The organism is Cupriavidus sp. H39, from assembly GCF_050271075.1.
GTDB classification, from domain to species: Bacteria; Pseudomonadota; Gammaproteobacteria; order Burkholderiales; family Burkholderiaceae; genus Cupriavidus; species Cupriavidus necator_B.
Window position 1 is genome coordinate 169,941 of the sequence record NZ_CP189847.1, and the last position, 112,214, is coordinate 282,154.

106 protein-coding genes and 6 pseudogenes (1 of these 112 only partly in view) are annotated in these 112,214 nt (G+C 63.5%); 68 read left to right on the top strand and 44 right to left on the bottom strand.

Annotated elements, in window-relative coordinates; genetic code table 11:
* Positions 1-778 carry the beginning of a flavin monoamine oxidase family protein gene (locus tag ACOCMH_RS13105; RefSeq protein WP_427308655.1) on the bottom strand. It extends 788 nt beyond the left edge of the window, so the window shows 778 of its 1,566 coding nt (coding positions 1-778); it begins with the start codon at positions 776-778; the stop codon falls past the left edge of the window.
* Positions 779-1,005: 227 nt separating this feature from the next.
* On the opposite strand from ACOCMH_RS13105, the gene ACOCMH_RS13110 reads away from it, so the two are divergent.
* From ACOCMH_RS13110 to ACOCMH_RS13215, 22 genes are all read left to right on the top strand, one after another.
* Entirely contained in the window at positions 1,006-1,839 is an 834-nt protein-coding gene (locus tag ACOCMH_RS13110; RefSeq protein ID WP_427308657.1) for a phytanoyl-CoA dioxygenase family protein, read from the top strand.
* Positions 1,840-1,872: 33 nt separating this feature from the next.
* Positions 1,873-2,274: a RidA family protein gene (locus ACOCMH_RS13115; RefSeq protein ID WP_427308658.1), complete on the top strand. Its 402-nt coding sequence runs from the start codon at positions 1,873-1,875 to the stop codon at positions 2,272-2,274.
* Positions 2,275-2,406: 132 nt separating this feature from the next.
* Entirely contained in the window at positions 2,407-3,771 is a 1,365-nt protein-coding gene (locus ACOCMH_RS13120) for a DUF1329 domain-containing protein (protein ID WP_427308660.1), read from the top strand.
* Between the two features lie 28 nt (positions 3,772-3,799).
* Entirely contained in the window at positions 3,800-5,773 is a 1,974-nt protein-coding gene (locus ACOCMH_RS13125; RefSeq protein WP_427308661.1) for a DUF1302 domain-containing protein, read from the top strand.
* The gene (locus tag ACOCMH_RS13130; protein ID WP_427308663.1) at positions 5,773-8,151 is read left to right on the top strand and encodes an efflux RND transporter permease subunit; all 2,379 of its coding nucleotides are present in this window, start codon (positions 5,773-5,775) and stop codon (positions 8,149-8,151) included. Before ACOCMH_RS13125 ends, ACOCMH_RS13130 begins: the two co-directional genes overlap by 1 nt.
* 9 nt (positions 8,152-8,160) lie before the next feature.
* Positions 8,161-9,156, top strand: coding sequence for a WD40/YVTN/BNR-like repeat-containing protein (locus tag ACOCMH_RS13135; protein WP_249221457.1), 996 nt, complete (start codon positions 8,161-8,163; stop codon positions 9,154-9,156).
* Positions 9,157-9,235: 79 nt separating this feature from the next.
* Positions 9,236-10,366 (top strand): saccharopine dehydrogenase family protein, encoded by a 1,131-nt coding sequence (locus ACOCMH_RS13140; protein WP_427308665.1) that lies wholly within the window; start codon positions 9,236-9,238, stop codon positions 10,364-10,366.
* Positions 10,367-10,470: 104 nt separating this feature from the next.
* On the top strand, positions 10,471-12,027 hold the full coding sequence (locus ACOCMH_RS13145; RefSeq protein WP_211983457.1) for an AMP-binding protein: 1,557 nt from the start codon (positions 10,471-10,473) through the stop codon (positions 12,025-12,027).
* 25 nt (positions 12,028-12,052) lie between these two features.
* Positions 12,053-13,294, top strand: coding sequence for a thiolase family protein (locus tag ACOCMH_RS13150; protein ID WP_211983456.1), 1,242 nt, complete (start codon positions 12,053-12,055; stop codon positions 13,292-13,294).
* Between the two features lie 11 nt (positions 13,295-13,305).
* Complete coding sequence (locus tag ACOCMH_RS13155) at positions 13,306-14,655, top strand: NAD(P)/FAD-dependent oxidoreductase (RefSeq protein ID WP_427308668.1); 1,350 nt, start codon at positions 13,306-13,308, stop codon at positions 14,653-14,655.
* A 168-nt stretch (positions 14,656-14,823) separates the two neighbouring features.
* Entirely contained in the window at positions 14,824-15,510 is a 687-nt protein-coding gene (locus tag ACOCMH_RS13160) for a TetR/AcrR family transcriptional regulator (RefSeq protein WP_018003916.1), read from the top strand.
* Positions 15,511-15,672: 162 nt separating this feature from the next.
* Positions 15,673-16,962: an acyl-CoA dehydrogenase family protein gene (locus ACOCMH_RS13165; protein WP_427308670.1), complete on the top strand. Its 1,290-nt coding sequence runs from the start codon at positions 15,673-15,675 to the stop codon at positions 16,960-16,962.
* Between the two features lie 98 nt (positions 16,963-17,060).
* Positions 17,061-17,429, top strand: a complete 369-nt coding sequence (locus ACOCMH_RS13170) for a hypothetical protein (protein WP_211983453.1) — start codon at positions 17,061-17,063, stop codon at positions 17,427-17,429.
* Between the two features lie 4 nt (positions 17,430-17,433).
* Entirely contained in the window at positions 17,434-18,906 is a 1,473-nt protein-coding gene (locus ACOCMH_RS13175) for a flavin monoamine oxidase family protein (protein ID WP_427308673.1), read from the top strand.
* A gap of 9 nt (positions 18,907-18,915) precedes the next feature.
* Positions 18,916-19,572, top strand: coding sequence for a c-type cytochrome (locus ACOCMH_RS13180; RefSeq protein ID WP_427308675.1), 657 nt, complete (start codon positions 18,916-18,918; stop codon positions 19,570-19,572).
* A 34-nt stretch (positions 19,573-19,606) separates the two neighbouring features.
* Positions 19,607-20,275, top strand: coding sequence for a hypothetical protein (locus ACOCMH_RS13185; protein ID WP_427308677.1), 669 nt, complete (start codon positions 19,607-19,609; stop codon positions 20,273-20,275).
* Between the two features lie 14 nt (positions 20,276-20,289).
* Positions 20,290-21,366 (top strand): phosphotransferase, encoded by a 1,077-nt coding sequence (locus ACOCMH_RS13190; RefSeq protein WP_427308679.1) that lies wholly within the window; start codon positions 20,290-20,292, stop codon positions 21,364-21,366.
* Between the two features lie 28 nt (positions 21,367-21,394).
* A complete protein-coding gene (locus ACOCMH_RS13195; protein ID WP_427308681.1) occupies positions 21,395-22,174 on the top strand; it encodes an SDR family NAD(P)-dependent oxidoreductase in 780 nt (259 codons plus the stop codon).
* 16 nt (positions 22,175-22,190) lie between these two features.
* On the top strand, positions 22,191-23,306 hold the full coding sequence (locus ACOCMH_RS13200) for a Re/Si-specific NAD(P)(+) transhydrogenase subunit alpha (RefSeq protein ID WP_427308683.1): 1,116 nt from the start codon (positions 22,191-22,193) through the stop codon (positions 23,304-23,306).
* 14 nt (positions 23,307-23,320) lie between these two features.
* On the top strand, positions 23,321-23,662 hold the full coding sequence (locus ACOCMH_RS13205; RefSeq protein WP_035817213.1) for an NAD(P) transhydrogenase subunit alpha: 342 nt from the start codon (positions 23,321-23,323) through the stop codon (positions 23,660-23,662).
* Complete coding sequence (locus ACOCMH_RS13210) at positions 23,662-25,140, top strand: NAD(P)(+) transhydrogenase (Re/Si-specific) subunit beta (RefSeq protein ID WP_427308685.1); 1,479 nt, start codon at positions 23,662-23,664, stop codon at positions 25,138-25,140. The genes ACOCMH_RS13205 and ACOCMH_RS13210 overlap by 1 nt, the downstream gene beginning before the upstream one ends.
* 200 nt (positions 25,141-25,340) lie before the next feature.
* Complete coding sequence (locus ACOCMH_RS13215; protein WP_427308686.1) at positions 25,341-26,267, top strand: MBL fold metallo-hydrolase; 927 nt, start codon at positions 25,341-25,343, stop codon at positions 26,265-26,267.
* Between the two features lie 110 nt (positions 26,268-26,377).
* Here ACOCMH_RS13215 and ACOCMH_RS13220 read toward each other — a convergent pair whose 3' ends face one another.
* Positions 26,378-27,592 (bottom strand): porin, encoded by a 1,215-nt coding sequence (locus ACOCMH_RS13220; protein ID WP_211983440.1) that lies wholly within the window; start codon positions 27,590-27,592, stop codon positions 26,378-26,380.
* Positions 27,593-27,962: 370 nt separating this feature from the next.
* Between ACOCMH_RS13220 and ACOCMH_RS13225 the strand changes: the two genes are divergently transcribed.
* Positions 27,963-28,622 (top strand): TetR/AcrR family transcriptional regulator, encoded by a 660-nt coding sequence (locus ACOCMH_RS13225; protein WP_211983438.1) that lies wholly within the window; start codon positions 27,963-27,965, stop codon positions 28,620-28,622.
* 6 nt (positions 28,623-28,628) lie between these two features.
* Here the strand turns inward: ACOCMH_RS13225 and ACOCMH_RS13230 are convergent, their stop codons facing one another.
* The 10 genes and pseudogenes from ACOCMH_RS13230 to ACOCMH_RS13275 form a co-directional block, all read right to left on the bottom strand.
* Positions 28,629-29,933: a flavin monoamine oxidase family protein gene (locus ACOCMH_RS13230; RefSeq protein ID WP_427308689.1), complete on the bottom strand. Its 1,305-nt coding sequence runs from the start codon at positions 29,931-29,933 to the stop codon at positions 28,629-28,631.
* 84 nt (positions 29,934-30,017) lie between these two features.
* Positions 30,018-31,379 carry an NAD(P)/FAD-dependent oxidoreductase gene (locus ACOCMH_RS13235; protein WP_427309212.1) on the bottom strand — a complete coding sequence of 454 codons (1,362 nt, stop codon included), beginning with the start codon at positions 31,377-31,379 and terminating at the stop codon, positions 30,018-30,020.
* 38 nt (positions 31,380-31,417) lie between these two features.
* Entirely contained in the window at positions 31,418-32,851 is a 1,434-nt protein-coding gene (locus ACOCMH_RS13240; RefSeq protein WP_211983432.1) for an MFS transporter, read from the bottom strand.
* A gap of 92 nt (positions 32,852-32,943) precedes the next feature.
* Positions 32,944-33,351, bottom strand: coding sequence for a RidA family protein (locus tag ACOCMH_RS13245; protein ID WP_211983429.1), 408 nt, complete (start codon positions 33,349-33,351; stop codon positions 32,944-32,946).
* A gap of 25 nt (positions 33,352-33,376) precedes the next feature.
* Positions 33,377-34,213, bottom strand: coding sequence for a phytanoyl-CoA dioxygenase family protein (locus tag ACOCMH_RS13250; protein WP_427308692.1), 837 nt, complete (start codon positions 34,211-34,213; stop codon positions 33,377-33,379).
* A gap of 616 nt (positions 34,214-34,829) precedes the next feature.
* A pseudogene (locus ACOCMH_RS13255) lies at positions 34,830-35,990 on the bottom strand (IS30 family transposase).
* Positions 35,991-36,205: 215 nt separating this feature from the next.
* On the bottom strand, positions 36,206-37,186 hold the full coding sequence (locus tag ACOCMH_RS13260) for a Bug family tripartite tricarboxylate transporter substrate binding protein (RefSeq protein WP_427308694.1): 981 nt from the start codon (positions 37,184-37,186) through the stop codon (positions 36,206-36,208).
* A 38-nt stretch (positions 37,187-37,224) separates the two neighbouring features.
* Complete coding sequence (locus ACOCMH_RS13265) at positions 37,225-38,172, bottom strand: 2-hydroxyacid dehydrogenase (RefSeq protein WP_427308696.1); 948 nt, start codon at positions 38,170-38,172, stop codon at positions 37,225-37,227.
* A 5-nt stretch (positions 38,173-38,177) separates the two neighbouring features.
* Entirely contained in the window at positions 38,178-38,909 is a 732-nt protein-coding gene (locus tag ACOCMH_RS13270; protein WP_427308698.1) for a class II aldolase/adducin family protein, read from the bottom strand.
* Between the two features lie 21 nt (positions 38,910-38,930).
* Positions 38,931-40,163 (bottom strand): FAD-dependent monooxygenase, encoded by a 1,233-nt coding sequence (locus ACOCMH_RS13275; RefSeq protein ID WP_427308700.1) that lies wholly within the window; start codon positions 40,161-40,163, stop codon positions 38,931-38,933.
* Between the two features lie 106 nt (positions 40,164-40,269).
* Here ACOCMH_RS13275 and ACOCMH_RS13280 point away from each other — a divergent pair, with 106 nt between their 5' ends.
* The 5 genes from ACOCMH_RS13280 to ACOCMH_RS13300 all read left to right on the top strand — a co-directional run bounded on the left by ACOCMH_RS13280 (position 40,270) and on the right by ACOCMH_RS13300 (position 45,575).
* Positions 40,270-41,202 (top strand): LysR family transcriptional regulator, encoded by a 933-nt coding sequence (locus ACOCMH_RS13280; RefSeq protein ID WP_427308702.1) that lies wholly within the window; start codon positions 40,270-40,272, stop codon positions 41,200-41,202.
* Positions 41,203-42,109: 907 nt separating this feature from the next.
* On the top strand, positions 42,110-42,673 hold the full coding sequence (locus tag ACOCMH_RS13285) for an ABC transporter ATP-binding protein (protein WP_427309214.1): 564 nt from the start codon (positions 42,110-42,112) through the stop codon (positions 42,671-42,673).
* A complete protein-coding gene (locus ACOCMH_RS13290; RefSeq protein ID WP_427308703.1) occupies positions 42,666-43,982 on the top strand; it encodes a GMC family oxidoreductase in 1,317 nt (438 codons plus the stop codon). The genes ACOCMH_RS13285 and ACOCMH_RS13290 overlap by 8 nt, the downstream gene beginning before the upstream one ends.
* On the top strand, positions 43,979-44,317 hold the full coding sequence (locus ACOCMH_RS13295; RefSeq protein WP_427308705.1) for a GMC oxidoreductase: 339 nt from the start codon (positions 43,979-43,981) through the stop codon (positions 44,315-44,317). Before ACOCMH_RS13290 ends, ACOCMH_RS13295 begins: the two co-directional genes overlap by 4 nt.
* A 154-nt stretch (positions 44,318-44,471) precedes the next feature.
* A complete protein-coding gene (locus ACOCMH_RS13300) occupies positions 44,472-45,575 on the top strand; it encodes a porin (RefSeq protein WP_427308707.1) in 1,104 nt (367 codons plus the stop codon).
* Positions 45,576-45,808: 233 nt separating this feature from the next.
* Here ACOCMH_RS13300 and ACOCMH_RS13305 read toward each other — a convergent pair whose 3' ends face one another.
* From ACOCMH_RS13305 to ACOCMH_RS13325, 5 genes are all read right to left on the bottom strand, one after another.
* The gene (locus ACOCMH_RS13305; protein WP_427308709.1) at positions 45,809-46,147 is read right to left on the bottom strand and encodes a PLP-dependent transferase; all 339 of its coding nucleotides are present in this window, start codon (positions 46,145-46,147) and stop codon (positions 45,809-45,811) included.
* Complete coding sequence (locus tag ACOCMH_RS13310; protein ID WP_427309241.1) at positions 46,087-46,323, bottom strand: hypothetical protein; 237 nt, start codon at positions 46,321-46,323, stop codon at positions 46,087-46,089. Before ACOCMH_RS13310 ends, ACOCMH_RS13305 begins: the two co-directional genes overlap by 61 nt.
* A 622-nt stretch (positions 46,324-46,945) precedes the next feature.
* Entirely contained in the window at positions 46,946-48,004 is a 1,059-nt protein-coding gene (locus ACOCMH_RS13315; protein WP_112776500.1) for a VWA domain-containing protein, read from the bottom strand.
* A 107-nt stretch (positions 48,005-48,111) separates the two neighbouring features.
* Positions 48,112-48,315 carry a hypothetical protein gene (locus tag ACOCMH_RS13320; protein WP_427308711.1) on the bottom strand — a complete coding sequence of 68 codons (204 nt, stop codon included), beginning with the start codon at positions 48,313-48,315 and terminating at the stop codon, positions 48,112-48,114.
* Between the two features lie 24 nt (positions 48,316-48,339).
* Positions 48,340-48,510: a hypothetical protein gene (locus tag ACOCMH_RS13325; protein WP_427308713.1), complete on the bottom strand. Its 171-nt coding sequence runs from the start codon at positions 48,508-48,510 to the stop codon at positions 48,340-48,342.
* A gap of 437 nt (positions 48,511-48,947) precedes the next feature.
* On the opposite strand from ACOCMH_RS13325, the gene ACOCMH_RS13330 reads away from it, so the two are divergent.
* The 18 genes from ACOCMH_RS13330 (at position 48,948) to ACOCMH_RS13415 (ending at position 63,317) form a co-directional block, all read left to right on the top strand.
* Positions 48,948-50,618: a PRTRC system ParB family protein gene (locus ACOCMH_RS13330; RefSeq protein ID WP_427308715.1), complete on the top strand. Its 1,671-nt coding sequence runs from the start codon at positions 48,948-48,950 to the stop codon at positions 50,616-50,618.
* A 69-nt stretch (positions 50,619-50,687) separates the two neighbouring features.
* Positions 50,688-51,128: a PRTRC system protein E gene (locus tag ACOCMH_RS13335; protein WP_427308716.1), complete on the top strand. Its 441-nt coding sequence runs from the start codon at positions 50,688-50,690 to the stop codon at positions 51,126-51,128.
* 11 nt (positions 51,129-51,139) lie between these two features.
* Complete coding sequence (locus ACOCMH_RS13340; protein ID WP_116342839.1) at positions 51,140-51,364, top strand: PRTRC system protein C; 225 nt, start codon at positions 51,140-51,142, stop codon at positions 51,362-51,364.
* 4 nt (positions 51,365-51,368) lie between these two features.
* Positions 51,369-51,572 (top strand): hypothetical protein, encoded by a 204-nt coding sequence (locus tag ACOCMH_RS13345; protein WP_427308718.1) that lies wholly within the window; start codon positions 51,369-51,371, stop codon positions 51,570-51,572.
* A 41-nt stretch (positions 51,573-51,613) separates the two neighbouring features.
* The gene (locus ACOCMH_RS13350) at positions 51,614-52,600 is read left to right on the top strand and encodes a PRTRC system protein F (RefSeq protein ID WP_427308720.1); all 987 of its coding nucleotides are present in this window, start codon (positions 51,614-51,616) and stop codon (positions 52,598-52,600) included.
* A gap of 9 nt (positions 52,601-52,609) precedes the next feature.
* Positions 52,610-53,332, top strand: a complete 723-nt coding sequence (locus tag ACOCMH_RS13355) for a PRTRC system protein B (RefSeq protein WP_116342835.1) — start codon at positions 52,610-52,612, stop codon at positions 53,330-53,332.
* 2 nt (positions 53,333-53,334) lie between these two features.
* Positions 53,335-53,973 (top strand): PRTRC system protein A, encoded by a 639-nt coding sequence (locus tag ACOCMH_RS13360; RefSeq protein WP_427308722.1) that lies wholly within the window; start codon positions 53,335-53,337, stop codon positions 53,971-53,973.
* Positions 53,970-54,767, top strand: a complete 798-nt coding sequence (locus tag ACOCMH_RS13365; RefSeq protein ID WP_427308724.1) for a PRTRC system ThiF family protein — start codon at positions 53,970-53,972, stop codon at positions 54,765-54,767. The genes ACOCMH_RS13360 and ACOCMH_RS13365 overlap by 4 nt, the downstream gene beginning before the upstream one ends.
* A gap of 197 nt (positions 54,768-54,964) precedes the next feature.
* Positions 54,965-55,357 carry a hypothetical protein gene (locus tag ACOCMH_RS13370; protein WP_427308725.1) on the top strand — a complete coding sequence of 131 codons (393 nt, stop codon included), beginning with the start codon at positions 54,965-54,967 and terminating at the stop codon, positions 55,355-55,357.
* A 132-nt stretch (positions 55,358-55,489) separates the two neighbouring features.
* Positions 55,490-55,963 carry a glycine zipper 2TM domain-containing protein gene (locus ACOCMH_RS13375; RefSeq protein WP_427308727.1) on the top strand — a complete coding sequence of 158 codons (474 nt, stop codon included), beginning with the start codon at positions 55,490-55,492 and terminating at the stop codon, positions 55,961-55,963.
* A gap of 87 nt (positions 55,964-56,050) precedes the next feature.
* Positions 56,051-56,455 carry a hypothetical protein gene (locus ACOCMH_RS13380; RefSeq protein WP_427308729.1) on the top strand — a complete coding sequence of 135 codons (405 nt, stop codon included), beginning with the start codon at positions 56,051-56,053 and terminating at the stop codon, positions 56,453-56,455.
* Between the two features lie 180 nt (positions 56,456-56,635).
* Positions 56,636-57,013, top strand: coding sequence for a hypothetical protein (locus tag ACOCMH_RS13385; RefSeq protein ID WP_427308730.1), 378 nt, complete (start codon positions 56,636-56,638; stop codon positions 57,011-57,013).
* Between the two features lie 10 nt (positions 57,014-57,023).
* Positions 57,024-57,494, top strand: a complete 471-nt coding sequence (locus ACOCMH_RS13390) for a hypothetical protein (RefSeq protein ID WP_427308732.1) — start codon at positions 57,024-57,026, stop codon at positions 57,492-57,494.
* Positions 57,495-57,805: 311 nt separating this feature from the next.
* The gene (locus ACOCMH_RS13395) at positions 57,806-58,195 is read left to right on the top strand and encodes a hypothetical protein (RefSeq protein WP_427308733.1); all 390 of its coding nucleotides are present in this window, start codon (positions 57,806-57,808) and stop codon (positions 58,193-58,195) included.
* Between the two features lie 103 nt (positions 58,196-58,298).
* The gene (locus ACOCMH_RS13400) at positions 58,299-59,825 is read left to right on the top strand and encodes a hypothetical protein (protein ID WP_427308735.1); all 1,527 of its coding nucleotides are present in this window, start codon (positions 58,299-58,301) and stop codon (positions 59,823-59,825) included.
* Between the two features lie 268 nt (positions 59,826-60,093).
* Positions 60,094-61,119, top strand: a complete 1,026-nt coding sequence (locus tag ACOCMH_RS13405) for an ATP-binding protein (RefSeq protein ID WP_427308736.1) — start codon at positions 60,094-60,096, stop codon at positions 61,117-61,119.
* A 109-nt stretch (positions 61,120-61,228) separates the two neighbouring features.
* Positions 61,229-62,146, top strand: a complete 918-nt coding sequence (locus ACOCMH_RS13410; RefSeq protein WP_427308738.1) for a hypothetical protein — start codon at positions 61,229-61,231, stop codon at positions 62,144-62,146.
* A 7-nt stretch (positions 62,147-62,153) separates the two neighbouring features.
* Entirely contained in the window at positions 62,154-63,317 is a 1,164-nt protein-coding gene (locus ACOCMH_RS13415) for a vWA domain-containing protein (protein ID WP_427308740.1), read from the top strand.
* 174 nt (positions 63,318-63,491) lie between these two features.
* On the opposite strand, the gene ACOCMH_RS13420 is transcribed toward ACOCMH_RS13415, so the two are convergent.
* Genes ACOCMH_RS13420 through ACOCMH_RS13435 form a run of 4 tightly spaced genes read right to left on the bottom strand, consistent with a single transcriptional unit; the run spans position 63,492 to position 65,748 of the window.
* Positions 63,492-64,133: a hypothetical protein gene (locus tag ACOCMH_RS13420; protein WP_427308742.1), complete on the bottom strand. Its 642-nt coding sequence runs from the start codon at positions 64,131-64,133 to the stop codon at positions 63,492-63,494.
* Positions 64,111-64,521, bottom strand: a complete 411-nt coding sequence (locus ACOCMH_RS13425; RefSeq protein WP_427308744.1) for a bactofilin family protein — start codon at positions 64,519-64,521, stop codon at positions 64,111-64,113. Before ACOCMH_RS13425 ends, ACOCMH_RS13420 begins: the two co-directional genes overlap by 23 nt.
* Before the next feature lie 7 nt (positions 64,522-64,528).
* A complete protein-coding gene (locus ACOCMH_RS13430; RefSeq protein ID WP_427308746.1) occupies positions 64,529-65,122 on the bottom strand; it encodes a hypothetical protein in 594 nt (197 codons plus the stop codon).
* 20 nt (positions 65,123-65,142) lie between these two features.
* The gene (locus tag ACOCMH_RS13435; RefSeq protein ID WP_427308747.1) at positions 65,143-65,748 is read right to left on the bottom strand and encodes a hypothetical protein; all 606 of its coding nucleotides are present in this window, start codon (positions 65,746-65,748) and stop codon (positions 65,143-65,145) included.
* 714 nt (positions 65,749-66,462) lie between these two features.
* Here ACOCMH_RS13435 and ACOCMH_RS13440 point away from each other — a divergent pair.
* From ACOCMH_RS13440 to ACOCMH_RS13475, 8 genes and pseudogenes are all read left to right on the top strand, one after another.
* Entirely contained in the window at positions 66,463-66,702 is a 240-nt protein-coding gene (locus ACOCMH_RS13440) for a DUF7696 family protein (protein WP_427309215.1), read from the top strand.
* Positions 66,651-67,952: a hypothetical protein gene (locus ACOCMH_RS13445; protein WP_427308749.1), complete on the top strand. Its 1,302-nt coding sequence runs from the start codon at positions 66,651-66,653 to the stop codon at positions 67,950-67,952. The genes ACOCMH_RS13440 and ACOCMH_RS13445 overlap by 52 nt, the downstream gene beginning before the upstream one ends.
* A gap of 104 nt (positions 67,953-68,056) precedes the next feature.
* Positions 68,057-69,463 (top strand): metallophosphoesterase family protein, encoded by a 1,407-nt coding sequence (locus ACOCMH_RS13450; RefSeq protein ID WP_427308751.1) that lies wholly within the window; start codon positions 68,057-68,059, stop codon positions 69,461-69,463.
* A 159-nt stretch (positions 69,464-69,622) separates the two neighbouring features.
* Positions 69,623-70,144: a hypothetical protein gene (locus tag ACOCMH_RS13455; RefSeq protein ID WP_427308753.1), complete on the top strand. Its 522-nt coding sequence runs from the start codon at positions 69,623-69,625 to the stop codon at positions 70,142-70,144.
* A complete protein-coding gene (locus ACOCMH_RS13460; protein WP_427308755.1) occupies positions 70,126-72,450 on the top strand; it encodes an AAA family ATPase in 2,325 nt (774 codons plus the stop codon). The genes ACOCMH_RS13455 and ACOCMH_RS13460 overlap by 19 nt, the downstream gene beginning before the upstream one ends.
* A 211-nt stretch (positions 72,451-72,661) precedes the next feature.
* Complete coding sequence (locus tag ACOCMH_RS13465) at positions 72,662-72,862, top strand: hypothetical protein (RefSeq protein WP_427308757.1); 201 nt, start codon at positions 72,662-72,664, stop codon at positions 72,860-72,862.
* A gap of 86 nt (positions 72,863-72,948) precedes the next feature.
* On the top strand, positions 72,949-73,248 hold the full coding sequence (locus ACOCMH_RS13470) for a hypothetical protein (protein WP_427308759.1): 300 nt from the start codon (positions 72,949-72,951) through the stop codon (positions 73,246-73,248).
* A gap of 99 nt (positions 73,249-73,347) precedes the next feature.
* Positions 73,348-73,470, top strand: a pseudogene (locus ACOCMH_RS13475) (Tn3 family transposase); the annotation flags it as partial.
* A gap of 24 nt (positions 73,471-73,494) precedes the next feature.
* Here ACOCMH_RS13475 and ACOCMH_RS13480 read toward each other — a convergent pair.
* Positions 73,495-74,496 carry a Bug family tripartite tricarboxylate transporter substrate binding protein gene (locus tag ACOCMH_RS13480; protein ID WP_427308761.1) on the bottom strand — a complete coding sequence of 334 codons (1,002 nt, stop codon included), beginning with the start codon at positions 74,494-74,496 and terminating at the stop codon, positions 73,495-73,497.
* Between the two features lie 52 nt (positions 74,497-74,548).
* Positions 74,549-75,706, bottom strand: a complete 1,158-nt coding sequence (locus tag ACOCMH_RS13485) for a M20 family metallopeptidase (protein ID WP_427308762.1) — start codon at positions 75,704-75,706, stop codon at positions 74,549-74,551.
* 110 nt (positions 75,707-75,816) lie between these two features.
* Between ACOCMH_RS13485 and ACOCMH_RS13490 the strand changes: the two genes are divergently transcribed.
* Positions 75,817-76,725 carry a MurR/RpiR family transcriptional regulator gene (locus tag ACOCMH_RS13490; RefSeq protein ID WP_427308764.1) on the top strand — a complete coding sequence of 303 codons (909 nt, stop codon included), beginning with the start codon at positions 75,817-75,819 and terminating at the stop codon, positions 76,723-76,725.
* A 333-nt stretch (positions 76,726-77,058) separates the two neighbouring features.
* On the opposite strand, the gene ACOCMH_RS13495 is transcribed toward ACOCMH_RS13490, so the two are convergent.
* On the bottom strand, positions 77,059-77,502 hold the full coding sequence (locus ACOCMH_RS13495; RefSeq protein WP_427308766.1) for a cupin domain-containing protein: 444 nt from the start codon (positions 77,500-77,502) through the stop codon (positions 77,059-77,061).
* Between the two features lie 570 nt (positions 77,503-78,072).
* On the opposite strand from ACOCMH_RS13495, the gene ACOCMH_RS13500 reads away from it, so the two are divergent.
* Positions 78,073-78,636, top strand: a complete 564-nt coding sequence (locus ACOCMH_RS13500; RefSeq protein WP_427308768.1) for a DUF4158 domain-containing protein — start codon at positions 78,073-78,075, stop codon at positions 78,634-78,636.
* A 549-nt stretch (positions 78,637-79,185) separates the two neighbouring features.
* Here ACOCMH_RS13500 and ACOCMH_RS13505 read toward each other — a convergent pair.
* Positions 79,186-79,591: pseudogene (locus ACOCMH_RS13505) on the bottom strand (ferritin-like domain-containing protein); the annotation flags it as partial.
* Positions 79,592-79,627: 36 nt separating this feature from the next.
* On the opposite strand from ACOCMH_RS13505, the gene ACOCMH_RS13510 reads away from it, so the two are divergent.
* Together ACOCMH_RS13510 and ACOCMH_RS13515 are read left to right on the top strand one after the other, a co-directional pair.
* Positions 79,628-80,371, top strand: a complete 744-nt coding sequence (locus tag ACOCMH_RS13510; protein WP_427308770.1) for a KUP/HAK/KT family potassium transporter — start codon at positions 79,628-79,630, stop codon at positions 80,369-80,371.
* Between the two features lie 200 nt (positions 80,372-80,571).
* Complete coding sequence (locus ACOCMH_RS13515) at positions 80,572-80,883, top strand: H-NS histone family protein (protein ID WP_427308771.1); 312 nt, start codon at positions 80,572-80,574, stop codon at positions 80,881-80,883.
* A gap of 105 nt (positions 80,884-80,988) precedes the next feature.
* Here the strand turns inward: ACOCMH_RS13515 and ACOCMH_RS13520 are convergent, their stop codons facing one another.
* Positions 80,989-82,506 carry a PLP-dependent aminotransferase family protein gene (locus ACOCMH_RS13520; protein WP_427308772.1) on the bottom strand — a complete coding sequence of 506 codons (1,518 nt, stop codon included), beginning with the start codon at positions 82,504-82,506 and terminating at the stop codon, positions 80,989-80,991.
* 202 nt (positions 82,507-82,708) lie between these two features.
* Here ACOCMH_RS13520 and ACOCMH_RS13525 point away from each other — a divergent pair, with 202 nt between their 5' ends.
* From ACOCMH_RS13525 to ACOCMH_RS13540, 4 genes are all read left to right on the top strand, one after another.
* The gene (locus ACOCMH_RS13525) at positions 82,709-83,461 is read left to right on the top strand and encodes an SDR family oxidoreductase (RefSeq protein ID WP_427308774.1); all 753 of its coding nucleotides are present in this window, start codon (positions 82,709-82,711) and stop codon (positions 83,459-83,461) included.
* Positions 83,462-83,649: 188 nt separating this feature from the next.
* Entirely contained in the window at positions 83,650-84,129 is a 480-nt protein-coding gene (locus tag ACOCMH_RS13530) for a carboxymuconolactone decarboxylase family protein (protein WP_427308776.1), read from the top strand.
* Positions 84,130-84,133: 4 nt separating this feature from the next.
* Positions 84,134-84,538, top strand: coding sequence for a cupin domain-containing protein (locus ACOCMH_RS13535; protein WP_427308777.1), 405 nt, complete (start codon positions 84,134-84,136; stop codon positions 84,536-84,538).
* Between the two features lie 122 nt (positions 84,539-84,660).
* Positions 84,661-85,668 carry a bestrophin family protein gene (locus ACOCMH_RS13540; protein ID WP_427308779.1) on the top strand — a complete coding sequence of 336 codons (1,008 nt, stop codon included), beginning with the start codon at positions 84,661-84,663 and terminating at the stop codon, positions 85,666-85,668.
* An 85-nt stretch (positions 85,669-85,753) separates the two neighbouring features.
* On the opposite strand, the gene ACOCMH_RS13545 is transcribed toward ACOCMH_RS13540, so the two are convergent.
* The 8 genes from ACOCMH_RS13545 to ACOCMH_RS13580 all read right to left on the bottom strand — a co-directional run bounded on the left by ACOCMH_RS13545 (position 85,754) and on the right by ACOCMH_RS13580 (position 93,032).
* Positions 85,754-86,614, bottom strand: a complete 861-nt coding sequence (locus ACOCMH_RS13545) for a phosphodiesterase (protein WP_427308780.1) — start codon at positions 86,612-86,614, stop codon at positions 85,754-85,756.
* Positions 86,611-87,690, bottom strand: a complete 1,080-nt coding sequence (locus ACOCMH_RS13550) for an ABC transporter ATP-binding protein (RefSeq protein WP_427308782.1) — start codon at positions 87,688-87,690, stop codon at positions 86,611-86,613. The genes ACOCMH_RS13545 and ACOCMH_RS13550 overlap by 4 nt, the downstream gene beginning before the upstream one ends.
* Positions 87,683-88,603 (bottom strand): ABC transporter permease, encoded by a 921-nt coding sequence (locus ACOCMH_RS13555; RefSeq protein WP_427308784.1) that lies wholly within the window; start codon positions 88,601-88,603, stop codon positions 87,683-87,685. Before ACOCMH_RS13555 ends, ACOCMH_RS13550 begins: the two co-directional genes overlap by 8 nt.
* Positions 88,604-88,613: 10 nt before the next feature.
* On the bottom strand, positions 88,614-89,447 hold the full coding sequence (locus tag ACOCMH_RS13560; RefSeq protein ID WP_427308786.1) for an ABC transporter permease: 834 nt from the start codon (positions 89,445-89,447) through the stop codon (positions 88,614-88,616).
* Between the two features lie 58 nt (positions 89,448-89,505).
* Positions 89,506-90,528 carry an ABC transporter substrate-binding protein gene (locus ACOCMH_RS13565; RefSeq protein WP_427308787.1) on the bottom strand — a complete coding sequence of 341 codons (1,023 nt, stop codon included), beginning with the start codon at positions 90,526-90,528 and terminating at the stop codon, positions 89,506-89,508.
* An 85-nt stretch (positions 90,529-90,613) separates the two neighbouring features.
* The gene (locus tag ACOCMH_RS13570) at positions 90,614-91,699 is read right to left on the bottom strand and encodes a substrate-binding domain-containing protein (RefSeq protein ID WP_427308789.1); all 1,086 of its coding nucleotides are present in this window, start codon (positions 91,697-91,699) and stop codon (positions 90,614-90,616) included.
* A 274-nt stretch (positions 91,700-91,973) separates the two neighbouring features.
* Positions 91,974-92,492 carry a DUF1697 domain-containing protein gene (locus tag ACOCMH_RS13575; protein WP_427308790.1) on the bottom strand — a complete coding sequence of 173 codons (519 nt, stop codon included), beginning with the start codon at positions 92,490-92,492 and terminating at the stop codon, positions 91,974-91,976.
* A gap of 48 nt (positions 92,493-92,540) precedes the next feature.
* Positions 92,541-93,032, bottom strand: a complete 492-nt coding sequence (locus tag ACOCMH_RS13580) for a YaiI/YqxD family protein (protein WP_427308792.1) — start codon at positions 93,030-93,032, stop codon at positions 92,541-92,543.
* 510 nt (positions 93,033-93,542) lie between these two features.
* On the opposite strand from ACOCMH_RS13580, the pseudogene ACOCMH_RS13585 reads away from it, so the two are divergent.
* From ACOCMH_RS13585 to ACOCMH_RS13595, 3 pseudogenes are all read left to right on the top strand, one after another.
* Positions 93,543-94,490, top strand: a pseudogene (locus ACOCMH_RS13585) (transposase); the annotation flags it as partial.
* Positions 94,483-95,588 (top strand): annotated as a pseudogene (locus ACOCMH_RS13590) (GntP family permease); the annotation flags it as partial. The pseudogenes ACOCMH_RS13585 and ACOCMH_RS13590, both read left to right, overlap by 8 nt.
* 69 nt (positions 95,589-95,657) lie before the next feature.
* A pseudogene (locus tag ACOCMH_RS13595) lies at positions 95,658-96,434 on the top strand (3-hydroxybutyrate dehydrogenase).
* Between the two features lie 58 nt (positions 96,435-96,492).
* Here the strand turns inward: ACOCMH_RS13595 and ACOCMH_RS13600 are convergent.
* From ACOCMH_RS13600 to ACOCMH_RS13615, 4 genes are all read right to left on the bottom strand, one after another.
* Positions 96,493-99,924, bottom strand: a complete 3,432-nt coding sequence (locus tag ACOCMH_RS13600; RefSeq protein ID WP_427308793.1) for an adenylate/guanylate cyclase domain-containing protein — start codon at positions 99,922-99,924, stop codon at positions 96,493-96,495.
* Between the two features lie 252 nt (positions 99,925-100,176).
* On the bottom strand, positions 100,177-101,097 hold the full coding sequence (locus ACOCMH_RS13605) for a LysR family transcriptional regulator (protein WP_427308795.1): 921 nt from the start codon (positions 101,095-101,097) through the stop codon (positions 100,177-100,179).
* A gap of 33 nt (positions 101,098-101,130) precedes the next feature.
* Positions 101,131-102,315, bottom strand: coding sequence for an iron-containing alcohol dehydrogenase (locus tag ACOCMH_RS13610; protein WP_427308797.1), 1,185 nt, complete (start codon positions 102,313-102,315; stop codon positions 101,131-101,133).
* Between the two features lie 465 nt (positions 102,316-102,780).
* Entirely contained in the window at positions 102,781-103,644 is an 864-nt protein-coding gene (locus ACOCMH_RS13615; RefSeq protein WP_427308799.1) for a LysR family transcriptional regulator, read from the bottom strand.
* Positions 103,645-103,840: 196 nt separating this feature from the next.
* On the opposite strand from ACOCMH_RS13615, the gene ACOCMH_RS13620 reads away from it, so the two are divergent.
* Together ACOCMH_RS13620 and ACOCMH_RS13625 are read left to right on the top strand one after the other, a co-directional pair.
* Entirely contained in the window at positions 103,841-104,761 is a 921-nt protein-coding gene (locus ACOCMH_RS13620) for a DMT family transporter (protein ID WP_427308801.1), read from the top strand.
* A 210-nt stretch (positions 104,762-104,971) separates the two neighbouring features.
* Complete coding sequence (locus tag ACOCMH_RS13625; protein ID WP_427309217.1) at positions 104,972-105,937, top strand: Bug family tripartite tricarboxylate transporter substrate binding protein; 966 nt, start codon at positions 104,972-104,974, stop codon at positions 105,935-105,937.
* 63 nt (positions 105,938-106,000) lie between these two features.
* On the opposite strand, the gene ACOCMH_RS13630 is transcribed toward ACOCMH_RS13625, so the two are convergent.
* The 6 genes from ACOCMH_RS13630 to ACOCMH_RS13655 form a co-directional block, all read right to left on the bottom strand.
* Positions 106,001-106,273, bottom strand: a complete 273-nt coding sequence (locus ACOCMH_RS13630; RefSeq protein ID WP_427308803.1) for a hypothetical protein — start codon at positions 106,271-106,273, stop codon at positions 106,001-106,003.
* Positions 106,274-106,459: 186 nt separating this feature from the next.
* Positions 106,460-106,801, bottom strand: coding sequence for a LysR family transcriptional regulator (locus ACOCMH_RS13635; RefSeq protein WP_427308805.1), 342 nt, complete (start codon positions 106,799-106,801; stop codon positions 106,460-106,462).
* Between the two features lie 193 nt (positions 106,802-106,994).
* Positions 106,995-107,120, bottom strand: a complete 126-nt coding sequence (locus ACOCMH_RS13640) for a hypothetical protein (protein ID WP_427308807.1) — start codon at positions 107,118-107,120, stop codon at positions 106,995-106,997.
* An 83-nt stretch (positions 107,121-107,203) separates the two neighbouring features.
* A complete protein-coding gene (locus ACOCMH_RS13645) occupies positions 107,204-109,318 on the bottom strand; it encodes a xanthine dehydrogenase family protein molybdopterin-binding subunit (RefSeq protein WP_427308808.1) in 2,115 nt (704 codons plus the stop codon).
* Positions 109,315-110,292: an FAD binding domain-containing protein gene (locus ACOCMH_RS13650; protein ID WP_427308810.1), complete on the bottom strand. Its 978-nt coding sequence runs from the start codon at positions 110,290-110,292 to the stop codon at positions 109,315-109,317. The genes ACOCMH_RS13645 and ACOCMH_RS13650 overlap by 4 nt, the downstream gene beginning before the upstream one ends.
* Positions 110,289-110,909, bottom strand: a complete 621-nt coding sequence (locus tag ACOCMH_RS13655) for a (2Fe-2S)-binding protein (RefSeq protein WP_427308812.1) — start codon at positions 110,907-110,909, stop codon at positions 110,289-110,291. The genes ACOCMH_RS13650 and ACOCMH_RS13655 overlap by 4 nt, the downstream gene beginning before the upstream one ends.
* A gap of 905 nt (positions 110,910-111,814) precedes the next feature.
* Here ACOCMH_RS13655 and ACOCMH_RS13660 point away from each other — a divergent pair.
* Positions 111,815-112,153, top strand: coding sequence for a hypothetical protein (locus tag ACOCMH_RS13660; protein WP_427308814.1), 339 nt, complete (start codon positions 111,815-111,817; stop codon positions 112,151-112,153).
* Positions 112,154-112,214 lie beyond the last annotated feature (61 nt).

Here is a 112,214-nt window from a genome sequence, read left to right on the forward strand (position 1 = left end):
GCGTGTCGTAGTCACTGTTCGCGCTGTTGATCACGGACAGATAGTGCAACAACCCGAGTTGTGCGGGCGGCGCGCCGAGCGACAGGGTCGCCGCCATGCTGAAGGAGAACTTCTCCTCGTTGCTCAGGCCTTGCCGCGCCAGCCAGTCGCCAAGCGTCAGCTTGTCGTATTCCGCCGCTTTCGACGCCTTCCATGGCGCGCCGCTGGGCACGCCGCGCGCCATCTCGCTGAGCCTGGCGGCAACCTGTCCCTGCGCACCGATGCCCCCATGCAGGTCCTGGGTCACGCGGATGTTGTCGGCGAGGAATACGGTCTTGCCGGCGTAATAGGTGCCGAAGGTCTCGACGCCGAGCTCGCGCGCCAGGTCGGCAATGGCGGTCTGGCCGGGGCCGATCCACTGGCCGCCCGCTTCGGAAACCACGCTGTTGCCGAGGTCGTGGTTATAGGTGCGGCCACCGACGCGGTTGCGCGCCTCCAGCACCACGAAGGACTGGCAGCCGGCGCGCTGCAGGTCGCGCGCGGCGGTCAGTCCGGCCAGGCCGGCGCCGAGGATGGCCACGTCCAGCACGTCGCGCTGAGCGCGTGCAGCGCCCGCGCGCAGGGGTGCGGCGCTGGCGGCATGCGGTGCGGCAGCTACCGCTAGCGATGCCGCCGCCGCCGCTGCCGCAATGCCGAGCAGCCGGCGCCGCGTGTGTGAGTCCGGCCCGGAGCCGGGCGCCCTGTCCTGTATCGCCTCGACCTGTGCCGCGCCATCCCGGCGCCTTGTGTGCTCGCTCATTGTTCGGTGAAAGCCAAAAGTAGTATATGAGTGTAAATATAGGACGAAAAGACAAACAAGTCAAAAGACCGCGGTGTAGGTGGTTTCGGCATCGCTTCGCGCCATGAATGACGAGTCAGGGCAGGGAATACCCTGTCTTTTTTCTTCTTTCGATATTTGTCATAGTGACCTAACTTTGGTGTGTTGGCCTATTAACGAATCGGCCTCGGAACGACAGGAGTTCACCCATGGATCAATCCAAGCGCAAGGCTTTCGCGGAGGACGGGGCCGTCCTTATCGAAGGCTGTCTCAATTCGGAACAGCTGGCGCTGTGCCGGCAGGCGTTCGACTGGGGCATCGAGAACCCCGGTCCCAATGCGCACAGCCTGTTCGACGGCTCGGTGCAGAAGTCGCATGTCGACAACGCAAATCCCTTTGCCAAGGGCAGGCTGGATGAACTGGCCGCCGCGCTGCCCTTTGGCAGGTTGTTTGCCGACCTGTGGGGCTCCGAGCACGTCTGGTATTTCGCCGAGGAACTGTTCCTGAAGGCCGGCGGCAACGCAGGGCGCTCGCCCTGGCATCAGGACACTTCCTATCTCCCCTGGGCCGGCAAGCACTTCGCCAACGCCTGGATCAGTTTCGAAGCGGTACCCAAACGCAACGCGCTGGAGATCGTCCGCGGCTCGCATCTCGGCACGCGCCACGACGGCAGCACCTTCCAGAACCCTGACGATCCCACCGAACCCTTGCACGGTGGTGACGCCTGGCCGCAGCTGCCGAATATTGAGGCCGAGCGCCGTGCCAATCCCGATGCCTACGACATCGTCTCCTGGGCGACTAGGCCCGGCGACGTGCTGCTCCTGCACCCCGGCGTGCTGCATGGGGGCGGTGCCGTCGACGCCGATTTCCCGGATCGCCACACCCTGGTGATGCGCTTCTTTGGTGACGATGCGGTTTTCAGCCCCCTGCCGGAGCACAGCGATGCGGGCTTCACGCCGGCGGGCGTCCTGTTTGTAGAGGAACTGGCATCGCTGAAGGCGGGCGATCCGTTCCGTTCCTCCTGCTTCCGTCAGATCTTCTAAGCCAAGGCCCTCGCTGACATGACGACTCCCACCATGAACCGAACGTCCATCATTCCACCCGGCGCAGAGGCGCTGTACGACGCCCTTCATTTTTCACCCGCGACGCGGGTCGGCGACACCATCTGGGTCTCCGGGCAGGTCGGCATCGACGCCACCATGCGCCCGGCAGAAGGCATGGAGGCACAGGCGCGGCTAGCCTTCGAGTCGCTGAAAGGGGTGCTGGCGGCCGCCGGCGCGAGCCTGGCCGACGTGGTCGAACTGACGACCTACCACACCAGCTTTCGCAGCGAGCTCGCCGGCTTCACCAGGGTGAAGGACGAGTACATCCCGAATCGCTATCCGTCCTGGACTGCGGTCGGCGTGGCCGAGCTGGCGCTGCCGGGGCTTTGCATCGAGATCCAGGCGGTTGCGGTAGTTGGCTGCGGCCAGGCCTGAGAGCGCTCGCTGGCGGGCAACCCCGCCATTTTTTGCGCCCTATGTTTGTCATAGTGTCCTATGTTAGGCACTTTGTTTAAAAAATAAGAAGCCGGGACAGTAACCGGTTGAACCTGGTGGTAGGAGACACAGATGAAATACACGACGTGGTTGATCAGCGCGACCGTTGCGCTCGGCGGCGCAGCTTACGCCGCCGCTCCCGAACAGGACATGGCCCGGTTTGGCAAGGACCTTACCCCGGTGGGTGCCGAGCGTGCCGGCAACAAGGACGGGTCCATTCCGGAATGGACCGGTGGCGACATGAAGGCGCCAGGCGGCTGGAAGCCCGGCACGCCGCGCCCCGACCCCTATGCGAACGACAAGCGCCTGCTGTCGATCGACGCGTCCAATGTCGACCGCTACAAGGACAAGCTCGCCCCCGGGCAGGTCGAGATGGTGAAGACGATCCCGGGCTACCGCATGGACGTCTATACGACGCGCCGTTCCTGTGGCTTCCCCGACTTCTACTACGAGCGCACGAAGAAGAATGCGGCGAGCGCCAGGCTTGCCGACAACGGCCAGAACCTGGCCGAGGCGCTCGGTGCCGGCGTGCCTTTCCCGATCCCGCAGAACGGCGTCGAAGCGATGTGGAACCACAAGCTGCACTGGAAGGGCGAGGGCTTTCAGATGAGCTACGCCGGCTATATCCCGCCCAAAGGCGGCGACGGCATCGGCGAGCCGCTCGGCCAGGAGGAATGGCAGACGTCGCCGATGTGGTCGCCGTCGAACAAGGGCGTCGCCGACGCGCGCGGCATCGAAAGCCTGTACCTCAACACCTTCACCAGCCCGCCGTCGATCGCCGGGGATGCCACGCTCACGCAGTACAAGTTCGCCGAGGCCAATGACGTCTGGCTGTACTTCGCCAGCCAGCGCCGCGTGCGCCGCGCGCCGACGTACCAGTACGACGCGCCACAGCTCAATACGGAGAATCTGCTGACGGTCGACCAGTACATGCAGTTCAACGGCCCGCTGGACCGCTACGACTGGAAGCTGGTCGGCAAGAAGGAGATGTACGTCCCGTACAACACCTATCGCCTCAATTCTTCCGCAAACAAGGTCGAGGATGTCGTCAAGCCGAAGTTCCTCAGCCGCGACCATACGCGCTACGAGCTGCACCGCATGTGGGTGGTGGAGGCCACGCTCAAGTCCGGCATGCGCCATACCTTCCCCAAGCGCGTGTTCTACCTCGATGAGGACACCTGGACCATCCTGGTGGAAGACATGTACGACGCGCAGGGGAAGGTCTGGCGCACGACCGAGATGGGGCCGTACATGGCCTGGGAAATTCCGGCCTGCGTGTGGGCGGCCAACACCAGCTATGACCACCAGACCCGGCGCGCGGTGCTCGACCGCGTGGTCGCAGGCCGCAAGGAGCCGGACTGGCTGGCCACGCGCGAAGGACGCCTGAAAGAGAAGACCTTCGAGCCGGACGGCCTGCGCCGATTCACCACGCGCTAAGCGATCACACGGGTACGGAGAGGCCATCATGAAACTGCGTGATCACGCGGGACCGGTCGCCGGGGCGATCGGCAGGGCGAGTGCGAATGCATGTGCAAGCGCAAGGAAACTGGACCGGAAGCTGGTCTGCACCGCGATCGTCGGCGTGCTGGCTGGGGCCAATGCAGGAGCGGCCCGCGCCGCGCAATGGACGCTCGACAACGGCTGGCAGGTGGCCTTCGACTCGACGGTGTCGTTCGGCGTGGCGGTGCGCACGTCGAAAACGAACTGCAGCTTCGTCGGCAATGACAACGGCGGTTGCGTCGGCGACGCCCCGACGCCGCTGCAGCAGAGCAACCCGGCCGTGTTCTCGTCGAGCCTGGACGTGCTGCGCGTGAACCAGGACGACGGCAACCTGAACTACAAGCGCTGGCAGCCGGTGTCCGCCAATGCGCAGTGGACCAGCGACCTGTACGTCAAGGCGTCCGACGGCTGGAGCGGGCTGCTGCGCGGCGTGGTCAACTACGACTTCGCGGTCGACCACACCCGGCGCAGCGACCTCGACCCGTCGGCGCGCAACTTTGCCACCAGCAACCCGCGCCTGCTCGACGCCTACGTGACTAAGGAGTTCGAGGTCGGCGACCAGCAGGCGCGCGTGCGCGTCGGCAACCAGGTGCTGAGCTGGGGTGAAAACCTCTACATCCCGGGCGGCGTGAACTCGATCAACCCGATCTACCTGCCGTCGGCGCACCAGCCCGGCACGCCGCTGAAGAACCTGTTCATTCCGTCGCCGATGGTGTCGGCCAGCTCGTCGCTGGGCCCGGACCTGGGCATCGAGGCCTTCTACCAGTGGAAGTGGAACAGCTTCGTGTTCGATGCGCCCGGCACGTTCTTCTCGACCAGCGACTTCGTCGGCAGTGGCGGCCGCGGTCTCTATATACCGACCTCGACGCTCAACGCGGCGCTGGGTGCCGCCGGCGTGCCGCCATTTCCGCGCGCCACCATCGGCGACAACGGCACCAGGATCGTCGGCATCAATCCCGCGACCGGGCTGCCCTACAACCGCCGTCTGAGTGCCGGGGAACTTGCGGACCCCGCCACCAACCCGGTGGGGCCGCTGCTTGGCACCGGCACATTCATCCCACGCGGCCCGGACAACAAGCCGACCAACGCCGGGCAGGGCGGGCTGGCGCTGCGCTACAAGTTCCCCGACAGCGGCAACGAGCTCGGCATCTACTACCAGCACTACAGCGACAAGGTGCCGTTCGTCAGCTATCAGGTGGGCAACACGACGGCCAACCCCTTCGGCTGGCAGGCGTCGCTCGACTACGTCAAGAACCGCGACCTGTTCGGCCTGTCGTACAACTTCCAGGCGGGCGAATGGGTGATCGGCACAGAACTGTCCTATCGCCCGCGGGATGGCGTTGCGATCGACCCCACCGCGGTGATCGATCCGGGCAACCCGTACTACTGCAATGCGCTGGCCGATTTCACGGTGAAGCCGGTCGGCAGCAGCTGCAAGGGCTGGGTCGACACGCAGCACTACCAGCTGCACCTGACAGGCATCCACATCATGTCGCCGTCGGGATCCTTCGGCTGGCTGCTGCGTGCGCTGGGCGCGAGCGAGGGCACGCTCACCGCCGAGGGCTCGCTGGCCTACTACCCGAAGCTGAAGCTCAACGCCGGCATCCCGTATGCGGTCACCGCTGACTACAAGCTGCCGACCAGGCTGTCGGCGGGCATGGTGCTGGCGGCATCGGTGACCTATCCCAACATCTTCGGCACGCGCGCGTCGCTGTCGCCGGATATCGCGGTCATGCAGGGCGTCGGCGGCTATTCGGCAACGGCACTGCCGGGCTTCATACAGGGCGCGGGCGCCGCCGTGATCGGCGCGACCATCGACTTCAAGACCAAGCCGGAAACGAAGATGCGCCTGGACTACACCCACAACTGGGGCGGTAGCGGCAGCAACCTGCTGCGCGACCGCGACTTCTTTTCCCTCAGCATGACCACCGCCTTCTGATGCTTGCACGCCTGTTAACCCGTCTAGAAGCTGCCCTGTTCGGGCATCGCCTTCCATTCCTGCTGCTGCTGGCGGGCTTCACGGCCGTCATGGGCGTGCTGGGGGCGAAGCTCGAGCTCGAAGCCGGCTTCGAAAAGCAGCTGCCGCAGGGCCATGAGTACATCAAGACCTTCGAGCAGTACCGCCACCAGCTGTTCGGCGCCAACCGGCTGACCATCGCCGTCCATGCCCGCGACGGCGACATCTGGAACGCGCAGGCGCTGACCCAGGTGCTCAAGGTAACCGAAGCCGTCACCTACCTGCCCGGCGTGGACCGGGCGAGCGTGACTTCGCTGTGGACGCCGAACGTCTTCTTCACCGAGATCACCGAAGACGGCTTCCGCGCCGAGGCGGTGACCGGCGGAGACGTCGTGCCGGAGAAGCTGTCGGCCGAGGTGATCGGCATGGTCCGCCAGCGTGCCACCGCCGGGGGCCATATCGGCACGCTGGTCGCGCGCGACCAGACCAGCGCGCTGATCACCGCCGAGCTTGGTGATGTCGACCCGGCCACGGGCAGGAAGCTCGACTATATCCAGTTCAACCGCTTGCTGGAGGAGAAGATCCGGCGCCCGTTCGAGAATGACAAGGTCGAGATCCAGATCATCGGGTTTGCCAAGCAGACCGGCGACATCGCCGACCGCGCGGCCGACGTGGCACGCTTCTTCGCCATCGCCTTCCTGCTCACCGGGCTCGCCGTGTACTGGTACTGCCGCTCGCTCCGCCTGACGCTGCTGCCGCTCGCGTGCTCGCTGGTGTCGCTGGTGTGGCAGTTCGGCACGCTGCGCCTGCTCGGATACGGGCTTGATCCGCTGGCGATCCTGGTGCCGTTCCTGGTGTTCGCCATCGGCGTCTCGCACGGTATCCAGCAGATCAACTTCATCGTGCGTGAAGTTGCGCAGGGAACCGATTCCGCCATGGCCGCGCGGCGCAGCTTCACGGGCCTGCTGATTCCAGGCTCGCTCGCGCTGATCACCGCGCTGGTCAGCTTCGTCACGCTGCTCCTGATTCCGATCCCGATGATCCGTGAGCTGGCGCTGACCGCGGCGATCGGCGTGGGCTACAAGATCGTCACTAACCTGATGATGCTGCCGGTGGCCGCGTCGTACTTCCGCTTTTCGCCGGAGTTCGCGCGCCGGTCCCTGGCCCGGCGTGAACGCCATAACTTGTGGCTGGAAGCCATCGCCCGCATCGCGCGGCCGCGCAACGCCGCGATGGTGACGCTTGCCGGCGCGGTGGTCTTCGGCCTGGCGGTTTGGCAGAGCCAGGGGCGCCACATCGGCAGCCTGCAGGCGGGCGCGCCGGAACTGAGCGCGGACTCGCGCTACAACCTCGACGTGGCGGCGATCGTCGACCGCTTCGACGTGGGCCTGGACTGGCTGACCGTCGTGTTCGAGGCGAGACCGGAGCACAAGGGCGAAGTCTGTTCGCGCGCCGACGAGCTGCTGTTCATCGACGACTTTGCCTGGCGCATGGGCAGCGTGCCCGGGGTCGTGTCGACCGACTCGCTGGCCGCGCAGCTCAAGCTCTACAACGTCGGCATGAACGAGGGCAGCCCCAAGATGGCGACCGTGACGCGCGACCCGCGCGGCCTCGGCTCGCAGTTCCAGGGCGTGAACAACCGCATCGCCGGCCTGTCGTCGATCGACTGCCGCGTGCAGGGCGTCAACCTCTACCTGCCGGACCACCGCGCCACGACGATCAAGAGGGTGGTGGAGGCGGTGAAGGATTTCCGCGACGCCAACCGGATCGACGGCGTGCACGTGCGCCTGGCGAGCGGCAACGCGGGCGTGCAGGCCGCCACCAACGAGGTGCTGGAGGCAAGCGAGCTGCCGATGATGCTCTACGTCTACGCCGCCATCCTGATCCTGGTGTTCCTGGTCTACCGCGACTGGCGCGCGATGATCGCCTGCTGCCTGCCGCTGACCGTCGCGACGTGGATCGGCTACTGGTTCATGAAGAAGCTGGAGATCGGGCTGACCGTGGCCACGCTGCCGGTGATGGTGCTCGCGGTCGGCGTTGGCGTGGACTACGCCTTCTACATCTACAACCGCCTGCAGGTGCAGCTTGCGCACGGTCTGGAGTTCACCCGGGCACTCGAGCTGGCGATGAAGGAGACCGGGCTTGCCACCGTGTTCACCGCCATCACGCTGTCGGTCGGCGTGGCCACGTGGACGTTCTCGAGCCTCAAGTTCCAGGCCGACATGGGCGCGCTGCTGACCTTCATGTTCATCGTGAACATGGTGATGGCCATCACGCTGCTGCCCGCCTTCGCGGCGATGCTCGAGAAATTCTTCCCGCGGCGTGGACCGGTGTACATGCCGGAAATTCTGAAGCACTAGGACACAACGATGAGCCACCTTTTGATGAGCCCGCTCCGATACCTGCCCTTTGCCGCGCTCATGGCATGCCTGTCGTTGCCGGCAGCAGCCGCCGGGGCCACGGCACCCGCGCCCTGGCCGGCCATGGAACGGGCCCGGCAGGTTTCGAACGCAGCCACTGCGCCGCTGCTGGCAGCCGCGCGCGCCGGGAAGCGCGTCGTCGCGGTCGGCGACCACGGCGTGATCCTGCTGTCCGATGACGGCGTCAGCTTCCGGCAGGCGAAAGCCGTTCCGGTCCGTACGCTGCTGACCACGGTCCAATTCATCGACGCCCGCCACGGCTACGCGGCGGGCCACGATGGCGTGGTGCTGGCCACGCAGGACGGCGGCGAGACCTGGACCTTGCTGCGCGCCACGCCCGGCGTCGAGCAGCCGATTCTGGCGATGCACTTCGACAGCCTCAAGCATGGCATCGTCGTAGGCCTGTACGGTTGGGCGATCGAGACACACGACGCAGGCCGGACCTGGACCGACCTGGCGATCGCGTCAGGCGAAAGCGCCGACCGGCATCTGCTGCACATGTTCGCTACCGCCCGCGGCTCGCTGTTCGTCTTCGGCGAGGGCGGGACGATTTACCGCTCAACCGACCGGGGCAAGTCATGGGAAGCGACGACCACCGCAGGCAAGGGCTCGCTCTGGCACGGCCTTGCGCTCTCGGACGGCACGCTGCTCGTCTGTGGCATGCGCGGTCACCTCTATCGCAGCAGCGATGACGGCAAGACGTGGCAAGCCGTCGACGCGCATACAACCCAGTCGCTGACGGGGATCGCGGAGCTCGCCGACGGCAGCGTGACCATCGTCGGCATGGGCGGCACCGTGCTCGCGAGCACGGACCACGGCAAGACCTTTGCGCGCACGGAGCGCGCCGGGCAAGAGGCGCTGACAGCGGTGCTTGCTGACGGCGCGCGCGCGCTGGTGGTGTCGATGACCGGCCCGTTACCGGCGTCCGGCCCGGCGCAGCGATAGACCTTCGCGCACACGCGGCACTGCAACACCTTCATTCACCGAGCAGAACCAACCTGCCCATCCTCTCAAGGAGACAATCATGGCAAAACACCCCGTCGTCATCTATGGCGCAAGCGGCTACACCGGCATGCTGATCATGGACTGGCTGATCGACCAGAACATTCCCTTCACCGCTGTCGCGCGCAATGCGGGCCGGACCAGGGAAATGATGGCGCAGCGCGTTGTCCGCCTCGAAGCGGCGGAGTACGAGATCATCGAGGCGGAGCACGACGTCGACTCGCTCGTCAAGGCCTTCCGTGGCGCCAAGGTGGTGTGCAGCACGGTCGGACCGTTCTTCCGCTTCGGCATGGTAGCGGTCGAGGCGGCGCTCAAGGCCGGATGCCACTACCTAGACCCGGCCGGCGAGCAGCACTACATCCGCCAGGTCCGCGACGAGTTCGGCGAGCAGTATCGCGAGGCCGGGCTGCTGGTGTCCCCGTCGAACGCCTACATGTACACGTTCTCGGAAATCGCGGCCGAGCTCGCGTTGGAGACGCCGGGCGTTGATGCGCTCGAGACCGCCGCGCTGTGCCGCGGCCCGCGCGGCGGCGCCGGGGTCAGCGTCGGCTCGACCGCGACCATCTTCGAAGGCTACCGACAGGAAGCGTGCTTCCTGTGGGAAAAGAAGCTGGAGCGCCATGCGCCGGACGCGTCGTTCAACATCGTCGACCCGGCGTTCATGCAGCCGGTGTTCTGCCTGCCGTGGGGCGGCACCTCGCTGCCGGTCTATTTCGAGAACGATCCGCGCGTGCGCAGCTGTACCTCCTGCGTGGGCTTCTACGACAACAACGCCATGCGTATGGTGCATGCGATCGGACAGAAGTGGGAGTCCGAATACAAGCACCTCGCGCCCGAGCAGCAGGACGCAGTACTCAAGCAGCTGGTCGATTCGACCACGCCGGCCATGCCGCCGCGCGAACGCACCACGCTGCAGCGCACGGTGGACTTTGCCATCGGTCGCGGCCAGCTCGCATCGGTGCGCGCGACCGTGCACGGCATCACGCCCTACATCGCCACCGGCGCGATCCAGGCGGCCGAGGTCATCAAGCTGCTTGACGGCGACACGGCACGCGTCGGCTTTGCCTCGGGCTCGAAGGCCTTCGGCCATCGGTACCTGCTCGGCTTCCTCGAGCAGCGCGGGCTGGCCCGCGCCATGGTGACCAGCCTTTAACTCGCCGGTCCGGCTATTCCTTGCCCGCCTCAGGGCGGGGAATAGCTGCGCAGAATAGTTTCACAGAATTCGTCAGAACACGCTGAGAGTGAGGAACGCCTGAGATGGCAATCATTGATTTTTTTGATCGCGGCCTGCGCATCAATCCGCACGGTATCGCCTATATCCAGGACGAGCGCAGCTTTACGTTCCGGGAGATCGGCGAACTGTCGTGCCGCATCGCCAACGGGCTGCTCGCTGAAGGGCTCGCCAGGGAGACCAAGGGCGCGGTCTGGGCGGACAACGATGTCACGGCCTGGGGCTGTGCGCTGGGGCTATGGCGCGCGGGGATGGCGTATATCCCCGTCAACGGGCGCAATGCGCCCGACGAGAACCAGTTCATCCTCGACGCCTTCGACTGCGAGGTGCTGTTCTTCCAGCAGGCGTTCGCACCGGTGATCGATGCGTTGCGTGGCGGGCTGCCGAAGGTGAAGCTCTGGGTGTGCATCGACGCCGACCTGCCGTGGGCGCCGTCGCTTGCGACGTGGAGCGCGGGCCAGCCGTCGAGCGCACCGGTGGTCGACTACGACATGGACGATGTCGTGACCCTGTCGGCCACGGGCGGCACCACGGGCCGGCCCAAGGGCGTGATGAACACGCACCGCGCCTACCAGACCTATTTCGCGCAGTTCATGACTGCGTTCCCCTACCAGGGCGAGGAGCGCCCCGTGAACCTCGCCGCCGCGCCGATGACGCATACGGCCGGGATGCTGTCGCTGCCTTGCACCGCTCGGGGCGGCACCGTGGTGGTCCTGCCCAAGCCCGATCCCGCGGCCGTGCTGGGCGCGATTGCGCGGCACCGGGTGACGGAGTTCTTCCTGCCGCCCACGGTCATCTATCGTATGCTCGACATCCCCGGCATCTCGAAGCAGGACTTCTCCTCGCTCAAGTGCTTCCTTTATGGCGCCGCGCCGATGTCGGTCGAGAAGCTCAAGCGCGCGATCGAAGTGTTTGGCCCGGTCATGGCGGGCGGCTACGGCCAGACCGAGGCGCCGGCGTCGATCTCCTACCTGACACCGGCCGAGCATTTCGTCGGCGGACGGCTGGCATCGGACGAGCGGCTGTCCTCGGTTGGCCGGCCGAACCCGCTGATTCGCGTGGAGATCCTGAACGACCGTGGCGAGGTGCTGCCCCAGGGCGAGAGCGGCGAGATCTGCGTGCGCGGGGACCTCGTCATGAAGGGTTACTACAAGGCGCCCGACAAGACGGCCGAGACCATTGTCGACGGCTGGCTGCACACCGGCGACATCGGCCATCTCGACGCGGACGGCTATCTGCATATCACCGACCGCAAGAAGGACATGATCATCAGCGGTGGCTTCAACGTGTACCCCAGCGAAGTCGAACAGGTCATCTGGGCGCATCCGGCGGTGCAGGACTGCGCGGTGATCGGGGTGCCCGACGAGACGTGGGGCGAGGCGGTGAAGGCCGTGGTGGAACTGAACGCGGGCCATAGCGTCAGTGCGGACGAACTGGTCGGCCTGTGCAAGCAGAAGCTAGGCTCGGTGAAGGCGCCCAAGAGCGTGGACTTCGTCGCCGCGCTGCCGCGCAGCCCGGTCGGCAAAGTCCTGAAGAAAGACCTGCGCGAGCAATACTGGCAAGGCCTGCAACGCAAGATCTGATCGGGTTTTCGGGGAACGACAAGCTATGAGCAATATCTACATCGCAGGCATCGCCATGACCGTATTCGGCCGGCATCCCGAGCGCAGCATCGAGGACCTTGCCGGCGAGGCGCTGCGCGGCGCGCTGGCGGACGCCGGCTGCACCGCCGGCGCCATTGGCGCGGCGTTCTACTCCGGCATCACCAACGGCGCGCTGCAGGGCCAGTTGTCGGTCCCCGGACAAGTTGTCTTCAGCAAGACCGGGGTCGAGGGCATTCCGGTGTTCAACGTCGAGAACGCCTGCGCCTCGGGCAGCACCGCCGTTCACCTGGCGGTGCAGCACCTCAGGGCCGGAGCGTGCGACGTGGCGCTGACCATCGGCGCCGAGAAGATGAACGTTCCGGACAAGGCCAGGTCATTTGCGCTGTTCGAAGGGGGGTGGGACGTGTCCAGGGTCGAGGAGAATTTCGCGACGCTGGCACGGCTGGGCGAAGGTATCGAGCCACCGCCCGGATCGGAGTCAGACAAGCCCTACAGCCGTTTCATGAAGATCTATGCCGCGCTGTGCCGGTATCACATGAAGACCTACGGCACCACACAGCGCCAAATCGCGGCGGTGTCGGCGAAGAACCACGGGCATTCGGTGCATAACCCGCACTCGCAGTTCCGCCGGCCGTTCACGATCGACGAGGTGCTTGCCGCGCCGCCGATCACGTATCCAATCACGCTGCCGATGTGCGCGCCGGTCTCGGACGGCGCGGCGGCCGCCATTCTTTGCACCGAGGCAGGCCTGCGGCGCATCGGCGCGGACCGCGGCCGATGCATCCGGGTTGCGGCGAGCGTGATCCGCAGCTTCACGCACCGGCCCATCGATGCGCCGGAACGCAACATCGGCTACCTGGCCGCGCGCCAGGCGTATGAACAGGCCGGCCTGGGCCCGCAGGACATGCACGTCGCAGAAGTCCATGACGCCTCGGCGATGGGTGAAATCATCCAGGCCGAGAACCTCGGCCTGGTGCCGTTCGGCGAGGGCGGGCCGGCTGCCGAGCGCGGCGAGTTCACGCTGGGCGGGCGGATCCCCATCAACACCTCGGGCGGGCTCGAATCCAAGGGTCATCCCTTGGGCGCGACCGGCATTGGCCAGCTCTATGAACTGGTCACCCAGTTGCGCGGGGAAGCCGGCGTGCGGCAGGTGCAGGGCGCGCGTCACGCGATCCAGGAGAACGGCGGAGGCTTGCAGGGCGTCGAGGAAGCGGCGCTCGCCATCCATATCCTGAGCAAGGATTGAAGGAGACAGACATGGCTGGGTTCGACAGGCAGGGCAGGCCGGTGTATCGCCCGCTCGGCGGCTGGGTGGAGGCGCCGGATGACCTGCAGCCGGAACTGGAGGGCGAGGCGGCCGCGGACGTGATCATTGTCGGCGCCGGCTTTGCCGGCCTCTCCACCGCGCTGGAGCTGGCCGCGCGCGGCGCAAAAGTGATCGTCCTCGAGCGCGAGTTCGCCGGATTTGGCGCGAGCGGTCGCAACGCGGGCTATCTCGCGGGCGGGCAAGGGCTCGAGTACGATCTGTTCCTCAGGCGCGTGAGTCACGCGCAGGCGAAGCAGATCATCCGCTTCTACGATGACGGCGTGGATTACGTGGAGCGAAAGCTTGCCGAGCTCGGGATCGATTGCGACTACAACGCCTCGGGCATTATCCGTGCGGGGGTTCATCCTTCGCAGGAGAAGAAGCTGCGCAAGAGCCTGCGGACCGGCGTGGCACTCGGCTCGCCGGGGGAGTTCCTTGACTACGCCGCGATGCGCGCGCGCGGCATACCGCCGGCATTCCTGTTCGGTTGCTACCTGCCAGGCGGTGGCACGCTCGATCCGGGCAAATATGTCATGGGCTTGCGGCGCGCGGCGCTGCGTGCCGGGGTGAGGATCTGCGAGAACACGAAGGTGCTGTCCTGGGCCGACGGCCCCACCGTCACGGTGCAGACCGAACGGGGCCGCGCGCACGCGCCATTCCTGGTGCTTGCCACCAATGCCTATACGCCGCAGCTTGGCCTGCTGGGCAACAAGGTGATCCCGCTGCGGGTGTCGGCGCTCGAGACCGAGCCGCTGTCCGCGGCACAACTGGCGTCGCTCGGCTGGCCACGGCGCGAAGGCATCGTGACGGCGCACTGGACCATGGAAAGCCATCGCCTGACCGCGCGCAACACGCTTGTGACAACGACGAAGCGGCTGCACTACGTCTACGGCAGGCAGACGCCGAATGTGCCGGACGAGGCAGCCTATCGGGCGCTGGCGAACGGGCTGCACCAGCGCTTCCCGATGCTGGGGGACCTGGCCATCCGGTCATGCTGGAGCGGCTATATCAGTTTCGCCTACGACGCGCTGCCCGTGGTCGGCGAAGCCGGCGCACAGCGCAACGTCCTCTATGCCGCCGGCTGTTCGGGGCATGGCGTCGGCACCCAGTCGCTGATGGGGCTGCTGCTGGCCGAGCGGATCTGCGGCGCGGAAAATCCGCTGCTTGCGGCGTTGCGCCACAAGACGCCGCTGACGCTGCCTGAACCGCTGCAGTGGTGCGCGGTCAATGCCGCGCTGGGCGTGGCCAACAGGCTGGACCACCGGGTGAACCGCAAGGCGAGGGACGCCGCGCGCCGGTAAGGTGCGGCAGCATGCCATTTCACTGCTATCTTCAAGGAGGGAGCCGCCGCCGAAGCGACTCTGGCGCCATGCGCGCCGACGGGCGTCAGCTATAATGACGCCCGCCCAGCGACCCGCTGGCGCGATCCTTTCCCCAGTGCCGAAAGGCCCTGATTCAAGGCAGAAGAGATGACCGTGCCTACGGAACCGCGCACCACCAGGAAGCGGCGCACCGCGACCGCAGCGTCCACCGGAGCAGACCCCGAAGGGCTGCGGGCCCAGGGCCTGCGCACGCGCAATGCCATCATCCGCGTCGCGCGGAAGCTGCTGCTCGAAGGGGGCAGCCTGGAATTCTCGCTGCGCGCCGTGGCCCTTGGCGCCGGTATCAGCATCAGCAACCTCCAGTACTACTTCCCGACCAGGCAGGCCGTGCTGCGCGCCATCATGGCGCCGATCATCGACGCCTACCTCGAAGACCTGAAGCGCGCGCTGGACAGCCGCATGGCACCGCGGGAGGCGCTCGACACGCTGCTGGATAAGGCGCTCACAGACGCCAGCAGCCACAAGGAGTCGGCGTTGTGGTGGCACTTCGTTTCGCTGGCCTCCACCGATCCCGAGTGTGCGCGCATGTTCGACGAGTGGTATGACACGCTCACGCGCGGCATTGCTGAACTGGCGCGAGCCGTGAATCCTGAACTGAAGACGGCAGAAAGTCTGCATGTCGCCTCGCTGCTGATCGCCATGGCCGATGGACTCGCCCTGCAGCTCGGTGCGGGACGACGCAAGCGTGCGTACCACGGCGGCCTCAACAAGGCCTTTCGTGCCACCGTCAATCATCTCGTGCTGGGCGAGCGGTCGACCGAAGAGGCCGGCTAGGCGTCACAACGTCGGTGCCCGGATGCGGAAAGACAGGGATTACCCTGTCTTTTTTTATGCTTGTATGTTTGGCAACATGACCTATGTTTTGTAGAGTGTTCTAATAAATGAGCGACTGGTCCCGACAGCCGCCCGGTTTGTCCACGAACAAAGGAGACAGAGATGATTCGCCTGAACAAGACCACGGCCCTGCCAGCAGTCGGCCTGACCGGATTCGAGACGCCGTTGAGCGAAGAGGAAAACGCGATCCAGCAGACCGTTCATCGTTTTGCTCGCGAGGTACTGCGGCCGGTTGGCCGCGAGCTTGACCGCATGACGCCGGAGGAGGTCATCGCCCCGGGGTCGCCGTATTGGGCGGCGATGATGGAAAGCGCGAAGCTGGGGCTCGACCCGCAGCTGATCGCGCAGTTTCCGCCTGAGGTTGCCGTTCGCATCGAATCGCTGATCGGTGAGGAGCTCGGGTGGGGCGATGCCGGCCTGGCCGTCTCGCTCGGCGCCGCGACCATGCCGCTGACGATGGCGCAATCGCTCGGCAACCAGGAACTGGTCGAGATGTGTGCGGGCAAGATCGGCTGCTGGATGAATACACAGCCCGACCGCGGTTCCGATGCCGCGATCTTGTACCGCGAGGAACTGAGCGCCGGCGGCAAGCAGCCGGTGGGCAACGTCACCGCAAAGGTCGGTGCCGATGAGATCGTCATCAACGGCCAGAGCTCGGCCTGGGTGTCGAACGGATCGGTGGCGCAGGTCGCGCTGGCCTACCTGGCGGCGGACTACGGCGACGGCTTCCATGGCACCGGGGAGCAGGGCGGGTTCACCAACGGCATCGGCCTGATCCTGCCGCTCGACCTGCCAGGAATCTCGCGCGGCAAACCGCTGGACAAGATCGGCCAGCGTTCCCTGCCCCAGGGGGAGATCTATTTCGACAACGTCAGGGTGCCGAAGCGCTTCGCCATTGCGCTGAAGGACGACTACCTTGGCAACCTGGCTTCGACCTGGTCGTTCGCGGGCACCCACATGTGCCAGGTCTTCGTCGGCGTGGCGCGTGCGGCCTTCGAGCTGGCGCTGGCCTATTGCCACGAACGCAAGCAGGGTGGGGCGCTGCTGATGGACCACCAGATGACCCACTTGCGCGTCGGCGAGATGCTGCGCCGGCTGGAGATGGCGCGCGCCATCGCGCGCCGCAGCCTGGCATTCGCGCGCTTGTCGCCGCAGAGCCATCCCTATGCGACCGCGCAAGCCAAGGTCAGCGTGACCGAAGAGGCGATGAATATCACGCACGAGGCCTTCCAGCTCTTCGGTGCTAACGGCACCACGCGCGAGTTCCCGATCGAGAAGCTCTTCCGCGATGTGCGCTCCGCACTGATCGAGGACGGCGAGAACTACGTGCTCGCCTCGCGCCTGGGGGTGCTGGCCGGGCGGCTTTACCAGAATGGTTGGGCGCGCGAGTAAGCGTATCGGCATGCGTCCGGCCGTGCGCCAGACACCGTCCGTCGCGGCGGCCGGCGCAGGGCAACGGACAAAGCAGCCCTTTGCAGTGAGAAGCAGTCATGACGACATGTTCCAGCGCGAGCGCAGCCGCATGGGGGCAGCAGCCCGGCTCCAGCGAACTGCTCCACCGGATCCGCGCCTCGGTGGCGCGTATTCGCGTGGATGCGGCAAACGGTGCCGGCATCGAACGCCTCTTGTCGACCCTCCTGCGCCACGCGCTCGCGGCGGGCTCGCCGTTCGAGATCGCGCTGGTGCTCGGGAGCGCGGCAGAACTGATGTTGTTCCCGGAACCGGAGGTCCTGGAGCAGTGTACGGCCGCCGTGCAACAGGCTGATCAGCAGGCGCTGCGCGGACTGGTCTGGGCTGTCCGGCACAGAAGCATGAGAAGCGGGAAGGGCGCGCGCAGGTTCGCGCTCGACCCGCAGTGAGGCAATGAAATTGCGAAACAACATGGTGAAGCCTTCAATCAACACGCAGCGCAGGCAGCTGCTCAAGCTGGCTGGCATCTCGACTGCGGTAGGCAGTATGGGCAGCCTGAGCCCTGGGCCGGCGCATGCCCGCAAGCCGGGGGACGTCCTCGACGTCGTCATTGTCGGCGCGGGCCTAGCGGGCCTGACGGCGGCACGGGACCTGAGCCATGCCGGCTGCGAGTCATTGGTCGTGCTCGAAGCGCGTGATCGCGTTGGCGGGCGGACGCTGAACTACGACGTGGGTTCCGGGCACGTGTCCGAGGTCGGCGGCCAGTGGATCGGCCCTGGCCAGACCGCCGTGGCCGACCTTGCGCGCGAACTGGACGTCGGCACGTTCCCGAGCTTCTACCAGGGCAACACCGTCATTCTCGGCGGCGACGGCCGCCTGGAGATGGACCTCAAGGGCACGTTCGGCAGTGACGAGGCGATCGGGAGCAAGCTCAGCGGGCTCTCGCGCGAAGTTCCCGCCGGCGCGCCATGGAAGTCGCCGAAGGCAGCCGAACTGGACAAGCTTTCGGTCGGCGACTGGCTGGCGCGACAGAACATCAAGCCGGAGGACCGCACCGGCTGGAATGCGAGCATCGCGCTCTCCGGCGGGGTGATGCCGGCCAAGATGGGACTGCTGCATTTCCTCTCGATGATCAATTCGGCTGCCTGCGACTACATGCAGCTCGACAGCATCAAGCATAGCGCGCAGGAAACGCGTTTCGTTGGCGGGTCGCAGGTACTGAGCAACCGGATGGCGCAGGCGTTGGGCGGGAAGGTGCGACTGTCGAGCCCGGTGCGACGAATCTCCGGATGGGACCGCGACGTCGTCACGCTGCACACGGACCATGGCGCGATGCGCGCCCGGCAGCTGATCATGGCCCTGAGCCCACCCTTGTGCCAGCAGATCCAGTTCGATCCCCCGCTGCCGGCAAAGCGTGCCGCCCTGCAGCGTGCCTGGCCCGCCCACTCGCCGGCGCGGAAGACGGCCATGGTCTATTCCCGGCCGTTCTGGCGCGACAAGGGCTTGAACGGACATATCTTCCAGGTGAACGGGCCCATCCTGTGGGCTTTTGACAACTCTCCGCCAGGGGGGGAGATCGGCGTCATCAACGCCTTTATCTCGAACGCGCAGGTCCCGTCGGAACCCAAGGCCGCGCAGCAATTCCTGACGGCGCTGTACGCCCGTGCCTTTGGCCGCGAAGCGCTGTCCCCGGTGTCATATCACGACCACGACTGGGGCCGCGCTGATCCATGGACGATCACCTGCGTCTCCGCGATCCCGCCGGGCTTCTGGAGCACCCACGGCGAGGCCTTGCGTCCACCGTGCGGGAAGCTGATCTGGTCCGGCACCGAGACGGCCGAGATCTGGGCCGGCTACATGGACGGCGCCGTGCGATCGGGTCACCACGCCGCGCTCCAGGCGCTCAACGCGCTGCGTCGCGTGTAGGAGGCAGAGATGAAGAAACGCATATTGCTGGGCGCCGCCGGCGCCATCGTTGCCGGACTGACGGCCTGGTTGGGGGCCGACCTCCTCGGACTCTATCGGCTTGACCGCTACATCTCTGCGTCCGCGGCGGCCTACGAGACCAATAGCGGTCCCTGGCCTCACGTGACCGACGCTTGCATCGCGTGCCACGGCGTCAGGGGCAATTCGATGCATCAGGGTTATCCGAGCCTGGCGGGCCAGCCGGCCCCGTACGTGGCTACCCAGCTCCACAAGTTCGCGAGCGGCGAGCGGCCCAACCCTACCATGGGCCCGCTGGCGATGACCATGAGCGAGACCGAGATCAACCATCTGGCCGATCACTTTGCCAGGCAACCGGCCGTGGCCAACCGGACTTTCACGCCGGATGCGGTGTTGCGGGAGCGGGGCAGGCAGTTGGTGGCATCGGGCAACTGCATCGCTTGCCACGGCGGCCAGTTGATGGGGCGTGACCAGTTTCCGCGCCTTGCCGGCCAGGGTTATGAGTACCTGCTTGCGCAGTTCGACGCGTTCGCCGACGGCACGCACAGCGATCCGACCGGAATGATGAAACGCATTGCCATGGCGGCTTCAGCGCAGGACCGCAAGGCGATGGCGAGCTACCTCGCCAGCCTCGCCCCGCAGAAGTGACGAAGCTGCCCGAAAACATTTACCTGGAGTCGTAATGGAACTCAGCTTCTACATTCTCTGCCTTTCGATCGCCACACTGGTGGCAACGTCCTTGATCTTCGGCCTGAAGTTTCTGGGCAAGCGCAACTATCTTCTCGGGTTCGAGTGGCTGATCGTGACGTTCTCGGCATCGAACTTCCTGCTCTATTTCCTGGGCGGTGTGGAAATCTCCTATCGCATCTCCTACTTCCTGGATGCGTTCTCCCGGGGCTTCGGTATTCCGGTGATCGCCACTGCCGGACTGATGGCCGTCACGCATCGCTACAAGCCGTCCATCCTGTCGGATGTCCTGTTCTTTGCCGCCGCTATCGCGGCAACGGCGGTCCTGGTGTCGGCCGACTTCATGGCGCAGCCCCGGCCGTACTTCTACGTAGCGATGTGGTCCGCATTCTCGGTGTACCTCGCCTACTTTGCCTGGAGATTGCTGAGCGCCGGGGAAGGTCTGCTTGCACTCGGCGTGCTCGTAGTCCTGCTGACGTCTCAGGCCATCGCCACCATCTACGACTTTTACAAGATCCCCGGCGATGACGAGCAGGCCCTCTTCTATGTGCTCGCGTGCCTGGCGTGGTCGCTCATGTGCGTCGTGATGTATTACGCCTATGGTGCGCTGGAGCGCGCGGAGAAGAACGAGGCATCGCTGTCGTCGATGCTGGCGGCCCGATGAACCCGGCGACTCCCATGAGCACGGACTTCTCCGCGTTCGCCGGCACGCGCCCGGTGACCGAAGCCATCGGCTTCGATCCCGCTGCACTGCAGGACTGGATGACGAAGCACGTGGAGGGATTCGCCAGCCCGCTGGCCATCGAGCAGTTCAACGGCGGCCAGTCCAATCCCACCTTCAAGCTGGTCACGCCGGATCAGACCTATGTCATGCGTGCCAAGCCCGGGCCGCGGGCAAGGCTGCTGCCGTCGGCGCATGGCATCGAGCGCGAGTTCCGCGTGATGGCAGCGCTCGCCGGTACCGACGTGCCGGTTGCAAGGACCTATGCCATGTGCGAGGACGAGGCAGTGATCGGCCGCGCCTTCTACATCATGGAGCATGTCGAAGGGCGCGTGCTGTGGGACCCGTCGCTGCCCGGCATGGCCCCGCACGAGCGCGCTGCCATCTACGACGAGATGAACCGGATCATCGCGGCGCTGCACAGCGTCGACTGCAAGGCTGTTGGCCTGGGCGATTATGGCAAGCCTGGCAACTATTTTTCGCGACAGATCGAGCGGTGGAGCAGGCAGTACAAGTCTTCCCAGACCGAATCCATTCCGGCGATGGATGCGCTGATGTCATGCCTGCCCCAGCACATCCCGCACGAAGCGGAGGAGCAGGTCTGCATCGTTCACGGTGATTACCGGCTCGACAACCTCATCTTCCATCCGACCGAGCCTCGTGTCCTTGCGCTGCTCGACTGGGAACTCTCGACCCTCGGCCATCCGATGGCGGACTTCAGCTATCACTGCATGAGCTGGCATATCGAACCGGGCCCGCTCCGGGGCATGGCAGGCGTTCACGCCGCCAGCCTGGGTATCCCGGACGAGGCGGCCTATCGGCGTGCCTATGAGCAACGTACCGGACGCAAGATTGCGCAGGACTGGCAATTCTACCTCGCCTTCAGCATGTTTCGCACCGCGGGCATCCTGCAAGGCATCATGAAGCGGGCGTCGGATGGTACCGCGACTTCCACGCGTGCGCTCGAAGCCGGGAAACTGGCCAGCCCGGTCGCGGCAATGGCCTGGAAGCATCTGCAAATGCATTCGCGCTGACCGGCACTTCTTCCAACATCACAGCATCATGGCGAATTCAACACCGACCCCTATCGCGCAGCCCGGCCTTGCCGGATTCCTGGACTTCACCGGCAAGACGGTGCTGGTGGTGGGAGGCTCCAGCGGCATCGGCAACGGCATTGCCCAGGCATTCCGGCAACTCGGCGCAGAGGTCCACGCATGGGGCACGCGTGCCCGCGCGGCGGACTACAGCGCCGACGACGGCTCTGATCTCTCCGGTTTGCATTATGCGCAGGTAGATGTCTCCGACCAGGCCGCCATCCACGCCGTGCAGCCTGCCTTCCAGCGCCTGGATGCGCTGGTGCTGTCACAGGGCACCATCCTGTACAAGCGGGCCGAGTTCGAAATGGAAGCCTTTGACCGGGTCCTGAGCGTTAACCTGTCCAGCGTGATGGCGTGCGCGGTCAAGTTCCGGCCAATGCTCCGCGAGAGCCAGGGTTCCCTGGTTACGCTGAGCTCGATTGCGGGCTTCCGGTCCGTGCGCGGAAACCCGGCCTACGCCGCATCCAAGTCAGGCGTGGTGGGTCTGACCCGCACGCTGGGCGAAGCCTGGGCAGCCGAAGGTGTTCGCGTCAACGGCATTGCCCCGGGACTGGTCGATACCAAGCTCACCAAGGTCACCACGGCTTCGCCGACGCGGCTCGATGCAACGCTTTCGCGCGTGCCCCTGGGCCGCATGGGCTTGCCACACGAGATCGCCGGAGTCGCCGTTTTCCTGGCCTCGCCGTTGGCCTCCTACATGGTTGGTGAGACGCTGCTTGTCGACGGCGGGCTGACGCTGGCCTGACACAAGGGAATCGAATATGCAAATTGGTATTCCACGGGAAACACTCCGCGGCGAGACTCGCGTCGCCGCCACCCCGGAGACCGTCAAGAAGTACGTCGCCCAGGGCCACAAGGTGGTCGTTCAGGCCGGTGCTGGCCTAAACGCCAGCCAGCCCGACGGCGCGTATGAGGCGGTCGGCGCCACCATCGGCAGCGCCGCCGACGCGCTCGGCGCGCAACTGGTGCTGAAGGTGCGCGCGCCCGATGCCGCCGAGCTGGCGCAGATGAAGCCCGGCGCGGTGCTGGTGGGCATGCTCAATCCCTTCGATGCCGAGAACAACGCGCGCATGTCGGCCGCCAGCATCACCGCCTTCGCGCTCGAAGCTGCGCCGCGCACCACGCGCGCACAGAGCATGGACGTGCTGTCGTCGCAGGCCAACATCGCCGGCTACAAGGCCGTGCTGGTGGCCGCGCACCACTACCAGCGCTTCATGCCGATGCTGATGACCGCCGCCGGCACCGTCAAGGCCGCGCGCGTGCTGATCCTGGGCGCGGGCGTCGCCGGCCTGCAGGCCATCGCCACGGCCAAGCGGCTGGGCGCGGTGATCGAGGCCTCCGATGTGCGCCCCGCGGTCAAGGAGCAGATCGAATCGCTCGGCGCCAAGTTCCTCGACGTGCCCTTCCTCACCGATGAAGAGCGCGAGATCGCCCAGGGCGTGGGCGGCTATGCCCGCCCGATGCCGCCGGACTGGATGAAGCGCCAGGCCGAGCTGGTGCACCAGCGCGCGGTCCAGGCCGACATCGTCATCACCACCGCACTGATCCCGGGCCGCAAGGCGCCGGTGCTGCTGCAGGAAGCCACCGTCGCGCAGATGAAGCCGGGCTCGGTGGTGGTGGACCTGGCCGCCGCGCAGGGCGGCAACTGCCCGCTGACGGTAGCCGACCAGGTGGTCAACCACAACGGCGTGATCCTGATCGGACATACCAACCTGGCCAGAATGGTGGCGGCCGACGCCTCGGCGCTCTACGCCCGCAACGTGCTGGACTTCCTCAAGCTGATCATCGACAAGGACGGCCAGCTTGTGATCAACAAGGAAGACGACATCGTCGCCGCCTGTCTGATGACGCGGCGGGAAGAACAGGCAGTGGCCTGATCAGGAGAACAATCATGGAAATGGTGAACCACACGGTGATCAACCTGATCATCTTCGTGCTGGCGATCTACGTGGGTTACCACGTGGTCTGGACGGTCACGCCGGCCCTGCATACGCCCCTGATGGCGGTAACCAACGCGATCTCGGCCATCATCATCGTCGGCGCCATGCTCGCCGCGGGCCTGACTGAAGGCGGCGTCGGGCGCGTGATGGGCACGCTGGCGGTGGCATTGGCGGCGGTCAACGTGTTCGGCGGCTTCCTGGTGACCCAGCGCATGCTGGAGATGTTCAAGAAGAAGGAACCGAAGGCCAAGGCGCCCGAGGCCAAGCCGGCACTGGCCAAGGAGGGCGCGTGATGGCGGGCCTTGTCAGCATGAACCTCGTCACCCTGCTCTACCTGGTGGCCTCGGTTTGCTTTATCCAGGCGCTCAAGGGGCTGTCGCACCCGGCCTCGGCGCGCAAGGGCAATGCCTTCGGCATGATCGGCATGGCCATTGCGGTGGTCACCACGCTGGTGCTGATCATCAAGCTGAAGAATGAATTCCTCGCGGCGGGCACGGCCCAGTCGTCGGTGGGCACGGGGCTGGCGCTGATCTTTGCCGCGCTGGTGGTGGGCGGCGGCATCGGCGCCTACGTCGCGCGCAAGGTGCAGATGACCAAGATGCCGGAACTGGTCGCCGCGATGCACTCGCTGATCGGCCTGGCCGCGGTGTTCATCGCGGTGGCGGCGGTGGCCGAGCCGGCGGCGTTCGGCATCAGCCCGGCCGGCTTGCACCTGATCCCGCTGGGCAACCGCATCGAGCTCTTTATCGGCTGCTTCGTCGGCGCGATCACGTTCTCCGGTTCCGTGATCGCCTTCGGCAAGCTGGCCGGGCGCTACAAGTTCCGCCTGTTCCAGGGCGCGCCGGTGGTGTTTGCCGGCCAGCACATGCTGAACCTGGCGCTGGCGGTGGCCATGGTCGGCTTCGGCATCGCCTTCTTCATGACGCAGGAATGGCTGCCGTTCCTGGTGATGCTGGCGATCGCCTTCGTGCTGGGCGTGCTGATCATCATCCCGATCGGCGGCGCCGACATGCCGGTGGTGGTGTCGATGCTGAACTCGTACTCGGGCTGGGCGGCGGCGGGCATCGGCTTTTCGCTGAACAACCCGATGCTGATCATCGCCGGCTCGCTGGTGGGATCCAGCGGTGCAATCCTCTCGTACATCATGTGCAAGGCGATGAACCGCTCGTTCTTCAACGTGATCCTGGGCGGCTTCGGCGGCGATGCATCGGCTGGCGCGGCCGCCGGCGCGCAGGCGCAGCGCAACGTCAAGTCGGGCTCTGCGGACGACGCCGCCTTCCTGATGGGCAACGCCGAGACCGTGATCATCGTGCCCGGCTACGGCCTGGCGGTGGCACGCGCCCAGCACGCCCTGAAGGAGCTGACCGAGAAGCTGTCCGAGAGGGGCGTGACCGTCAAGTACGCGATCCACCCGGTGGCGGGCCGGATGCCGGGCCACATGAACGTGCTGCTGGCCGAGGCCGAGGTGCCCTACGACCAGGTCTTCGAGATGGAAGACATCAACAGCGAATTCGGCCAGGCCGACGTGGTGCTGGTGCTAGGCGCCAACGACGTGGTCAACCCGGCGGCCAAGACCGACCCCAAGTCGCCGATCGCGGGCATGCCGATCCTGGAGGCTTACAAGGCCAAGACCATCATCGTCAACAAGCGTTCGATGGCCGCCGGCTATGCCGGGCTGGACAACGAGCTTTTCTACATGGACAAGACCATGATGGTGTTCGGCGACGCCAAGAAGGTGGTCGAGGACATGTTCAAGGCGGTCGAAGCATAACCCTGATGCCTTGCGTGAAGGCGTCTGCGTCCATAACGACATCCCGTTCTGCCTGTGCCGCGTTTGCAGGCATCTTTTATTTTGATGACTGATGTTATTATAAATAGACAGAGAACAGAACTACGCAGCCTGACCTGATCGCTACCGGGACGCTCCGGCTGCGGCAGATCGCCAAGACTGCCTAGGCAAGGATGATCGACATGAGCACAGCGTTCTGCAATTCAGGCACGAAGCGACATATCCAGCGCGTGGATTTCGGACGCGTGTCGGTCTTCTTTGGCGAGAAGAGCGGCAAGTATCCCGACGGCAACCAGGTATTGATAAGGGGGTCCGAGACCCGAGCGGCTTTCGACACGCCGCTTGTCGCGAACTACATCGGTCCCGAGTTTGACGCCACCGAGCTGGTGGTGATGGGCCATGTGCATGAGGACCATATGGCTGGGTTGCATCGCCTGCCGGATGCATCGGTCCATGTGCACGAAGGCGATTTGCCGGCGGCGAGGAGCTGGGATGGCATGGTTGCCGCTTTCGGTAATGCGGCGTATGCATCGGAGACCCTGCTCAGGTTTCAGCGTGAATTCTTCTATGCGCCGCGGCCCGACGCGCAAGGCTACGTGGACGGTGCGTGCTGGGATCTGGGGCAGACCGGAATTCGGGCTTTCCACCTGCCAGGGCACACCGCGGGCCATACCGTTCTCCTGGTGGAACCGGAGGGGGTGGCTTTCACGGGCGATATCGACCTGACCGGATTCGGACCCTACTATGGCGATGCAGGGTCCAGCCTGGAGGACTTCCGTCGTAGCCTGGCACGGTTGCCTGAGGTTCCGGCCAAGGTTTGGGTTACGTCCCATCATCGGGGCGTCTATACCGATCGTGAGCACTTCCTGCGCGATCTCGCTGCCTATGCGGCCAAGCTGGACCAACGCGAACAGCGCCTGCTGGCCTTGCTGCGCGAATCGCCAAAGACACTGGCACAGCTGGTCGACCTGCGGCTGCTGTATCCGCCGGGCTTTCAAGGCTCATGGGTAGTCGATGCCGAGACCCGTACGATTTCCCGGCATCTGGCAGAACTGCTGGCGGACGGGCGGGTCGAGGTGAACGAAGAAGGCGTCTACCGGGTGGGATGAGATACCCGGGGGGACCACTTCGGTAGTGGCCGCCCTTGCATCATCTCCCGATGCGGATCACTGAAGCTGCCCGCATCGGGATTGCATCAGTTTGACGATTGCCGTCGCGCTCAGAAGTTGTGGCGGATGCCCAGCGCGACACCGAACATGCTGTCCTTGCCGGCAGCGGGCTGATAGCCGTTGTTGAACGCAATGGACGCGGTGTCCAGGCACAGGCCGGCATTCTTTGCGTAAGCGGTGGTCAGGTACAGGTCCGTACGCTTGGAAAGGCGGTAGTCGGCGATGAGCATCCACTGTCTCGGATTGCCGGCAGGCCTTAGCGCCGGCAAGGTCGAGGACCGGAACGTCTGGTAGTAGTAGTCCAGCGTCAGGCTCAGCGCAGACGTCATCTCGTAGTAGACGCCGGCCCAGTACAAGTTGTCGCGCGTCAGTGTGTGCCCCGGCGCAGTCGACATGCCCCAGCGGTATCCAGTCATGAAGATCGCTGGACCGACGGCGTAGCTGGCTGCTGCGGCGGCCTTCTTGAATGTGCCGGTACCGGCGAAACCGCCATTGCCGATGATGCTCGGATTCACCTGGTCGTAGGTGACGGTGGCACTGAACGGCCCCGCCGCATAGGAGGCCCGGGCGCCAAAGCCGGTATCGCGGCGAAACTGGCCGGGAACCTCGCCCGAGCCACCCAGGCGACTCAGGTCCACGGTGCCGCTGCTGCCGCCGGTGCCAAAGCTCCAGTGTGCCCCGACGCTGACCGGACCGAAGGTGCCCGAATATTTGACGGTGTTGTCCTCGCGGTACACCGGTCCGATCTGGGCGATCACGGGCTCATACAGGCTCGACATCGCCGCTGGCGAGAAGTTGGCCAGTGCCTCCAGCATCGAGGTGTATTGGCGACCGAAGGTGATCTTGCCGTAGGTGGCGCTCTGCAGGCCGACAAACGCCTGCCGGCCAAACAGGCGACCGCCTTGCTGCAGGGTGCCATCGTCTGCGCCGATGCCGCTTTCCAGCACGAAGACGCTGCTCAGTCCGTTGCCGAGGTCTTCCACGCCGCGCAGGCCCCAACGCGAACCCGAGAGACCTTCCCCGTTCAGCGCGTATCGATGGGCCGAGCCGCTGCCGGCGCTCTTGAAGTTGGTGTCGAATTCCAGATTGGTATCGAGCGTACCGTACAACGTGACGGACGACTGGGCGTGCGCCGCGCCTGCGAAGACACCAAAAGCTGCCAGTGCGACAACAGGCGTCTTGCCCCAGTCGCGTGCCAGCTTGCACGGCACCGCCGTGACCACAGCCCCATCCTTGTCAGAGGCATAGCGCCTGAATGCATCCATCAACGATCTCCTTGTTTGTCAGTTGCCTGGCGGCCGCATGCAGCGCATCGGCCGCGCACTCGTCCTGAAACCTGTCGGCGATTCGCGCAAATCGTGAATTAGCATAACGAGCGTAATGTTAAATAAAAAGGCCGGGTATTCCCTGCTTGGGCGGCGCCCTGAGCTGGCACAGGTGTGGCTACGTGCGGGCGTGCGAACGCCGGCGCACTACCTGGGTGGAACAGACTGCGCATAGGCCTTGCCCGAGCGGAGCTAGCGGGAGAGGACCACATGGAATCAGAACATAACGATGATTCTGTAAAATCACGCATCTGGCGGCTAACCAGGCCGGCAGCTGGTGATCGAAATGCTCAAGAGACAGAACAAGACAATGGAAAGCGACGACGATATCGAGCAGGTCTCAACCCGGGGTCGTCCGGTCGGCGATCGCGAAGCGAAGCGCAAGGAGTTGCTGCGCGCGGCATCGACGGTGATCGCACAGGAGGGCTATGCCAACGCATCGTTGCGCAAGGTTGCGAAGCATGCGGGCTACACCACCGGCGCGGTGACCTATTACTTCGCCAACAAGGAAGAGCTGGTCGTGGCGCTGATGGAAAGCGCATTCGACCGTTTCGACGGGATGCTGGAGTCGGCCCGGGAAAGCGGTGACATCCTCGCCCCGTTCGAAAGCTGGATCAGGCTGACCGACCGCAGCACCAGGTTCTGGCCGGCGACATCGGAATTGCTGGCGCAGGGACGACACGAGCCTGCGTTTGCGGAAGTCATTACCAGGCGCTACGCTCGCTATCGTCGCCTGCTCACCGCCATTGTCAAGGACGCGCAGGAACGGGGGACGGTCCGCAACGATATTCCGGCGGACATCCTCACCGACCAGCTCGTTGCCATGGGGGATGGATGGATGATGATGTACCCGATCGAACCCAAGCGCTTCACGCCCAAGCGAATGCGGGCGCTCATTGATGCCCTGGCGGTGCTGGTGGCGCCCGTGCCGGGCGAGCGGAAGCCTGGCGGACGGGCGGCGCGCGCGTAGCACGGATCACAACCGGTGCTCGCCACGCAGGGCGCGAGCGACGTCAATAGCGGCTTTGGCGCCGGTCTCGATGGCGCCGTCGATGCCGCCGACCCCGATGGGCGCTATGTCCGCGCCCGCGAAATGGATGCGGCCGTGGCTCTGCCGCATCAGGGGCGCGGCCTGCGTCAGATTGCCGGGGCGGTGATGCATCCATCCGCCTTTGGAGAACGGGTCGTTCGACCAGTCCTGGCAGACGGTGTCCAACACTTCGATGTCCGGAATGAAGTCCCGCAGCGCCTGCTGTACTGCCTCGCGGTCATTGCCGTCCAGCGCCGAGCTGTCGGAACAGAAGCACACCACCAGCGTATCGCCATGGTCGCGCCGCTCGGCATGGGCGGTGTTGATGGGATGCTTGCCCGCCGGTGCATAGATCACGAAGGGCTCGATCTCGCCCCTGACCCGTACCCAGATCTTGGTGGGCATGATCGGGTTTCTTTGCTCGATCATGGCGCGCACGGGGCGCGGCAGCGCAGGCGTGACGGAAAACTCGCTCAGCATGTTCAGCGGCAATGCCACCACGGCGCGCCGGGAACGGATACGCTGTCCATCGCGAGTGGTCACAATGACCTCGTGCCCGTTGTCATCGACAGCGGCCACTGGCGTCGAGAGGCGCAGTTCGGCTTTCGATTCGGCGCTCATGGCGCCAATCAGGCGACCGGTGCCGCCCTCGATCGGCCAGTGCCCGGCGATTTCCTTGAACGCGCTCCAGTTGCCGAAGCAGATCGCGCACCAGAACAGCAGCTGCGCAAGCCCTTGCTCGCGTTCGGAGCAAACCAGGATGGACATCGCGTTGACCAGCACGTCGCGGTCGTGCGCCGAGAGTTCAAGCGCGTCAAGCCGGTCGGCGATGGTTTGCCTGTCGATCGTGCCGACGTCGGCGGCTGCCAGGTCATCCACCTGGGGAAAGTGCATCCGCGCATCGGCAAAGAAGCGGGCGACCAGCGGCGTGGCCAGTTGGTTGAGCTGTTCCCATGTCCCGGCGTGTACCACGCCGTCGGCGTACCAATAGGCCCTGGTCACCGGCATTGGTGTCGCCAGGCCGATGCCATAGCGCTTGAGTTCCCGCCACGCATGCGCCTGCGTCCAGTGCACGTAGGTGCCGCCCAGATCGAGGTCCAGGCCAAGCGCCTTGCCCCACCAGGTGCGCCCGCCAATCCGGTCACGCGCTTCGAGCAGCAGCACCGAATGGCCTGCCATGCTGAGGTCCCGCGCAGCGGTCACGCCTGCGAAGCCAGCGCCGATCACGGCCACATCGTACAGATCTGTCATGGGAATTTCCGTATTGAGTTTCAGGTGATGCGTGGGCGGGAAAGGATGGCTCCCGGCAATTGCGAGGCCGCCTCTCACGCTGCCTCATGCGCGGCGCGCCTTGCGGTTCGAACGTTCATCGAGACCGCTTGCGACCTTCAGGGCGCCGTTGAGGGCGAGCCAGCGCAGGGGTTCCGGCAGCGTCGCGGGCGGCGCGTGTTGCATCAGCATGGCAAGCAGCGGGTTGCCGATACCCTGGATGTCTTGCGCCAGCATGTGTCCGACCATGCCCTGTGTGCCGACGCCGTGGCCGGAACATCCCGCCGCGTAGTAAATGTTCCTGTCTGCTCCTGTGCGGCCGATCACCGGCAGGCCATCGTCGGCATAGCTGATGTAGCCGCTCCAGCAGCGCCGGATGGCGATGCCCCTCAAGGGCGGGAAGCGGTCATGCAGTGCCATCCGCAGGGCTCGATACTGGTCGTGCTCGGGCACTTCGGGCGTCCGCGAGCCGAACGGGTAGCGCAGGCGCTTGGTGGTCAAGACCAGCGTGTTGCGCGCCGTCAGGCGATGGCTCTCCATGACCCAGTGCATGGTTGTGATGCCTTCGCGGCGGTGCCATCCAAGCGCCGCCAGCTGTACAGGGGAAAGCGGTTCGGTCTCCATGGCCGAAAGCCGCAACGGCACCACCTTGTCCGCAAGCGGGCCGAGCTGGGGCGTATAGGCGTTGGTGGCCAGGATCATCACCGGCGCACTGACGCTGCCGCGAGGTGTCTGCACCCTGACGGTTGGTCCTTCGGTGAAGGACAGCAACGGCGTGTTTTCGTGGATCGTCACGCCTGCCCGCAGGGCCGCGCGCCGCAGTCCCAGGACGTACTTGCCGGGATCGAGCGTGCCGCCGGTCGGCACGTAACTGCCAAACAGGAACGCTGGCGGGATGCCGCGTGCGCGCATCTCGGCCTGGTCCAGGTATTCCGATGGGCATCCGAGTTCGGCGCCGATCCGCATATCCTCGCGCGCCCTGGCTTCCTGCGACGGCTCGATGCCGGCACGGATCAATCCCGACCGGTGGTAGTCGCAGTCGATCCCATGCTCCGCGAACTTGCCTTCGGCGAAGCGGACCCCGTCTTCGTAGAAGCGTACGATCTGCTTCGCCTTTTCGTGGCCCGCGCGCTTGAGGAAGCGGTCGTACTTTAGTCCCTGCCCGCCGGCGAGATAGCCCGCGTTGCGGCTGCTCGCTCCATGGCCACAGAACTCGCGTTCGAGCACGACCACCTTCACGCACTGCCGGGCGAGCTCCAGCGCCGCGCATAGCCCGGCGAAGCCGGCGCCGACGATGACCACATCGGCGTTGGTGTGGCCCTCGAGCGATGGCTGCAGGTCAGCCGGCCTTTCGATCCAGCCGCCCAGCGTTCGATATGTCTTGAAGTCTTCGGTCACGTTGCCGCCTTCCTTTGTCTGGTGAGCCATGCGGGCGGGAACAATCCGCGCTTGTCGCAAATGCCGTGTCAGGCGGCCATGGACGTGTCCGGGCATGGACGCGCTCCGTTGGCAGCGCCCGGCTCGTCGCCGGCAACGGCTTCCAGCGAGCGGTTGGTCGTGCGCGGGCCGAACAGCGCGACGGGGATGGAGAAGACGATGTAGCAGGCTGCCGCTGCCAGCATGACGCCAGCCATGCCGCTTGCGGAGAACAGCGCGGCGCCCAGGACGCCGGCGGCCGCTCCGCCGAACCGGCCGCCAGACATCACGATCCCGCTGCCGAGGGCACGGAGCTGCGTCGGTATCGTCTCCGGGATGTAGGTGTAGTAGGCGTTGACGACGAGCCCCGTGATGATGGCGGCGAGTCCGCCTGCCCCGGTCACTGCCCAACTGGTGGCCGAGATGCCGAGCACCGCCAACGGCAGTGCGCTTAGCACGGACACGACAAGGATGGTGGACTTGCGTTCATACCGGTCGAGAAACAGCATGGCGACTAGCGGCGTGGCGCCATAGATCACGTTCCACAGGAACTGGATGTAATACGCATGCTCCTCGGAGTATTTGAGGCTGTATACGAGCGAGTAGACGCCCCATTGGCCGAACAAGTAATAGGCCAGGCTGGCACCAAAGTAGCCGAGCGTGAGCACGGCGATGGTTCGCAGCAAGGCCTTGTCGTTGAAGAGGTCGCGTAGCGTAGGCGCTGCGGCGGTCGGCTGAACGGTGGCAATTGCGGGTTCGTCGAGCGGACCGTGGCGCAGCGCGCGCGCTTCCAACTCGCTGACGATGCCTTCGGCGCGATCGAATCGACCGCGCGAGACACACCAGCGCACCGATTCCGGCAGGATGAAGCGTGCCAGGGGCGCAATCAACAGGCCGACGCTGCCGCCCAGGAACAGGTTGCGCCAGGCCTCACTACTGCTGTGGGGGAGATAGAACATTGCCAGCGCGGCAGCACCGATGCCGGAGACCACGAACCCGATCGTCACGATGGAGACGAAGCGGCCACGTGCCGTGCCGGGAAACATCTCGGCGATATAGACCAGCAGCACCGAGGTGGCGGCCTGCACGCCGATACCTGTGATGACGCGGGAGGCCAGTATGGTCTCGTAGGTAGGTGCGAATGCCGTCGCCAACGCTCCCAGCGAGTACAGCACAGTGGTCCATACGAGCACCGAACGTCGTCCCCATTGGTCAGACAGTCTTCCTCCCACCAGCGCTCCGATGATCATCCCGATGAAGAACGCGCTGCTGATGGCGCCGATCTGCTCGGTGCTCAGGTTGGTGTGGGCCTTGATCGTGGGACTGGCATAGGCAAAGATGGCGTTGTCGTAATACTCCAGCATCAGGTTGGCCGCGAGCAGCGCGGCCCAGACGTAGTGGGAAGCCATTACCGGCAGGCGGTCAAGCCGCGCAAGAATGCTGGCTGGCTTGTCCGTTCTGACGACCGCATTCGGACGGTTCATGTTTGTGTCTCCATCAGCTTTGTCGCTGTTCTTTTTTCTAAGGGATGTCGTGCCGCGACCCTGGTGTGCAAACGGGCCGCGGCTTCTGGCTGTCAGCCGGCGCCGCAACCGGCGACTGCAATCGCGCGTATCTCGACCAGGAACTCGGGACGTGCCAGCTGGCTTACGCCCACGCCTGTCCACGAGGGATAGCGGTCGGGGAAGTACTCATCCTTGACTTTCACGAACGCCTGTATCTCGCCGCGCAGGTCGGTGTGGAACGTCATGATTTCCACGACGTCGGCAAGGCTGGCTCCTGCGGCTTCGAGCACCGCCTTCAGGTTTTCGAACGCCAGCCGGGCCTGCGCTTCCATTCCCTGGCCCACCGAGGCCGTCGCCAGATCGAAGCCCACCTGGCCGGACACCCAGATCATGTCGCCGACACGGGTTGCCGAAGAGAAGTGAAGCTGGTCGTAGTGCCTAGCCTGCATGAGGCCGGGATTGATCATTTGTCGTTTCATGGCGGCTGCTCCATGCAAGGCGATATCAGGCGAGTTGGCGGAAGACAGGCGAGCGGAACGGTTCGCCTTCATTGAGCCTGGCCATTTCTTCCCGGAAGAGCGGCCCGTTGCGGGCATAGCGCGGGTTCGACATTGGCAGGGCGCGGAACGTGGCGTCGTCACCGAAGAAGCGCAGCACCAGCGTGTGCCGGATCGGGCAGGCGGCATCGACGGCAGCTCCTCCGTGAAGCGAACGTGGATGCAGGAACACGACATCGCCAGGGGTCACCTCCCAAGAGAGCACGTCCCAGGAATTGGGGTCTTCGGCGAGCTCCTTGTCGATATGCGGCAGGCGGGGCAGGGTGCCGTCGCCGTACAGCGGATCGGTCGGGTCATCGGCATTCGCGAAACTGGCCCCGTCGTACTGGATGCCGAGGTGCGAGCCGCGAATGATCTCCAGCGAATTCTTCTTTGGAATGGCCTGGAAGGTAATCCACGCGTTGCCCCAATGCTTGCCGGCCCACGGCAGGTTCGCGGTGTCCTGATGCCACGGCCCGCGGCCGCTGTTGCCGCCTTCCTTGGCGAACACCTCCTCGGCGAAATACCAGACATGCTCAGAGCCCCATAACTCCTGGAACACCTTTCCGAACGGCAGCGTCGTGACCAGGTCGTCAAGCTTCTGCTTAACCACCGGATTGGCGTTGTCGATGTGGGTCTGCAGGCTGGTGCCGTCCAGCGAGCGGAAGTGATATGGGCCCGGGTTGGCGACGTTCCACTTGAAAGCCTCGTAGCACCGGGCCAGCTGCACAGGGTCGAGGCAGTTCTTTACAAGTACGGCGCCGTCCTCGCGAAACGCCTCTCGTTGGGATTGGGTGGTGAGCATGATAAGTCTCCTTCATTCCTCGGTGATGGACGCTGGCCGGCGCGATGCATGAACAATAACTCGCAATCGGATTTAAGACAACATGCGTTGTGTTAAAGTGCGAGCCTCGGGATTCTTGGAGAATCGTCGAGTTTGCCGTCCGTGTAATCGTGACGAGAGTTCGGCCGTGCTTGGTTCTCCGCGGACAAGAAGGCGTTGTCCAGGTATATGGCTTCAACTCGGGAAAGACGGACGTGCGGATACCGCGGCGTGCGCCGTGGCAACATGCCGCCTCGATGCGTGGCGGGCTGGTCGCAGATCGGGTAGTTGAATGTCCCACCGGGCCGTGGGCACCGGGGTCGTGGAAGGTGCTGTGCGACGCCGGCCCATGGCCGCCGTCATGAAAAGCGTGGGGAGTGCAAAGTGTTGGGACTGGCGCAACGCCCGTTGACTAAGGCTCAGTTAAGGCCATCGGAAAGGTAGGGGTGTCCCGAAACGCTACCTCGGCAAATGGCTGCAAGTGGATTTAGAACGGTCCTTCGCTTCGTCGAGGTCAAAGGCCGTTTTTGGCCGAAGGCGGCCGATCATCGCTCGCCAGGCCGGCAGCGACTGCGGATTACCGCATCCGACTGCGGATTCAACCGGTCAACGCAACGGATTGATGGAATCGTTCTGCCGGCGTATCGAAACCTAGTGTCTTTCGAGGGCGTTCATTGAGTTGCCGCGCTACGGCATTGAGCTTGGCTTGCGAGTAGACAGAGAGATCGATACCTTTGGGGAAGTACTGTCTCAGAAGGCCGTTGGTGTTCTCGTTCGAGCCGCGTTGCCACGGATGCTGAGGATCGCAGAAGTACACCTTGATGTCCGTGGCCACTGTGAAACGCTTGTGTTCCGCCATCTCGGATCCCCTATCCCAGGTCAGCGATTTGTAGAGTTCCTGCGGCAATTTGCACGCATGCTTGATGAGCGCATTGACAACTGTCTCACTGTCTTTGCTGGCAATCTTCACCAGCATAAGGTAGCGCGTCTGGCGCTCGACAAGCGTCACGATCTGGCTGCCCTCGCTACCACACAGCAGGTCACCTTCCCAATGACCCGGTATTGCACGGTCCTCGGCTGTGGCAGGTCGTTCACTGATCGACACCGTGTCACAAATCCTGCCGTGGTCGTCCGTCTTTTGTGTGTGATGGCGCGAACGACGCATGGCTCGTGAGCGCCGAAGGTGCTCCAGCAACTCCTTTTTGAGCGCGCCGCGGGCCTGTATGTAAAGGCTACGCTAGATCGTCTCGTGTGACACCTTGTAGTCCTTGTTGACCGCGTACGCATGCTTGAGCCACCCGGCAATCTGCTCGGGAGACCACAGCATCTGCAGCTTGTCCGACACAACGCGTGCCAGCGCGCGGTTCCTGACGAGCTTACATACTTTTGGCCGACGGGCCCGCTCCCAGGCAAGCTGGTCGGCCTGGCTCGCCCGATAGCCCTGACCGCCACCATTGCGCGTGAGCTCCCGACTAATGGTAGAGGGCGCGCGTCCGAGGCGGGTTGCTATGGAACGGATTGAAAGGCCAGCAACGATTGAGCGAGATATCTCCTCGCGCTCAGACAGCGTCAACGCCAGCCTGGAACGATGTCGTTGTGCGGGCTGGATACCGCCGGTTTCCGCCAGAATCCGTTGTACGGATGAGTGGTTACGATCGAAAAGTTGCGCAATATGCTGAAGCGATTCGCCCTTCCTCCAACGCTCCCACATCAGCGCCTTCTGGATTTCCGTGTAGTAGATACGCCGCCTTTGCTTCATTTGCAACACCTCCACTGCTCACGCAGTCTCCAGTGTGTTGCATCGACCGGTTGAATCCGCAACCCGAAGCGGTCATTCGTGTTTCCCGAAAGCGGATCGCTGGCGGGCGGGAGTGCTTGCGGCTGAGAGGGAGCGCTCGGGGCGCGGCCTCGCCCGCGAACTCGTTGACGAAGCCGCTTTGATACTTGATGTTGGTCGCCTTGCAAAGGCAGCGATCAATTCACCGTGATGTGACGGTCCTTGATGATCTGCCCCCAGCGCACGCTCTCCTCGTTGATCATGCGTGCAAGTTCTGCCGGGCTCGTGGAGAGTGGCTCGAATCCCCGTTCCTCCAGCTTGCGTGTGAAGTCCTGGCTCTTCACCACCTTTTCGATTTCAGTGCGCAGCCGCTCGATGATGGCCGGGGGCGTCCCTTTCGGGGCGACGAATGCAGCCCAACTCTCCAGGGTGAGCTTGGGGAAGCCTTGCTCCGCAACCGTGGGCACTTTGGGAAGCGCCGCCATGCGATTCTTGCCTGTGACAGCCAGTGCGCGGAGCTTTCCCGCCTGGATATGCGGAACGATCGTCGCGGGTGCCTCGAAGTAGAGATCGACTTGGCCGGCGAGCAGGTCGTTGAGCGCTGGCGCGCCGCCCTTGTAGGGCACGGTGGTAATCGTGATGCCTGCTTCCTGGCTGAAGGTTTCACCGGCAAGATGCGGCGTCGTGCCGACGCCCGGCGAGGCGAAGCTCAGCTTGCCAGGCTTGCTCTTGGCTGCTGCTATCACATCTCCCAGCGACTTGTAGGGAGAGTTGCTGTTTACGACCAGCACCAGCGGAAACTGGCTCACGGTGGCAATCGCCGCGAATGATGCAGGCGTGATGCCGGAGCCCGGTTGCAGGTGGGGCGCAATGGTCAACGTGCTGGCATTCGGCAGAAAGAGGGTGTAGCCGTCCGCGGGCGATCGTGCCGCCTTGGAGGCCGCGATCATGCCTCCGGCACCTCCGAGATTTTCGACGACCACCGGTTGGCCAAGGGCAGACGTGAGGCGCTCCGCGGCGATGCGGGCGACGACATCGGACTGGCCCCCGGCCGCGAACGGCAGGACCAGCTTGATTGGCTTGGAGGGGTAAGCATCCGCGGCCATGCCCGCTGTGGGTACGATGGTGGCTGCGACGGTGAGTGCGGCGCAGGCAAGCAGCTTATCGATGATTTTCACTTCTTTGTCTCCTGAATTGGGTGTGGGATGAGCGCCGGCTAGTAACCGACGCTTCTGTCGACCTGGTTGAGCAAAGGCTGGCCCTGCGCGAGGCGCTGCAGGTTCTCCAGGAACTGCTCCACGACGGGGCCGACCGTCGGCTGCGCGGCGACGTGGGGCGTGACCAGGATCCGCTCGTGGTGCCAGAAGGGGCTGTTGGCGGGCAGCGGCTCCGACGCGAACACGTCGAGCGCCGCGCCGGCGAGATGTCCCTCGTCGACGAGGGCTAGCAGGTCGTCCTCCACGACGATGCCGCCGCGCGCCACATTCACCACGAAGCTGTCCTTGGGCAACTTGCGCAGGCTGGCGTGGTCCAAAGTGCCCTTCGTCTCCGCTGTGAAAGGCAGCAGGCAGACGAGGTAGTTCGATTGCGCGAGGAAGTCGTCCTTCTGGCTCTCGCCGACGAAGACGGGAACGCGCGCTTCTCGCGCCGACGTGCGCGTCCACGCGATGACCCTGAATCCGAGCGCCAAGAGTGCGTCGGCGACGACGGAGCCGATGGAACCGAGCCCCATGATGCCCACGGTGAGCTGGCTGGCGTCGGGGACGGGCAACCGCTTCCATTCACCCGCCGCGTGCTGTCGCTCCATCGCTGGCAGCGAGCGGAAGTGCCGCAGGATCTGCAGGCTCACGAACTGCGCCATGCTGAACCCGAGGCCCGGTTCGACGGCGCGCGTGACCTTCACATGGGGCGGCAGGTCTGGGGCCGAGAGGATGCCGTCCGCACCGGCGCCCACCGAGGCTGCCAGGCGCAGGTTGGGAAGGCGCGGTGCGATGCCGGCAGGCAGCTTGAAGGCGAACAGCGCGGTGACGTCTGGATCAGAGGCGCCTTCGATGTCGGTGATCACGTGCAGACCGGGGGCGCGGGAGCGGAGTGCTTCGTAGCGGCTCGTGACGAAGTCCGACGTCAGCAGCATCAGGACTTTGGGGAACGAAGGGGATTGCATGCTCTTCAAACGGTTCGCTCGTACGAGAAGTTCGGGTTGTGCCTGCGCGCCTGTCGCACCAGCAGCTGCCACCGCAGATCGACGACGTCGGGGCGCTGCAGGAAGGACTTGGTCTGCCGCGCTTCGGCGGTCGGCAACAACTTGGGCGTGCCTGCGGACATGGCTTGCAGTTGCACCCGCGCGGCGAATTCGAGGACGGTCGCGGCGATCGTGGCGTCGGCAATCGAGTTGCCCACGACCACGGACCCGTGGTTGCGCAGCAGGATCGCACGGTTCGGGCCCAGCCTGGATGCGATGCTGGCGCCCTCCTTCTTGTCGAGAACGATGCCCTCGAACTCGTCGAACAGCACGATGTCCTCGTAGAACAGCGCGCCGCTCTGCGTCACCGGCTCGAGGTTGCTGCCGATCACGCCCAGGGCCAGGGAAGCTTCCGAATGCGTGTGCAGAATGCAGCACACCTCAGGGCGCGCATTGTAGATCTCGGTGTGGATATTGAGAGTCGGGTTGCATGGCAACGTCCCGGTCACCGTGCGCAGGTCGAAGTCGGACTCGATCAATGCGTCCGCCGTGGCCTCCTCGAATCCGTATCCGTACGGAATGCTCCAGAACGTACGCGCACCGGGCAAGCGCGCTGTGAGGTGTCCGGAGACGCCACTGCCTTGTCCATCCATGGCCAGGATCTGGAAGGCGTGCACCAGGTCGTGCAGGAGGTCGTGCAAGGGTTGGGTCTGTTTCATCTTGAGGTCCTGACTGGGTTCTTAGGTCTGCGTCGCAGTGGGGTGACCCGCGGACACGTCGACCGCGGTGGCGTCGTAGCTGAAAAGCCATTCGTAGCGCTCGCGCACATGCTGCTCGCTCCACTCGGCGTCCACGTAGCGGCTCGCCTCCACTGGGTCCGCCAGCAGCGGGTTGTGGAAGCGCGCCGCGTTCGCCGCCGAGCCCAGCACGATGCGCGAGGTGCGTTCCAGCCGTAGGGCCTCGTACCGGGCCAAGGCCGCTTCCGGGTGCTCGGCGTTCGCCGCCAGGCAGCGTGCGAGCACGATGCCGTCCTCCAGAGCCATCACCGCGCCTTGTGCAAGGAAGGGCAGTGTGGGATGGCAGGCGTCGCCCAGGAGAGTGGAACGGCCGACGGTCCATCGGTCCATGGGCTGCCGGCTAAGAAGCGCCCACTTGTACGGCTGCTGGATCCCCTGGATCAACGCCTGCACGTCGTTGTGCCAGCGCTCGAAGTCCTTCAGGCATTCCTCGATGCTGCCGCGTTCCGTCCAGGACTCGACCTGCCAGTCCGTGCGCTCGACGATACCCACGAAGTTCATGAGTTCGCCATTGCGAAGGGGGTAGTGGATGACGTGCGCACCGGGACCGATCCAGTTGGTACCAACGTTAGCCTGAAGATGGCGCGGAATCTTCTCGCGCGGAATGAGACCGCGCCAGGCGACACAGCCGGTGAACTGCGCGTCGCCCGCTCCGAACAGGGCGCGGCGCACGCGCGAGTGCACGCCATCGGCGCCGATGAGGATGTCACCGCGAATCCGCTCGCCGCCTTCGAGCTCCACCTCGACACCGACGTCGTTCTGTTCGACGCCGACCACCTTCGCGCCCAGCCGGATCGCGTCCGGTTGCAATCGTCTCACGTGACATTCCATCAGACCATGCAGGTCCGGCCGGTAGATCATGTAGTAGGGGAAGCCGTACTTGCGCACCGACTCGGCACCGAGATCGAACAGCTTCCATGTCTGGCCTGTACTCCACAGGCGCACCTGCTTGCCGCCCGCCTCGGTGGCGATGTCCTTCAGCTCCGATGCCAAGCCTAGGTCGGCCAGGCAACGGACGCCGTTGGCGCTGACCTGGAACCCGGCCCCGACTTCGCCGAGTTGCGGCGCCTGCTCCAGGACGGTGACGCGGAAGCCGCGCTGGATCAGTGCCAGAGCGCAGCACAGACCACCAATGCCAGCACCGGCAATGAGGATTCTTGGGGAGGGCGGCGTCATGTTGGATGCTCCTTTTGCGGGATCGCTGCGTTGATGGAGGTCAATTTCATCGCACGCACAAAGATTTTGGAAGTTAAACTATCAAATCAATTCATTAGTAAACGAAATGAACGTCAGCACTCGGCAACTGCAGGCATTTCTGGCCATCGCCCGGCTAGGAAGCTTCACGCGGGCGGCAGAGGAAATCTTCGTGACGCAGGCAGGCCTAAGCCTCATGCTCAAGGACCTCGAGGCGCAGGTCGGCGCAAGGCTGTTCGATCGCACGACGCGGAGCGTGCGACTCACGCCTGCAGGCGAATCACTGCTGCCGACCGTGCGCCGCATGATGGCGGACTGGGAAGCCGCCACATCCAACGTCGGGCGACTTTCCGCGGAAGCGGAGCAACGAATCTCCCTTGCGGCGACGCCGCTGATTGCATCGAGCGTGCTTCCCCTGTGGTTGCAGGCGTTCCATGAGACGCACCCCGCAGTCCGCGTCTCGATCAGCGACCTTGACCGACGCGAGATCCTGTTGGGGATCGAAGCGGGAGAACTTGACGTCGGTCTTGGTGCTTTCTTCCGGCCGGCCACGGGCATCGACCGGCAGTTGCTCGCCCGTTTTGACATGGTGCTGGTCAAGGCCAAGGCGATGGATTCCAGGACACGCGGGCGCGGATTCGAAACGGGACGCAAGGTGAAGTGGTCGGCCCTGGACGAACAGGAGCTCGTCGTGCTCCCGAATGACAACCCCATCCAGAAGCTCGTGGACACGCAGCTTCGCGCCCTCGGAATCACCACGCGACGGACCACCGCACTCCAGAACATCCAGGCCATGATCTCGATGGTGGAGGCGGGCCACGGCGTGGCCGCCCTACCCGGCTTCGTGGTGCCTGCGTGCGCACGCTACGACGTGACGGTGCACACACTCGTAGAGCCAGTGGTGCCGATCGAATTCTTCGCGGTGAGCATGAAAGGACGGCTCAAGACGGCGCTCGTTTCCGGCCTCGTCGAAGCGCTCGGGGCGCACTTTCAAGAGCTCGCCAAGCAGGTGCGCGCGTAATTCGCGCATGATCAATCTCGCGAAGTCCTATATGTGGCGCTAGTCTCACTAATTCCGTTTCCCTGCACATCTTCGTCCAGCACAACCCGCTTGGGCGAGGCAATCGACCCGATCAGCTCCCGCACCAGAGGTCTCTACACGATGATTGTGTGTATTTCTGGCCCTGGCGCTGAAGTACTGAGCGGGAATGGGGAGATGTCGATGCCAATAAAGCGGTGCGTTCTGCCGAATTGCAACCTAATAGGACGAAAGGTAGTGACAGTGGGAAAGAGCTTTGAACTTCTCCGCAATGGGCCCACCTACATTTTGGACATTCAGACGATTTATATAGGATGCCGTAAGCGCTGCGCTCGAACCGATGGCCCGCGGAACACTCGATCGAATCTTAGCGCTCAAGCCTTACCATGACAGCGCATGACACATAAAGTCCCGCAGCTGGCGGCGGCATGAAGCCGATCAAGCGCCGCGGTAGAACGGCGCGATTCGTTTGCAGTATCGCTTTTGACTGTGCTTGCGGGAGCTTCTGTGTCGATGACCGCTCTTGGCCGAAGGCGGCCGATCATCGCTCGCCAGGCCGGCAGCGACCCACGGATTACCGCTTCCGACCCATTTGCGACGCTCAGGCAATCTGATCGAACGGGTGGAATAGGAGTGAAGACGGCCTTCCCGATGAGTATCACGGGAAGACTGCGCGAGAAGCATTCGACGAATGCCGCATTAAAAGTCTGCCAACGTAAGTCAGGCTCCTTTCACCCACTTTTCCATGGCTTGGGACGTCGGACGATCGGAATTCACACGCTTCTTGCGCACATCCACTCAAAGCGAAAACGCTGTGGGATTGATCCCGCGGACCGTGTCGCGCGCCCCAATATGTATTCTATGATGCACTTCATAATACGGAGGGGAAATCCTTTTCGACGGAAAAGCGATTCAAAGTCAGCCGGCCGAGAAGATCGTAAGCCTGGGCGTCGTGCAGTCCCCAGAGGGGCGGCAAGTTTTCGCCCAGATGTCAGTCCTCGAAAACCTGATGATGGGGGCCTACTCCCGCCGACGGAGCTTTTCGAACTCAGAGCTCGACGCGGTCTTTGAACTGTTCCCGCGGTTGTATGAGCGGCGAACGCAGTTGGCAGGACTGATGTCCGGAGGCGAACAGCAGATGCTGGCGATCGGACGTGCGTTGATGACACGCCCGCGATTGCTGCTGCTCGACGAACCGTCGATGGGACTGGCTCCGCTTGTCGTCAAGGCAATCTTCTCGGTCTTGAAGAAGCTGAATCAAACCGGGCTCTCGATTCTGCTGGTGGAACAAAACGCCAAGGCCGCTATGCGCCTATCCGACTACACCTATGTCCTGGTGAACGGACAGCTTTACAGAGAAGGAAGATCGATCGATTTGCTCGAGGATGCCGAGATCAACGAGGCGTTCTTAGGACGACACGTAAACAACAATGAAGGAGCCTGCCTTGTCTGAGCAATCCTATGATTTCGTCGTGGTTGGTGCGGGTAGCGCCGGATCCATCATGGCGAGCCGGCTGAGTGAGGACGGGCGATTCTCAGTGCTAGTGCTCGAGGCTGGAGGGTGGGACCGGAACGTTTGGATTCACGTACCCATTGGCTTTGCAAAGTCGATCATCAACAAGGGAGTGAACTGGTGCTACCAGACTGAGCTCGAGCCCGAACTTCACAATCGTAAAGTGTATTGGCCCAGGGGTAAGGTCATCGGTGGGTCTGGGGCGATCAATGGGCTGATCTACATGCGCGGTCAGCCGGAGGACTTTGATGGCTGGCGGGATAGCGGATGTCCGGGCTGGGGCTGGAAGGATGTGTTGCCGTATTTCCTCAAGGTGGAAGACCACTATCTAGGAGATACTGACCTCCATGCTAAAGGTGGGCCGGTGAGCGTCATCAAACCAAAGGACCGCACGAAGCTCTGCGACAGCTTTATTGCCGCTGGCGTCGGCATTGGCTTGGAGCGCAACGACGACTTTAACGGACCGAAGCAAGATGGAATCGGGTACTACGACCTGACTGTGAAGCGAGGGTTCCGCTCCAGCTCCGCTCGGGGGGCGCTGCATCCAACGAAGCGCCGCCAACCGAATCTAAACGTATGCGTGTATGCCCATGTTGACCGGATTCTGATTGGAAAAGGAAAGGCGGTTGGTGTGGAGTACCACGTCGGGAAGAGCGCTACAACCAGGGTCCTGGCACGACGCGAAGTCGTGTTGTGCGGCGGTGCCGTCAATACACCAAAGCTCTTGATGCTGTCCGGTGTGGGACCGCGCGAGCACCTGAAATCCAAGGGTATTGACGTCAAGGTCGATCGCCAGGAAGTCGGAAGAAATCTCCAAGACCATTTGTCGGCAAGAATTATCTGTCGAGCAAGTGAACCGATTACTGTGAACGACCAAGTCAGGACGTGGCTCGGGAAGATCCTCACAGGGCTTAACTTCCTGTTGCGGAGGCGCGGCCCGCTTTCCTATGCGGCGGCACAAGCGGGAATGTTCTTCAAGTCGCGAACTTCCGTGCCGGTGGTCGACGGTCAGGCATTCCTGCTGCCGTTCAGCGCGGAGGGGATCGGCCAGCCACTCCACGCATTCTCGGGATTCAATCTGTCAGTTTCACAATCGTGGCCTTCGAGCCGAGGCACCATCGAACTGAGAGACGCGGATCCCCGTAGTGCTCCCGTAATTCGACCGAATTACCTAAGCACCGAGGAAGATAGGACGTTTTTCGTTGATGCCATCAAGCGAGCAAGGGAAATACTCAGGCGACGCCAATGAACGAGATTGTGGCGAGCGAGTATTCGCCAGGTCCTGCCGTTAAGTCCGACGCGGAGATCCTGGACTTCGTTCGTCGCACCGCTAGCACGGTCTTCCACCCGTGTGGAACGTGCCGGATGGGAAATGATGAGGACTCTGTTGTCGATCCTGAGCTTCGCGTACGAGGAGTCGATGGCCTTCGTATCGCTGACGCCTCCGTCATGCCCCGCATTACGTCCGGGAACATCAACGCGCCGTGTCTGATGATTGGCGAGAAAGCTGCGGACTTGCTTCTCAAGGAGCACCGGCACGCGCCTGCTCTTCGCGCTCAGACGTTTCCGGTCCAGCCCATTTAGCGCTTATCTAATCAAGCGTGATTACCCGAATACCCACATCCTGGATGTGGGGAAGGGGGCGTTCGTCCTAATTTTCTTGCTGTCGCGATTTACCCCCACAAAGCGGGTGTCTTGTTTCATTGAACTATAAATTATCTGAATAACGGTGGAGACAATGAAGGTGAGAACCAACGCAGTGAAGCTGCTTAGTGCGTCGATTTCCCTATTGGTTTCGGGGGCAGCGTCTGCGCAGTCTTCGGTCACTCTGTATGGCGTCGTGGATGTTGGTGTGGAGTTTGCAAACCATCAGCCGGGCGCGGGCGACACCGTCGCTCGTGTTTCTTCGGGCAACATCGCGGGTTCGCGTTGGGGGATTCGAGGGACGGAGGACTTGGGCGGAGGACTGAAGGCACTCTTCGTCCTCGAAAGCGGCTTTGACCCTGATACCGGTAAGTCGGGGCAGGCGGGCAGGCTGTTCGGTCGCTCCGCCTACGTGGGATTGGTTGGCCAGTGGGGCAGTATCCTGTTAGGGAGGCAGCAGGGTTCATTCTTCGATTTCGTCGGCAACTTCGATCCGATGACCCTCGCCCCTAAGTATTCAGTCTTTACGCAAGATGCCGCATACGTGCAACGTGCCGACAATACGGTGAAGTATGTCGGCAATTTCGGCGGGCTGACGGTATCGTCCTTTTACAGCTTTGGCGCAGACAGCACTGTCGTGAATGGCAGCGAAGTGCCAGGCAGTCCGAAGCTGGGGCGAGAGTTCGGTGGCTACATCACCTACAACCTGCGGGCCTTGAGTCTGGCAATTGCCTACGACGAGCTCAACACTGGAACCACGACACTGAACCCCGATGCTACTGCCCGCCGCGTTACCGCGGCTGCGACCTATGCAATTGGTCCGACGAAACTCTTCGCCGGTTACCGATGGGCGCGGGCCTTCGATGGGGGCATCATCCCTGGTTCCATTGCCGGCAACCAGAATCAGGGATCGAATCTATATTGGGCGGGTGTGAATTGGCAGGTGACTCCAGCGATCGTTCTGACCGGTGCTGCGTACTATCAGGATTTCAAGAACACCGGCAGCGATCCGTGGCTGTTCGTGTTGAATGCCGACTATGCATTCTCGAAGCGCACACACGCGTATTCGTCGATCGGCTACACGAAGAACAAGGGCACATCCAACCTGGGCTTCTTTGATTCAGGCAAGTCCTTCGAAAACACGAATCCCGGCCAAAACCAGCTTGGCGCAGTGATCGGGGTACGGCACTCCTTCTAGCATTTCCAGCTTCATGCTTTTGCCGAGGAGTTGGCTGAGCAGGCCTTCCTCGGCCTCTTTTATGCTTGTCCGGTTAGTAGTCAGATGGCTCGTGGATCCGCGCATCCAAGGCACGTCCGGTTGGATGCCGCTTGATGAAGGTGTTGGGGCACTTGGAAAAGTAAAAGCCAGGCCAGCCAGAGTCGGTGACCGCGCTGAATCTTCTTAGTCTGAATAGACTTGGGGCGCGAAGATCACATAGTAAGCGTCAACGCCTGAGAGAAGTCGGCGATCAAGTCGTCAATATCCTCAATGCCGACGGAAAGTCGGAGCATCCCGTCAGAGATTCCCATCGTCTTTCGCGTTTCTGGGCCGGCTTCATAGAAGATGGTCGGCGCCACAGGGATAATCAGTGTACGTGTGTCGCCCAGACCGGTCGCCGCGATAGGTAACTGAAGCGCGTTAACGAATTCGATCATGCGTTTCGGGCTAACTGTCCAGCCCAGCAAAGTCCCCTTGTTACACACAGCCATTAGTTGAGGGCGCCCATTCCAGCCGAGCCAAGTTTTGCAAGCATCTTCAGGTTCTCCCATCGTCCTCTTGGTCGCTGGGATTCATTCTCAAGAAGAGGTCGGCCGCCTTCCTGCATTTGGCTACATTTTCCCCCTTGCATGATAATGAATTCTTGATTGCGCGCGAAAAGGCCGTCACACGTTTCTAAGAAATCAGCATCTTCATAATGCACGCTGAACTCGGCACTGGCTTTCACGTTAGCTCCAGGAACTAGGCGCTCCGGATTGTCATCGCAACAAACTTCGGCCATGGTGGTGGAGAGCGGACGCCTATCGACCGGCGATGCCGAAGACGAGCATCGATATCATCGACCGTCCCTCAGCCGCCATGGTGCGACCCTACTTGCAATGACTTTGAATAACGTGTCGGACATTGCGACGACGTGAGTTCGAGGGCCAACGACGCTTCATGGCAGCCGGTTGCGGACGCTGAAATGGCAGTCAGGCCATCTCGGTCGCGGCAGCTTCTGGCTCAGGCTTACGGGATTTCACGCCAGTCCGGCTAATTCCGGTTTCCTACAGTTCGCGCCAACGTGCCCGTCCAAGGACCTCAGCGACCTGATTGGCAAGAAGAAATGGTTCATCCAAGCGGCATACTGCGGCGACCTGCCGCTCCCCAGCCCCTGCAGAAGCGCCGTCGAACCGGGCGTGGAACTCGGGCCTGGATCTGGTCTGACAGGGCGGCCGATACCTGTTCGGGTGCTGATTGAGACCCATGGCGCCTAAAGTTCTGGCAAGGCAGCCGTTTAGTCGCGACGCCCGCCATCAGCCCGCTGCGCCAGCGCATGATTGAAGACATGCGGATGCGCAAGCCCCAGTTCACCGCCGGAACCACAGCAGCGACAGACCGCAGGCCGCGACCAGCAGTGGGACCGAGGCCGCTGCCAGCAAGGCACTGATCTCGATTTCCTTGCGCTCCAGCGCGAAACGGGCGCTCAGTTGGCGATACACCTGCGTCAGGTCCGCAGCCGAGCCAGCCTGGAAGTACTCGCCGTCAGTGAGCGTCGCGACCTCGCGCAACGTGGGTTCATCCAGGGAGTCAGAGAGGCTCGACACTGCCGCACCCTCGTCCCGCGGCGTACCAAAGCCCACGGTATAGACGCGCACACCGCGCTGGGCGGCCATGCGCGCGGCGTCCAGAGGGTCCGGACCAGTGGTGCGGCGACCATCGCTGAGCAGGATCACTGCACCGTGCCGATAAGAACCGGGCTGCGCCGACGGCTGCTCCTGCTCGCGCTTGCGGACGGCCGCCGCCGCGGCGGCCTCTGTCCGGGATCTGCCGCCGGGCCCGGGTGCGAGCGACTCGCCGCTGAAGAGGATTGCTTCCAGGTCGATGCCATCGTCGGGGAACAACACCGCCAGCGCCTGGATCAATCCGCTGCCGGTCGCCGTGCCGTGCTGGAGTTGGAAGCGATCGATCGCGTCGAGCATGTCGTGCCGGTTGTCGGTGGGGGACAGCACCACGGTCGCCGTGGCGGCAAAAGAGACAATGCCCAGGCGCACGCTGGCCGGCAGGCCGACGATGAGATCCCGCGCAGCCTGCTGGGCGGCGCTGATCCGGGCGGGCGCGACATCGGTCGCCGCCATGCTGCGGGAGGTATCCATGGCCAGTACCAATGTGACAGTGTCGGTCGGCAGCGTGATGGTCGCGATAGGACGGGCGCAAGCCAGCAGGGCTGCGCCCAGCGCGAGCAGGAAGAGTAGCGGCGGGATGTGACGCCGCAGTCGTTGATTGCGACCCAGCACGGCGCGCGGCAGCGCAAGACTGGCATACAACAGGGCGATTTTCTTGCGCCGCGCAATCAGGTACAGGTAAGCGGCTGCCAGCAGGGGAAGCGAGAGCAGCAGCCAGAGCATTTGCGGCCAGAGAAACTGCATGCCCTGCTCCTTGGCGTGTGGTAAGCCGACGGTACTGCATTTTCCATGTCGGGACGGGTCCTCGAGGGCTGCGATGAGATGGGGAGAGCCCGGCTCACGCCTGTAGTTTAGGTACGGCGTACCGGGCTGATGCCTATGGCGTGAGGACGACGCTGCGGAATTGCTTGCGGGGCGGCCGGCACATCCTTGCACACGCGCTTGCCGTACTGCACGTCGCCGTCGTCAGAGTGGAAGCGGACAGCCGTCGTGCCCGACAGCTCAAACAGGCCCTCGGGCTTCACATCGGCCATGGCGTCCGTACCGAATGCCACGGGCGTATCCGTGCTGGCGCCAGATCACCGGTACAGCGCAAACGTCCCATCGTCGGCCACCGGCCCGGCGGCGATCACGTATTCCTTGTCCACCCGCTCGATGCCACGAATGCCTCTGCCGCCGAGGTCAATCAGGATCGGCGCGCCAAAGCGTGCGGCATTGCCCTTGATCACGGCAGCGGGGTTGTGTTGCATCGACCGGTTGAATCCGCAGCCGAATTCGGTCGTTAGCCTAGCGCGCTACCGACTAGCCGCGGTCGCTCGGCTCGCTCTCTTTCTGAGCCGCGGCTCATGGGCCGTACTGGTAGGGCGCCTTGAGGGTGCCTCCGACTTTCTCGTCGTCGGGTAACCATTCCCTTCGACATTCGACGATGACCCGTCTCTTGTTGCTCATTAATCGTCGTACCTACTGGTCGAGAGCGTTGGCACGAACCTATTGATTCATCGGACCGAGTTCGGATATCCTTCTCCCACTTACGCGTCCAAGACGCATCGACCTTCGCCCCTTTGGGGCCAGCTTCTGCAGTACGGTGGCCTCCCGCTTTGCCGGGCCAGTCCATCCTTCCATCCCACCGGGAACCTGTTCCCGGTGCGGCAACGGGTTCCCCATTCCGTCTCGGAGAACCCAAAAGATGCAAAACCCCACTGTTGTCATTGGCAAGATTCGTCCTGGCCGTAATCCGCGCAAGTACTTCGATCCTGTCCAAATGGCTGAGCTGACTGAGTCCGTTCGCCTGGATGGTGTCGTCCAGCCGATTCTGATCCGTCCCATTGAGGACGATGAGAATGGGCATGAGTACGAAGTGGTGGCAGGTGAACGCCGCTACCGCGCCGCACTGGCGGCCCATGGCGAGGGATACCAGGTCCCCGTCAGCGTGAAGGTGCTGACTGACGCTGAGGCTGCCCGCCTGGCGTTGATTGAAAACGTGCAACGTGCCGACATGGCGCCTTCGGAGGAGGCCGTGGAGGCAGCGCACATCGTTGGCCTGCTGAAAGGCGACCGTGATGAAGCCGCCCGGGTCATTGGGTGGTCACGCTCGACGCTCGACAAGCGCCTCGCGCTGCTGAACTGCAGCGACTCCGTCCTGGAGGCACTGAACACGCGTGTCATCCAGCTGGGCCATGCCGAACTGCTGGCTACGCTTGCCAAGGACAAGCAGGATAAGCTCCTGCCGGTCATCGTCAGCGAAAAGAAGTCGGTGTCGGAGTTGAAGAAGACCATCGAGGCCGCCGCGTGCAGCCTGGAATCGGCCATCTTCGACAAGTCCGACTGCGCGGCGTGTCCCCACAACTCTTCGTTGCAAACGGAGATGTTCGGTGAAGCGATCGCCACCGGCAATTGCACCAACAGGTCCTGCTATACCGAAAAGACCGACCGCAAGCTCGAAGGCATTGCCTACGAGCTCAAGGAAGAGTTCCCAATCGTGCGCATCGTTCGCGCCGGCGACAACCATACCCGCATTCAGCTGAAAGTGGATGGTCCGACCGGCGTAGGTGAAGAACAGGCCAAGGCGTGCCATGCCTGTCAGAATTTCGGTGCCGCGGTGAGCGGCCTGCCGGATTCCATGGGCAAGGTGTTCAGCGGTCAATGCTTCGATACGGCCTGCAACCAGCAGAAGGTGGCAGCCCGGATCAAGGCAGAACGTGACGCCGCCAAGGCACCTGCTGGGAAGCAGGGTGCTGGCAAGCCGGCCGCGGCAACGAAGGGCGATAAGTCCTCCGCGGCCGCAGAGAAGCCTGTCACGGTCATCAGCGAGTCGGAGAAGGTGAAGCAGTACCGCACCGAACTCTGGCGCAAGGCGCTGCGCAAGGAGGTCGCGCAGAACGCCGAGCAGGCCAATGCCTATCTCCTGGCCATCGCCATGCACGGGCTGTCGCGCAACATCGGCGGCGACGTGATGGGCAAATTCTTTGAGAAGCTCACCGAAAAGAAGCCATCGTCGACCCTGCAGGGCTGCCTCACGGCGGTCCACGGCATGGACGTCGGACGGCGCCAGCAGCTGACGATCGGCATGACGGTAGCGGCCATCGACGGCATGGAGGTGAGCAACCTCCGTGAGTTGTGCCGGTACCACAAGCTCGATTTGCGCCATCACTGGAACCTGCAGAAGTCCCAGGACTTCCTCGAGATGCTGACCAAGTCCGAAATGAAGGTTCTGGCAGACGAACTCGGCATCCGCAAGGTGCTGGGCGATGGCTTTGCCAAGCTGTTCGGCAAATCGAAAGCAGAAGTGGTTGCTGGCCTCCTGGCTGTCAATGGCTTCGACTACAACGGCAAGGTCCCCAAGGTCCTCGGCTATTGATCCATTCAATCGGGGGGCGCGCTACCGGCGCGCTGCCCGTCATTCCATTTTCCCCAAAAGGATTCACCTATGTTCACTGAACTGGCTGCGCTCGTGCGCGCGAGTGAGAAAGTGGTCGTCACGCTCACCATGCAGGGCGACCTGATGTCTGTTGTCGTTGTGCCCGTCATCAAGAATGCGGCGGATGCTGCGCTGACCACGCCGCTGGTGCTGTCGGCCACGCCCGCCGAACTGGACGAAGGCTTCGCGCAAGCCCTGGCCAGCGTCACCGCTGCCCGCCAGTCGCTCGCAGAGCAGGCCGAGGCCACCAAGTCCATTCTGGAAGCGGCTAAGTCCTCGCAGTCGAGCAAGGCCACCAAGGCACTGGTCAAGGCTGCGGCACCGGCGGAATCGTCGGATGCAAACGATGAAGAATGCAAGCCGCAAGAGAGTGCGGAGGGCGAGGCCTCGACGACAGCCGAAGGCAGCGCTGCCACCTCGGGCGGTACGGATCTCGCATCGTTGCTCTGAAGGAGGCTGACATGGCAATCGAAGTCACGAAGCTCACGCGCGAGTTTGCCTACAACGGCATGACGTTGATGGACCCCGGTCAGCAGTTCACGCCGGAACAGGTCAAGGACGTCTATGCGGCCCAGTATCCGGAGCTCACCACCGCCGCGGTGGATGGCCCGGAGCACAAGGGCGAAGTCGCTCGCTACACGTTCGTGCGCGCCGCCGGCGCCAAGGGCGCCGATGCGCAAATCTGACCTCATGAAGGCACTGTCCACCGGGCAGTTTGCCGCCATCAAACAGGAGCCGCCCGAAAGGGCGGTTTTTTTTCATTCTGAGGAGACCCAACAATGCTGTTCGATCCTCGGTCGACTGTTCTTGATTTCCCTGCAGGACACCAACCCGCATGGACGTCACACCGACAGCATCCCGCTGCCGGACGTGGACCTGCCCATCGTTTTCTGACCCTGCCAGCGGTGGCTCGCTCCGTGCCAGCCGCGGCGCGCGTGACGTTCTGCGACGAGGTCGAAATCACCGACGTGGTGATCGCCCAGTTCGATGCAGGTGTTCTGCGAGCGAGCGACGTGTCCGATCCCACCGGGGCCGGCGACGCCTTCGCGCAAGCGATTTTCGCGTGGTTGAACCCGCGTATCCCGCATTGTCAGCGCCTGCAGTTTGGCTTCGCGTTGATCGATCAGCCCGCCGCGGCGGACCAGCTGACCCAGTTCGGTTGGGAAGCGGAGCTGAATTCGCCGCTTTACCTGGCGATTGAGCTGCCCGGGGAGCAAGTGTTTTCCATCGGCACTGCCAGGGCACAGGCGCTGCGCGCGGCGGACCCGTCGCTGCTTTTCACCGCCATGAGCCTGGTCAACGCCGCATGCTCCCGGTCACTCTTCGTTCGAACGCCAGATGTGTTGCTGGATGAATTCGCCCGGTGGCATTGGGACTACGACGCGACCTTGGCCGATGACGACAGTGCGCGGGAATTCCTGAAGGAAAACTGGGGCGGAGATGACGCGGACATCGAGCGCTATCTGCCCTCCGTTGTTCGTCCGGAACTTGCGCCCGACGACACCCTGCCACGGCATTCGCATGTCCAGGCGGGCTCGTCCAGCCTTGAAGTGCTTTCGCAACGCACCTTGCGTGCCTTGGCACGCTCGGACGATGCGTGGCTGAGCGAAGTCTGCTCAGCCTTGGCCGATCTGCGGCTGACGTTGGCGAGAGCTCGCGAGCGATCAGTAATTGCCGGCGCCCAATGGGCTGAGCCCGCCTATTCCGCAGCCACGATCGCGTATTGCGAGAGCGACTACGTATCGGAAGTGCTCGACAACCATTTCGAGTGCGCGAGCAACAGTGGCGAGGCCACGATGTTCCAGTGCTTCATTCCCATCGCGACGGAGCGCAAGGCTATCCGCCAGCAGTTCGGTGATCTGGCCAGCATGCTGCGGATCATCGGTGCGCTAGACCGTGTCCTGACTTTCATCTCTTCATAGGAGGGCCTCATGGCCGAGATCCTGACCGCCACGCGGTCGCATGACGTGGCGCTGCAAGGCGCCATTCTGCTGTACGGCCGATCTGTCGCCGAGTTCTCGTATGCCACCGCGCATCGGATCGATCCTGACGCAAGCACTGGCCGTCCCGTCATCGGGGCCGGCACGCCGCTCAATCGACAGGCGCTGATTCAGGCGGTGCGCCAGGTTGCCGAAGCATCGCTGCCAAAAGGCGAGTTCCTCACGCCGAATGTCCTGTCGATCAGTCCGACCGCGGTGACGTGGTGGTGCCCACCGTGCCATCGCCGCGTGTTCTTCAAGTGCAACGAGTTTGGAGAACGCAGCGCAGTGGTGCCGCATCCGGGCCTGGTCTTCCAAGCCTCGCACGCGGGATTCCGCGTGTTCGCGCTGTCTGGCGAGGACCGGCCGGTACCGGCCGCGCTGCTGCACGAGCCGCCGTACTTCAACACCTGGGACAACGGGAAGATTTGCATTGGCAGCGCACATGTGCCCAAGCAGATCGACGTCGTCTCGATTGCCGGATGGGAATCGGGGTTCTTCGATTCTGCCTTCACCCATCCCAACCATGGGAATCCGCGCGTCAAGTTCGAGCGCGGCCCCTATGCCTTTTGGAAGGACATGCTCGACGGCCGCTTCACCGACTACCCGAAGCAAGTCCTCATCCCCATGAAACGCACGCTGGCCGATCTGATTGCCGGCAAACTGGAAAAATGACCATGCATCCTGCTGATGTCACCCTGCAACAGTCGTTCCCGTCGGTCATGGTGCCGCGCTTCTCCAAGCTCGAACCCATGTCCCGGGCCGGCGAGCGGCTTCTCGTTGCCGCGAACGGTGTATTTCTCGAAATCGCACGCCCCTGGATCCGGCTGGTACGCTGCCTCGGGCAATTTCAGCATCGCACCGCTGTGCCGTACGGCGACGCCCGGGAGGAGACGGACCTGATCTGCGGCCGCATCCCGGCGAACCTGATCGGCGATTTCGCCGCCATGGCGCGCGAGGCCCATCCGAAGGAGACGGGTGCCTGGATCGTTTGGAACGCCGCCACCGTGGCGTTCCGCCTCATTCCGGTTGGCATCCTCGAGCATAGCGCTGGCCACCTGAAGTATCAGCGGCCTGAGCTTGGCGCCGACGATGTGCTGGTGGTGGACTGCCATTCTCATGGCCGTTCGCCAGCGTTTTTCTCCGCCACCGACGATGGTGACGACCGGCACGACGTGAAGTTCGCGTTCGTGATTGGCAATTGCGCATCCGCGGTGGCTTCCATGGCGCTGCGGCTGTGTGCCAAGGGCATTTTCGAGAAGGTGGAAAAGGTGCCGGCGGAGTGGTATGCCGCCTGTGAGGAGGCGATGGCATGATTGAGCATCGCATTCCCACGGCCATGACCAGGCGCGCCTGGAACGTCATCGTGGTCGGTGCCGGCGGCACGGGTAGTGCGCTGCTTCCCAATCTGGCACGTTTGCACCACGCGATGTTGGAATTGGGACACCCGGGCGGTATCGCCTGTACCGTCTACGATGATGACCTCGTCAGCGAGACCAATGTAGGCCGACAGGGATTCTATCCGGTCGATGTTGGCCAACCGAAGGCAACCTTGCTGGTGAATCGCCTGAACAACCTGATGGGCACGCGCTGGGAAGCGCAGGTCAGTCGCGTTGACAGTCGCGACCGCTTTCGCTGTGACATGGTGATCGGCTGCGTCGATACGCGTCGCGCGCGCAAGGCCATCTTGGGTGCAATGACGCGCGGCGGTGGTGGCTACTATCTCGACTGCGGCAACGAGTCGGACAGCGGCCAGGTCATTCTGGGGCAGGTCCGCGGCAAGGCGGCGGAACGGCTGCCCCATGTGGGCGACTTGTTCCCTGAACTTCTGGACCCGAAAGGGGACAAGAAGGACACCGCGCCCTCCTGTTCGATGGCCGATGCGCTTAGCAGGCAATCGCTGGTGATCAACCAGGCGATCGCGGTGCAGGCGTACAATTTGCTGTGGACGCTGTTCCGCACGGGCACCCTGCAGTACTGCGGCGCGTTTGTGAATCTGGCAGCCGGTCGCACTAACCCGCTGCCGATCGACCCACAGGCTTGGTTGAGATTCGGGTATCGCCTACCTGAGCCGAAGCGCGCGACGCGCGCGCCTCGCCAAGCCGACTGAGCCCGCCATCCCCGACGTTTGGGGATGGCTTTTTTCTTATGTGGCAGCGACTTGATAGGCGCGTTCCGCGCTGCTAGGATCGCGTCACACCTCGCGTCCAGGACGCATCGACCTCGTGGCACTTCGCCACACTGCATTTTCAACCCGTTGGGGCACCTGCCCTGGCGGTGTGCTCCTTTCTTTCTTCGGAGCACATCATGAGCGACTCCCCCAATCAAGGCGGTACGAACCGCGCATGGCGCCGCGTTCGCGTGACGGGCAGCTGGCTGCCAGACAATGCCTTCGTGTGGGCGTATTGGAACGGCTCAATGTGGAACGGCTTTCCTGTCTCGTTGTTTACGCGTCAGGACGCGATCAGTCTCTGTGCAGTGATGCCCGGCCTCGTGTACGTTGAGGCTCGCCACGCCTTCCTGTTCGACGAGAACGGCGAGGCAGAATGGTTCCATGCGGGACCGCAAATCGTGGACGGCCAGCAATTGCAGCTCTATTCGCTTGGCGAAAGCTGGTGCTGGCAACTCGTGGATGCACCGGACCGCGCCACGGTGGTAGCAGCTGGCTGCCCCATCAGCCCTCTCCACAATCGCGGCTGAGCCTGCTAACATTGCTGCACCTACCGCGTCTCAGACGCATCGACCCTTCCGGTTGTATAGCCGGACATCTCCCTTCCCCCCTACGGGCCTCATGCCCGTGGGCATGTTGGCCCGTTTTTCATTGAGGCCAACATGATCAAGCGTTTCTTCCTGCTTTTCCTTTGCTGCGCCGTCTTTACTGGCTGCGCCGCCCAGCCGACTTCGCCGAATACCTATCGGGGTTCCGAAGCGCTGAGGCCAGGTACCGCTGAAGCTGTCACAGTCGTCCGGGTCCGCCCAGTAACGATTGCTGATACCGACGGCTTGATGTCTGCGAACACCGGCGTGCCGGGTGTTCTGGGTGCTGTTGTTGGCGCGGTACTGGGTGCGCGCGTCATCGGCAACGGCAATGGCCGTTACCTGGCCGGCGCGCTCTCGGGCACCGTTTCTGCGGTCATTGCTCAGACGGCCGCCAATCACCTGAGCCGTCGCAGCGGCGTGGAGGTCATTGTCCGTACGGACAGCGGCCGCCAGATCGTTGTAACGCAAGACGCGGATCAGCAGTTCGTCACTGGCGAGCGGCTGTACCTCGTCTCGGGTACTGGCGGCTCCCGCCTCACTCGCTGACCTGGCTCCAGTCGGAGCCCCATCCCTTCACTTTCCCCCGCGCGGGCCTCCCGCGTGGGGGCTCTGGCGCGAACAGGAGCAATTCACATGTTCGACGTCGCAGAAACAACCCCCATTTCCATCGCCCCCATCGAAACGAAGGGGAAATACATTTTTGAAGTCGCCGACGACATCCGTCGTCAGTTGCGCAGCGCCGGCCTCGAGCCGGAATGGCTCAACGCGAGCAACTTCATGGATGACGACAACGAGGCGCTGTACGGCCCCAAGTCGTCACGCCAGTGGCCCCAGTTCGGTGCTCGTGAACGGCTCGCCGTGTCCGTGCACCGCGGCTGGTCCGAAGGCTGGGCAATCCACGTCGACCGCATCGGCTACGACAGCGATGCGCCTGGCGTGACCACCACGGCGCAGAAGCTGTTGATCGGCAAGTCGTTGACCGAGCGCCAAGCTTGGGACAGCGTTCGTGCGATCAGCAAGATGTTCGATGTCGCCTGAGCCCAGGCGCCATCCCATTCGCAAGCCCGAGAGGGCTTGCCCAACCCTTCGGGGGTTCGGCAAGCCGCTTTTACCCGCGTCATAGACGCATCGACCCAATGTCCGGCATCGCCGGGCCAACCCTTGCGGGACACTCGTCCCGGCAGGGAAGGGATGTCCACAGCTATTCAGAGGATATCCATGAAACTTCCCAAGTCCTTTTTCGCGCCTTTTCCAGACAATCCGGCGGCATGCCAGGATGTGCGCCGTGACGCATGCCGCGTGCTGCGTCGATTTGCTGGCGACATGGCTTTGCGCCCGCGCGATTACACGATCCGCGAGCATCGCCAGCGCCGGCGCGACGTCAACGTGTTTGCGTTGCAGACCGACTCGCTGCTGGTAGAAATTCAGCATCCGCCTGGCGCCGAGGGCATTCGCATGTCCTATCGGACGTGCCGCGGTCGCAATGACATGGCCGGTGGCCGCGACAACACGGTCAGTGTGGAGTCGCTGGCTACGCAATGTGGCTATGCCGAACTGGTTTCCACGCTTCGCGTGGTGGCCGGGCGTCGTGGTTGAAGGAGCGGCGATGACGATCTTGATCAAAGTCACGTTCACTTCAACGGCGGGCGAGGAGATTCACGGCCAGGCGCAGTATGAGCCGGCGCCCGGTCTCGTGAGTTTGCCATCGCGCATGCTCGATATCGTACAGCGCGCCAAAGCGTCGGGAGACGGTCATGCCATCGTAGCCCATGAGGATGGATACCGTTACCCGTTGCAACCGATTGAAAACGGTGTCTACCAGCTCGACCGCTCTCGCCGGCAGCGTCAGGGATTGCTGGAACAGGCATGGAAGGCTGTCACGGCACCCACCAAGGAACAGCGACAGCAGTCGGGTCGATTCGCGCATACGCTATCCGCAGCTGCGCTGATCGGTGCGAGCGGATACGTCGGCTCGAGCCGCGCTTGGAACCTGAGCGCTGTGGCTGACGTTCTTAGCCTCATAGCCATCGGTGTTGTACTATTTCTCGTAGGCGCAGTTCTTTCCAAAGGAGACTGAGTGATGACTCTTGGTCTGTTTGTCCTGATCGTCGGTGGTGCCATCTCGGCGTTTTTGCTCTGGGCTGACCGCAACGGCCGGCGTGTACACAAAGATTGAGTGCTCTATACGGCATTTGATGCCGGCCTGGCAGAAAGCTAGAGTCAGGTCGGGCAGCCTTCGTTATGGAGGCTGCAACACCCTCCAATTTTCATAGCCGATCCGTCGGCTCTCCGCGCGAACGCACCCAATCAGGGTGCGTTTTTCGCTTCTAGACCCACACGGGCGTCGTCCCGTTGGGGCAACGCCCTCTAACTTTGGGAATACCCTCGATGGACGCAATTGTCTTCGGTGCTGGCGTGGCCAGCTATCCCGCCGGCGTGCAGCTGCGCGTCGGTCTCTACGACGCCAACCTGCGCCCGGCCATCCAGCTGATCTGCGCAGACGACGGCATGCCGTATGCCTCGCTCAGCGTCAACTTGCCGGGCACGCCATTGCTCGACGGCGAATTCTGCGTGGCCGCCGACTGGAACCTTCCGGCGGATCTCAAAGCGGCGCTGCTGGCCACCGGCAAGTTCACGGACACGGGCCGCGTGTCGCCTGGGCCCACTCAAGGCGGCGCAATCTGGCGCATCGATTGTCCCGAACTGCTGTCGCAACTCGCAGCCGCTCGGGTGGTCGCACGTCGCCGGCCTGCGCATCGCATTGCCGCCCTGGTGTAGCACCACGGCATTTTCCAACCCTCTCGGGGCACGCCCCGAGAGGGCGTGTTCCGTCTCCGGAGCACAAATGTACGTAATTTCCATAGGATCGGCCCGATCCGAAATGCGCACGACGCTCGCCGGCGTGCTGGAATACCTCAACCAAGACCGCCGAGGCGTGGCCGCACCGCGGCCGGCAGACGTCACCGTGCGCCATGTCGAGCGCGGTGATATCGCCGTGCATCAACTGAAGTCGGGCCGGATGGCAGTGCGCCCGCGCGGGACGGCTCGTTCGATCCTGGTACAGGTCCTCGATGAGGTTGAGCGGTACATCGTCCGGGTGGACGGCAAGGTCCTGCGCCCGCATGAGATGAGCCGCGCCTCTTGGGGCGCGGTCGTTGCAGCGGGCCGCTTGGCGTTCTTCCCTGAGGAGGCGATCGATCTGGCTGCCGCCGAAGCCGGGCCGCTGTTTCATACCCGGGATCTGTTTGAAGCCGAGGGACCTTTTGACATCGCAGCCTTCGTCGACAATGAGTTCCGTCGCCGCTTCGGCTACGGTCGGCAGGGCCCCGCATACGCACCAGACGCGAGCCCAAACGCGCGCCACGAGCTGCATGTTGCCTATGCCTTGCTGCGCGGCGAGAAGGTGCGCGAATGCGTACTGAGCGCCTACCGTGACGATCCTGAGATCGGCAAGCACGATCTGGCCTGGTTGCGGCCGCTGATCGAAGTGCCGGCACTGCGTGGCGCGCTATCGCCTGCGCAGTTGCAGGGCCTCTGCCACGTCATGCGGCACGATGGACTGAAGATCACAGCGGACAACGCGGGGAAGCTGCTCGCCATCGTGCGAAGGCTGCCGGTGGATTGTGGGCTCGTCCAGATCGACGACGCCTTGTTTTCAGCTGGCATCCTGCAGCCGCGTACGGCTGCGGCTCTCGACGCTGCGCGAGGGCCGGCCGCGACGCCGGTGTCGCCGCTGGCGCAACGCATCCACGCGCTCACGACGCAACGGCGATTCAACGCGACGATGGAGCGCGCCAGGGCCCAGCGCGAAGCCCTGGAGATCAGCCAGCGGCACTTTGATGACATCGCGCGGCGCGCCGTCGCCGATCGCACCTGCGCAGGCTACAACTGGGCCAACAAGGTCGCGCTGGCTATCCTGCAGCGCGACGTCGCCGCGGTGCTGGAGATTTTCGACAGCCCCAAGGACTGGAACACCGATAGCAAGCGCGCCTTGCGTGAATTGACCGGTGTCGATCTCCTGCAGTGCACCGCGGCGCTGCGCCGCCGGCGCATTTTTGAGCTGTGCGGGTTCTCGCCAGCGGAGCAGGAGTGTTGGGAGCACGAGGCGGCAGCAGCGAAAGCCGACCGCGTGGCCGCGCGCGAGTTCGAGGACGCCCGCAAGCGCGCGGAGGCCTCCAATTGGCGCCTGGAAGGCGGCAAGGTGCTGAACGGTCGCGAGTACGTCGATTTCTGTATTGCCGAGGGCTTCTCGGAAATCATCGACATGCCACGCGGCCGCGCTCGCGCCTATCGTATCTGCAATCCGCGACGCGGCATGTCGCGACCGCTGCGCGCCAAGGATGGGACGCTTTCCTATGCACGGGTCCGGCTCGCGCAAACAGCCCTTCCTGCTGCCATCGCGGCTTGATGAACTTCCCTGGCCCCTCCGGGCCGGGGAAGCTTCGTTGAATCGCGCACTGTTTGCCCGAGCTTTCGTCGTTACCGGCAAAGGCCGGAAGCGTTAGCCTTTCGTCATCAAAGCGGTGTTCGCACTGATACGGATCAGTCCAAACACTGTTTTACCTGCGTCGTTGACGCATCGACCCCAACGCCGGCAAGCCGGCCATCTCTTGAGCCTTCCCACAGGGACCGCTCCCTGTGGGGGACGGCCTGTGGGACTTCCCCTGAGGAATCCCATGGAACTGAACCCCTCCCAACTGCAAAAACTGCTCGCCGCCTGCATCCCGGCCATGCTGCCGGTCCTTGTGACGGGAGCGCCCGGCATCGGCAAGAGCGACATCGTCGCCCGGGCTGCCTCGGACGCTGACCACGAGCTGCTGATCTCGCACCCGGTGGTCGAAGACCCGACCGATTCGAAAGGCTTGCCCTTTCCGTCGGCCGACGGCGCGCATGCACGCTTTCTGCCTTTCGGCGATCTGGAACGCGCGCTCAGCGCTCGCCGCCCATTGGTCTGGTTCATCGACGACCTGGGCCAGGCCACACCCGCGGTCCAGGCCGCCAAGATGCAGCTGCTGCTCGCCCGGAAAATCGGCGAGCACGTGCTGCCGCCACACGTCACCTTCGTTGCTGCGACCAATCGCCGCATCGACAACGCGGGCGTCTTCAACATTCTCGATCCGCTGAAGTCCCGCTTCGCGACCATCGTGGAGCTGACCACGTCGATCGAGGACTGGACGCGCTGGGCCGTTGCGACGGGCCAGCCGCCGGAGCTGATTGCATTCCTGCGCTTTCGGCCGGACTTGCTGCTGTCGGCGAATCGCACCCGCGAGATTGAGAACCTGCCGAGCCCGCGGTCCTGGGGAATGGTGGGCAAGCTGTCGCAGGTTGTGCCCGCCGAACTGGAGCACGTCGCCTTCGCAGGCGCCGTGGGGCAGGGCGCTGCGACAGAATTTGTGGCGTTCAAGCGCCTCTTTCGCCAGATGCCTTCGCCAGACGGCGTCCTCGCTGCGCCGTCAACGGCGCCGATTCCGACTGACGTGGCTGTGCAATACGGCATCGTCACGGCGCTGGCGCGCCTGGCCAATGCCAACAACTTCGATCGCGTGATGGTCTACGCGAATCGGCTGCACGAAGCCGGGCTCGGTGAATTTGCCGTGCTGCTGGTCCGTGACGCCGTGGAGCGCGATGCAGCGATCGCCAGTACCCCAGCGTTCATCGTGGCGCAGGGCGGCCCCATTGGCGCCCACATCCGCGGCCAGTAGGTCGCTTTCCCGCATCACCACATCTGCCGGCCGGTCTCGGGTCTTACCTGAGCCGGCCATTTTCATTTCCTGCCGCCTTCGCGCGGCGACTCCCTCTGAGGAATCCATCATGAACATTACCAACCTGACGTCCCGCGTCATGCTCGCGACGCTCAATATCTCGGTCTGGCGCGCGCGCCGGTTCGACACTCGTGCAACGCAAGAAGTCGAGGCCAAGCACGAAGCCAAGGACATTGGCCGCTTCAACAAGCGGCTGCTGACCGATGGCGCGACGTCGTACAAGGAAGTATGTGCCATCGGCAACCGCGCTCGCGCGCTCTTCGATAGCCATTCGCTAAACTATGATCAGCTCGGCGTGCGCCTGCTTCCCACGGCTGTCTACATGGACGTCGCCGAGAAGCTGCGGGCCTTGCGCGATCAGTTCGACGCGGCGACGGCTCAGTTTCTTGCCGACTATCCGCGGCTCAAGGACGAAGCCCGGATTGCGCTCAATGGGCTCTTTGACGAGGCCGATTATCCGACCGAGGCAGAGCTGCGCCGCAAATTCGGTGTGCGCTTCTCCGTGCTGCCGTTCCCCGATGCCAGCCAGTTCGGCATCGATTTGCCGCCCGACGTCCTGCACGGCATTCGTGAAGAGATGGACGCCAAGGTCTTGGGTGCGGTGAAAGCCGCGAACGACGACCTGGTCGGCCGTCTTTACGAAGCAGTGCAGCACTTTGCCAACCGCCTGTATGGGGAAGGCAACGTGCGGCTTGACGTTGCCGACAAGGTGCGCGAGCTCAGTGCGCTATTGCCGCGGCTGAACTTCTCCGACGATCCGGTCCTGACGGAGATTCTCGCCAAGACCCAGGAACAGCTGGCCTGTTATACCGGGGCGCAGCTCAAGGATGACCCGCTGCTGCGCCTGAACGTGGCTGAGCGTGCGATGGAAATCGAGGCGCAGATGGCAGCATTCATGGGTGGCCCGCCGCCGGCGCTGACGCGCGAGGCGGGCGACATGCCGATGCTGCAGCTGCTTGCCGCGTGAGGCCGCCATGCATGATCGAATCGTGAAGCAGCGCGCAGCGCTGGTGCTGTCGCAGCCGTTCTTTGGCGCGCTGGCCCTGCGCTTGGCCATCGTCGAGGACGCCACTTGCGAGTCGATGTGGGTCGACGGCGTGAGCCTGGGCTACAACCCGGCATATCTCGACAAGCTGGATGACCTGGAGCTTCGCGGCGTCCTGGCCCATGAGGTCCTGCATGTGGCCAACGGGCACTGCTGGCGCATGGGTGCACGTGAGCAGCATCGGTGGAACCGGGCCTGCGACTATGCGGTCAATCCGCTGGTCCTCAATGCGCAGTTCAAGCTGCCACAAGGGGTCTTGCTCGATGGCCGCTACCTTGGCAAGTCGGCGGAGGAAATCTACGCGATGCTACGACAGGAGGAATCGTCGCAGCAGCCGGAGCCATCCGCCGGCGGCGCAGCAGGCGCGGCGCCGCAGCCGTCCGACGGCGAGCCGTCGCCGCCAGAGCCGAACGGATGCGGCGAAGTCCGCCAGTACACGGGCGCCGACAAGCCGGCCGTCGAAAGCGAATGGCGGGTCGCCGTGAGTCAGGCCGCGAAAGCGGCCAAGATGCGCGGCGCCTTGCCCGGCGATCTCCAGCACCTGGTGGAAGCCGCGCTGCGGCCGTCGGTGGACTGGCGGGCCGTGCTGCACCGCTTCGCCGCCGAGGCTGCCCATGCTGACTACACCTGGAAGGCGCCCAATCGCCGCTATGCACACCTGGGCCTCTACCTGCCCTCCTTGCATTCCGAGGCGGTGGGAGACGCGGTGTTCGTGCGCGACTCCAGCGGCTCCGTCTTCGACGAGACGCAGCGGCAGTTCGCGGCGGAAATTATTGCGGTGCACCAGCAACTGCAGCCGGCCCGGCTCATCGTAATCGACTGCGATACCCGGGTCACCCAGGTCCAGGTGTTTGATCGAGACGATGTGCTCGACCTCGCCCCGCTGAAAGGCGGCGGTGGCACCAGTTTCCGGCCGCCATTCGCATGGCTCGAGCAGGAAGGCATTGCACCGGCATTCCTTGTCTACCTGACGGACCTCTACGGCGAATTCCCGCCCGCGGCCCCGGCATATCCCGTCCTGTGGGCATCGGTTACGCCGTTGGATCGCATTGCTCCTCCGCGGTTCGGTGAGTGTGTCGAAGTGATCGCTTAGGACGGCATCCTCCTTCGTCTTGGGCTATCTCACCGACAGCCATGTGGCGGTCTTTCGCTGTCATTTCTAAAACTAGCCTCAAGCGAACCATAGAAGTGCCGATGGTAGGTGCTGAAGTGGTGGTAGCAGGCTCAAGCCCCGGCGTGCCCGGGCTTTTTCTTTTTGGATCCCATGTCAGACAACTTTGCTCGATCCGCAACAATGCTTCGGATCATTCGCTTGGCAGAAATGGATGGCCATCGGCCAGGCCGTTGCCAGAGGCAGAGCAGGTGCTGCCGGCATGGGGCTCCAGAGGAGCGAGCTTTGGAACCCCAACTTCTTGTGATGGACGTCGACCACCTGCCGCGGCAGGGAATCGCGAAGCGTGTGGACCAGTGGTTTGCTGATGTCCGCAGCGAGAATATGCAGTCCTTTGATGACTGGCTTGCGGTTGTCGCATCGCCCGGCCCAGCCATTGCGCCGGGCATCCGATTGTCGCAGGGCAATGTCGAGTTTGAACTGCGACACGGTCGACGATACTCGATCGAAGATGCCGTGCGCGGAGCGAGGCAGTTTCGGTGCATCATCGATGGCCGCGTGCCGCTCGTCGCTTTCATTGATGAGCGTGGCTACCGTGGAGCGTGGATTACCGTAAGAAACCTTTTCACCATAGAAGAGATGGTGAGCATGCGAGAATTGCCAGACCGGGCATAAAAAAGGGCCCGACGCTATCCAGCGCCGGGCCCTTTTTTTTTGCTTTGGCAGAAAGACGATGTCTATATGCTCGCTTTCCGGAAAAACTCCTCGAGCATGCTCACGCTTTTGCCGTGGTGTCACCTTCTGTTGCCGGCGAGACGGCCTCTTCGATCGTCGGTCCCGTACTGTCGCCGAAGGTGAGTGCGGAAATTCGCGCGATTGTGCCCTCCAGAGCCGCGGAGCTTCCAAGCCGGATGGTGCCGGCATAGGCGATCCGGCCCTTCACGCGACCATTGATATGGAGCGACACCCGGGCAGCAACGTCGCCCTCTACGGTGCCGTCGATGAGCACATGGTCGCCTTCGACGGTTCCGCGGACCAACCCTTCTGCGCCGATATGGACGAGGCCTCGGGACGAACGAAGATCGCCATCGACCAGACCGAAACAACTGACGCCGTGATCGGAGCTGACGTGTCCGTGGATGCTGAGACCAGCCTGGATCAAACTGAAGTTTCGCGGGGCATTCATGACGGGATCAGAACAGTTTGATTTCGTTGCCACGACCGGCCGCTGGCGGCGCCGGGTTGCTGGGGGCGGCGCTGGCTACCGGCTGGCGTGCGGGCGTCGGGACGGAGGCAGGCTGCTTGGGCGCCTGGACCTTCGGTGGTTGAGGTTTGGCATGGCTCTGCGCCGGAGTTGGCGTGCTCGCGGATGCGCCTGAGTGGGTCTCGGGCGCTGCGGGCGGTGCAATCGTTGGAGGGCCGAGCGCAACCGGTTGCTGCGACACGGACGGCTGTGACGCGGGCCATTCGTGTCCGCTGTCCGTGGGCGGCGAGCCGGTGGCTTCTGGCTGTGCAGCGGCAGTCTTCGCCGGAGCCTTGTGCGCTTCATTGGACGCGAGCCAGCGACCTCCGCCGAATGCCAGCACGGCAATGGCCAGAATCCCCAGACATTGCCAGTGGATGGGCCTGATGCGCGCCACGATTGAGTGACCACCTTGGGACGGCGGCTGGCTCGGTTGCGCTGCAGACAGTGCGTCAAGCCTGGTTGTCCCAGAGGCTTGCATCTCAATGGTGACGGGAGGGGCTGCGTACTGTGCGTGCAGACGCTCGATTTCCTTGATGTCCATATCGGTCTCTGGAGCGAGTTTCAGGCTTTCTCGATCAGTTGGCCGTCTGGTCCGAACTGATCGTTGTCAGGAATGCAGAGGTGATGGATCGCACGAATGTGCTTGGCCGCCCCGACGACTGCATCATCCTTCTCCGCATCGGAGATCGATTGCGCGATGTATGCGCCGAGGGTTCGATGGAGGAGCCTGTCGTGCTGGTTCAGCAGGCGAATGAGCCGGCCTGCCAAGGAATGCGTTACAACGATCTCCCGATGGTGGAACTCCAGGCTCAGATGGCGCCGGGGCTTGGATTCGATCCACTGCAGTCTCGCATCCATCCATTCCTGCGCCTGTCGAAAGGCGTCGTCGAGCGCGAGGATTTTTCCTTTGCTGGCCACCGAGAACTTGGAGGTGCAAAAGTTGTAGTCGCTGCGGAGGAAGTTGCGCACGAAGTCAGTGCAATAGGACACCTCCGTGCCGCTGTCCGTTTGCGGGACAATCTTTGCAACGCGTCCCTCGCTTAGCATGCGCCGAATTGGCTTCGGGCCTGTGTTCGACGCTGCGCTGTCTGGAGGCGGATCTAACGATGAAACTGGCGGTATGGGTCGCGAGTCGCTATCGGGAAGAGGACGGGAAAGTTCGGCCATGGTCCATGCTGTGGAATCTCTCTCAGCTGGAATTTTGAGATACATTGCGCTTGGCACGCTCGGAGAAAGAGACACCAAATTCGCGAGCTTTCTGCCTTTTCCTCAGCCTGTGATGTGCCACAATTCACTCACACCTCGCGTCACTCACGCATCGACCCTGACTCCCTGAGAGTCCATCTTCTGCTTCAAGTCGTGCAATTTGCGCACGCGCCGACCGGTTGGCTACCGGTGTGGATATTCCTTGTGATAAGTGTTTTCGCCGAGCACTTCCCTCATCAGCTCGTAATACGCGTCTTTGGCTGTGCCTCTTCATGAGCGCACGCTGGACACCGTTCGAGCCTGGGACCATGTGGCGTCTCTCTCCAAGCCCCTCCTAGGCAGAACGGCTGACGTCGAGCCGATCCGTGAACCTGCGGCCGAACCTGTGGGTTCGCGAAATGGGTTGTTGTGCAGCGTGACCATGCTGCACGAGGACGACTTTACGTCCTCCGCATGAGCGGCGCGCCTTTGTGCGTTGCTCCCTGAGTGCCACGCCCCCGGAAGGGGCGTGGCATCCAGGTCTCTCAAGCAAAGCTCGCTTTCCGGCGTACCCGGGACGCGGGCTTTTGTCGTTTGTAAGAGACCATTTCGGGAGAATCTGCCATGCATCAGGATTCCGAGATTTGCGCCGTGATTGCGGCGACGCTGGAGCGCCGCCGTCCGATGTACAAGGACATGCCGGCGGCATGGCGCAACCTCTGTGAGGCGGCACATGTCGCCAGTCTTCCGGAAGCCGCGCGAGCGGCCTTCCTCAACACCGTAACGACCCAGCGCGGGGCAGACACAGCCTTGCGCCTTCGGGAGCATGCTGCGTCCATCCGGGCGAGTGTCGTTCGCTTTCTCTCTGAAAGGAGATTGAACGTATGCATGCACCCATCACCTACGGCGGCTTCGACGGACCCAGAAGCCTGCTAGAAGAGCGGCCGATGCGTCCGCCGATCATCGGCAAGATCCGGCCGGGCATCAAGGTCCTGACCCGCAAGGCCCGGGAAAATTCTGAAGCCGTGCGAATCCACGACGCCATGGTGGCGCAGGGCCATTCCTATGAGGCTATCGGGCTGGAGATTGCGCGCAGAACCCAGTTGCGCAATGCGCTTGTGCCGAAGAACGTACCGTGGTTTACCTGCCGTGGGTCGGACTTCACCAACCCCGCAGTGGCCGAGGAGATCCTGCAGCGCTACGGCGAAGACCGCGGCGACGGCAACGGCCGCAAGCTATGGCGCTTTCCGGTGGTGTTCGCCTTCGACGACTGGCTGCGCAACATGCCCAACGAGCTGGTGACTTACACCGCGAGCGGCAAGCAGTTCTTTTCGGAGTACGGGCCGGATGGGTTGCGCTACTGCAAGACGTATGCGCCGGTGCAGCGCGAAGCGCGCGCGAGCCGAGCGAGACGCGTGTGGGGTGGCCGCCCGATCATACTCCGGCAGGACGATGCCATCCCCGACGGGCGCTGCGACCCGCACAGCTGCCCACAGTATCAGCAGGGCGTTTGCAACCTGTCCGCGGCGTTCTACTTTGCGGTCCCGGCGACCCGGGGTCTTGGGTTGATCCAGATGCCGACCACCTCAATTTACGTGCTCCAGAAGGCCCACGCTGCCATGCAGACGGTTGCGCTGGCGCGCGGACGTCTGGTCGGCGTCGAGTTCTTTGTAAGCAAGCAGGAGGTCGAGATCAGCCGGATCGATCCTGAACTCGGCAAGCCGGTGCGCCAGATGCAATGGCTCATCACGCTCAATGCCGATCTGGACCTGGCCGGTTTCCTCGACGGCTCGGATCGCCCGCGGCTCTCGCACGTCGAAGCCGCGCAGCAGGCGGTCACGGCGCTCGAGAACACTCCGCAGACGCAGCTGGATCAGTCGCCCGGTGTTCCTCCCTTGGATGCCGAGAAATCGCCGTCGAGCGTGCAGCCGGTGCAAGGTGCCAAGGCATCGGATGCCGAGGACCTGGCCGCGGCGTTCAACGAGTTGGCCACGCGGTTGGGCTTCGACAAGGAGCCCGATCGCAAGGACCTGCGCGACTTCCTGCAGGCTAGTTTTGGCGCCGGCTGGACCAAGCGGCCCGCCGCAGTCCGGCAGGCTATTCACGACATGCGAGTTGCGCTGGAGAACAACCCGGTTGCATATCGTGAGCAGGTCAAAGCCATTGCGGCTGAGATTACCCCCTAAGCCAGCCCCCCGACTGGCTCACCTTACGGACGCCCTTGTGGCGTCCTTTTTCTTTTCCACGCGCTGGGGCCTTGCCGGCACAGCCAATTTTTTCAGGAGGTAGCATGCTCAACGAAGGCGATTGCCTGCGTCTGGGACACTTCTCAGATCTGCATTACTCGCCCAGCCACCTGGCCGAGGCGGACCGCTGCTTCGGCTTTGCGGTCGACGATGCGATTGCATCGCGCTGTCAGGTAGGGGTGGTGTCGGGAGACTCCACCGATCACCGCCTGGACGCGCATACGCCGGCCCTCTCGGCTCTCGCGCATCGGATCCATCATCTCTCGGCCCATATGCCGGTCTTGATTCTCCAGGGCACGTTCAGCCATGAACCGCAAGGCACGCTGGATCTGTTCCGCCTGATTGGGGCGCAGCATCCGGTCTACGTTGCCGATCGCATCCATCAAGTCGCGCTCTGCGCAGGCGAGTTCGTACCGTCGGATGGCGCGGTCTTTACCGGCGCTGAGTTTGGCGCGCTCATGGTGCAGTATGGCAAGCCAGCCGTGGTGTTCACCTGCGTGCCAACCGTCAACAAGGCGGTCCTGGCTGCGGCGGTGGGCGTTGCCGGTGCGGCGACGGCGGTTGGTGACTATCTGGCTGACTACCTGGCCGCCGCGGGCGCCGTCAATCGACAGTGGCGATCCCATGGCGTGCCGACGGTCGGTGTGTCGCACGGCACGGTCAATGGCTGCCAGACGGAGCACGGCGTGCCGATGGCCGGCTTTGACCACGAGTTCACCATCGGCGCGCTGTTCGACGCCGAATGTGATGCCTTCATGCTCGGCCATATTCACCGTGCCCAGCAATGGGCGCGCGAGGGCAGGGTAGTGGCGTATCCCGGCTCCATCGGGCGATTCCACTATGGCGAGATCGGTGAGAAGGGCTATCTGCAATGGCAGGTGTCTCCGGGCCGCGCCAGCGCGTCGTTGGTGGCCACGCCGGCGCGCGAGACGCTGTGCGTAGACTTCGACGGCCCGCCGGACATGGCCAAGCTTGCCGAAGTTGCTGCGCAAGCTGTTGACAAGTTCGTGCGAGTTCGTTGGACCGTCAACGAAGAGCATCGCCAGCTGGTCGACCGCGATGCTATCCAGGCACTGTTTGCCCGGAGCGCTGAGCTCAAGGTCGAGGCGCGGGTTCTGCCGGCAGTGCGCAGTCGTGCCGAAGGCATCAGTCGCGCCGCGACCCTGCCCGATAAGCTGACCCGGTGGGGTGAGCTCACCGGCGTTGATACGGGCCCGTTGGCAGACCGCCTGGCTATGCTGGAGACGCTCGATGCGCAAGCAATCGCAGACGGCGTGCTGGCGCAGCTGCGGGCTGTCCCGGCCGAGGCAACGCAAGGCGTCCTCGAGACCCCTGTCGTGGTCGACCGCGGCGAGCCTGACAGCCTGACGCCGGTCGCCCAAGCGCCGTCGCCCGAGCCGTCCAGCATGGATTGGCTTACCGATGACCTGTTCGCGGGGCAACCCGCCTAACCCTTAGAGCATGCGCAAGCCATGTTCCGACAGCCGCAAGGGCTGTCGAAACCCGGTTTCACCCGCGTCATTGACGCATCGACCCAGCAGTATCCAATTCCTTCTAACCCTGGCGGGTGCTACCCGTGAGGGGGCGCGCTCCGCCCACTGGAGTGCAAGATGATTCTTTACCACGCCGGCCCCTCGTGGGTCCATGTCGCCGAGGCTGTCCTGGCACGCACCGAACTGGCGAAACGCCTGTGTGACAAGCACGGCTTCACGCAGTGCATGCTGTACGAACCCTTTGGCCGTGACCGCGGAGCGGTGATCGCCAAGCGCGGGCACATGCTCGTGATGGCGATTGCCACCGATGGTGGCAATACCTGGTTTTCCGTTGCACCGTCCAAGGAGATGCAGGACCTGATCTGGTCGTTCTCGAACGGCTTTGCCGGGCAGTGGAGCGCCCTGGAGCTGAAGTCCATTACCGGCCTGGATGACTGGAAGGCGCTGCTCGAGATGGCCGCAAGCCAGTTCTCTGCCGCGGTGCGTTCTGTCGAACGCGCCATTGCTGGCCAGCCGGAGGAGGACATGCCGGCAGCTCCTGAACTGCCCGTATTCGAAGGCGAAGCGATGGAGGTGCCGGCTGACTACCTGCATTCCTTCACTGGTGCGGAGGTGGCCGAATGCGCCCACTCAAACTGACCCTTGCTGGCTTTCACGGCATCCGCGATGGCATGCATCGCGATAGCGTGACGGTGGATCTGATGGATCTGCCTGGCGGCCTGATCGCGATTGTTGGGCCGAACGGTGCCGGCAAGACGACGATCATGGACAACCTGCATCCCTATCCCATCATGCCGAGCCATGCCAGCAAGATGTCGGCCGATGCATTCTCGTACTGGGACCACCTTTGCGCTCCCCGCGCTGAGAAGGATCTGGAGTGGGAGCATGGTGGCAAGGTCTATCGATCGGCGTTTGCATTCCGCAACCCGGGCAAGAGCCGCAAGGCGGAGTACTACTTGTTCGAGAAGGATGCCGCCGGCGCCTGGAATCCAGTGCAGCTGCCAGACGGAACCGTATCCGACGGCAAGGCCGACACCTACGGCCGATGCCTTGACTCGGTGCTCGGCTCCGCCGAAGCCTTCTTCACCAGCGTCTTTTCTGCACAGAACCGACGTCCTTTGGCGAGCTACCAGCCGACCGAGATCAAGCGGCTGCTAGCGGAGTTGCTCGGCATCGATCACCTGCGCGAGTTGTCGGCGAAGGCCGGCGATGTGGCGAAGGCGTTGAGCCGGTCGCTCGATAGCCTGCAGCGGGACGTGCTTGTGCTGTCCGGCAAGCGCGACACCGCAGTGTCGATGACTGCTGAGATTCGCGAGCTTGACCAGGCACTCGAATCGGCACGGGCGCTGCGCGTGGAGGAGTTGAGCCGCGGCAGCAAGTTGGAGCAGGAGCGTGCTACGCTGGCGGCCAAGCAGGCAGCCTCGGCCGGTACCGAGGCCCGATTGCGCGAGTTGCATCAGCGCAAGCGGGAGCTAGGGGCACGTGGCCAGCAGCTGGCCGCGGATGATCGTGCGGCGGCCGCCAAGGCTGCGGCGCGCCGGCGAGAACTTCAGCAGGCCGCCACCGCCAGCGAGGCGGCCCTTTCCCAATCGGAGGCGATCACCGCAGCGGCTGCGCGACGCGATACTGTCCAGCTGGACCTTGGCCAGCGCCACGCACAACTTGCCGACAGGCAGCGGGAACTCGCCGAGGCCGAAGCCGTGGCGACGCGGCATGCGACACTGGCAGCAGAGCTTCGCGAGATGGAACAGCGAGGCTCGGTGGCAGCGAAGCTGGCGCGAACGCTCAAGGCCCAGACCGACGTGATGGACACGGTTCCTTGCACCGGCCATGCGATGCACAGCCAATGCCCGTTGCTGGCCCAGGCCCGCGAGGCCAAGGGACAGTACGAGGAACAGGCCGTTGTCGTGACAAAGCTGCGCACCAGCTACAGGGAGAAGCAAGAAGCCCTGAAGCCGATGGAGGTCAGCTTGCAGCGGTTGCCAGCGGCACGGGAAGCGGTGTCGGTCCTGCAGCGCGATATCACGCGGGACAACCAGGAACTGCAGCGCCTGACCGCTCTGGCGGCTCAGCGCCCCTTGCTTGACAGTGCTACGGCCGCCCTTGAGAAGGCCCGCTGTGATCTGGCTGCGGTGGCGAAGGAGGAGACTGAACGGAACAGCCGGCATGCCCGGGATATCCAGGATGTTGAATCCCAACTGGCAGCAGTGCAGCGGGAGGTGGATGCGCTGGCCACAACAGACGTGACGGCCTTGGTCACCGACTTGGATCGCCGCATTGTGGGTGTTCGCGAGGCGGTGAGCGCGGCCGACGGCAAGATCGAAACATTGATCCGTCGTCAAAGTGCCCTGGCCACCGATCGCGACCGCATCGAGCGCGAGCTCGCCGGTCTGCCCACCCTTGAAGCGCAGGTTCAACGCCTGTCCGACGAGATTGCGCTGTGGAAGCTCCTTGGCAAGGGCCTCGGCAACGACGGCGTGATCGCGCTGTCGATCGATGACGCCGGGCCAGCCATTACCCGCATCGTCAACGATCTGTTGCTCGCCTGCTACGGGCCGCGATTCACCATCGCGATCCAGACGCAGACGCTGCTTGCCAGCGGCGAAGCCCGGGAGGGATTTTCCATCGCCGTGCTCGACGCTGAGAACGACAGCTCGAAGGAGTTTGGTGTGATCAGTGGAGGGCAGAAGGTGTGGATCAACGAGTGCCTGACGCGGGGTATTGCGCTCTACCGGGCGCAGCACGCGCAGCATGCCTTCCAGACGCTTTTCACCGACGAGGCAGACGGGCCGCTGGATCCGGAGCGCAAGCGCGCCTTCATGAAAATGAAGCGCGAAGTACTGCGGGTCGGAGGTTACGAGCGCGAGTTCTTCATTTCCCAGACGCCGGACCTGGTCGACGACGCAGACGGTGTCATTGATGTCGTTGCGCTGGCTGCGCAGTAGTTGCGCGCACGTCCCGATCTTTTCCTATGCCCGCTACCCCGAAAGGGGGCGGGCATTTTTCTTTTGAAGCGCGGGAACTTGGGCGCTAGAATTGCCGTGCTTACCGCGTCTTCGACGCATCGACCTTGCTGGCTCTGCCGGCACAGCTTTTTCTTCACCCATAGGGGCCTTGTCCCTATGGGCAAGGCTTCCGTTCAACAGGAGTGTTGCCATGGTTATTCATTCTCGCGCGTCTGGCGGTGCGGTCCTCGCGATCGTTGCCGTGTTGTTCGTCGCGCTCTTCTTTGTCGTCACCGCTCCGGATGAAGGTCTCTTGCGACCGCAGTTGTTTGGCTGTGGTCTTGCGATTGCGCTGATCGGGATGCTCTGGCGTCCCATGTGCGCAAGCTTCGCAGGACACGCAGCGTCATGAAGCTCGTCCGTTCGGCCTGGCTCTGAGCGGTACCGCCCCATTCATCGCCCTCTTCGGAGGGCATTTCTTTTTGGATTCAGCAGACGATGGAAAAGATCATGATTCCGGCGACCGAGGCCGCCAAGTTGCTGCCGCGCGGCAAGAAGGTGCACACGTTCATCCGCGTGATAGCCTGGATGGGCGCTGATGTAGCGAGGGAGAAGGTACTGGCGGCCTTCGAGTCCGCGAAAGAGGTCGAGGTTTCGAAGGACGCGGCCTGTTTGAACCACCAGTTGGCCATCATGATGGACGGCGTGCGCACGTATATCGACACCAACCAGGTGGCATTGCGCAAGCAGTGCCCGCAACTGGCTATATCCGGGAGTGCGAATGGACCTGCTCGTTAGCATTTCGCTGCAGGCGTACGAATTCCGCGGCGCCCAAGGGAATAGGCTGGTCATAGAAAATTCCCCATCGATCGCGAACGTGAGTGTACATCCCGATCGCACCAGCATCCGATTGCCCAGCATTGGGGACGCTCTGATCTGGCGTCGTCGGACATGATGTCGTTGGAAACGACACGCTCTGTCTGGCAAGCGCGGGCCGACCCGCGTCGTAGAACGGCATCGACCGCCCGGCATGGACTCAACTCCTTACTCCGCCGAAATCTTCGCCCGCTTGACCACCTCGCCATAGCGCTGCAGCCGGTCAGCCATCATGCGTTCGAATGCGGCCGGCGCCATGTCTTCCGGCGGCACCACGCCGCGTGAGCGAAGTGCGCCCTGCATGGCGGGATCCGTGGCGGCCTTGCGCACGGCCTGGTAGATCTTCTGCACCACCGGTTGGGGCGTGCCGGCCGGCGCCGCGATGCCGGTCCAGGAGCTCAGGTTCAGTTCCGGATGGCCGAGTTCGGCCAGCGTAGGCACGTCGGGCAGTTGTTCGAGCCGTTGTTCTGAGGCGACCGCCAGGGCGCGTACCTTACCGTCCTTGATGTGCGGGAGCATGATGACCACGTTGTCGAGGATGAACTGCACCTCGTTGCTCAGCACCGCGGTGATTAGTTGCGAGCCGCCGCGGTATGGGATATGCGTGGCAACAGCTCCCGTGCTCGCCTTGAACATCTCGACATTGAGCTGCCCCATGCTGCCGGCACCGCCGCTGCCGTAGTCCAGCTTGCCAGGGTTCTTCTTCGAATAGGCGATGAGCTCGGCAAAGGTGCGGACCGGGAGGCTGGCGTGCACGACGAGCGCGTTAGGCTGGCGACCGAGAATGGCAATGTTCTCGAAGTCCTTGATCGGATCGTAGCCGATGCGCGGCTGCGTCAGAGGATTGGCAAGGTGGCTGCTTTGCGATGAGACCACCAGCGTATAGCCGTCTGGCTTGCTGCGGGCGACGGCTTGCGTCGCGACCGAGCCGCCGGCACCGGGACGGTTGTCGACAACGACCGGCACGCCGAGAATGCGCGACAGCGGTTCCGAATACTGCCGCGCCATGATGTCGACCGAACCACCAGGCGGAAAGGGAACCACCAGCGTGATGGGCCGGGTGGGCCAGCTGTCCTGTGCCATGGCGCCAAGCGGCGCGGCGGCGGCAATGGTGGCGGCGCTCAGGCCAATAGCAACGATGCGACGGCGGGAGAAGGGCAGGTTCTGCATGATGGCAAAGGCTGGATGGGTCAGGGATTCCGGCGATGGCGGGACATGCCGCTCATTGCAGGCTGAGGATGGCGAGCGCCAAGGCCTGCGCCCGCGGCACGAAGGTTGAAAGCTCGCAGTACTCGCGCTCGGTATGGGGGTGGCCGCCCACCGGGCCAGTGCCGCACAGCGTAGGCGTGCCGACGGAGCTGGTCAGGCCGCTGTCGGCGGCGCCACCGGTGAATTCGCCGGCGACCGCAAAGCCGACTCGCTCGGCGCTGCGCTGGTAGAGCGCCAGCAGCGCGTCCGGCGTCGTCGCCATCGGCATGGTCCGGCGCATATCGGTGATGCTGCCGCGTGTACGCGGAATAGATTCCGCTTCGATGATCTCGCGGATGTGGCCATAGAGCGACTCCATATCGGTCTCGGCGGTAAAGCGCACATCGAGCTGCGCCTTCGCGTGCGGCGCAACCATATTCGGCACGATCCCGCCCTGCACGCAACCGACATTAGTCGTGACGCCTGATGCGGCATCGGTCAGTGCGTGCAGTGCCAGGACCTTGCGCGCCAACGCGTCGATTGCGCTGGCGCCATGGGCATGATTGATCCCCGAATGCGCGGCCACGCCCTCGACCTCAAACTCGACCACCATCGAGCCTTTGCGGCCCGTCACGAGATTTCCGCTGACACGGCCCGGCTCGGCATTGAAGACAGCGCGCACTTCCCGTGCGACCGTCATGATGCGGTCGCGCGTGGCGGGCGAGCCGATCTCCTCGTCGCACGAGAAGAATAGCCGCACTGGAGGAGCGTTCCGGCCCAGCCGCGCGAGCGCTTCAGCAACGAACACATTGAGCACCAGGCCGGACTTCATGTCGGCCACGCCCGGGCCAAAGGCACGCCCGCCTTCAACGCGGAACGGGCGCCTGGCCGCCGTACCCACGGGATAAACCGTATCCATATGCCCCATCAACAGGACAGGCAGGCCGTCGCCAGAACCCGGCACTTGTGCGTCGAGGCAAACGCCGTATCCAGGCACTGCATGGAAGCGCACAGCAATGCCGGCGGCTTTCAGGTGGGCACCGAGCGTCTCGGCCACGGCTTGCACACCGGCTTCATGGCGGCTGCCGCTGTCGATATCCACGATCTGCTGCAGCAAATCCTGCATCGCCTGATTCTGGCTTTGCAGCCAGTCGAGCGCATCGGTGCCGGGCGCAACGTCTTCAACTTGCATAGGTTTCCTCTTTCCCAACCAGGGAGCGGCGATGGATTGCGGTGAAACGGCGATGAAATAATAATTGCAGTGATGGTATAATCATGCAATGCGTATTGCACGGTGTCAACATGACAAATACCCGCAACGAAACTGTCGCTCATGGCGACACGCTGCTTGACCGACTGGCGCGCGAAGCGGCCACGCTGACGGCACGCGAGCGCGAACTGGCCGATGCCTTGACGCGAGGCTATCCGCATGTGCTGCTCGAATCGGCAACGGCGCTGGCCGCACAGCACGGCACCAGTGCGTCGACGGTGGTGAGGTTGTTTGCCAAGGTCGGCTATGCAAGCTATGCAGACGCCCAGCGTGAGGCACGTGCCAACGTAACGGCAGCGCTGCCGACCGCGGGCCAGCGCGCGCCGGCGCTGATTGGCGGCAAGCGCAACCTGCGCGCCTGCCTCGACGACGCCTTCATGCACGACCAGCACAACCTGACGGCGACGCACGAATCGCTGGATTTCGCCGCCTTTGAGGCGATTGCGCGCCTGTTGGCCGGCGGAAAAGGGCGGGTATTTATCCTCGCCCAAAAGAACAGCGCTCCAGTCAGCGCCTGGTTGGCCCTGCATCTGAACATGTGCCGGCCAAACGTCCAGGAACTGGGCGCGGGCGCCGTGACGGCCACCGACGCCATGCTATGGGTCGAGCCAGAAGACGTGTTGCTCACGTTCAGCATTCGCCGCTATTCCAGTGCGCCGGTCACCATCGCCAGGGCATTTCGCGACGTGGGCGCCCGCGTCGTGGCCATTTGCGACAGCCCTGCCGCGCCGCTCGTGCCACTGGCAAATCACCATCTGCTGGTGCGCACCACCAATGCGTCGCCGTTCGATTCCTACACGGCGTCGTTTTTCCTGTGCAATGCGCTGGTGTCGGCAGTCGCGCAACTCCGCCAGCCGGCCGTTATCGAAGCCCTGCAGCGACGCGATGCACTGTGGCAGGCATTCGAGACGGATCCGGTAGAGGGATTGCGCAAGAAATAGAGTGCCGCGGCTGCTACAGGCATCGAGGGAACCGTGGCGCCTGGTACATACAAATGGTCGAGCAGCGGTGCCTGGGCACTGACGTATCTTCGCCGATGGCTCCTGGGTATCGGACTGCTGTTCGCCTGGCGGTCCAAGCGCAGGCGCGCGTTGTCCGAGCCCGGCAGATAAGAGGCTCGTGCCGCTAGTTAGCCCCTCTGCCGATTTCCCCAGTGGCCAACGCCAGCATCGCCGCAGCGGTCAACGCCGCGCTGTACGCGTCGGCCGACGCATTGCGCGCCAGCAGCAATTCGAGGTTAGCTCGGTGACTGTGCCCACGCCCGCACCCGGTAGTCACTCCGAAATCGTCACACCACATTCTTGTGCGACGGCTAGCAACTTAGCGAGGTCAGGAGGCCCCGGGGGAACCGTCTCATCGATCCGCGCAAACAAGCGTGACGCGTTTCCGCCGTGGCCCGTGACCGAGATCATTTCACCTCCGCCCATGCCGAAGCGGAAGTAATGGACAGTGCCGGCCGGCACATGGACAAACGTACCAGCGGTCGCAGTCACCACCTGATCGCCATAACCGATCTCGACTGCGCCTTTGGTGATGTAGAAAGACTCGTCCCAGCCATGGCAATGCGGTGGAGGCCCGCTGCCTTCTTCGCCTTGCTGCAGGAAGACTTCATAACCCTGAGTGGCGGCTCCGGGTGCAAGCACCGTGATCCTCTCGCCCACGACGTTGAGCGCCCGTGGGTACGTATTGGGAGACAGCGAAAAGGGTGCGGGTTCCATATTTCTCTCCACGACCAGTGGTCCCCACCACACTCTGGTCTGGGACCACATGTGTCTTCTTACGCCTTGGCGAATGTGTCAGCGGACATCACTTCAAGGGCGAAGGTTCTTCACCTTCAACCCAGGCCTCGTTCGACCGCAAACCTTGGGAAAGGTCGCCGAACCAGGAGAGATGTGGAATCCTAATAGTAGGTGCAGATCGGGATTGCCGAGCCGCTTTGGCCGAAGACATGGGCGATAGCGCACAGAGGAATGCCGCCGGTATCCTGGATGGCCACGGTTTTCAGCGGGGCGCCAGGTGGCACCTCCGTGCGGCCGCCAGAGTAAAAGGTCGCGGTGGACGGCGAGTCCCCGAACTCTTCCATGCTCAGGAAGAGGCCGTTGCCGGGCTGGCAGAAGGCCGGCTCACTCCCGGAACCGTGGCATGCCACGCACGGCAGGGGCCTCCGGGCGTGGCTTCATCGCGTTCGTCGCCGCGGTGGGAAGGCGCCGGATTCAATGGCAAGGTGGCGTTCGTCATTCTTCGAGCCAATCCCATGGCGCGCGCAACTTCCGTGGCAGGGGAAAGTCATGCCGCCCAATCGTGTTTGGCCCACCGCATGGGAGGCGCACGAGACGCAAGGCTCAGAGCACGTACTTGGGCGCGCGGAGGTGCCGCGTGAACTTAGCAGTTTCGAATTGCAGACGTTATTCACATACAGCCGCGCCGAGCACGAACTAATCGGGCGCCGACGCGGCTCGATGATGAAGCTGGGCCTGGCGCTACACGTCGGCTTCCTGCGCATGACCGGTTGCCCATTGAATGCGTTCGGGATCCTGCCGCCGGTCTTGCTTCGCCATCTAGCCATTGAGCTAGATATCGATACACCCGATCTCGCTTCGTTACGGGCGCTTTATGCTCGCGGCCGAACGTTATCCGACCATCAGCTCTTAGCTTGCCAGATGCTCGGATTCCGCTGGATGGTGGCACACCAGCGCCCGGCCCTTGTGCGGGCGTTGCGCGACGAAGTATCGCGTTGCGGATCGGGAACGAGTGCTGTCGTATGCCCGCCGGTGGCTGTATCAGCACCGATTGATCGTCTTCCACGATCGCGCCCTTCGAAGTCTCGTCGCGTCGGCATTGACCGAGCTTGAGGCCAGCGCCGCTGCCTCGATACACTCGACTGTCCCGCCCTCTACCTGGCGACGATGGGTAGCCGCAATGAAACAAGTACGACCAGATGGTCAGCACATCCAGAACTGGCTGTGGGCTGTCCCGGCGAAGCACTCGACGCGACAGTTCTCCCAAGTGCTCGAACGTATCGAATGGCTAGTCGGAATTGGCGTCGCCAGCCATCCAATCGGCCTCAACGATGTTCTGGTGCGCCGCTTTGCACATCGCTTGGCGGCTCGGTCGCCATCGCCCAGCGCAAGAATCAAGGAGCCGGCACGCACCCTTGACCCTATCAACCCCTGGGTCTTGCCGTCAGGCCGCCATTTCCTCGCGAGGGTTCTTATATATCAGAAACCTAAACAACTAAATTCCCCAATCACTGAATGCCGACGATGATCTTAGGCAGGGCCCCGGGGAATCGATTGTCCCCGATCTCTGCAAATACCGGCCCGTCGCGGTCGACCGTTCGGCCGGCTACGCTCGCCATCCAATTACTACCCAGGGAGACTTTGATGATTGCACGACAACTTGCGCGATTGCACCGTGTCGTTGAGGAACAGCGCCTTGTTGACGTGCAGGTTGGTCGGGTGCAGCGGCTTCGCGGTGCGGCGGGCCGATGCCATCAGCACGCCGATCTTGGCGAAGGCCGCGCGCGCTGTCGCCGAACTGCGCCAGGTACTTCTTCATGTAGCGCAGGTAGGCGCCGCCGTGGCGGGCCTCGTCCTGCGACAGGGTCGCGGTAGATATGCTTGATCACCGGTTCCGTGTGCCATTCGGCGGCGCGGCGAAACCAGTGGTTCAGGCGGATCTCGCCGCAGAAATAATCAGCGTTTTCAGCGGCGGGGCCGGATCGAACTCGAAGCGCACCGCGTGCAGTTCTTCCTCGGTCGGCACCAGGTCCGGGTGGAAGCGGCGCAGGTATTCCATCAGAACCAGCTCGCCCGCCACTATGCCGGGGCGGCCCATGTACATGTGCTACCGTTGCACGAACCGTGCGTTTTAAAGCACCTGGATCCGCAAGTGCTGGTCTTTGCCACCGGATTCTTCATCGCGGTGGACGCGGCATTCCTCTCCTCTAGCCTGCTCAAAGTCGCTGAAGGCGGCTGGTTCCCGCTTGCTGTCGGGGCCGGCATGTTTGTCATCATGCGGATATGGCTGCGCGGCCGCAAGCTATTGATCGAGCGACTGGAGAATTCAGACGTTCCGCTCAAGTCGTTTCTGGATTCTCTGTTCCTCGCACTACCGCCGCGCGTCCCCGGGGTGGCGGTGTTTCTCACCGCAACGCCCGAGGTGGTGCCACATGCGTTGATGCACAACCTCAATCACAACCGGGTGCTGCACGAGCGGATCCTGTTTGTTACCGTGAAGATGAAGGATGTGCCATGGGTGCCATTGAGCCAGTGCGGCACCGTCGAGCCGCTCGGGCACGATTGTTATCTGGTGACGCTGCGCTTCGGTTTCATGAACCGGCCCGACGTCACACAGGCCCTGAAGGGGTTGCCGCCGGGGTCTGGCGTGCAGATCGATATGATGGAAACTTCGTTCTTCCTCAGCCGCGAAACCATCGTTCCGCTGGCAGGCGTCCGCAGTGGCATGGCGTTATGGCGAGAGCGCCTGTTCGCAACGATGAGCAGGAACGCCGGCAATGCAGCGGAATATTTTGGCATACCGGCAAACCGGGGGGTGATCGAAATCGGTACGCAGATCCAAATATAGATTTGGTCGTTCCCGCGCTCGTAGTATCGAACCTCGCACCGGCTATGATGTTGTATGGACTTTTGCCGCTGATCCAGAGGCCTCAGGCGAGATTCTCGATATTCGACCGCCGGGATGGTAAAAGTTGTTATGTGCCAAAGAGAAAATTGGCTATAAACTATCCCCCATCTGCATCCGTCGACCGGAAAGGAAAACGGCAAATGGCAACTTACAAAGAATTGATGGCTCAGAAGGCAGCGCTGGAAGCGCATCTGGAAGAGGTCCGTGCCAATGAGGTTTCATCGGTCATCGAAAACATTCAGAACCTGATGGCGGAGTACGGACTGACTGTCGAAGACATTACCAAGCGCCGTCGTGGCCGTCCTGCCGGAAGTGACGCAGGCCAGGCGAAATCGGGGCTGCCCCCGAAGTACCGGGACCCGAAGACTGGCAAGACATGGTCTGGCCGCGGTCGTCAACCGTCGTGGCTTGGCAAGAACCCCAACCGGTACCTGATTCAAGAAGAGGCGTAACTCAGGCTTCGCACGTCAAGACCTGTTAGCGACACCTCCAGGCGTCCACGCCTGAGCGAAGCCGTACCGAGTTCGTGCTTCGGGATTTGGCACCCAAGCCGCGCATCAGCCATCCAGGCATGTGCGCAACGTTCGAGCGAGGCGGGCCGCTTCACTCGCATCGGTGATGTTCGCGAAGCCAATCACCAGGCCGCGCGGCGTGTGACGCATACGGCCATTCACGTACCAGATCGAAAGTGGCACCACCGCAAGCCCCGCCGCGCGCGCCCGCGCGGCAACGGCGACATCGTCGACCGGGCCATCGGGGCCTTCGGTGAATTGCGCGGCGAACTGGATCCCGCCGGGTGGCAAGTCGATACGCAGCCGCTTGCCGAACGCCTGCTCCAGCGCTAGCGCGATCAACACGCGCCGTTGTCCGTACAACGCACGCATCCGCTTCACATGCCGCGCAAAATGCCCTTGCTCCATGAAGTCTGACACGGCAGCCTGCAATAAGGCCGGCGAGCCGGCGTTCATGCTGCACGCCACCCGCCCGACGCGCTCGACAGCACGCTCCGGCACCACCGCATACGCGAGTCGCACACCGGGAAACATTACCTTGCTGAAGGTGCCGCAATAGATCACCCGATCTTGCCGATCGAGGCTCTTCAAGACCGGCAATGGTCTGCCCGAATAACGGAACTCGCTGTCGTAGTCGTCCTCGATGATCCAGCGAGACGCCTGCTCTGCCCAATCCAGTAGCGCCAGGCGTCTTGTGAGCGACAGCATGTGTCCGAGCGGGCTCTGATGCGATGGCGTGACCAGCGCGAAGCGCGCCTGTGGATCCAGTTGTATGCCACGCGCTACGTCGATCCCTTCATCGTCCACCGGCACGGGCACGAACTGCACGCCGCTCTCGGTCAGAAAGTTGCGGGCGAGCAAATAGCCGGGATCCTCGAACCACATGCGATCGTTCGGTTGCGCGAGGCTGCGCAGCACGAGCTCAAGCGTCGCGCGGTAGCCACCGGTGATGAACACCTGCTCGGGCAGACACGTGACACCGCGCGACAGACCGAGATAGGTGGCGATGCGTTCGCGCAGCGGCCGATAGCCCATCGGGTCCGGGTAGGCGAGCATTGTTCGTTCCCCGCTGCGCACACGACGCGACACCAGCCGGCTCCATATCTTGCGCGGAAACGCGTCCAACGCGGGCAGTCCTGGCTGCAACGGCTTTGGCTCGCCGCTCATGGCCACGGTGAGCGCCACCTGGCGCGGCATCGGCTGACCCTGCGACACCTCCGGCGTCTTCGCCGTGCCGGCTCCTTCCGCCGCCGGCCGGCCCCGGCGTCCCTTTTCATTCGCCGAATGCATCACCGACGCCGGTAACAAAGGCGAAACGAACGTGCCGGCAGCACCGCGCATCTGCAGGTAGCCTTCGTCGACCAGGATCGTATAGGCCAGTTCGACCGTGCCTCGCGCCGTGCTCAATTGCGTGGCGAGGCCGCGCAGTGCCGGCACGCGGTCGCCCGGACGCAGATGTCCTGCCGCGATCGCCGTCCGGAAACGCTCGCAAATTTGCAGATAGATCGGCAACGGCTTCTGGCGATCGATTTCGATGGCCAATGCGGGAGTTCGTGTGGTCATGAACGTCTGTTGGGGCAAGGGGAGGGAAAGCAACCTGGACTAGCGACTTGGACTAGTGACATCGACGATTCTTGACCCTTATTAATAGGTCATGATTATCCGATACTGCTTTCAGTCAACGCGGTGGGGGTCGGAGACTTCCCGCGTTGCACCGACCGTCACGCGCTTCAGCGCGTTCATTTCCACATATGGAGAAGCAGCCATGAAGATCGTCGTAATCGGTGGTTCGGGCCTGATCGGCTCACGTCTGGTCAACCTGCTCAGCAAGGCCGGCCATCAGGCGCTCGCCGCATCGCCGCGTACCGGCGTCAACACCGTGACGGGCGAAGGCCTGAGCAGCGCGCTCATCGACGCCGACGTCGTTGTCGATGTGACGAACGCGCCATCGTGGGAACCGCAGGCGGTGCTCGATTTCTTCCGCACCTCGGCGCGCAATCTCGGCAAGGCCGAGGTGGCCGCGGGCGTGCGCCATCATGTCGCGCTGTCGATCGTCGGCACCGACCGCATGCCGGAGAACGCGTATTTCGCCGCCAAGGTCGCGCAGGAAGCGGCAATCGAAGCGGCCGGCGTGCCATACACGATCGTACGCGCCACGCAGTTCATGGAGTTCATCGGCGGCATTGCTGACTTCAGCACGGACAACGGCTCCGTGCGCGTCGGCGACGGACAGTTTCAGCCGATCGCCGCGGACGACATCGCGGCGATCCTCTCGCAGGTCGCGCTTGCGGCGCCGCTTAACGACACCATTGATATCGCCGGCCCGGATCGTGCGCCCTTGGCGGAGATCATCGCGCGTTATTTGAAATCCGTAGGCGACGCACGCCCGGTCGTGACGGATCGTAATGCGCGGTACTACGGCGGCCTGCTCGAGGAACTGTCGCTGGTGCCGCTCGGCGACGCGCGGATCGGCCGTATCAGTCTCGACCAGTGGCTCGCTCGGGCTAAAGAGGCTTGATTGCGGTTGATTTCTCGCGAGGCCCATCCTTTCATTAAACGCTCGGATCCACGCAATCACTCTGTTGCCGGGCTCAACCAATTTGACCGGGCGATCCGAGTTATTCGAATACGTCCTGGCGAGCTTCCGCGGGACATCGCCGCGATATGCCGCCAAACACAACCTCTGTTATCTTCCAGGAGAGCATCATGACGCAACGCCTTAACTATTTTCAGCAATCGCCTGAGCTGTCGAAGAAGCTCGTAGAGCTCGGCGCGTTGTTCCAGAATACGACGATCGAGACGCACATCCGCGAGCTCGTCGAGCTTCGCGCGTCGCAGCTCAATGGCTGCGCATTTTGCGTCGACATGCATGTCAAGATGGCGAAGATCCATGGCGAGCGCGAACTGCGCCTGCATCATGTGGCGGTCTGGCGCGAGTCCACGCTGTTTTCGCCGCGCGAACGCGCCGCGCTGGCATGGGCCGAGGTGCTGACCAACATTCCTGCCCACGGCGTGTCGGACGATATCTATGACAGCGTGCGTGCCGAGTACTCCGACAAGGAATTGTCGGATCTCACGTTCCTCGTTGGTGCAATCAATAGCTGGAACCGACTGAACGTGGCGTTCCGCATGGTGCCCGGCTCGTCCGATAAGATGTTCGGACTCGACAAGGCCGGCCTGGAGTGATGCCATGAAGAAGATCGTTTCCTCTGCTGCAACCCTGATGTGGTTCTGCCTGATGGTAGCGCGGCCGGTCCTGGCCGCGCCGGAGGCGAGTGTGGCGCCGCTGCGCTCGGAGCCGTTGCCTGAGTATCCGGGCAAGGAAGTCCAGATGATCGTCGTCGAGTATCCGCCCGGCTCGGTCGACCCCGTGCATCGCCATGACGCACACGCTTTCGTCTACGTGCTCGAGGGCAGCATCGTCATGGGCCTCAAGGGCGGCAAGGAGGTAACGCTCAAGGCTGGCGATACCTTCCACGAAGGACCCAACGACATCCATACCGTCGGGCGCAATGCCAGTTCCACCCAGCCGGCAAAGTTTGTCGTGTTCCTGCTCAAGAACAAGGGCGCACCCATCCTGACTCCGGTGAAGTAGAAGCGCCGTTTTGCAGGCACCGGCAACGCCGGTGCCATCTTCCCGTGGGCAGGAATGGCCCACCATTGTGTTCACTGACACCAGGACTGCGTTCTGCCACACTGCCGCGAGAGGATAGCATCATGCACCTGGGAAAATCGTACACATTATTCGAGTTCACGCTCTGGTCGAGACGGCAGCTCTATGCGTCCCTGGCATGCGGTTCGCTGCCCGTCGTCCTCTACCAGTTGCTTGGCCTGAAGTGGCTGTCGATCCCGGTTTCCGTCGTGGTGCTGCTGGGCACGGCCACGTCATTCATCGTGGGTTTCAGGAACGTGCAAACTTACGGCAGGGCCGTGGAGGCACAGCAGATCTGGACTGACATCCTGAATGGCAGCCGGTGTCTGGGTGTAATGAGCCGGGACTTTCCGTTAGGACGGGCAGCGGCCCGAGAACTGATTCTCCGGCATTGCGCGTGGCTGACGGCTCTGCGCTATCAACTGAGAAGCCCACGCATCTGGGAAAATGCGGGCAAGGTAGCCAATGTAGAGTACCGGAAATACTACCGGATACCCGAATGGGAGACGCCATTGGAACAGGCGCTTGCGCGGTATCTGCCGCAGAGCGAGATCGACTCGGTTCTGCACGCCGAGAGCAGGACAAACCGGCTGCTGGGAACGCAGGCGGCCACAATCAAACGGTTGCTTGATGTCGGCGAGGTCAGCAATGCTTCCTATCTGGAATTGCTTGGATCGATCAGGGGTTTCTTCGCGCAGCAAGGGCGGGCGGAGCGTGTCAAAGACTATCCATATCCCAGGCAATACGAGGTCATCAACAAGATCTTTGTCCGTACCTTTTGCCTGCTGCTGCCTTTCGGCATTCTTACGGAGTTCGAAAAGCTCAATGCCAGCGTTTCAGGTTTCATGCACGGCAATATGATCTGGCTGGTCATTCCATTCAGCGCGATGATCTCGTGGATGTACCTCGTGCTGGAGCAGGTGGGCGAAAGCACGGAGAACCCGTTCGAAGGAAACCCCAATGACGTGCCCATGGCGCAGATCTGCAGGAAGATCGAACGCGAACTCATGGACATGCTTGGTGAGAAGAGCGATGTCGTCGAGCCCACGGCGGAGCACGGGATTGTTCTCTAGACCGGTATAGACAGTAGTGCCCCCAAGGGCGTTCCTGCTTGCCTTGCAACATCGCAATCGGATCGAAGTTTCGCCCGCGTTTGCCTCAGTCGATCAGCTTTCCTTGTGCATCGAAGAACGGATACGCAGGCCCATGGTCTCCAATGGCAACGGCATGGGTGACCAGTCCGTGCACGGGATGCCACCAGTGCAACAGCATGCCCGGCGGTTCCATCCGAAAGCGCGAAGGCGCCTGAGGGTCGAGGTCCAGTGCGACCTGGTGCGCCGGGCCGGGCGCGGTCATGGCGATCGTGCCGCCGAAGCGCCGGGTAATATGCCGATGCAGATGGCCGCACAGCACTCGCTCCACCTGCGGGTGGCGCCGCACCACGACCTCGAGCAGCGCGGCGTTCTCCAGGCCCTGCCGGTCCATATGGCCGATGCCGGTGTGGAAAGGCGGGTGGTGCAGCATCAGAAGGGTAGGGCGCTCCGGGGCGACGGACAGCGCGGCTTCCAGCCATGGCAGCGCATCCGGTTCCACGCGCCCGCCGCTATGGCCAGGGACGGTGCAGTCGAAGGCGACCAGCGTCAAAGGCCCCGCGTCGATGCGGTAATGCACGGGCGCATCGCCATCACCTGCAGCGAACAGATAGGCGTGATCGGCGAACACGCGACGCAGTGGGCCGCGGCTGTCGTGATTGCCCGGCATCAGCCGCACCGGCATCGGCAAGGTTTCCAGGATCCCTCGCAGAAACAGATATTCGTCCTCGCCACCGAAGTCGACCAGATCGCCGGTCACCACGGCAATGTCGGGACGCTGGGGCAACGCCAGCAGCGTGTCGATGCACCGGCGCAGGGCGTCTGCGGTATCCACGCGTCGGTAGGAGAGCTTGCCGCCCGCCTTGATATGCAGGTCCGTGATGTGGGCGACAAGGTAGGGCGTGGCCTGGGCAGCGCTCTGCATCATGCCGCGCTCCGTGCCGGCATAGCAGCGGGCACCGCCAACAGATGGCCGGTATCGATGCGCAGGCCGACGCGGTCTCCGGCTACCCAGCGGTCGCGTCGCGCGGTATCAAGCACGATCGGGGCAGGGGCGCCCACATCGACCAGCAGCCGCGTCGCATGGCCGAGGAACAGGGCCGTGACGACACTGCCGGCCACATGGACGTCGGGCGCATCTGGCGCGTCGGCCAGCGACACGTCCTCGGGTCGGAACATCAGCTCCACCTGCGCCGCCTCGAGGTGCTGTGGCTCGCGCGGCAACGCGCCACCAGGCACGCGCCATACCTGGTGGTCACCAGCCGCCGGCAAGCGATTCATCGTGCCGATGAAGTCGGCGACGAAGGCATTGGCCGGATGCCGGTAGATGTCCTGGGGCGTGCCGCTTTGCGCGATGCGCCCCTTGTCCATCACGATGATCCGATCGCCCAGCGCCATCGCCTCTGCCTGATCGTGCGTGACATACACAGTCGTGATGCGCAGGCTGCGCAGCAGCTGGTTGATGTCGGCGCGCAGCGCATCACGCAGCTTGGCATCGAGTGCCGTCAGCGGTTCGTCCAGCAGCAGCACACGCGGCTGCACGGCGATGGCGCGCGCCAGGGCCACGCGCTGGCGCTGGCCTCCGGACAGCTGGTCGACGCGCCGGTTGGCGAAGGCGCCCAACTGCATCATGGTCAGCATGTCCTCGACCCGATCCCGTCGGTTCTGCGCGTCGACCTTGCGCACGCGCAGGCCATAGCCGATGTTCTCGGCCACGGTCATATTGGGGAACAGGGCATAGTTCTGGAACACCATGCCGACGCCGCGCTGCTCGATCGGCAGGTGCGTGACCGCTGCGCCGCCGAACAGGACCTCGCCACCCGTATCGGGAAATTCCAGGCCCGCGATCATGCGAAGCGTGGTGGTCTTGCCGCAGCCCGAGGGGCCGAGCAGCACGACAGTCTCGCCGGCACCGATGTCCAGGTCCAGCGGTTCGAGCGCGCGCGTGCCGTCGGGGAAGGTCTTGCCGCAGTGGCGCAGGGCGATGGTGGTGGGCTCATGCATGGCGGGGGGCCTCCGTCTGTGGCTGGGACTGCGGCGCTTCGTCCGGGCCGACTGGTGTGTTCAGCGAAGTGGTGACCGTGCCGGCGAACGGCACGGGCGTGTCCTGCGCCGGATGTCGTTGGGCCCGCGCACCGAGTGCGGACACCATTTGCATGATCACCAGCAGCGGAATGATCATCAGGAAAAACACGATGGTGTAGGCGGAGCCGATCTCCAGCCGCATCGAGGCATAGCTGTCGGCGAGTCCGACGGGAAGCGTCTGTGTGGTGGGCGTATGGAGCATCCATGTCAGATTGAATTCGCCGACCGACAGCGTCACGACCATCAGCGCACCAGCGAGAATCCCTTGACGGCAATTCGGCAGCACCACGGTGAAAAAGCGCTGCAGTCGCGTCGCGCCGAGGCTGGCGGCGGCATCCTCGAGCGTGCGGATATCGATGGCCGACATGATGGCCAGCACCGAGCGCACCATGAAAGGCAGGGTGAACAGCACATGCCCGATCAGGATGAAGACCCAACTGGTGCGCAGCCATGGCAGCCCCCCATATAGCAGGATCAGGCCGAGCGCCGTCGCGAGTCCGGGGATCGCCACCGGCAACATCAGCAACTCTTCGATCAGCCGTGTCACGCGGCTGCGGCGCAGCGCCATGTAGTAGGCGGCCGGAACGCCGAGCACCAGGGTGCAGGCCAGGCACGCCAGCGCTATCCCCAGCGACAGGAAGATGGTGTTGCGGTACAGGCCCCACACTTCCTCGACCCACCGCGTGGTCAGGCCGCTGTGCAGGCCGACAAAGATATTGTTGGTGAGGCCGGCCAGCACCGACAGCGCCACGGGTACGGTCATGAACGCGCAGACGGCGAGCGTCAGCGCAAGTTGCGCCCAATAGGCGGAGCCACGACGGAGGGTCTTCATGCTTGCGCTCCTACGCCGTGGCGGCAACCGCGCTGCCGGACAGATGACGAGCCACCGCCAGCAGGGCCCAGGTCACGACCCCGAGCAGAATGGATAGTGCGGCGGCCATGCCGAAGTTGGCGTAGTTGGTGAATTCGTTGTAGATGGTGAGCGGCAGCACGTCGAGTTGCGTGGCAAGCGTGAAGGCGGTGCCGAACGCGCCCATGCTGGTGGCAAAGCAGATTGCGCCGCTGGAGATCATGGCGGGCATCAGCGCGGGCAGCATGACATCGCGCACCACCCGCCACCGGCCGGCTCCCAGTGAGCGAGCCGCTTCCTCCAGCGAGGCGTCGAGTTTTTCGACTGCGGCCATCACGGTCAGGATCACGCGCGGAATGGAGAAATACAGGTAGCCGACGAACAATCCGGCCATGCCATAAGCAAAGGTCCAGCGCTCGCCGGCGAGCAGATCACCCACGGACGCGAGCAGGCCGTTGCGGCCACCCAGCATGATGACCATGAACCCGATCACCACGCCTGGGAAAGCCAGCGGAAAGGTCAGCATGGCGACCAGTATCGGCTTGCCCGGCACCGGATGCCGCTGCAGGAACGTCCCCGCCACGCCGGCGATCACCAGCGTGGCCAGCGTCACCGAGGCCGACAACAGCACCGTGGACAGCAGGCTGTGCAGATAGCGCGGGCTGGACAGCACGGTCCAGTAGACCCCCGCGCCGTTGTCGCCCGCCACGCTGACCGCCAGCAGCTTGGCCATCGGCAGGCAGAAGAACGCCAGGAAAACGATCAACGCCGGCAGCGCGAAGACGATCAGCGTGCGGGCGGTTGGGGTAGTGGTGCGACGGCGCATGGGTTTTTTCTCCAACTTGAAGCGGCTGGCCGGGGCCGACGTGCGCCCCGGCGCGGCGTCAGCGGACTTCCTTCAGGTACTGGTCGCTGAAAGCCTTTTGCACTTCGGCCATCTTGCCGTAGTCCGTGGTCTTCGCGCGCGCATAGTCCGAGGCCGGCAGGAAGCGGGCCTCCACTTCCTTGGACACGGCCTTGGCCCGTACCGGCCGAAGGTAGGCGTTCGCCCACAGCGACTGCCCGGCGTCGGACAACACAAAGTCCAGCACCTTGCGGGCTTCCGCAGGGTGCGGCGCCTTGTTGACCATGCTCATGACGTAGGGCACCACCAGCGAGCCTTCCTTGGGAATCACGAAGGCGACATTGGCGCGATCCTTGTAGCGCGCGCGATAGGCGTTGAAGTCGTAGTCCAGTAGGATGGGAATTTCACCGGACAGTACGCGCGCGTACGCGGTCTGCTTCGGCACGATGGGCTGGTTTTTCTGCAGGTCCTTGAAGAACTTGAGGGCCGGGCCGAAATTGTCCAGGGAGCCGCCTAGGGCCTGGTTGATCGCCACCGCGCCCACATAGCCGACAAAGGCGCTGGCCGGATCGAGATAGCCAACCATGCCCTTGTACTCGGGCTTCTGCAGGTCGGCCCACGACTGCGGCACCGGTTTGCCGCGCAACGCGTCGACATTGACCATCAGGCCCAGCGTGCCCGAATGGATGGCGAACCAGTGGCCCTGCGGGTCTTTGAGGCCATCCGGGATGTCATTCCAGTTGGCGGGCTTGTAGGGTGCCGTCACGCCTTCCTTCTGGGCCTGGATGCCGAACGTCACGCCGTAATACACCACGTCGGCCACCGGGTTGGCCCTTTCCGCGACGATCTGTGCCAGCGACTGGCCCGAGTTCTTGTTGTCGTGCGGCACCGTGACGCCGGTCTTTTCCTTGATCGCGCGGATCTGCGCTGCCCAATCCGCCCATTCCGGCGGGCAGTTGTAGCAGATTGCGGTTTGCGCGGCCCCGGCGTGGCTGAATACGACTGCGCCAACCGTGGGCAGCAGCCATCGCAAGCGGCGCAGCCAGGACGAAGTCGATTGCATGATGCACTCCTTTTTCTAGATACGACGGTGGTGGAAAACGGCGTAAGGCGATGTGAATGACAGGGCTGGTCCGGTCGCATTGTCGCTAAGGCGGCGGCCCGACGGTGGCACCTTCGCGTACCGCGTGCGGCAGCAGCGTCGCGCGCGGCACGCCAAGGTCCGACGTGGCCCCGGCGCTGGCGCGGTCGAGCAGCGCCAGCAGGCAAGCGAGCGCGCGGGCACCGATCTCGTGGTTGGGCTGCGCGACAGTGGACAACGGCGGCTCCAGCAGCTGGCCGAGCTCGATGCCGTCGTAGCCGAGCACGGAAAGATCGCTTGGCACGGACAGTCCCAGGCGCTTCAGCATGGAAATCACCCCGATCGCCAGCATGTCGTTGGTGCAGAACAGCGCTGTGGGTGCCGACGGCGCTGTGACGAATCGCCGAATGCACTCAACCTCCGCCGGCGTGTGCGTGGGCGTATGGGCCGGCAGCGACAGCGGCGGCAACGGTTGAAGGCCATGCGCGCGCATTGCATCCCGATAACCCACGTGGCGCTGCCTGGCGCGGTCCGACGCGACGAAGGCGCCCGACACCACCGAGATGCGCCGATGCCCGGCAGCGATCAGCGTCTCGACGCCGGCGCGCGCGCTGACGCGGTTGTCCACCGATACCGAATAGCGCTTACCCCGGCGCGTCCCCTGGTTGTAGGCGAGCACATAAGGCACGCCTTCGGCATCCAACTGGTCCAGCACCGCGCTGCGGGCTGCATCGGCCACCGTCAGCACCATGCCGTCGACCCGGTGACGCAGCAGATATTCAATCCGCTCGCGTTCGCGCGCCGGGTCGTAGCGGCTGGTCACAAGCATCAGCGAATAGCCTTGCGCCAGCGCCGCTTCCTCAATGCCGCGCCAGCATTCGGCAAACACGGCATTCTCGAGCGTCGGCAGCATGACGCCAACGATGCGCGAGCGCTGGGCCCTCAGCTTGGCACCCAGCAGGTTCGGGCGGAAGCCAAGCTCGCCCGCCGCCTGCAATACGCGCTCGGCGGTGTCCTGGCGGACCAGCTCCGGATTGCTGAACACGCGCGAGGCCGTCGCCAGCGACACGCTCGCGGCCTGGGCGACTTTCACCAGCGTCGCGCCATTGGATGGCGCGGGCGTCGTGGCGAGGCGGGTGGCTTTGCGGATCATTCGGTTGGAATCGGGCCCGGTGCAAGAAAAAATGAAAACGTTTTCATTGAAGCCGCAAAAAAACGGGTGTCAAGGACAACCGTTGGTGCAGTGCGTCGCAACGAAAGCAGGCGGGGTCATGCAAGCGGCCTGGCAGGCCGAATCACGGCGATTGTGCGCGGCGCAAATGACAGCGGGATGACACCGGTGCGGCGTCGCGGTTCAGAACCTGATGCTTACGCAGCAAGAGTGGCCGATGGCGTGAGCTAAAGGTCGGCCGCCTTACGCAACAACCCTAAGTCCTGGCACACTTGATGACCGTATCAAGCGTGCGAGTGGTGATATCCCTCCCGAACGAGCGTTCTAGCAGGCTCATGAACACTGGGCCTTTCTTCGGCTCAGCCACGTAGGCGCTGAAGACCTCCGTGGCCTTGGCCTTGACGATGCTTACGCCGTCACGCTCTATGGGCAGCTTCACGTCTGGCGGCACCGCGCTGCGTAGAAAGGTAACCACCCGCTTAGCCGAAGGCGCAAGGCTGTACTCGGCGAAGGGGTCCGCGTCGATGAGGTCCTGGAGATAGCGAAGCGGCCGGACGAAGGTGTCGAAGCTGCGGCCCAGTTCCGATTGCATTGCCTTCTCGGCGCGCCGCTCCAGGCTCGCCAGTGCCGATGATCGCGCACTGAACACGACGTTTCCGCTGGAGAGCAAGGTCTTCACTTCGGAGAAGCCCGCCGCCTCGAAGCAGCGCTTGAGTTCGGGCATGCGGGCGTTCATCGGGCTGACGCCGCGAAGAAAGGCAACGTATCGGGACATGGCTATCTCGTAATGGCTGGAGGCAGCGAACTCACCAGCGTTGGCCCACTATTGCGTTCCTGGGGACGGCACGCTTGAGCCGGCCGCACCTCGCAACGCCTTGCGTGCAAGGAATCGATCCAATTGGCCAGCGAACGCCTTGCCATCCTGTGCGGCGTACGGCGCCGGGCCGCCGGTATCGATGCCGGAACTGCGGAGCTGCTCCATCACCTCACGCATCGTCAGGCGCTCCTGGATATTCTCCGGGCTAAACCAGATTCCTCGCGGATCGAGCACGTAAGCGCCCTTGTCAATGGCCGCGGCCGCGAGAGGTATGTCCGCCGTAATCACGAGGTCACCGCTGCTGGCAAGTTCGACGATGCGGTCATCCGCGGCATCGAAACCCGCCGGCACTTGCAGTGCCTTGATAAAGCGGGACGGCGGCGTGCGCAGATACTTGTTCGCTACCAGCGTGACGCACACTTCGACACGCTGCGCGGCCCGATACAACATTTCCTTGACGACAACCGGGCAGGCGTCTGCGTCAACCAGTACTTGCATTGCGGTATTTTCAGTTGGTGGAGCGAACGCTCATATTACTGCCTGCGCGCGTTTCGGGGATGTCGTCCTTGGGAAGCGTAATGCAATGCGCCAACATGGGGTCTGACCAAGATAAGGCCGAATTGCCACCATAAGCGTTTTGGTTATATAGATTAGCCACAAAGCCTTTTGTTAAGAAGCATGTGACGTATCCGATTCGGCTTCCGCTACACTGGCCGGCCTTCCAGCGATCCGAAGCTGGGCATGGCCACTGTCGAACGTACCGCCTACCCTCGATTTCCCAAGGTTTTTTTTCCCCCACAGAGCTGCAGGCCTCCTATACCCCGGATCTCGAGGAGCTGGAGTGGGTGCGACGCAATGCACGAGGGCAATCTTCACGGCTGAGCTTGCTGGTTCCTGTTGAAAGACTTCCAGCAACTGCATCATTTCCCGAATCTTGAGGCCATTCCTACAGCTGTCATCGAGCATGTTCGGGCGAGCGCAGACCTGGAAGCCGATGCGCAGTTCGGCTACGTCAATCGCCGGCATCAGAGCCTGGAGCGGCTGGAGACTGCGCAGCGCGAACTGATCGAACTATACCTGCGGCTGGATCTGCCCAAGCACTGGGGTGACGGCAAGACGGTAGCGGCTGACGGGACCCAGTATGATTTCTACGTCAACAATCTCCTGGCTGCCTATCACTTCCGTTACCGCAAGATGGGAGCGGTGGCCTATCGGCACGTGGCCGACAACTACATTGCCGTGTTCCGCCATTTCATTCCGCCAGGCATCTGGGAAGCGATCTATGTCATCGAAGGCCTGCTCAAGGCCGGTCTGAGCGTCGAAGCTGATACGGTGCATGCCGATACCCAGGGGCAGTCGGCGGCGGTCTTCGCCTTCACGTACCTGTTGGGCATCAAGCTGATGCCGCGCATCCGCAACTGGCAGGATCTGAAACTGTATCGGCCTTACTCTGACGTGAAATATGCGCACATCGACCAGTTGTTCACGCAGCCGGTCGACTGGGATCTCATCGAGCGACATTGGCAGGATCTGATGCAACTGGCGCTTTCAATCCAGACCGGCGCGCTTTCCTCGTCCTTGCTGCTGCGCCGCTTCGGGGCAGCAAGCCCAAGGAACCGGTTGTCGCTGGCGGCGGAAGAGCTCGGCAAGGTCGTGCGTACCATCTTCTTGCTCGAATGGATCGGTAGTGGCGAACTGCGCCAGGAGATTACGGCCACCACCAACAAGGTCGAGGCCTATAACGGCTTCGCAAAATGGTTCTCGTTTGGTGGAGACGTGTTGCCGGTCGACGATCCGGAAGAGCAGCAGAAACGCCTGCGCTACAACGACCTGATGGCCTCGGCAGCGATCCTTCAAAACACCGTGGACATGATGCAGGCGCTACGTGCTATGGTCAGGGAAGGCACGCGGGTCAATCCTGACGATATCACGTTCTTGAGTCCCTATCTCGCGAGCCAACGCAGTCATTGTTGCCGTGTGTGCCTTGCTGACCTATGGCGGGGTTTCGCTCTTCGTGGTGGTGTTTGCCGTCTATCCCTTCGCGGCCGAGCTCTATCGCCAGAGCAACATTCCCAAACGCCTATGCCCGGCGCCATCGCGCTTGGTGCCTTCTCCTTCACGATGGATTCGCTGCCCGGTACGCCGCAGATCCAGAACATCATTCCGACCACGTTCTTCAAGACCACCGCATGGGCCGCGCCAGTGCTTGGAGTGGCGGGCGCGCTGTTCATCATCATCGTTGGCCTTGGCTACCTCGAATGGCGCCGGCGCGATGCATTGAAACGCGGCGAAGGCTATGGCTCCTCACTTCTGAATGAACCGGAACCGGTGCATACGGCGCAACTGCCGAATCCTTTGCTGGCGCTCGCGCCGCTGGTATTGGTAGGCGTATCCAACTTTGCGCTGACGCGGATGATCCCTCATTGGTACGGCGCACAGAGCAGCCTCGCATTGCCGGGTCTAGCCAAGCCGGTCACCATTCCGACCGCATCCGTGACCGCCATCTAGGCCGTGGAAGGCGCCCTGCTGCTGGGCATCGGGCTCGTATTGCTGACTGCCTTCGCCACCGTGCGCCAGCGCTTCGCCGAGGGCACCAAAACTGCCGTGGGCGGCGCGCTGCTGGCGGCCATGAATACGGCTTCGGAATATGGCTTTGGCGGCGTGATTGCCGCGCTGCCGGGTTTCTTTTTCGTGGGCAACGCGCTCGAGAGCATTCCACATCCACTGGTCAACGCCGCCGTGTCGGTGAGTTCGCTGGCGGGTATCACGGGCTCGGCGTCTGGCGGCATGAGCATTGCGCTGGCGGCGATGGGCGACACCTTTACCCAGAGCGCACAGGCGGCCAGCATTCCGCTGGACGTACTGCATCGCGTAGTGTCGATGGCCAGCGGCGGCATGGACACGCTTCCACACAACGGCGCCGTGATCACGCTGCTGGCTGTGACCGGGCTGACGCACCGCGAGTCGTATCGCGACATCTTTGCCGTCACCCTGATCAAGACGCTGGCCGTGTTCTTTGTCATCCTGGTCTTCTACCTGAGCGGGTTGATCTGACCATTCGCACATGGTGCACGGGCGAACGCCATCTCGTTTGCAGTGCCGACTCCTTTACATCAGATTCCTATGACATCCCTGAACGGCAAAACCGCGCTTGTGACCGGCTCCACGAGCGGCATCGGTCTGGGCATCGCACAGGTGCTGGCCGAAGCTGGCGCCAATATCGTCCTCAATGGCTTTGGCGACGCGGCTGCCGCCGTGGCCGCCATCGAGGAAACCGGCGCGCAGGTTATCCATCACCCTGCCGACATGCGCACGCCGCAAGAGATCGACGCCATGTTTGCCATGGCCCGCGATCGCTTCGGTGCCGTGGATGTCCTGGTAAACAATGCCGGCATCCAGCACGTGTCGCCGATCGAAACCTTCGATCCACAGAAGTGGGACGACATCATCGCCATCAACCTGAGTTCGGGTTTTCACACGATCCGGCATGCTTGCCCGGCATGCGCGCGCGTAACTGGGGCCGGATCATCAATATCGCCTCCGTGCACAGCCTGGTCGGCTCCGCTGGCAAGTCCGCCTATGTGGCGGCCAAACATGGACTGGTGGGGTTGACCAAGGTCACCGCGCTCGAAACCGCGAAAACCGGTGTGACCTGCAACGCGATCTGCCCGGGCTTCGTGCTGACGCCGCTCGTGCAAAAGCAGATCGACGACCTGCCCGCAGCGCAAAGGCTGTCTCCAGACGATGCGCGGGCCAGATTGCTCTGCGAAAAAACAGCCATCTGGCAGGTTCGTTACGCCCGAGGAACTCGGAAACCTGGCGCTGATGCTGTGCTCGCCACTGGCGGCCGAGGTACGCGGTGCTACGTGGGTGGCCGACGGCGGGTGGACCGCTCAATAAGCTTGCCGCTTCGCCACTTACCGCACGGATCGTGCGGCGGGTAGGTGCGCTTCAGTTGCTAGCTGGCCGACCGGCGATCGAGAATAAGGTTAGCCCCGAACAAGTCTGCATCGTCTAGGCCTTCAGTAACCGCGCCAAGGACTTCATTCAGCCTCTGTTTTGCTGCATCGCTCTTTCCCTGTCGTTGCCACAGCCGCGACAGACGCAGCGTGGCGCGCAACTCCAGCGACTTGCTGCCCTGGCGGCGGGCGACCGAGATTGCTTTGTCAAAACACGCTTGCGCCACGGCGCAACGCTTAGCGTCGAGGGCCTGAGCGTCGGCATCCGGACATGCCAACTCGCCCTCGACGCGATACAACTCGGCTTCGCAGTAGCGCTCGCCGCAGGCTTGCGCCTTGGTTTTGGCTTCGGCAAGGGCGCGCTGTCCGGTCTCGGCCTGGCCGATGTGCCCATAGCATTCGGCCAATAGCGCCAGGAAGTGCGACTGTCCCAATCTGGCGCCCGTGGCAAGATAGTCGGCAAGCCCGGCCTGCATCTCGGCGATGCCTTCCTGGAGGTGTCCCATTTCGGCTTTCGCCCAGCCCCTGAGCACGGTTGCCCAGGCAAGCCAGAGCGGGAAGCCTTGTTCGGCCGAGAGCACGATCGACGCGTCGGCGCAATCGTGTGTGAGCGCTGCATCGCGGCGAAACTGGTGCAGTTCGGCCACTATGCACAGCGTATGCGCAAGGCTGAAGGGATGTCCGAGCGCCTGGGCGAGCGCGATCGCCTGCTGACCCCGCGTCCTGGCCTGATCCGGATAGCCGAGAAACCAGAGCACCAGGGCCGAAAAGGAGAGTGCGCGGACCTCCGGATCCACACCGTGAAAGTTGGGGTGAAGTTTATGAGAGCTCGGGGGATAGAGCGCAAGGGCTTGCCTGAAATGGATGTCCGCAATCCTGAACCTTCCCGAGAAGTACAAAGTCGTGCCGAGCGAGACATGTGCCTCGCCGAGCCACTCGGGGTCGTTGGCACGCTCGGCAAGGCTGACTAGTCTCTTGCCCAGTTTGTATGCCTGCGCGTGTTGCGCGCTCAGCGAGAAGTAAGTGCGCAAGCCTACCTGTGTTGGAAAGAGCTGCGAGGTATCGCTGAGTTGACCGCACAGCGCCAGCGCCCGGCTGTAGGTCGACTGGACCGCTGGCGCAGCGAAGCCCTTTGCCGCGATCAAGGCCGGCCCGATGGCAAGCTGCAAAGTGAGTTCCTGGCGCGCCCGGCGGGGCGTATCGGGCTGGCGCTCGAGCAACTCCAGGGCTGCACTGAGCTGGCGTATTGCTTCGTGATATGCCGAGCGCTGAAGGGCTTGCTGCCCCGTGCAATGCAGGTACTCAACAGCTTTCGGCGCATTGCCGCTCAGGCTGTAGTGTCGAGCAAGCTCGCTGCAATAGTCCTTCAGCCGGTCACCGAAGAGGACTTCGATGGCCTGCGCCGTGCGCTCATGCAAGGCACAGCGCTGTTCCGTCAGCAAGGTGCTACCGGCGACTTCCTGCGTCAGCGCGTGCTTGAACGTGTACTCGACGTCCGGGAATGCCGGACGCTCGTAAATGAATTCGCCAGCCTCCAGGCGACTCAGGAGGGGGCGCAAGGTTTCCTCTGGCTGCGCGATGACCCGTTCGATCAGGCTCAGGGAAAACTCCTTGCCGATGACGGCGAGGCTCTGCAACAAGTCCTTCTCGGCGCGGGGAAGCCGATCGATGCGAGCGGCCAGGACGCCCTGCACCGTGGTCGGAATATGGAGGGTGACCGGCATCTTCTCGATGCGGTAGTGGCCCGGTTCTCCGAGCAATACCTTTTCCTCGGACAGCGTCTGCACGACCTCTTCCATGAAGAACGGATTGCCTTCGGTGTTTTCCAGGATCAGGGCCTTGAGGGGCTCCAGCGAGGGATTGTCGCCAAGCAGGGCGGTCAGCAACTCCTCGGCCTCGGCCTGGCCGAGCGGGTCCAGCCGCAGCTGGGTGTAACCGTCCCGCTGGCTACGGTCATGCCGGTATTCGGGCCGGTAGTTCAGCAGCAGCAGAATCCTCGCGCCTGGCAGGCGCCCGATGAGGACATCGAGGAAGGCCTCGGTTTCACTGTCCAGCCACTGCAGATCTTCGAACACGAGCTCAAGCGGCTGATTGGCGCTTTCGCACACAAACAGCCGCGTGATCGCGTCAAAGGTGCGCTGGCGCCGGATCTGGGGGTCCATGTTCGGCAACGCTGAATCGGCGTCGCCGATCCCAAGCAGATAGAGCAGGTATGGCAGGAGCTCTTCGAGCGAGCGGTCCAGCATCAGCATCCTGCCGGCGACCTTCTCGCGGCGCCTCCGTTCGTCATCCTGGTCCTGGATCTGGAAATAGTTCTTCACCAGCTCGATGAGTGGCAGATAGGCGAAGGACTTGCCATGCGAGACCGAGAACGTCTCCAGTGTCATGCAGCCTCGCTGCGAGACTGCCTTGAACTCATGAAACAGCCGCGACTTGCCCACCCCGGCCTCGCCGACTACGGCAACGATCTGGCCCTGTCCCGCCTTGGCCTGTTCCAGCGCCCGGTGCAGTTGCTCCAGTTCCGCCTGCCGCCCGACAAACCGTGCCAGCCCACGGCGCTGCGCCACTTGCAGACGCGTGCGCAAGGCCCCGAGACGCAGCACCTCGTATACGGCCAGTGGTTCCGGAATCCCCTTTACCTGCGTCGCCCCGAGCGCCTTGAAATCGAAATAGCCTTCGGTCAGCCGGCATGTCGGCTCGCTGACCAGAATGGAAGAGGGTGTCGCGATGCTCTCCATCCGGGAAGCGATGTGGATCGTATGCCCCACCGGATCGTAGTCGGCGCGCAGGTCATCCTTGCGGATCGAGCGCACGACTACCTCTCCGGTGTGGATGCCGACCCGGATCTGTAGCGGTATGCCTTGCTCCAGGCGGATCCGGTCGCTATGGCGGCGCATCGCCTCCTGCATCCGCAGCGCCGCATATAGGGCCCGTTGGGCATGGTCTTCGTGGGCAATAGGGGCGCCGAACAGGGCCAGTATGCCGTCACCGAGCGATTTGGCCACGTAGCCGTCAAAGTGATGCACGGCTTCCATCATCAGCGAGATGACAGGGTCGATCAGCCGGCGCGCATCCTCGGGGTCCAGCTCGTGGGTCAACGCCGTGGAACCTGCCATGTCGGCAAACAACGCCGTGATGGTCTTGCGCTCCCCCGCGCTGGCTCCTCGGGACTCCATCGCTTCCTGCTCGGCCAGGATGCGCGCGACGAGGTGGCTGGGCGTGTAGTGGATGGGGGCGGGGGCGGTGATCTTGCGGACGTCGGGCACGCCGTCGCGAGCGGGTGAAAGCGGTGTGCCGCATTCTCCGCAGAATTTGCTGTCAGGATCGACCTCGTGGCCACAGGCCGGACAGCGGGCGGATAGTCTGACGCCACAGTGCGTGCAGAATTTCGCGGCGGCGGGGTTCTCGGCTCCGCAGTCTGTACAGCGCATTTCGTCCTCCCAACCTCTCCCTTCCGTCTAGTAGATTAGTCGATTTCGCTTGTCACACGTGATGCTCGGAAGGCTGCTCGATTGATGCGGAAAGCCGAGGACTTCATGGCCTCCAAGCCATGGCGATAGCATCCTGGCACCAGCTGGCCGCGTTGATCCTCAGCGCAGCTGAAAGGACTGCCCGAAGAAGTTGTGGCGCCGCAGGAGGAGGTGAGCTGCTGCGCGTCGTGTTCCCGGGACCTTTTTCTGACTTCACTCAACACCCGCCGCACCGACAATGGCTTGCGCCGACGGGCACAGGTGATCGACGAGCTGCCGCGCCGCGACGGGCAACCCCTCATAAGAGCGTATGCAAAGGTTCAACTTGCGATGTGCCCAGGGCGCATCGAACGCGATTACGCGAATGGCCAGTGTCTTGGCATAGCGCCGGGCCAGGCTGATGGGCAAGATGCCGATTCCCATATCAGCTTCCACCATCAGGCAGACGGCATCGTAGCTATTGACCTGCATGCGGAATTTCACTGGCACGCCGTGCTCGCTGGCAAAGCGCAGCAACTGCATATTGATGTAGCTGCCGGTTTGCAGCCCGATCAGGTACTGATCGAGTACCTCTGTTGTGCTCAGCTTCTTGCGCGAGGCTAGCGCATGGCGCCGCGGCACTACCACGACGAGGTCGTCCTCGCGATACGGCAGCGTGATCACGCCCTGTGGCGACGTGCCGTGGTCCGCGAAGCAGCCGATGTCTGCCGCGTTCTCTGCGACGCCCCTCAGGATCGCAGTGCTGATGCGCTCCTCGAGCTGCAGTTGTACGTCAGGGTACTTCTCAATGAAGCCATGCAGATCCGCGGGCAGGAACTGGGCTATCGAGGAGACGTTGGCATAGATGCGAACCAGGCCGCGGGTGCCGGTGGCGTAGTCCTGCATCATCGTGGCGATATTCTCGAGGTCGTTGACGATGCCGCGCGACAAGTTCTGCAGGGCGATGCCGGCCGGCGTCGGTACGATGCCCTTGTTGCTGCGTTCGAGCAATTGTGTGCGCAAGGCATTCTCTAGCTCGCTGATGCGCTTGCTGACTGCAGAGGCGGCGATATGCTCCCGTTCCGCGGCGGCCGCGATCGTACCGAGTTCGGAGACTGCAAGGAATAGCCGCAGCGAAACGGGGTCTATCTTCATGATGTCAGCGGACCGGACGACAGATAGCTGGCATTATGCGCGCCACGCGAGTTCCAGGATAGCGCGCAGGTCGGCTCCGGTCGTGATTGGCCTGACGTTGTTGCGGGTCACCATCGGGTGCTCGAGCGCAGGGTCGATCATGGCATCGACTTGTGCCCGCGTCAGGCCAAGATCGTCCAGCGTGGTTGGCATGCTCAGGCGGACCAGCAAGTCGTGAAGGATGGCATGAAACGGCATGCCCGGGTGGCCGATGGCGGCGCCCAGGCGCTCATGCTGCGGCCTGATCCATTCCGCAAGCCATCTGGACTGGGCGAGCATCAGCACACATGCCGCATCGCTGTGCGCGATGCCGCCATAGGGTCCGATGATATGGACCATCCAGTGGCTGAAGCCGTGCGGCACGGACATCTGGCCCATGCCGGTGTACCAAGTGGCCAACTGGCACTGCGTGAAGGCTTCGGTCGCGCTCGCGTCGCCGAGTTTTGGCAGGTTTTGCACGTACAGCGCGATGGCTCGCTCGGCCAGCAGGCTCGCAAAGGGATGCGGCGACGACGAGCAGGCCGTGTTGATGGCATGGTCCAGGCCGCGAATACCGGTGGACCACAGCAGCCGCACCGGTGTCTGGCGCAACAGGTCCGGGTCATAGAGGACGGCCACGGGCGATCCGTCGGGCACCACGAAACGTGCTTTCAGCCGGGTTTCGTCGTCGATCGGCGTGCTGACCGGGGTCCATTCCGACGTAGCCAGTGTCGTCGGGATGGCGATCTGGCGGATGGCGGCAGGCGCCTGCGATGTCGTCAGCATCTCAGTACCGTCCGCTGACAAGACGAACTGCAGCTTGAGCAGGCTATCGCGGTCGTAGGCATTCTCCGAGATGCACAGCTGCATCGCCTTGCACAGGTCCATGACCGAGCCGCCACCGACGGAGACAATGACATCCGCACGGGCGTCGCGCGCTTGTCTGGCAGCCCGCAGGACGTTGGACAGCGGAGAATGTTCACCCACTTCGTCAGTGAGCCCGACGATCATCGCCCCGAGCCGCGCCTGCAGTCGGTCGATAAATGCGGTCTTTGTCCGGATTGAGCGGGAACACACAACAAAGACGCGCTGGTATCCGAACAGCGTCAAGACGTCAGGCAAGGCCTCGATGGCCGAAACATTGTGGATGACCCGCTCGTGTCCGCTAAAGCGGTAGCGCTTGGGCTCGTTGTTTTCCATCTGGCATCCTCGTGAAGGGTAGGGAAGGTAGCCAGATGATGGCGCCGGAACCGCCGCCAGGAAATCAGTGAATCGAGAGCCTGCCATCGCGGATGGCGATGGCAGGCGCGTGGCATTCGACCGACATGTCCGCCGACGATCAGGCTGTTGCGTCTTCGGGTCTCGGGGTCACGATGTCGGGTTCGCATCCCATGGGCAAATGCACGCACCGGCAGTGGACGCTTCCATGATTGAGTCGAGCGCAGCCATATGCAAAATCAGAATCGTCCGGGCCTGGGCGGATTCGTGGCGACGGGCTCGGCAAAGTCGGATGCGTCGCTTACGAAAGCGCGCGGGGGGGCGCTCCTATCTAGCGATATCACGCGCAATGCCAAGGAAGTCTCCGCTGGGAACGCAGACACGCCGATAACCGGGCGGTCCACGCCTCTTGGGCGCCATGTTGATTGAACATCTTCGCGGCCGTTGCTACGCCAGGCTGGCGTTATCCGTAAAGCATGATCCCAGGAACTGCATGACAGCCTGGATCCGCGGCGCGCGTCGGATGTCAGCGTGCACGGCGAGCCAGATCTCGCGTTCGAAGCGCTTGCCCTTGCTCCTCACGCGCTGGAGACCATCGTCCCGGTCGCCCAGGAAGTACGGCAGCGCGGCGATGCCGACACCCGCGCGTGCCGCCGCGGCCTGGATTTCGAGTTCGTTGCTGACCATCACGATCGGCCGGGTTCCCGCTTGCTGCTTCAGCCAATTCTGCTGGGGCGAACCCTCCATGCTGTCGTCGTAGGCGATAAAGGCATAGTCGGATGGCGTGGTAGCACTCAGGTAGCTGGCGGAGCCATAGAGTGAAAACACGACGACACCAAGCTTGCGCACCACCAGATCGCCTTCGCTGGGTCGAGTCAGCCGTACGGCCAGATCGGCCTCGCGCCGCGACAGCGAGGCCATGTGCGTGGTCCCCGTCAGGCAGATGCGCAGAGCCGGATGCTGTTCACGCAAGCGGCCTAGCTGGGGCGCGATCACCGCCGCGGCCATCGAAGGCGGCGCACTGATCGTGACATCGCCGCTGACGCCGGTCTGCCCGGCCGCCGCCGTACGCTCCACCGCAAACGATTCCTGCTCCATGCGGGCGCCCAGCGCGGCTACGCGTTCGCCTTCGCCGGTCAGCAGATAGGCACGCGGACGCCGGTCCACCAGCTTGAGGCAAAGCGCTGCCTCCAGCGCCGAGATGCGCCGGGCCACCGTGGCGTGGTCCACCTTAAGCCGCCGCGCCGCGCCGGACAGTGAACCTTCCTGCGCAAAGACGCTGAAATGGCGAAGATCCTCCCAGTCGAACATGGTTAATTTTTCACAGACGATGTGAGTAAATAGGGAATTCTACACAAGCTACAAAACTCGCAAAATGGCACCCATGCCGTCGCCGGGTGGGAATTCCTAAGCGGTTCCTCTGCCCTTGCCGCCGGCCATCGTCCACCATGCTTGCCCAGACCGGCCCGAGGCCCTGCATGGCGCAAGCAAAGACAAGGAATCAGCCATGCGCAAGCCAGACAGCCTCGCCTACGTCGGCATCATTGTTTCGACCTTCTTCTGGGGTACCAACTTCAACGCCGGCGCATTGATTATCCGGCATATGACGCCAATCAGCGCATCGATCGAGCGCTTCCTGATCTCGACGACCCTGCTGTGGTTGATCTTCGGGCTGCAAGGCAAGCTTCGGCTCAGCGTGCTGCGCGAAAACTTGTGGGCATACGTGGGCCTCGGACTGCTTGGCTTTACCGCCTTCAATCTCGCCACCTTCTTTGGCCTGCAAACGACCACGCCGATCAATGGAGCGCTGATTCTCGCCACTACGCCGCTGTGGACCATGCTTCTTGCCGTAGTCTTCGAGGGCGAGCGCATCGATACCGGGCGCGCCATCGGCCTGTTCTTCGGGCTACTCGGCGTGGGGTTGGTCATCACGCGCGGCGATGTACAGATGCTGCTCGCGCTCAAGGTGGCGCGGGGCGATGCGATCATCCTCGCCGGCAGTCTGGCGTGGGCCGCCAACATGGTGGGCACCCGGCGCTTCGTCAAGCAGGCCACGCCACTGGAAAACACCACGTTCTCGATGCTGTTCGGCACCATCGGCCTGGTCGTCCTGGGGTTCATGTTCGAGCGTCCGCTGGCGAGCATTGTCGCAACACCCGGCAACATCCATGCCGCCTTGGTGTACCTCGCCGTTGGTGGATCGTTGCTGGCCTACCTGCTGTGGTTCCGCGGCATCCACCAGATCGGCGCGGCACGGACCTCGATCTTCTTCAATCTCGCCCCAGTCTTCACGATGCTGGTGTCGAGCGTGCTGGGTGTACCTCCCAACGCATGGCAACTGGTCGGAGCGGTGGCGGTCATCCTGGGTGTGGTCTTCGCATCCGGACTCGTGGGCATTCCGACCAGAGCCGGGGCCGCTCAAACGTGAGGCGGGAACGCACGGAAGCAGTCTTGGTCTCATCGCTCCCGACACCAGAAGGCCGTTCAAAGGTACAAGCTAGCCATCTGAATTCGCGATGGTGGAATCGCGAAATGCTGTTTTGCATCAGCCTGCCAGTCAGTCACCATCAAAGAAGGCGTTCGGGTGTGCCGTATGGCGGTACAACCGGTGACCATTTCCATGAAAGGAGACAAAAAGATGGCAGTCAGACAACTCTTGCAAGCCTTCCTTGCGTTCAGTGTGGCTACGGCAGCGGTTGCGCAGGAATCATATCCGTCCAAGCCGGTGACCGTGGTGGTTCCCCAGGCGCCAGGCGGAGCCAACGATGCCATCGCCCGCATCGTCACCCAAAAGCTGTCCGGACAATTCGGGCGGCAGTTCGTCGTCGAGAACCGGCCGGGCGCCGGCGGCAACATCGGCACGGCCTACGTGGGTAAGTCGGCCGCCGATGGCTACACGCTGTTGTTCACCGTGAGTAGCGCCCATGTCATCAATCCGGCTCTCTACAAACGCACGGGCTTTGACCCCGTACGAGATTTCGCGCCGGTGGGCAGTGTTGCGACCGCGGGGTACGTACTCGTCGCCAATCCTTCGTTCGGGCCGAACAATGTCAAGGAACTGGTTGACGCGGCGCGCGCGAAGCCGGACACGATCATGTATGCGTCGGCAGGCAACGGCACCCTCAATCATCTGATCGGTGAAATGCTACAGCACAGCGCCGGCATCCGGCTCGTCCACATTTCTTACAAAGGCGCCTCCGCTGCCGTGGCGGATGTCGTGGGCGGTCAGGTGCCCTTGTCGGTGCAGAGCCTTCCATCCGCACTTTCCTTCATTCGAGCGGGCAAACTGAAGGTGCTTGCGGTGACCAACGAGAAGCGCCTGGCCTCCATGCCGGAGGTGCCGACTGTGGGAGAGACGCTCCGCGGCTTTGGCGCCACCCCTTGGTATGGACTCTTCGCGCCCGCTGGAACGCCACCCGCCGTGGTGTCCCGCCTGCAGGCCGCATTGAGTAAGGTGCTTGACAGTCCAGATGTGCGTGACACCCTTGCCCGCCAGGGATGTCAACCGTTTCCGTCCGGCGCCCCGCAGTTCGAGGCGCTAGTTCGTGACGAGTTGCCGCGCTGGTCGGCAATCGTCAAGGCGGCCGGCGCCACCGTCGACTAGTCCGGGCGCGGGCTGGCGGAGCTTGCCGCCGTACGGGGCAGTGCAATCGCGTTTCCATGACAATCAATGGTTGGGAATGAGAGTCCCCGGCGCGTCGATTGAGCCAAGGAACAGGGGCTGGGCGTGCAGCTGCTGCATCGCGGCCACCGGCAGATCTCGCTCACTTCCACCGGCGAGGACTACTACCGTGCCGTGACCAAGGCGATGGACGACCTGCGCGAGGCCACACGGCGCTTGAGCAAGCGCGCCAAGCGCAAGCAGCTGAAGGTGCTTCCTGGTGGCGGCGGATCTCGACGCCGGCCGGCTGGTGGCGCCGTTCCGCCAGACCGTGGACATGGGCGACTTCACCTACTACCTTGCTGGCGCAGTTCGACACGCAAGGCTGAGAGCACTCACGATGGCCGCGGAGAAAAAGTCAAGTGAAACGGCAAGGAAGGGCGCCTGGCAAGGCGTTTTGTCGGGGATTGGAGTCAGCCGTTCAGGGCTTGCCCTGCCGTGTTGCGTCGACTTCCGACCGGGTGATTACACCCACGCCGATGCGCCCTGCAACGCCGTGCCGCGCGGATCGCCTTCGACTGCTCGGGCACCATCGGTGAACGGATCGAACTTCCGCCCTGGCGCGGCCCCGACCCCGCTGCGGTCCAGCCCGGCGACGAGCGCGGCGGGGGCGCGGTCATGCGCGCCTTCGGAGAAGGTGTCGAAATGGCCCTGCCGCTGGCCGTCGGGGAATACGTCATGCGTGCGCGCTGCCACGCTGGCGGGCACGCTGTTGCCGGCTGGCGCGGCATTGGCGTTCTGGAGGGAGACGGCGACCGCCAGCGAAATGACGGCGGGAACAAGGGTGCGTGCGAGTTGGGGAATCATGATGTCGCTCGTGAAGACTGGTCATCGAAGGATGAAGCGGACGGTGGCTGTTGCGCGTTTCCCGGTGTGGTTCCGGGATTGCGCTGTGCAGCCGCCGTTGAGACCAATTTAGGCGTGGAACGAACTTCGCACTAGGGAGTGGAATGGCGTTTCAATAGCAACTTCTGGTTGTCAGTGCTGCCGGATAGCGGGCTCAGGCCACGATCCCGACCAGACGCGACAGCGACTGCTCCGCGCCCCGGGCCGCCTCCACCACAAAGTCGATGAAGCGTCGGACCCGCACCGGCATCTGGCTGCGATGCGGGTAGTACATGTACATGCCGACATTGCTTGTACCCCGGCAGGATCGTCCTTCAGACGCCCGCTTACAGACCGGCGTGGATCATGTAGGCGGGCAGCCGACTAGTGCTCGACCAAGTGCTCGATGCGGATCGGCAGCTCCCGCACGCGCTTTCCGGTTGCATGAAACACGGCGTTGGCCACGGCCGGGGCCACACCCACCAACGCGATTTCACCTAATCCCTTGACGCCCAGCTCATTTACATGGGGATCGACCTCGTCGACAAAATGCGCTTCCAGGCCGTGGATATCCAGGTTGACGGGCACGAGGTAATCCGCCATGTGCGCATTCACCGGCCGGCCGTCCCGCGGATCCAGCGCGCTTCGCTCCATCAGCGCCATGCCGATGCCGCCGACCATCCCTCCCGTGCATTGGCTGGCTGCGAGCCGCGGATTCACGATACGACCCGCGCCATAGGCGCCGACCACGCGGCGGACACGGATCGTACCGACATCGGGATCGATGGCGACTTCCACGAACACCGCACCGAAGGCATGCATGGAAAACCGGCTGCGCACCTCGCCATCCGGGCCTGCCGTGGCGCTCGCTTCGATGGCGCCGTCGGTGCGATCTGCGCGCGCCTGGCGCAGGTCCAGCGCGGCCAGGCAGGCCGAACGCACCGCTGAGCCCACCGATGCGAGCGTCATCGAGCCGCCATGTGGCGGGGTCGGGGGGAAATCCGAACGGCCAAGGCTGAAGCGCACGCTGTCCATCGGCAGCCCCAGCGTCTCGGCGGCGACCTGCGTGATCGAGGTGTAGGTGCCGGGCCCCATGTCGCTGGCGGCGGCTTCCACTTCAGCCGTTCCGTCGGCAAGCAGGCGCACGCGGGCGCTGGCCTGGCCATGGAAGACAGGGTAGGTGGCGCAAGCCATCCCCCAACCGATACGCAGGCGGCCGTCCCGCATCGAGCCGGGCGCGAGAGCGCGGCGGGACCAGCCGAACGCGTCGGCGCCGCGTTCGTAGCAGGCAAGCATGGAGCGACTGGAGAAGGGCAGTTGCATGCCCTCGTCGAGCACGGGTTCATTGCGCCGGCGCAGTTCCAGCGGATCCATCTCCAGGGCGTAGGCCAGCTCGTCCATTGCGCATTCCAGCGCAAAGACGCCGGTGGCCTCGCCCGGACCCCGCATATAGGTCGGCGTGCCGATGTCCAGCGGCACCAGCCGGTAGCGGGTGCGCACATTGGGACAGCGATAGAGGAACGGCGTCACCGCAGTCAGTGCCTCGGTGAACTGCTCATAACGGCTGGTTTCGCCGGTGCCTTCGTGCACGATGGCGGTCAGCCTGCCGTCGGGCGTCGCCGACAGCGCGATGCGCTGCACGGTGCGCGGCCGGTGCCCTGTCAGATGGAACATCTGTCGCCGCGACAGCACAAGCTTGACGGGCCTGCCCACTTCTCGCGCGGCGATCGCCGCCAGTGTGACGTGCGGCCAGGTGCGCAGGCTGGTGCCGAAGGCGCCGCCGATAAACGGGCAGACGACGTGGACGTTTTCAGCCGGGATGCCGAGGATTGCCGCGATCTCGGCCTGCTCGTTGACCACGAACTGGCTCTTGCTCCAGAGTGTCAGCTGGTCGCCTTGCCAGGCGGCAACGGTGGCGTTCGGCTCGATCGGGAAGTGATTTTCGCGCGCGGCATCGTAGGTGGCGTCGATGCTGACGGCTGCCGCCGCCAGCGCGGCCTCGGGGTCACCGCGGACCCGGTCCGCCGAATGGGGACCTGGTTCACGTCCCGCCTCCGGCACCACGGCTTCGGCGCGCTGGTCGAGCGGGTCGAAGACCGGTGTTTCTTCGGCATAGCGAATCTGCAGCAGGTAGGCCGCATGCTCGGCCTGGTCCAGCGTCTGCGCCACGACCACGGCAACCGGCTGGCCGTAGAAGCGGACGCGGTCGTCCTGCAGGACATGGAGGCGTTCGCCGTGTTCCGGATCGATAAAGCCCTTGTGCGGGGCGTACGCCAGTTTCGGCGTGTTGTCATGGGTCAGTACCGCCAGTACCCCTGGCAGCCGGCGCGCGGCTTCGGCGTCGAGTGCGGTCACGCGACCCAGTCCGATCGACGCGCCCACGATCACCGCGTAGGCCTGCCCGGGTTGGTTGAAGTCGGCGGCATACCGCGCGCTGCCGGTCACCTTGGCGCGCCCGTCCACGCGGGCATGCGGCTGGCCGATATGGTTTGCGTTCATCTGCCTTCTCCTGCGAGTTCGAGGGCCCGTACCACGGTTCGTTGCAGCAACGCGACCTTGTAGCGGTTGCCTGGCAGCGGCGTGGCGCCTGCAATCGTGGTAAGCGCTGCCGCCTCGAAGCTCGCGCGCGTCGGCGGCTTGCCTTGCAAGGCGAGCTCAGCCCCGCGCATGCGCCATGGCCGCGTGCCCACGCCACCGCATGCGAGGCGAGCGGCCTGGATCACGCCATCCCTGACCTCGAAGGCTGCCGCGGCCGATACCAGGGCAAACTCATACGAGGCCCGGTCCCGTACTTTCAGATAGCGCGCAGTCCGTGCATAAGCGAGCGGTGGAACCCGGACCTCGACGATGAGCTCGCCGGGCTCCAAGGCGTGTTCCAGATGCGGCGTGGTTCCGGGCAGGCGGTAAAGGTCTTCCACGGGGAAGTGGCGCGCGCCGTGCGGACCCCGTACATGGACCACCGCGTCGAGTGCGACCAGGGCAACCGCAAGGTCGGACGGATGCGTTGCGGAGCAATGGTCGCTGACACCCAGGATGGCATTGCCTGCGTGCAAGCCCCCAATTGCCGCGCAGCCGCTGTCCGGGGTGCGCTTGTTGCAGGCGGCATCGAGCATGCGGAAGTAAGGACAGCGCACGCGCTGGAGAAGATTGCCGCCGATGCTTGCCATGTTTCGCAACTGGGGAGAGGCGCCCTCGACCAGCGACTCGGCGATCACCGGGTGGAGGCGGCAAACGTCGGGATGTGCGGCGACATCGGACATGCGGGCCAGCGCGCCGATGACCAGCTCGTCGCCCTCCATGTGGATTTGCTTCAGCGGCAGCGCGTTGATGTCTACCAGTTGCGTGGGCTGTTCCACATGCTCGCGCATCAGGTCGACCAGCGTGGTGCCGCCGGCGATGAAGCGGGCCCCGGCCGCGCCCGCCGCCAACGCTTCAGCTTCGGAGCCGGCTTTCTGCAGTGTGAAGGGGATCATGGCAGCTTCCTCCCGCCAACCTCGGCGATCGCCGCGACGACCCCCGGGTAAGCTCCGCAACGGCAGATATTGCCGCTCATCCAGAAGCGCACATCGTCAGCGGAGGTGGCATGACCCTCATTGATGCAGGCGACGCCGGACATGATCTGGCCTGCCGTACAGAATCCGCATTGGAAGCCGTCGTGCGCGATAAACGCGGCCTGTAGCGGATGCAGGTCGCCGTCGGCGGACGACAGACCTTCGATCGTGCTAACGCGGGCGTCGTTGTACATGGCGGCGAGCGCAAGGCAGCTATTGATGCGGCGCCACTCCACCAGCACCGTGCAGGCCCCGCAGGCGCCCTGGTTGCATCCCTTCTTCGTGCCCGTGAGGTTCAGACGCTCGCGCAGTACGTCAAGCAGGGATTCGCGCGGATCGATATCGAGGCGATGGAGCGTGCCGTTGATCGTCAAGCGCAGCGGCATGCGGGTTGAGCCGGTCAGGGTGCCGTCGTGCAAGCCGGCGGGGGCGGCGCCTGGCGTGGCGTCAAGGGGAAGGGGGCCGCGCGGTTCAGGCACAGGAGGTACGCCATCGCCAGGCTGTGGTTGGCTACCGTCGGAACGAACAGAACCAGACATAGTCGATACTCCTCTTGGAATAGCCCAAAGGATTGATTTGGGCGGTTTGGGACACGAGGGAAGGGCCTGCGGACTGGGGGCCAGTCGTCGGAACGCTGCAGCCACCGGAAGGCCATCGCAATTGGACGTCGTTGCGCTGCAGTGGACGATTTTTGCGCTGACTGCATGATAGATAGGAAAAAGGGTCTCCGTCGGTCGGTTACATGAGTGTGCAGGCCGGTTTACTCGGGCTGTCTTGGCACGGCAAGTTCTTCTATTCCGACGCCTGGTGCCTTGCCATGTGAAGAATGTGGGGAGACGCTGGCGGTGATTTGCGTCTCTCCGATTGAACCGGCCGAGCCCGCCACGCAGACGCCCAACAGCAAGGCCCAAGCCGTCCAAGTAACGTATGTCTGCGAAGGATTCCTACGCATGCGGGTATATCCGCTCGTGGTTATAGCTTTGTCGTATGCAGCGTGCTTCATCGGCTATGGGAAGCCGTACCGACCGCCGCGCGAGAGCGACTTCGAGCTTCGCTAGAAGAAAACGCCCGCCGGAGGGGGCGCGGCGCCTACGTCAGACGCCAAACACAGGCTTGCCTTCTTTTTTGGCGCAGTCCTATCGCGTTGATTGTTAAATTGCAACATCTTGGCCTTGCTTTTGCGGCGGCAGATAACTACTCCAAGGAAGTGACACCTCAAACATGTACTACCGATCCTGGAGGATGATATGTCTGACAAGCAACACACCCGAAGTGTTAGCGAAAGCGAAAACCCTGTCATTTCGGCCCCCATTCCAAAGGTCAGCCGTGCAGCGGTTACTTTTTAATCGTTGTTGACGCGGGTCAGGGCCCGCGCGGCGATTGGAACCAACGCCAGGCGGGCCCATCGGGAATCGAAGTCGCAAGCGCGGCCATCGACGCGGCAATGGCGACCAACGTTCGAATGAGCTATGACGCCTTCGTTCCCATGATGCAGCAGTGGCGCGACGACCTTGTGGCGTATCGATGTGGGATGCCGCATTCTCGGCAGCAGGAGATTGCTGCACTACACCCAGGCTGGCGATGCGAAGACGTTGAATTCTTCGTCACGCGGATTTCGTTTGATGCCCTCGACAAGGAGCGTGCTGCAAGTCTGAACGATGTGCCGACCAGACTTCGTCTGCCCGAGAGGGACGTCGATCGCCTGATTGAAGCGGGAAGGGATGCCATCCTTGGCAACCCGGTGATCCGCGAGTTCCAAGTGAAATCGACCGCGGCGCGATAGCCTCCCGGCACGCGGCGTGAGTGAGGCCGGCGTTCTTGCACTCGGCCGCGACCTTTGGTGC

What these genes read in the sequence shown, in the direction of transcription:
- ACOCMH_RS13490 (WP_427308764.1), top strand. Translation starts at nt 75,817, where the DNA reads ATGACAAATACCCGCAACGAAACTGTCGCTCATGGCGACACGCTGCTT.
- ACOCMH_RS13615 (WP_427308799.1), bottom strand. Translation starts at nt 103,644, where the DNA reads ATGTTCGACTGGGAGGATCTTCGCCATTTCAGCGTCTTTGCGCAGGAA.
- ACOCMH_RS13450 (WP_427308751.1), top strand. Translation starts at nt 68,057, where the DNA reads ATGCTCAACGAAGGCGATTGCCTGCGTCTGGGACACTTCTCAGATCTG.
- ACOCMH_RS13240 (WP_211983432.1), bottom strand. Translation starts at nt 32,851, where the DNA reads ATGAACCGTCCGAATGCGGTCGTCAGAACGGACAAGCCAGCCAGCATT.
- ACOCMH_RS13360 (WP_427308722.1), top strand. Translation starts at nt 53,335, where the DNA reads ATGCATCCTGCTGATGTCACCCTGCAACAGTCGTTCCCGTCGGTCATG.
- ACOCMH_RS13630 (WP_427308803.1), bottom strand. Translation starts at nt 106,273, where the DNA reads ATGTCCACGGTCTGGCGGAACGGCGCCACCAGCCGGCCGGCGTCGAGA.
- ACOCMH_RS13555 (WP_427308784.1), bottom strand. Translation starts at nt 88,603, where the DNA reads ATGAAGACCCTCCGTCGTGGCTCCGCCTATTGGGCGCAACTTGCGCTG.
- ACOCMH_RS13530 (WP_427308776.1), top strand. Translation starts at nt 83,650, where the DNA reads ATGACGCAACGCCTTAACTATTTTCAGCAATCGCCTGAGCTGTCGAAG.
- ACOCMH_RS13560 (WP_427308786.1), bottom strand. Translation starts at nt 89,447, where the DNA reads ATGCGCCGTCGCACCACTACCCCAACCGCCCGCACGCTGATCGTCTTC.
- ACOCMH_RS13160 (WP_018003916.1), top strand. Translation starts at nt 14,824, where the DNA reads ATGACCGTGCCTACGGAACCGCGCACCACCAGGAAGCGGCGCACCGCG.
- ACOCMH_RS13470 (WP_427308759.1), top strand. Translation starts at nt 72,949, where the DNA reads ATGGAAAAGATCATGATTCCGGCGACCGAGGCCGCCAAGTTGCTGCCG.
- ACOCMH_RS13135 (WP_249221457.1), top strand. Translation starts at nt 8,161, where the DNA reads ATGAGCCACCTTTTGATGAGCCCGCTCCGATACCTGCCCTTTGCCGCG.
- ACOCMH_RS13395 (WP_427308733.1), top strand. Translation starts at nt 57,806, where the DNA reads ATGGACGCAATTGTCTTCGGTGCTGGCGTGGCCAGCTATCCCGCCGGC.
- ACOCMH_RS13225 (WP_211983438.1), top strand. Translation starts at nt 27,963, where the DNA reads ATGGAAAGCGACGACGATATCGAGCAGGTCTCAACCCGGGGTCGTCCG.
- ACOCMH_RS13340 (WP_116342839.1), top strand. Translation starts at nt 51,140, where the DNA reads ATGGCAATCGAAGTCACGAAGCTCACGCGCGAGTTTGCCTACAACGGC.
- ACOCMH_RS13170 (WP_211983453.1), top strand. Translation starts at nt 17,061, where the DNA reads ATGACGACATGTTCCAGCGCGAGCGCAGCCGCATGGGGGCAGCAGCCC.
- ACOCMH_RS13515 (WP_427308771.1), top strand. Translation starts at nt 80,572, where the DNA reads ATGGCAACTTACAAAGAATTGATGGCTCAGAAGGCAGCGCTGGAAGCG.
- ACOCMH_RS13195 (WP_427308681.1), top strand. Translation starts at nt 21,395, where the DNA reads ATGGCGAATTCAACACCGACCCCTATCGCGCAGCCCGGCCTTGCCGGA.
- ACOCMH_RS13235 (WP_427309212.1), bottom strand. Translation starts at nt 31,379, where the DNA reads ATGGCTCACCAGACAAAGGAAGGCGGCAACGTGACCGAAGACTTCAAG.
- ACOCMH_RS13315 (WP_112776500.1), bottom strand. Translation starts at nt 48,004, where the DNA reads ATGCAGTTTCTCTGGCCGCAAATGCTCTGGCTGCTGCTCTCGCTTCCC.
- ACOCMH_RS13245 (WP_211983429.1), bottom strand. Translation starts at nt 33,351, where the DNA reads ATGAAACGACAAATGATCAATCCCGGCCTCATGCAGGCTAGGCACTAC.
- ACOCMH_RS13210 (WP_427308685.1), top strand. Translation starts at nt 23,662, where the DNA reads ATGGCGGGCCTTGTCAGCATGAACCTCGTCACCCTGCTCTACCTGGTG.
- ACOCMH_RS13550 (WP_427308782.1), bottom strand. Translation starts at nt 87,690, where the DNA reads ATGCATGAGCCCACCACCATCGCCCTGCGCCACTGCGGCAAGACCTTC.
- ACOCMH_RS13140 (WP_427308665.1), top strand. Translation starts at nt 9,236, where the DNA reads ATGGCAAAACACCCCGTCGTCATCTATGGCGCAAGCGGCTACACCGGC.
- ACOCMH_RS13580 (WP_427308792.1), bottom strand. Translation starts at nt 93,032, where the DNA reads ATGCAAGTACTGGTTGACGCAGACGCCTGCCCGGTTGTCGTCAAGGAA.
- ACOCMH_RS13445 (WP_427308749.1), top strand. Translation starts at nt 66,651, where the DNA reads ATGCATGCACCCATCACCTACGGCGGCTTCGACGGACCCAGAAGCCTG.
- ACOCMH_RS13215 (WP_427308686.1), top strand. Translation starts at nt 25,341, where the DNA reads ATGAGCACAGCGTTCTGCAATTCAGGCACGAAGCGACATATCCAGCGC.
- ACOCMH_RS13430 (WP_427308746.1), bottom strand. Translation starts at nt 65,122, where the DNA reads ATGGACATCAAGGAAATCGAGCGTCTGCACGCACAGTACGCAGCCCCT.
- ACOCMH_RS13600 (WP_427308793.1), bottom strand. Translation starts at nt 99,924, where the DNA reads ATGCGCTGTACAGACTGCGGAGCCGAGAACCCCGCCGCCGCGAAATTC.
- ACOCMH_RS13230 (WP_427308689.1), bottom strand. Translation starts at nt 29,933, where the DNA reads ATGACAGATCTGTACGATGTGGCCGTGATCGGCGCTGGCTTCGCAGGC.
- ACOCMH_RS13175 (WP_427308673.1), top strand. Translation starts at nt 17,434, where the DNA reads ATGAAATTGCGAAACAACATGGTGAAGCCTTCAATCAACACGCAGCGC.
- ACOCMH_RS13275 (WP_427308700.1), bottom strand. Translation starts at nt 40,163, where the DNA reads ATGACGCCGCCCTCCCCAAGAATCCTCATTGCCGGTGCTGGCATTGGT.
- ACOCMH_RS13145 (WP_211983457.1), top strand. Translation starts at nt 10,471, where the DNA reads ATGGCAATCATTGATTTTTTTGATCGCGGCCTGCGCATCAATCCGCAC.
- ACOCMH_RS13390 (WP_427308732.1), top strand. Translation starts at nt 57,024, where the DNA reads ATGACGATCTTGATCAAAGTCACGTTCACTTCAACGGCGGGCGAGGAG.
- ACOCMH_RS13485 (WP_427308762.1), bottom strand. Translation starts at nt 75,706, where the DNA reads ATGCAAGTTGAAGACGTTGCGCCCGGCACCGATGCGCTCGACTGGCTG.
- ACOCMH_RS13345 (WP_427308718.1), top strand. Translation starts at nt 51,369, where the DNA reads ATGAAGGCACTGTCCACCGGGCAGTTTGCCGCCATCAAACAGGAGCCG.
- ACOCMH_RS13370 (WP_427308725.1), top strand. Translation starts at nt 54,965, where the DNA reads ATGAGCGACTCCCCCAATCAAGGCGGTACGAACCGCGCATGGCGCCGC.
- ACOCMH_RS13125 (WP_427308661.1), top strand. Translation starts at nt 3,800, where the DNA reads ATGAAACTGCGTGATCACGCGGGACCGGTCGCCGGGGCGATCGGCAGG.
- ACOCMH_RS13355 (WP_116342835.1), top strand. Translation starts at nt 52,610, where the DNA reads ATGGCCGAGATCCTGACCGCCACGCGGTCGCATGACGTGGCGCTGCAA.
- ACOCMH_RS13150 (WP_211983456.1), top strand. Translation starts at nt 12,053, where the DNA reads ATGAGCAATATCTACATCGCAGGCATCGCCATGACCGTATTCGGCCGG.
- ACOCMH_RS13265 (WP_427308696.1), bottom strand. Translation starts at nt 38,172, where the DNA reads ATGCAATCCCCTTCGTTCCCCAAAGTCCTGATGCTGCTGACGTCGGAC.
- ACOCMH_RS13205 (WP_035817213.1), top strand. Translation starts at nt 23,321, where the DNA reads ATGGAAATGGTGAACCACACGGTGATCAACCTGATCATCTTCGTGCTG.
- ACOCMH_RS13540 (WP_427308779.1), top strand. Translation starts at nt 84,661, where the DNA reads ATGCACCTGGGAAAATCGTACACATTATTCGAGTTCACGCTCTGGTCG.
- ACOCMH_RS13465 (WP_427308757.1), top strand. Translation starts at nt 72,662, where the DNA reads ATGGTTATTCATTCTCGCGCGTCTGGCGGTGCGGTCCTCGCGATCGTT.
- ACOCMH_RS13640 (WP_427308807.1), bottom strand. Translation starts at nt 107,120, where the DNA reads ATGTACATGTACTACCCGCATCGCAGCCAGATGCCGGTGCGGGTCCGA.
- ACOCMH_RS13405 (WP_427308736.1), top strand. Translation starts at nt 60,094, where the DNA reads ATGGAACTGAACCCCTCCCAACTGCAAAAACTGCTCGCCGCCTGCATC.
- ACOCMH_RS13565 (WP_427308787.1), bottom strand. Translation starts at nt 90,528, where the DNA reads ATGCAATCGACTTCGTCCTGGCTGCGCCGCTTGCGATGGCTGCTGCCC.
- ACOCMH_RS13385 (WP_427308730.1), top strand. Translation starts at nt 56,636, where the DNA reads ATGAAACTTCCCAAGTCCTTTTTCGCGCCTTTTCCAGACAATCCGGCG.
- ACOCMH_RS13625 (WP_427309217.1), top strand. Translation starts at nt 104,972, where the DNA reads ATGGCAGTCAGACAACTCTTGCAAGCCTTCCTTGCGTTCAGTGTGGCT.
- ACOCMH_RS13570 (WP_427308789.1), bottom strand. Translation starts at nt 91,699, where the DNA reads ATGATCCGCAAAGCCACCCGCCTCGCCACGACGCCCGCGCCATCCAAT.
- ACOCMH_RS13250 (WP_427308692.1), bottom strand. Translation starts at nt 34,213, where the DNA reads ATGCTCACCACCCAATCCCAACGAGAGGCGTTTCGCGAGGACGGCGCC.
- ACOCMH_RS13480 (WP_427308761.1), bottom strand. Translation starts at nt 74,496, where the DNA reads ATGCAGAACCTGCCCTTCTCCCGCCGTCGCATCGTTGCTATTGGCCTG.
- ACOCMH_RS13335 (WP_427308716.1), top strand. Translation starts at nt 50,688, where the DNA reads ATGTTCACTGAACTGGCTGCGCTCGTGCGCGCGAGTGAGAAAGTGGTC.
- ACOCMH_RS13655 (WP_427308812.1), bottom strand. Translation starts at nt 110,909, where the DNA reads ATGTCTGGTTCTGTTCGTTCCGACGGTAGCCAACCACAGCCTGGCGAT.
- ACOCMH_RS13425 (WP_427308744.1), bottom strand. Translation starts at nt 64,521, where the DNA reads ATGAATGCCCCGCGAAACTTCAGTTTGATCCAGGCTGGTCTCAGCATC.
- ACOCMH_RS13110 (WP_427308657.1), top strand. Translation starts at nt 1,006, where the DNA reads ATGGATCAATCCAAGCGCAAGGCTTTCGCGGAGGACGGGGCCGTCCTT.
- ACOCMH_RS13660 (WP_427308814.1), top strand. Translation starts at nt 111,815, where the DNA reads ATGGCGACCAACGTTCGAATGAGCTATGACGCCTTCGTTCCCATGATG.
- ACOCMH_RS13650 (WP_427308810.1), bottom strand. Translation starts at nt 110,292, where the DNA reads ATGATCCCCTTCACACTGCAGAAAGCCGGCTCCGAAGCTGAAGCGTTG.
- ACOCMH_RS13575 (WP_427308790.1), bottom strand. Translation starts at nt 92,492, where the DNA reads ATGTCCCGATACGTTGCCTTTCTTCGCGGCGTCAGCCCGATGAACGCC.
- ACOCMH_RS13305 (WP_427308709.1), bottom strand. Translation starts at nt 46,147, where the DNA reads ATGGGAGAACCTGAAGATGCTTGCAAAACTTGGCTCGGCTGGAATGGG.
- ACOCMH_RS13620 (WP_427308801.1), top strand. Translation starts at nt 103,841, where the DNA reads ATGCGCAAGCCAGACAGCCTCGCCTACGTCGGCATCATTGTTTCGACC.
- ACOCMH_RS13605 (WP_427308795.1), bottom strand. Translation starts at nt 101,097, where the DNA reads ATGAAGATAGACCCCGTTTCGCTGCGGCTATTCCTTGCAGTCTCCGAA.
- ACOCMH_RS13280 (WP_427308702.1), top strand. Translation starts at nt 40,270, where the DNA reads ATGAACGTCAGCACTCGGCAACTGCAGGCATTTCTGGCCATCGCCCGG.
- ACOCMH_RS13455 (WP_427308753.1), top strand. Translation starts at nt 69,623, where the DNA reads ATGATTCTTTACCACGCCGGCCCCTCGTGGGTCCATGTCGCCGAGGCT.
- ACOCMH_RS13635 (WP_427308805.1), bottom strand. Translation starts at nt 106,801, where the DNA reads ATGATTCCCCAACTCGCACGCACCCTTGTTCCCGCCGTCATTTCGCTG.
- ACOCMH_RS13525 (WP_427308774.1), top strand. Translation starts at nt 82,709, where the DNA reads ATGAAGATCGTCGTAATCGGTGGTTCGGGCCTGATCGGCTCACGTCTG.
- ACOCMH_RS13435 (WP_427308747.1), bottom strand. Translation starts at nt 65,748, where the DNA reads ATGGCCGAACTTTCCCGTCCTCTTCCCGATAGCGACTCGCGACCCATA.
- ACOCMH_RS13185 (WP_427308677.1), top strand. Translation starts at nt 19,607, where the DNA reads ATGGAACTCAGCTTCTACATTCTCTGCCTTTCGATCGCCACACTGGTG.
- ACOCMH_RS13325 (WP_427308713.1), bottom strand. Translation starts at nt 48,510, where the DNA reads ATGCAACACAACCCCGCTGCCGTGATCAAGGGCAATGCCGCACGCTTT.
- ACOCMH_RS13495 (WP_427308766.1), bottom strand. Translation starts at nt 77,502, where the DNA reads ATGGAACCCGCACCCTTTTCGCTGTCTCCCAATACGTACCCACGGGCG.
- ACOCMH_RS13300 (WP_427308707.1), top strand. Translation starts at nt 44,472, where the DNA reads ATGAAGGTGAGAACCAACGCAGTGAAGCTGCTTAGTGCGTCGATTTCC.
- ACOCMH_RS13415 (WP_427308740.1), top strand. Translation starts at nt 62,154, where the DNA reads ATGCATGATCGAATCGTGAAGCAGCGCGCAGCGCTGGTGCTGTCGCAG.
- ACOCMH_RS13380 (WP_427308729.1), top strand. Translation starts at nt 56,051, where the DNA reads ATGTTCGACGTCGCAGAAACAACCCCCATTTCCATCGCCCCCATCGAA.
- ACOCMH_RS13460 (WP_427308755.1), top strand. Translation starts at nt 70,126, where the DNA reads ATGCGCCCACTCAAACTGACCCTTGCTGGCTTTCACGGCATCCGCGAT.
- ACOCMH_RS13545 (WP_427308780.1), bottom strand. Translation starts at nt 86,614, where the DNA reads ATGATGCAGAGCGCTGCCCAGGCCACGCCCTACCTTGTCGCCCACATC.
- ACOCMH_RS13645 (WP_427308808.1), bottom strand. Translation starts at nt 109,318, where the DNA reads ATGAACGCAAACCATATCGGCCAGCCGCATGCCCGCGTGGACGGGCGC.
- ACOCMH_RS13330 (WP_427308715.1), top strand. Translation starts at nt 48,948, where the DNA reads ATGCAAAACCCCACTGTTGTCATTGGCAAGATTCGTCCTGGCCGTAAT.
- ACOCMH_RS13200 (WP_427308683.1), top strand. Translation starts at nt 22,191, where the DNA reads ATGCAAATTGGTATTCCACGGGAAACACTCCGCGGCGAGACTCGCGTC.
- ACOCMH_RS13400 (WP_427308735.1), top strand. Translation starts at nt 58,299, where the DNA reads ATGCGCACGACGCTCGCCGGCGTGCTGGAATACCTCAACCAAGACCGC.
- ACOCMH_RS13270 (WP_427308698.1), bottom strand. Translation starts at nt 38,909, where the DNA reads ATGAAACAGACCCAACCCTTGCACGACCTCCTGCACGACCTGGTGCAC.
- ACOCMH_RS13520 (WP_427308772.1), bottom strand. Translation starts at nt 82,506, where the DNA reads ATGACCACACGAACTCCCGCATTGGCCATCGAAATCGATCGCCAGAAG.
- ACOCMH_RS13610 (WP_427308797.1), bottom strand. Translation starts at nt 102,315, where the DNA reads ATGGAAAACAACGAGCCCAAGCGCTACCGCTTTAGCGGACACGAGCGG.
- ACOCMH_RS13180 (WP_427308675.1), top strand. Translation starts at nt 18,916, where the DNA reads ATGAAGAAACGCATATTGCTGGGCGCCGCCGGCGCCATCGTTGCCGGA.
- ACOCMH_RS13165 (WP_427308670.1), top strand. Translation starts at nt 15,673, where the DNA reads ATGATTCGCCTGAACAAGACCACGGCCCTGCCAGCAGTCGGCCTGACC.
- ACOCMH_RS13130 (WP_427308663.1), top strand. Translation starts at nt 5,773, where the DNA reads ATGCTTGCACGCCTGTTAACCCGTCTAGAAGCTGCCCTGTTCGGGCAT.
- ACOCMH_RS13535 (WP_427308777.1), top strand. Translation starts at nt 84,134, where the DNA reads ATGAAGAAGATCGTTTCCTCTGCTGCAACCCTGATGTGGTTCTGCCTG.
- ACOCMH_RS13220 (WP_211983440.1), bottom strand. Translation starts at nt 27,592, where the DNA reads ATGGATGCATTCAGGCGCTATGCCTCTGACAAGGATGGGGCTGTGGTC.
- ACOCMH_RS13190 (WP_427308679.1), top strand. Translation starts at nt 20,290, where the DNA reads ATGAGCACGGACTTCTCCGCGTTCGCCGGCACGCGCCCGGTGACCGAA.
- ACOCMH_RS13365 (WP_427308724.1), top strand. Translation starts at nt 53,970, where the DNA reads ATGATTGAGCATCGCATTCCCACGGCCATGACCAGGCGCGCCTGGAAC.
- ACOCMH_RS13500 (WP_427308768.1), top strand. Translation starts at nt 78,073, where the DNA reads ATGCCGCCCAATCGTGTTTGGCCCACCGCATGGGAGGCGCACGAGACG.
- ACOCMH_RS13410 (WP_427308738.1), top strand. Translation starts at nt 61,229, where the DNA reads ATGAACATTACCAACCTGACGTCCCGCGTCATGCTCGCGACGCTCAAT.
- ACOCMH_RS13155 (WP_427308668.1), top strand. Translation starts at nt 13,306, where the DNA reads ATGGCTGGGTTCGACAGGCAGGGCAGGCCGGTGTATCGCCCGCTCGGC.
- ACOCMH_RS13120 (WP_427308660.1), top strand. Translation starts at nt 2,407, where the DNA reads ATGAAATACACGACGTGGTTGATCAGCGCGACCGTTGCGCTCGGCGGC.
- ACOCMH_RS13375 (WP_427308727.1), top strand. Translation starts at nt 55,490, where the DNA reads ATGATCAAGCGTTTCTTCCTGCTTTTCCTTTGCTGCGCCGTCTTTACT.
- ACOCMH_RS13440 (WP_427309215.1), top strand. Translation starts at nt 66,463, where the DNA reads ATGCCGGCGGCATGGCGCAACCTCTGTGAGGCGGCACATGTCGCCAGT.
- ACOCMH_RS13295 (WP_427308705.1), top strand. Translation starts at nt 43,979, where the DNA reads ATGAACGAGATTGTGGCGAGCGAGTATTCGCCAGGTCCTGCCGTTAAG.
- ACOCMH_RS13115 (WP_427308658.1), top strand. Translation starts at nt 1,873, where the DNA reads ATGAACCGAACGTCCATCATTCCACCCGGCGCAGAGGCGCTGTACGAC.